The sequence below is a fragment of the Mycolicibacterium fallax genome, from assembly GCF_010726955.1.
Classification (GTDB): Bacteria; Actinomycetota; Actinomycetes; order Mycobacteriales; family Mycobacteriaceae; genus Mycobacterium; species Mycobacterium fallax.
Window position 1 is genome coordinate 798,281 of the sequence record NZ_AP022603.1, and the last position, 112,536, is coordinate 910,816.

Here is a 112,536-nt window from a genome sequence, read left to right on the forward strand (position 1 = left end):
CCAATCGGCCCCACACCGCCCACGGCGACCTCACCCCGGCCGAGTTTGCCCTACAGTGGGCCACGACCCATCAACCGAAAGTCGCATAACGACTGGACCACAAAACGGGTCCCCCTCAATGACGTCAGCGCACTCGCGATGTCGCGGAGTCGCTCTGGCAGTCCATCGTCAATGAGTTCGATGCCTGCGAATGAGGCGGCGAGATACAAGTAGCCACCGACGTCGGATGCGTCGAGAGTAGGAGGCAATTTGGCCCAGCGGATAAGGGTGTCGCTGAATCCACCCTCGACTTTCGGAGCATCCGCGACTGGCTCGGTCGCCGTCTTGTCCTTTGGGTTTGGTATGGGCGACTCCTCCTCAGTCGTCGCCTCTTCGGGCGCCGAGGTGGGTGCGTTGGCAGCCAGCTCAAGGGCCTCGAGCTGATCGCGGAGCTTGTTCTGCGCCAGCCATTGGAGCACGGTCTCGAAGTCGGGACGAAACAGCCGTTCGAGCACCATCAACTTGGCGACCGCGTCCGATGGCAGAGTGATACCGCGGCGATGAGACACGCTCTGGCGGACGTTCAGATCGTTCAGAAAGCGCTTGATTCGGCGAGGGTTACCCCGGAACTTCTCGTAGAGGATAGGAGTCAGACGCGCAGCAACTGCCAGCTCCTCGGCAAGATCGGCCCCCCGCGGGATGACAACGTCATCTAGCGAGCCGCTTGATCGGCGAAGCTTGGCACAGGAGGCTACGAGCGCGTCGTGGACCTCAGGTGTCGTTTTTCCCTCCGATAGCAACAAAAACAGGTACGCGTGAGTATCGAATCGACTAAGTCCAGGAAGCGGAATTGTCGTCTGGACGATTTTGTGCAGGTAGAGCTTGGCGGGACTCTCAGCCCCTGCCGCCGTTTCATCCGACGCCTTCAGCCGTTGCTGAATGGCATCGGCGACCCGGTCCTCGTCTGCCGCGATTACAAATGACATGCCTTTCGCGGAAAGGAAGAGGCGGATCGCCTCCAAGGTTTCAACCACCGTTTCAGGCAGGCATCTATCAAGGTCATCGACCAGGACGACGACACGGGAGATGTGCTGGAGTCCATCCGAGGCGAGCAGCTCCTCGAAGTCCTCGCGGAAGCCTGCAAGCCCACGGTCAGAGGACTCTTCTTTGTCCGGATCTTCCTTAATAAGTCCGAGGACATCGTCGACCGATGGAAGCTGCAGTGCGATACCAGCCTTCGCGGCCACCTTGAATGCCTTGGCCCAGTGAACCCGGCCGGTCAGGCGCTTGAGCAGACTCTTTGCTGTATCTCCGGCATCGGTCTTGATCTCCCCAGCGAGGCCATCAAGCACCTCTGCAATGAGACTCTCTTTAGGTCCAACTGCTGGGTCATAGCTCCAGGGCTGCGTTGGAATGACAAGAACTCGGTCGTGCTCGGAAGCATTGCGCACCTCGATTTCACGCTGCACAAGCTCCAAGACACTTGTCTTCCCGCTGCCCCATGACCCAGAGAGGCCGAGTGCAATTGGGTCGAGCGTGTCATCGAGTACCGCATCCACGACCGTCGCGGCGACAGCATCAAAGGAGAGGAGGTCTCGATCTGCGGGTTCGTCGGACCACAACGGGTATCTGGCGTCGGTCATTCTTCCCCCTTGCTGGAGTGCAGGGACTCCAAGTCCTTCAGAGCTCCGACAAGCACCTGTTGAGCGATCCGCGCCGTCTCAATTCGTGGCGCGAAGTTCTCCCGAAGTTGTTGTCGAGGATGGATGTAATTGCGGAAATTTTGCACCTGATCAGCATGCTCAGCGACATCGGTACTCAGCACGCCGATGTCCTTGGCCACGGCAATAAGTTCAGACAGCGTCCAGCTTTGTACCGGCTTGACCTTGTGGTCCTTGCCTTTGGGTGCCGCGCCGCTGGCGACGAAAGTCGCTGCCTGTGCTACCGCAAGCTCCGCCAGTAATCCTTCGAGCGTGCTCCCCACGAGGAAAATCACGGCGAGAGGTGCATCAACCTTCATCGCGCTCTCAATTTCGGCCAGGCGCGATTGGATAACGTCAGTCGCGGTGAGCTCGCTCGGGAGAGGAATTGTCAATACCTGTGGATCGGGGTGTTTCAGGCGACCTCCGTCCCGGCGTGCTGATCGTCGTCTGAGGGCGGTGTCTGCGGCGTGATGTCGGCGGGACGCTCAAGCAGCTTGCCTTTGTGGAAGGCCGCGCCAGCGCGCACCAGGGCAACCAGGTGCGGGGCGTTGACAGCCCGCCAACGGGCCGCGGCGGCATCGATCAGCTTGTAGGCCATGGCCAGACCGGCCACCCGCGATCCCGGCCCCTTGGTCACCTTGGTCCTCAAACGCACTGTGGCGAAGGTGCTTTCGATCGGATTGGTCGTACGCAGGTGGATCCAATGTTCGGCCGGGTACTTGAAGAACTCCAGCAGCACATCTCGTCGTGATCGAGGTTGGGCGTACGGCGCCGAAATCGACCTCGAACGCTTTCACCGCGAGCTGGGCCTTGTCGATATCCTCGGCGTTGTAGATCTCCTTGAGTGCCGCCAGGGCCGACGGGTGTGCTGATTTCGGCAGTGCGGCAAGAACATTAGCCTGCTTGTGGAACCAGCACCGCTCAACACCAGTCACGCAACCAGCTTCTCCAGCAACCCGAGCGCACCGTCACCGACGGCGAGCACGGGGGCGGTCATGCCGCGCCGTTTGCAGTCGCGCAGCAGATCGGCCCACGACTCGGCCGATTCACGGTAGCCGTCGCTGATCGCCACCAGTTCCTTGCGCCCGTCGGCGCGCACACCGAGCATCACCAGCAGGCACAGCTTCTCCTGGTCCAGACGGACCTTGAGATGGATGCCGTCAACCCACAGGTAGACGTAGTCGGTGCCCGACAGATCGCGGCGACCGAACGCGGCGGCCTCGTCTTGCCACTGCGACGTCAGCCGGGTGATCGTGGATGCCGACAGCCCGGCACCGGAGCCGAGGAACTGCTCCAGGGCCGGGGTGAAATCGCTGGTCGACAAGCCATGCAGGTACAGCAGCGGCAGGACCTCACTCATCTGCGGAGACTTGCGCGCCCAGGCCGGCAGGATCGCGGAGGAGAACCGCTTGCGTTCGCCCGTGTCCAGGTCGAGGCGGCGGTCGTTGACCCGCGGAGCTTTCACCTCGACTGCGCCGGCCGCGGTCAGCACCTCACGGGCTTGGTGGTAGCCGTTGCGCACCACCAGTCGGTGACCGTTGTCATCAAGCTGGTCGGCGTACTGAGCCACGTAGGCAGCGACCTCAGCCTGCAACGCCGTGGCCAGCATCTGCCGAGCGCCGTCGCGAACGATCTCATCGAGCAATGAGCGTCCGCCGGTTTCGTCGTTGGTCTCCTGGCCATCGTGAACTACGGTGAGCATGGGCGTACCTTCCCAACCAGCGCGCCAACGCCGGTCTTGATCGAATACCTGATTCCGTAATGATCATCCTCGGGAAGGTGCGCCCATTTTCACGCCCCCACGCCGAGGCTCATCCACAGGTATTGATCATTGCTCCGCTCGGGAGCGCGGAGAGGTCGAGTGTCCCGAAATCCTTGTTCAGGAATTCAGTGTCCACAGAGACGCTGGGTTCTATCGCTGCACCAAACGAAGAAAGGAGCTCGTCGTACATGCGCTGCTCGGCGTCGCCGATCGACTCGTCGGCAATGAGCTTGCCATCTTTCCAGTAGTCGAGCAGTTCGAGATTGAGCTTGGCTGCGGGCGCATCCGGGAGCTCCTGCCACATTCGGCGTAGCAGTTTCGCCTTGGACTCGTAGTCTCCGGCATAAGGGTCAACACCAACAGCCGTGACAATGAAGTCCTTGAACGTCGCGTTCGTGAAGTCCAGGACCCCGCCGCCGCTCATACCCAGCAAGACCTCAAGTTTTCGTTTGGTGGAGTTGTCGAGACTAGCCACGTCCAGGCCACTCCTCAGCACCAAGCGGTGCCGCGTTGAGCTGGTCTCGCCGAGCCCGCCAATCAGGCAGGTGCTGATCCATCAAGCCGTTGAATCGCTCGCCATGATTGCGTTCGAAGTAGTGCGTCATCTCGTGAACGACGATGTACTCCAAGCAGTCCGGGTGCTTCTTGGCGAGTTCGGCGTTGAACCAGATGTGCCGCGTTTCGCGGTTACAGGAACCCCACTTGGTCTTCATGCGGCGGATCGTCCACTTCGGCACCGTCACGCCGAGTGTCTGTTCCCACTTCGTGATGAGGTCGGGAATCGCTTGGCGCAGCTGGTCGCGGTACCACTGATCGAGGTAGTCGCGGCGCTTCTCGGCTGAGGTGTCGGCGGGTACGTAGAGCACCAGCCGCTCGCCGTCGATCTCGAAATGCGCCCGACCGGGTCGTTCGACGACCTTGAGCCGGCGACGAACACCCCAGACATAGTGCGACTCACCGGTCACCATCTCGCGCTCGGTCTGACGTTCGGCGGAGCGTAGCTTGTCGCGTTGCCGCTTGATCCATGGCAGACGCTGGATCACGGCGAGGCGCACAGCATCGTCGTCGAGTCGTGCTGGTGCAGCCACCCGCACGCGGCCCAGCGGTGGATAGACACCGATGTGCAGGTTCTTAATGTCCTTGTAGATGACGTCGATGTCGATGCCGCGGATAGTGAGGTAGGCGTTAGCGGTACTCATCGCGCGCCTTCACCAGGTCAAACAATTCGTCGAGTCGGTCAAATCCATCGGGTAGCGTGCGGCTGATCGCTCGCTTGACGACCTTTTCCTTCATCGTGTTGCCGACCCAGTCGTGCGGCTTGCTCGTCAGGATCGCGGTGTCCACCTGGATCGGTGTTGCCGGATCGGGCCAGCCGAAGTCGATCAGGGCGCGTCGTGCGCCGTTGTCAGCCCAGTCGGGATACTTGGTGTCTGACTCTTTGGTGCCGAGCTGCTTCGCCGCGTCGAGGAGCTTGGCCAGGTACTCCTGGTAGTCGATGGCCTGCTGTCGGCGCTGTTCGATGATGGCGTCGAGCAGTTCGCTCATCTTGTCGTAGTACTTCGGGTTCAGCGCGTGCTCGTCGATGATCACCTTGCGCATGTTGTTGGTGATCGTCTCGGCGACAGCCTCGGGGTCCTTCTTGATCCCAGCAGGCAGCTTGTTGATCGCACCAGCACCGAGCTTGACGATCAGGTCGATCAAGCCCGTGTCTTCGAAGTTAGAGACGACTTCGGAAGCGCCGGCCTGGATATAGGTGTCGAGCAGGAACCGCATGCCGGCCTCGTACTGCTTGAAGTCGACATCCTCACCTGCACCGAGTTTCACTTCGGCACGCACGTCGACGTAGTGCGCGATTTCCTTCTTGATCGCCTCGGCGTCAGCCTGGCTGTAACCGGCAGCGATCATGTCGTTGGCGAGGTTGCCGTATGCACGGGTGACGGCCGCAACTGCCTTGTACAGCTCGACGCGCTTCGGTTCGTTGACCTTGATTTGTTCGGCGTTGCCCTGTTCCACCGCGCAGAAGTACTGCTGGTACTGCAGCGTGTTCTTCGGTGGCGCGACCGGTTCGACGAGGGCGCGGATGCGCTCGAGGGCCTCGTCGAGGTTCTCGCGGGCCTTCTCGATGCGGTCGGAGAGCAGCCCTTCGATGTCTTTCTTCTCGTAGCCATCCAGGGCTCCGGAGGTGTAGTCGTCGACGGCATTCTCGATGGAGTTGAACAGGTCCTGATAGTCGACGATGTAGCCGTAGTCCTTGTCGTCGCCGTCGAGGCGATTGACGCGGCAGATCGCCTGGAACAGGCCGTGGTCGCGCATCTTCTTGTCGATATAGAGGTAGGTGGCGCTCGGCGCATCGAAGCCGGTCAGCAGCTTGTCGACCACGATCAGCAGCCGCATCCGGCCGGGGTTCTCGATGAACTGGCGCTTGACGGCTTCTTCGAACTCCTCGACCTTGTTCACTGCGGTGTCTTCGGGCTCGTCGAAATAGTCGGCCAGCATCTTGCGGTAGATGTCGTACTGGCGAATCTTCTCGGTCTTGCCTGCGCCGGAGTCTTCCTTGGCGATGTCGCTGGCGTTCGGGGTGTAGCTGGTGACGATGGCGCACTTGCCCTTGAAGCCGGCCGCGACGAACATCTCGTAGAACTTGCAGGCTTGGTAGATGCTGGAGCCGACGAGCATGGCGTTGCCGCGCCCGTCCATCAGGCGGGGCTTGGTCTCCATGTCGAGCAGGATGTCGTTGACGATCTGCTTGGCACGCGGCTCGGAGGAGACGACCTTCTGCATGGTGCCCCAGCGCTTCTTCAGTTCGGCCTTGCTGAGGTCGGTCATACCCATGGTTTTGACCTCGAACCACTTGTCGACCTGCGCGGGACTGGTGAGTTCCTGGTCTATGCTGCGGGCTTCATACTGCAGGTCCAGGACCACGCCGTCAGCCACGGCTTCATCGAACTTGTAGGTGTGGATGAACGAGCCGAAGGTCTCGATGCTGGTGGCCTTGTCGGCCTTGAGCAGCGGTGTGCCGGTGAAGCCGATGAACATCGCCTCGGGTAGCAGCGCCTTCATAGCGGTGTGCATCTTGCCGGACTGGGTGCGGTGGGCTTCGTCGACGAAGACGAAGATGTTGCCCTTGGCCTTGAAGTCCTTCGGGATGGTGGCGTGCAGTTCTTTGATGAAGTCGGCGGTCGCCTCGTCGTCTTCACCGTCGCTGTCGGCGGCGCGGAACTTGTGGACGAGGGAGCAGATCAGCCACTGCTCGCTGGCGTTGAGCGAGCTGATGAGATCTACGCCGCTTTTGGTGCGGTAGATCTGCTCGTTTACGCCCTTGAAGACCTTCTCGATCTGGTCGTCGAGTTCAGTTCGGTCGGTGATCAGGAGCACCCGGGCGTCGGGCTGGTTCTCTCGAATCCACTTGGCCAGCCACACCATCGTCAAGCTCTTGCCCGAGCCTTGGGTGTGCCAGATGATGCCGCCCTCGCGCTTGGCGATACGGTCTTGCGCGGCTTTGATACCGAAGTACTGGTTGTGACGTGGCCCCTTCTTGGTACCGGCATCGAAGACGATGAAGTTGTGGATCAGTTCAAGCAGGCGCGGCTTGCTGCACATCTGCAGCAGGGCTCGGTCGAGTGGGTCGGCGACGTCAGACGGTTCTTTCCACTCCAGCCAGTACTTCTCCGGGGTATCGATGACGCCGTAGCGCAGCCCTTCGACGTCATTGCCGGCGAAGACGAACTGCACGGTCGAGAAGAACGAACGAATGAACTCGGGCTTCTGGTTGCCGATGGTCTGCCGGATACCTTCGGAGACAGCGACTTTGGAGCGCTTCAGCTCTAGCGTGGCGAGGGCCAGGCCGTTGACGTAGAGCACCACGTCGGGGCGTTTGGTGTGCTGGCCGGCGACAGTGACTTCCTCGACGACGACGAAGTGGTTGGCCTCTGGGTTCTTCCAGTCGATCAGCCAGACGGTCTCGGTCTGCTCACCGACTCCAGGCTTGACCTTGACGCCGTAACGCAGCAGTCCGTAGACGTCCTTGTTCGCCTCGTAGAGGTCGTGGCCGGCGCCGACCGAGGCGGCTTTGCTGAGCTGGTCGAGGGCGCGGTTGATGAGATTGTCGTCGTAGCCGCGAGCGCGCAGGTTCTGCGTCAGCAGCTCGGTCTCGACGTTGGCGTTGCCCTCGCGGTACTCCCAGTTGCCGAGGTACTCGTAGCCAAGCTGGTCGCGAAACAGCGCCACCACGCGGTTCTGGGCTTTCCGTTCAATCTGTCCTACATCACTCATTGCTCACCTCCTCTTTCATCGCCTCCTCAACTCCTTCGGTTTCCCACTGTCCATATGTTCTTCGTGCACCTTGTACCAGCCATTCGGTGCGGCCGTTAGCACTGCGGCCGGCCACGATGGCGGCGGCTGCGCTCGGGCTGGCGAATACGTGGTTGCGGGTGAATCGCATCGCCGAGCCATCGGGTGTCGGCACGAGCGTGCCATCCTGTTCCAGCTTCGCCCGCAGACTGGTGTAACTGTGCCCCTCGCCGCCCGTCCACTTCAGCCGGGCGCTGGAGCCTTCGATCACGGTGAACTCGCCGTCGACTTCCTGCGCGGTCGCGGTGATGCCGGACTTCTTCAGCGTCATCTCGAATACCGGCGAATCGGTGCGCGTACCCGCTACCTCAGTGTGCGGCACTGTCGTGGTCGTCGTTGGCGACCGGAAGAGGTTCACCCCGAGCACTGGCAGCACGATCTTGGCCTGCTCGATGAAGTACTCCATGTCCGACACATCGGCCTCGGGCAGGACGATCGGTGGCGGCGTGGTGCCGTTGGTGAGCCGGGCGCGGCTGGCCTGCATAGCCAGCGTGATGAACCGGCTCTCCAGGTAGCGAGCGTGCGCCTTGGTCAGGTTGGTGTCTTTGCTGGTCAGCACGATGGCTCGATCCCAGAAGTCCTTGCCATTCTGGTCTTCCGAGCGAGCATGCTGATACAGCCGCTTGCTGACGTCGTCACCTTCACCGATGTAGGCCATCTGCCCGCCGAGACTGCTCGGATCATCGCCGAGCAGGATGTAGATGCCGGTGCGAGTCGCCTCAGGACGCTTCAAGAGTGCCGCAAGGTCTGAGCGCGGCGCAGCCACGACAAGGCCGGTCCAGTTCATGATCTCAGCGGTCAGCAAGCCACCCGGCGTGCCATCAGCCAGAAACAGGCGAACCGATTTGCCGGCGCTCACGAGGCAGCCTCCACGTCAGACTGATCGACCCAACGAGCCAGGACGCTAAGGGCAGCGAGGTACTCCAGCGCTTCCTGCTCCGCAAGTTCCTGGTCGACCTCATGACTCAGCGGGTTACGGATACCTGCGAACACGCCCTCAGCCAGGGCCATCGCGCCGCGTTGTACCGACTTGTAGGTGTCGCTGCCGTCGTCTTTCATACGCCTCAGCCGGGCCGCATCGGGCTTCGGCTGGTCCATCGAGAACGCCTGCTTAAACAGGTTCGTCTCGCTCACATCGCGACGACCCACCTTGTTCTGCGTCTCGGCATTGAGCTTTCGAATTGCGCCGCCGACCGCCTCGCGGTAGTGGCCGGACTGCCAGAGCGACTTGGCGCCCTCCCATATCCATGGGTGAAGTTCGGCCGCAGAGAGTTCGGGTGCGTTCTCGCCCAGGTTCTCCTCGACTTCTTGCTTGCGAATCAGCTCCTCGCGGGCACGGATTGCAGCCTCGCGGTGGCGGGTCCAGCGATTGGTCTTCGAAAGGTCGATGTCGGTTCTCCAGGTGGGGATCACCCGGTCGAGGATCTTCTCAACAACCTGCGCTTGCTTGGTCACATCCGCGTCCGAAGAAGCCGTGCTTGACGTGTGGGTGATCGAGACGTAGCCAGGTCCACTCCGGCTGTTGTTCGTCATCACCGTCATCGTGATGAACTTGTCCAGCTCCCCAATCGCCCACTCAACATTCATGACACAGCCTCCACTGGCAGGCGGGTGCGGCCGGTGAGGAGTTGCTGCATCATGCCCGTCCTCATGTCGCGAGCTTTGGAGAGCCGAACGCGGAGGGCGTCGATCTCTCGCTCGGAGTCATGCAGCATGTCGGCGATCGCTTTCTGCTCAGTAACGTCGGGGAGCGCCAAGATGACGCTCGAAATATACGATCGAGTAGTTGCGAGCACCTTCGTTCCGGCTGCTAGACGTAGCAACTGCTCACGAAATAATGGAATGAACTGCAAGTATGCCTTGAACCCGTCGGCGAGCACGGACTTATCGAAACGTGCGGCGATTGTGTGAAGACCCGGAACAACGCCACCACTCGGAACGTCCACGATCTCGACCGACTTGCCGACCCCGGCCGGATCTTCCGAAGCGTCCGCAAAAACGAGGTCACCGCATCGTAATTGACCTGCGCGCCCAGCAAGAAAGGCGCTTGCACGCGGCATCTCTTCCGCTACGGCGTCAAGTAGCACAGAAGAACGGGTGTGGATGTCGCCGTAGTGGAGGTACTTTAGTGTCGACTTCGTGTCAAGCTGAGCCCTTGAAAGAGCGATGGTCTTCACGTAGCTCACATGATCGCCGAGTCGAACGTCCGTCCACTCGCCTGTAAACCCTGGCAGGCGGGTGCGGCCAGTCAGGAGCTGCTGCATCATGCCCTGCTTGATCGCCCGCTTCTTGACGATGAGGCGTTCGAGGGCGGCGATCAGATCGTCGGCGCTGATAAGCGCGGCAACGATACGCGATTGCTCATCGCTAGGTGGTAGGGGGAGTTGGACATTGAGGAGATTCTCTTTTGTGAGATGCGCCAGGGTCGCCTTCCCGACGACAGCGGACAGTTCCCCCGTGATTGCCATCCGTTCGAAAATCGCAGCCAGCAAGTATGGGTCATACCTGCCCTTAGACCGAAGTCGGTGCAATGTGTTCAGAAAAAATGCTTCAGGTAGTTCATCGCCCCACACAGCCGCGCGACCAATTTCGCCGCCCTCGCACATGAGCACATCCCCAGCAATTAGCCGGAGGTCTCGAATGTCTTGCGCAGTAAGCGGCTCCCAGACCGACTCCTCAACCAGAATGTGCCCCCAACGCACACTTCGATTGTTGATACATGCTTTGACTTCACCCCGCTTCACAGCCGCATCGAGGCGCTTCCCAAGCTGAACGTGGAACTCGTCGGCAACTGAGGTTGAATTCCAAGGTGCGGCCGTTGCCATCACTTGGCCCCCATGGCAGCAAGGTGTCCGGCAACTTTGGCTTCGAGGCGCTCTAATTCAGCGTCGAGATCGTCGACAGTCTCGGCGTAGCGTCCGCCGAGCTGTTGGATGCGTGCGACCAGGTCGAGCGTGAGCGCTTCGACTTCACCGGCGACACGCCGCGCAACGGTCGCCTGCCATTTGTCATCGAGCACGAGTGTCTTGATCTCGTCCTCGGTGAGCTCGCCGTACTTCTTGAGCGTGGCGAGATCAAGTTCGGCTTGGGCGTCCTTGAGCGCCTTCTTCGCGTCGGCTTCCGTTTCATACAGCTTGGTGGCGTGTTGGAGCGCCTGAATCTCGTCTGGGTCGCCGCTCCTCTTGATCTCCTTAAGCCGTGCGGCGACGAGGGCTTTGGAGATTTTGTCGTCGTCCATGGAGTCGGCGAGTAGTCCGTCTTCGACGGCGTGTTCTTCGAGGTATTCCTCGATGGCGCGGGCGGCTTCGTCGGCTACGGAGGTGAGCTCATCGACCTTGACCTGCTCGTTAGCGAAGTAGCGTGCCACCATCAGTGCTGGCGGGATGAGGTCCATCTTGTATTTGGTGGCGCTGCGGCCGGAACCAATCACCAGGTCGGGTGTCTCGCTGAGTTTGCGTTCTTTGTCTTCGATGGTTTTGCGCGGTGTAGCCGCACCTTGCCAGCCGTCGGCCATGATCAGGTAGACGTCGTCGTGCATGGTGTCGTGCCAGTAGGTCATGAGCTCCTCGTAGACGTCGTACTCGTCGAGTAGCGGTATCGGCTTGAAACGTCCGAGCAGGTCGTCGCTGATGGTGGCGATTAGCTCGTTCGGTGTGGTGTTGGCGGTGATGCCGGCCAGGGTGTCACGGTGCGTGGTGAACCAATCCCCGACGATTCCGGTGGCTTCGCCACGGAGCTTGTGGAAGCCGGGTGCGTCGAAGATGGCCTGCTGCACGGCGCTGACGTCGATGGCGAGGTCGCTATAGCCGGGGCGGTTCGGGGTGAAGATCTGGCCGCGGAGCTGTGGGAAGGCGTCCCAGTAGCTTTGGAGTGCGTCGAGGTCGCGATCCGGAATGCCGCCGTGTAGGTGGGCGCTGAGGTCTTGCAGGTCCTCGGGTTCGGAGGAGTCGATGTAGCGCGGGATGTTGAGGTTGTAGTCGTTCTTGGCGTCGGCGATCTCGCTCATCGGCACCATGCGCGAGTAGCGGTCGATCTCGATCTGCTTGTTGAAGGTGTCAACGACCTTGTGGAGGTCCTGGCTGCGCAGGCGATTCTTGTTGCCGTCCTTCATGAAGCCCTTGGAGGCGTCGATCATGAAGACGCCAGTACGCGCCTGGGCGTTCTCCTTGTCGAGGATGACCACGCACGCCGGAATGCCGGTGCCGTAGAACAGGTTTGCCGGCAGGCCGATGATGCCCTTGATGAAGCCCTGCTTGAGCAGCCGCGTGCGGATGGTGGCCTCGGCGTTGCCGCGGAACAGCACGCCGTGCGGCAGGATGATCGCGGCCTTGCCGGTGCTCTTGAGCGAGGTGAGTGCGTGCAGCAGGAAGGCGTAGTCGCCGTTCTTCTCTGGTGGGTGGCCGTACTCGAAGCGGCCGTAGTCGTTCTCGAGGCCGTTGTTCCAGGACTTCACCGAGAACGGCGGGTTCATGACGATGTAGTCGAAGGTTCGCAGGTGGTCACCCTTGGTGAACTGCGGGCTGGTGATGGTGTCGCCCTTTTCGATCTCGGCGATCTCGTTGCCATGCAGGATCATGTTCATCTTGGACAGCGCCCAGGTGGCGTTGTCCTTCTCCTGGCCGTAGATCGTCATGCCGCGCGGCGCCTCGGCGGCAGCCTTGAGCAGCAGCGAGCCGGAACCACAGGCCGGGTCGTAGACGGTCTGGTCCTGACGGGTGTTCGGGCCGATGCCGACCACCTTGGCGAGGATGCGGGAGACCTCGGCCGGGGTGTAGAACTGCCCCTTGCTCTTGCCGGACTCGGTGGCGAAGTGGCGCATCAGGTACTCGTAGGCGTCGCCGAGCAGGTCGTCACCCTCGGCGCGCGAGCCTCGGAAGTCGAGGTCGTTGAAGATGGTGACCAGCTTGGAGAGGCGGTCCTGCATCTCCTTGCCCTTGCCGAGCTTCTCCTCGTCGTTGAAGTCGGCCTGGTCGATGACGTTGCGCAGGTCGTTGGCTTCGGCGAGCTTGGCGATGATCTTGTTGAAGCGGTCGCCGATCTCTTTGTCGCCCTTGGCGGCGAGCATGTCGTCAAACGAGCCACCTGCAGGCACTTCGATGAGGCTGTTGACGTCGGTCTTGGCCTTGTCGGACACGTACTTAACGAACAGCAGCGTCAGGATGTAGTCCTTGTACTGACTGGCGTCCATGCCGCCACGAAGCTGGTCGCAACTTGCCCACAGTGATGAGTAGAGATCCGACTTCTTAAGCGCCACAGCTGGTCTTCCTGTTGTGTCTGTAGGCATTGTGATGCCCATTGTACCATTATTCGAACGTTTGTACGAGGATCTTGCAGCTCGCCGTTTGGTCGGGATTCAGCATGCCAGAGGGGGCCGACAGAACCGCGTGATCCATACCGGCTGGCCGCTACTCAGCGCGCTTGCGGCGCTGAGTCACTCCATCGCTCCCGTCCCACCTAACAAGTCGCTCCAGCCCTTGGACGTCGAACTCAGCGGCACCCGAGGCGATCATCGATCCGTAGTCGTCAACGAATGCACGTACCGCGCCGTTGACCACACGCTGCGCGTCGGCTCGTGCATCGAGTGCCTCGTCGAGCTTCTCCTGGCTCAGTCGGGGCTCGGTGGGATCGTAGGGCCATGCCTTGAGCCGTTCGACGCGCAGAATCTCGGCCCGAAGCCGGTAGACGTGCGCCCATAGTCGCGACAGCGCTTCCTCGCGCTCGGCCTTGTCGTGAGCGGCTACATCGCCGGCCGAAATGTATGGCGTGTCACCAGAAATCTCGACCGGCCCCGGGGTCGGTGTGGTGCGTGGCGCGTAGTCCTGCGAGTCGGCGTGCAGCTGCCGGGCAAGCTCCTGCACGATCTTCGGCTCGATCCGCTTGCGAAAGTGGTCGACCTCGCGACTCATCTCCGAAGCGGCTCGTTCGCGTCGCGCTGTCAGGGTGAGTCCTCGAACGCCGGGCGTCAGTCCGAACAGGATCCGCGCTGGCTCACCCAAGGTGTCATCCGGAAAGTGGACGAGCAACCGCGCCAGTAGCTCGTTCAGTGCCTTGATCCGACTGAGTCGGTCATGAGGCATCACCGACCGGGCGACAACGCCCCGCAGCGCCAGCAGGTTCATGTCACTGAATGAGACGTCGACCGGGAGGCCGCCTCGCAAGATCCCCTTCAGTGGCGTGGTGATCGCATCGAGTGAGGGCGGCTGCTTCTGGATGGGAAGACGAGTCGGCGACACACAGTCTCCCATCGGCAGAGGTCACAATTGAGTGCCCAGTATATGCCCAGTCGTCGCCCTGGAGGATGTCCGTCGATCGGCTGAATCGTAGAGGTCATCAGGCATCCCGCCTGATTCGCCAGACCTCACGAAGGAGTCATCCGACATGTCGGCCATCGAGCGCTACACACAGCAGTCCATCGTTCCATCCCCATCCGCTTCTGGCGGTCGACTCTCGCGTCAGACGGCGCGGGAGTTGGCCGCGATCGACCATGTGACCGATCTCCGGTCGGCCGCGATCGCCGCCGCCGGCGAGGTTCAGCAGGCGAAGGTCGAAGCCATCGCCCGCACTGGCGCCTGCGCCATGCAGCAGGCAGCCCTGGTCGCGCAGGTGCAGCAGCAGCTCGCTCTGGCCGCGCCGGCCGCGTCCGGTGACCTGGACTTCATCAAGACGATGACGGTCATCGGCATGGGTCAGGCGGTCGCAGACACCGCCCGGGAGGTGAACCGTCGATGAGCGTCGTCGCGATCCTTGCGGTCCTCGCGCTGACTGTGTTCATCGTGCTGCTGATCGGGGCGCGTCATGCCTTCGTGCAGATCGAGGCCGATCGACGGGCTGAGATGGCGCGAATGCGTCGCGCGCAGCGCCAGGCCGAGGCGCGCATCAACCGGATGGCCACGTCGGCGATCCGCCAGATGATCGATACGGCGCGTCGTAACCGCATCGATCCGCCGCCGCAATAGATCGGAGGCCTGTCCGAGCGCGTGCCTGCGCTCGGACAGGCCGAACGGCCACAACACTTCTCAACCTCTTCACGCCAATGAACATGTCAAGGAGCCACGCCATGACCACCTCTCACCCTACGACGTCCGACCTGCAGGCCGGTCGCGCCGAGCTGACCCGCTTCGTCCGCGAACAGGCCGACCTCACGAGTCGAGAGCTCGGCTTCGGCTGGGCCGGCGTCGCGGCTGCGCCGAGCACCTATCAACAGCTGCGCGGCGCGTTCACCCACTCGCAGGAGACGGGTGATTCGCTGCCGGTGAGCAGTCTGTTCTGCGAGTCGACGATCTACGACTCGCCGGAGGACAACATCCGGTTCCGCTACTACCACGACGTGCATCACGTGCGCCTGGGGCTGAGTTTCAACCTCGACGATGAGCTGGAGCTCGCCCAGTGGCACCTCAACGAGTTGGCCCTGGCCGGATTCGGCAAGGGCAGTCTGCCGTACGAGCTGCTGACCGCGGATCTGGTGGGTCAGATCTTCCTCATGGGCGTCATCGGGCGGTTCCCGCTCGACCAGAGCCGCTTTGTCGCGACCTGTCACGAGGCCGGGCTGGTATCGGGTCTGCTCGCCGAGATTCGGCGGTTGCCATGAGTGGCGGCGACCCTGGCCGTATCGGCGGTCGCTTCCTTGAAGCGTGTGTCGGCCTACTCCTGGCGGCCATGGCCCTCTACGCCGCGATCAGCATCCTGCGGGCGATCTGGCTGTACCTGTGCATCGTCGTGCTGGTCGTCGGCGTCGGAGCACTCCTGTGGTGGCGGATCTCATCGAAGTACCGAGGCTGGTGATTCCCCGTGGCAACTATTCCGGTCGGCGTTGTGGAATGGTCAACAATGGCAATTTACCTATTGCAATTCGCGTCAGTTCGGTTCATAGTCTGCCGCACGACTCGCATTTCTATTTCGAAACGCAACACGAAAGTCGGTCCATCACGTAATTCGGGAAGGAGGTAGATCCATGTCAACAACACATCACGACGACGAGAGCGTGAGTAAGAATGCGCCCTATCGAGCGGATCGGAGGGCTGCGCAGCGGGCGGATATCAAACGCGCCCGGCACAGCCGACGGATCATCGTCCATTCCGAACAACGCGAGCAGCCCGACGTGCGCAAGATTGCGCGAGCGATCATCGCCATGGCAATGGCCGATGCCGAGCGTGAGGCTCAGGCCGAGCGGCAGGCTCGCGACGATGCGGAGGGCTCCGATGAGTAGCTGCGGATCGTTCGCCTGGACGAAGCTGGAGCTGCCTACTCCACTACCGACTGAAGCTGCACGTGCGGCCGTCGGTGCGCTTGCCGGCCTGGCCGGGCAACCTCGCCTGGTTCTGGAGGCTCGGGGCGAAGCCGGCACCGTCGCCTGGTTTCTCGGAGCCGAGCCTGCCGTCGCGGGACGGGCAGTGCGAGCGATGTCGCCGTACCTAGTTGGGCTGCGTGCGACTGCCGGGCGTCGCCCTGTTGATTCGACGGTTGCAGCGGCGGTGCGCCTGCCGGGGCATCGCCGGGTGCCGTTGGCGGTCGGGTCGACCGAACAGGTCGCTCGCGGTGTCCTTGCTGCCCTCTCCGGCGCTCATCGAGGTGAACTGGTGCGGTTGCAGGTGATCCTGGGACCACGTCATCGTCCACGCCTGATCTCCGATGTTCCGAGCCAACAGCGGACACGGATCGGTGTCAAGTTCGGTGAGCATCGGTTCTCGTGTGAGCTGCGGATCGGCGCACGATCTCGTGATCGTGCTCGGGCGCAGCGGCTGATCGGGAACGTGGCTGCACCGCTGCGTGGCCTGGAAGCCCCGGGTGTGGCGCTCCGCCTGAAGCGGTCGTCGTTGCGGGCGCTCGACGAGATGCGCGACCCGCTGCTGTGGCCGAGTGAACTGGGCATCACGGAGCTGACGGCGCTGCTCGGGTGGCCGATCGGTCCGAAGGACATGGACCTACCGGGCGTGCCCTCACCTCACCCGCGCCAGCTTCCAGTCGCCACGAATGTTCCGCGTACAGGTCGGATTCTGGGCGACTCGACTCTCGATGGCGACCGGCCAGTCGGCCAGGGTGTGGAGGAGGCCAAGCGGGTCATGCACGTGATCGGCCCCATGGGCACCGGCAAGTCGACGATGCTGGTGAACCTGGCGCTGGCGGACGCGACCGCCGGGCGGTCGGTGGTGCTCATCGACGGCAAGGGCGATGCCTGTACGGATTTCCTCGAGCGCGTCGACCCGAAGCGGCACGACGACATCGTGGTGTTCGACCCCACCGACAGCCGCCCTGTCGGGGTGGCGGTATTCGCCGATGATCAGCCGGAACGGTCGGCAGATGTGATCTTCGGTGTCTTCAAGAGCCTCTACGGCGACCAGCTCGGTCCGCGCAGTAGCGACCTGCTACATGCCGCCCTGTTGACGCTCGCCCGGGTAGGCGGCTGTTCGCTGTCGATGCTGCCGATGATCCTGTCGAATGCGGCGGTGCGGCGGCCTCTGGTGGCGAAGGTCGCCGGCTCCGATCCGCTGGGTCTCGGGGCGTTCTGGGCACATTTCGAGGCGCTGTCGGATGCCGAGCGCACGCACGTGATCGCGCCACTGCGCAACAAACTGGACCCGATCCTGACGTTGCGTCCGTCGCTGCGGGCCATGTTCGGGCAGGCGCGGCCTGCGTTCTCGCTGCGCGACCTGTTCCTGGAGCCCGATAAGCGTCCGATCGTGGTCATCTCACTGGGGAGCGCGGAGCTGGGTCCGGAGGGTGCCCGGCTGATGGGCTCGATTCTGTTGGCGCTGATCTGGCAGGCGGCGCAGGAACGTACCCGGTTGCCGCAATCGCAGCGCCACCCGGTGATGCTCTATCTCGACGAGTTTCAGGAGATCGTTCGGCTCGGTGATCTCGCCGATGCGCTCGGGCGAGCACGCGGTCTCGGGGTGGCGTTCGCGGCGCTGGCCCACCAGTCGCTGACACAGCTCAGCCCGTCGATGCGGCAGGCGGTCATGGCGCACGCCCGTAGTCGTGTCTGCTTCCAGCTCAGCCCGCAGGACGCGAAGGACATCGCCGCCACCACCAACGGTGTGCTCACGCCGCGCGACCTCCAGGAACTTCCCGCTTTCGTGGCACAGGCATCGCTGTTGGTCGGCGGGGACCGCATGCCGTGGTGCACGATCCGCACTCGCCGGTTGCCTCCAAAGATCCAGTCGGCCGCACAGGTCCAGGCGCTGTCACGAGCCCGCTATGGTCGTCCGCTCCGAGACGTCGAAGCCGAACTACTCGCCATCGGCGGCTGGAGCGCCGATGCCACGGCGGACGAGTCGTTTGGGCGTAGCCGCCGGAAGGGAGGTGGCAAATGAGCGCCGCACAGCCGACTACTCATGGCGGGTACACCCCGGGCGCAGGGCTACCGCTCGGCGTACCGGCCGCCTCCGGTGACGACATGGTGAGTGCGCAGGTCGGCGATGAGTTCCCCGGTTCTAGGGAGCCGAATACTTCGGTCCCTTCGGCGTCCGAAGTTGCTCCGCGCGGCGCGGGTCGCCGGGTCGGGGCTCGCCAACTGGCCCGGCTGACCGACCAACTCTCGGACCGCGATCGCGATGTCCTCCGGCTGGTGGCCGACCACCGGTACCTGACCACCCACCAGGTTCAGCACTTCTGCTTCGTCGACCACGAAACGGCAGCGACCGGAGCGCGGGTCACTCGGCGGGTCCTCGCCCGACTCCAGCGCGATGGACTGATCCGCCCACTCGATCGACGGGTCGGCGGCCTGGGATCAGGTAGCGGGGTAACCATCTGGCGACTGAGCGCGAGCGGGCTGCGCATCGTCTACGGCGACGACAAGCGGCGTCGCTCCGGTGAGCCCTCGGAGCGCTTCCTGCGCCACTGCCTGGCGGTCGCCGACGTCCATATCCTGCTACACCAGCACCGTCGTATCGAGACTATCGAGAACGTCGTCGTGGAGGTCGAACCAGCGTCCTGGCGCAAGTATCTCGGCCCGAGCGGTGAGCCGCGCTGGCTACAGCCCGACCTGTACGCCGAGCTCACGACAGCCGACTTCGTCGACCGGACATTCATCGAGGTCGACCTGGGCACGGAGTCGCTGCCGACGCTGATCCGCAAGTGCCAGCAGTACGAGGACTACCGCCGCAGCGGGATCGAACAAGACCGCCGTGGCAGCTTCCCGCTGGTGGTCTGGCTTCTGACCACCGCCGAGCGCGCCGCGAAGCTCGAAGCGGCCGTCCGTCGCAGCCACAGTCTGACGGCGGCGATGTTCCGCTACGCCACCCCGAACACACTGGCGCAGGTGCTGGCCGGAGGTACGGCATGAGCCTGCCTCGCAACCAGATCCTCGTCGGCGACGCGCTCGACCGCGTCCGGGAGCTGCCGGATGCGTCGGTCGACTGCGTAGTGACCAGCCCGCCCTACTTCCGACTACGCAACTACGACCACGACAACCAGCTCGGGCTCGAAGCGCACGTCGACGAATGGGTCGCGGGGCTGCGGGAGCTACTCACCGAGGTGCGGCGGGTGCTCGTGCCGACCGGGACGATCTGGCTGAACCTGGGGGACAGCTACAGCACCAAACCGGCCGAGGGAGCCGGCCGCAAGAGCCTGCTGCTCGGGCCAGAACGTCTGGCACTGCAGCTGGTTAAAGACGGCTGGCTGGTGCGCAACAAGGTCGTGTGGGCCAAGACGAACACCATCCCGACCAGCGTGGCGGACCGGCTCGCCACCAAGCACGAGTTCATCTACGTACTCGCCCGTTCGCCGACCTACTTCTTCGACCTGGACGCCATCCGCGAGCCGCACGTCAGCCGCCCACCAAAACGCAAGACTTCCACGAGGCTGGCATCGCGGAAGCCGGATCGACCGGCCTGGCTGGGGCCGAACAGCGACGGTGACCGGGGACTGGCCGCACTACACGCCGCTGGGCTGCTCGGCCATCCGCTCGGCAAGAACCCCGGCGATGTCTGGCGGCTGGCCGTCAGCGGCTACCGTGGCCCGCATTTCGCGACCTTCCCGGTCAGCCTGGCGCGGCGGATGATCGAGGCCGGCTGCCCCGAACGACGCTGCAGCCGGTGCCGGACGGCGTACAAGCGTCCAGTGCGGCGACTCGGCGCGGTCGCGACTCGCCTGGCCCTACGAGCGATGTGCGCCTGCGACGCGGCGAGCGAACCGGGCCTGGTGCTCGACCCGTTCATCGGCTCCGGCACGACCGCCATCGCCGCCGAAACACTCGACCGCGACTGGCTCGGAATCGAGCTCAACCCTGACTATGTCGCGCTGGCCACCGACCGCATCGACGGCGAGCGCACCACCCGTAAACGAAAGGAGGTGATCCATGAATGAGAAAGATCAAAAACCACAGCACCCCGAGCGTGAGCAGCAGCCCACCCTGCAGCCGCGCATCTGGGTCGGCAGCCTGGCCGACTACAACGCCGGGCGCCTGCACGGCGACTGGCTCGATGCCGCCGTCGCCAACGAGGAGCTGCACGACGCCGTTCAGCGCATCCTGGCCAGCAGCCACGAGCCGGACGCCGAGGAGTACGGCATCTTCGACTACGACGAGTTCGGCCCGTTCCAGGTCGGCGAGTACGAGCAGCTCGACGTGGTGGCCCGGGTGGCGCGCGGCATCGCCGAGCACGGCCTGGCGTTCGCGGCCTACGCACAGCTACACGATGCCGATCCCGACATGCTCGATTCGTTCACCGACTCCTATGGCGGCGAATACGACTCGCCGGAGGACTGGGCGCGCGACGTGCTGCACGACGGGCTCGAAACCGAGATCGACCGGGTGGTTCCCGAAGCACTGCGCGGATACGTGTCGATCAACTACGCCGGCTTCGCCCGCGACGCCGAGCTGTCCGGTGACGTGCACTTCGAACGCTCACCCGACGGTCATGTCTACGTCTTCACCATCCCGTAGATGGGAGGGCCCTTCGTCGGGGGCCTGCGGCCGAAATCATGAAGGCATCCCGCCTTCACCGGTCGCACCACCCCGAGGAAGTGGCCGAACGACTCCCGCGCGGAACCGTTCGGACAAACACCCTCAGGAAGGAGGAGACGGTCATGAAGACCATTGCCGTCCGACTGGACGACGAACTGCACGCTCGCATCGGCATGCTGTCGAAGCTCAGCGGTATGACGGTCACGGACACCATCCGCACCGCCATCGAGAAGCACCTCGACACCCTGGCCAACGATCCCGCGATCACCGCTAAGGCCGAGGAACTTCGCGCCGAGATCGAGAAGGATGCCGAACTGCAGCGACAGGCCCTCTCGGCCCTGTTCGGCTCGTCCACAACGCAAGCGCCGAAGACCACCCGTGGTCGCGGCACCAAGGGATAGCCCACCGGGCCGTCCGTCCTCGGCGGGAGCCAGCCCCGAGTTCCGCAAGGACTCGCTGGCTCCCGCCAATTCGACACCAACTAAACAAGAGAAGCCTCTCCTTTATTCGATGTGGAATGAACAATCATCATTCCCATTTCGAAACAATCTCTATAAAATAGGAAATAAATGGGAGGAATTAAACAATGACAAGCAACGCTATGCAGTCGGCTGCCGACAATTCTCTCGGCAGCCTCATTCACGATGCACGACTTAATGCGGGATTCACGTTCCGCGCACTATCGGAGGCTTCCGGCGTCGCACAGGGACAGATCTCCAAGCTGGAAAAGGGTCAGGTGATGAAGGTCAATCCGGCGCATATTGCGGCACTCGCTGAACCGCTCGGGCTGTCGCTGTACAGCATGTACGCCGCCGCCGGCTACAAAACGCCCGCATCGCTGTCACAGCTCGGCGACGACCTCGAAGAGAAGATCCGCCAACTACCACCGGATGCGGTCGCCCGCCTGGAGCACTACGTCGAACGCCTACTGGACACGACCACGACCGAACTTGCACCGGAACCCGTGTACGACATCGATCCGGCGGCCAGCAACTAGCCCAGCTCAGGCAGAAAGGAGGAACAGGGACATGACAAGCCACACCACGACCGGTCCGCAGATCGCCGTCTCGTACCTGCGGGTCTCGACCACGAGACAGATGGACACCGGTGCCGACGTCGACGCCGAGGGCAACTCGATCGCCACCCAGCGCGAGGCCAACAACGCCAAGGCTGCCAGGATGGGTGCCCTGATCGAGAAGGAATTCGTCGAACCGGGCGCATCGGCGCAGACCATCGACAAGCGGCCGATCTTCAAGCAGTTGCTCGCCTACCTCGGCGAGAATCCGGATGTCTCGCTGGTGATCATCTACATGCGCTCGCGCGCCTTCCGCAACCTCGGCGACGCGGTCATCACCAAGCGACGGCTCGAAACGATGGGCGTCAAGCTCGTCTCGGCCAAGGAAGACTTCGGCGAGGGCATCATGGCCGACGCCATGGAAGCAGTCACCGACATCATCAACGAAGTCCAGGTACGGATGTCCGGCGAGGACATCAAGGTCAAGATGCGCCACAAGGCACAGATGGGCGGCACCAACGGGCGCGCCCCGATCGGCTACCGCAACGTGCGAATCGAACACGACGGGCGACAGGTCAACGGCATCGCCGTCGACGAGGAACGTGCGCCGCTGATCAAGCAGGCTTTCGAAATGTATGCCACCGGCGACTACTCGATCGACCGTCTCCAGGAAACCATGGCCGACCTCGGACTCCGGGCTCGCCCGCAAGGACGGGGCGGCGCAAAGGAGCTGTCCCGGTCACACCTGCACCGGATGCTGAGCGACCCGTACTACATCGGCATCGTCCGCTACAAGGGCGAAACCTTCCCTGGTCGACACCAGCCGATCATCCCCGCCGACCTGTTCGAGCGCGTCCAGAAGGTCATCGAAGACCGCTCTGCCCGGGGACAACGCGACCGTGTCCTCTACCACTACCTCAAGGGCCTGCTGTACTGCGAGCGCTGCCGCGCCAACGGCCGCAGTTCCCGACTGGTCTACACCGAGGCGAAAGGCAACGGCGGCAATTACGCCTACTACCTGTGCTTGGCCCGCCAGCGGGGTGAATGCGATCTCCCGCACCTGCCGGTGCTCGACGTCGAGTGGTACGTCCTCGACCACTACGCCAAGCTCGGCCTACCCCCGAAGTTCCTGGACTACATCCGCGAGGCCATCGACGTCGCGATGGCCGATGCGCAGGCCCACGTCCGTGGCCTGCATGTCACATACCGCAAGAAGCTCGACAAACTCGCCCAGCAGGAGGAGCTGAGGGGGACCCGTTTTGTGGTCCAGTCGTTATGCGACTTTCGGTTGATGGGTCGTGGCCCACTGTAGGGCAAACTCGGCCGGGGTGAGGTCGCCGTGGGCGGTGTGGGGCCGATTGGCGTTGTAGTCACGACGCCAGTCCTCGATGAGCACCCTGGCTTCCAGCAGGGAGTCGAACCGCCACGAGTTGAGCAGTTCATCACGAAGCCGGCCGTTGAACGACTCGATGAAAGCGTTTTGCCACGGCGAGCCGGGATCGATGAAAAGTGAACCAGCACTGTTGAACCGGCACCAATCGGCGACGGCGTGCGCGACGAACTCCGGGCCGTTGTCGAAGCGCACGTAGTGCGGTGCACCGTGTACCAGGGCGAGGCGGTCCAGCACGGCGACCACGCCGTCGGCGTCGATGCTGCGGTCGACCTCGATCGCCAGGGCCTCGCGGGTGAACTCGTCGATGACGTTCAACAACTTCAGCGTGCGACCGTCGGCGGTGGTGTCGAACTGAAAGTCCATCGCCCAGATGACATTCGGACGGATAGGCGACATCGCGCCCACGGCCACGCCGATACCAGTCAGCCGCTTCTTGCGGCGCCGCTGCGGCACCCGAAGCCCCTCCTCGCGCCACAGCCGGCGGATCCGCTTGTTGTTGACCTGCCAACCGGCGCGGCGGGCCATCTTGGCAGCGCGACGCCACCCCCAACGCGGCCGGTCGGTGGAGAACCGGCGCAGCCACCCCCTCAGCTGGGCCTCCTCGGTGCTGATCGACGGCGGGGCCAGGCGCATCGTGGAGCGGTGCAGACCCACCACGGTGCACGCGCGGCGCTCAGAGACCCCGAACCGCTCACGCAGCATCGCTGCTGCGCGGCGCTTGCGGTTCGGGGTCAGAAGTTTCCCGCCGAAATCTCCTTGAGCATGTCGATGTCGAGGGCCTGGTTGGCGACCAGCTTCTTGAGCCGGGCGTTCTCGGCCTCGAGCTCCTTGAGCCGCTTGGCGTCGTTGGCCTTCATGCCGCCGTACTGGGCCACCCAGCGATGCCACGTCGATTCCGCGACCTCCACATGCCGACACACCTCGGCCAACTCCTGGCCGGTCGCCAGCAGCTTGTTGCCCTCAGCGAGCTTGCGGATAATCTGATCCGGCGTATGCCGCCGGCGCTTGTTCGATGCCATGTCGTCGTCGATTCTTCCTGCCCAAACACTCGGGCAACAGAGTCCCACAACGACTGGACCACTACAGCGGGCTCACCTCAGAGCGACTGATCGATCTCGCCTCGGACGGTGAGCTCGCACCCGACAAGATCCGCGCACGGCTGCGCAAGATCCAGGTCGAACGCACCCAAGCACAGCAGGGCCTCGACGACACCGGCGATCAACTCGAACTCGGTGCCCGCAAGCTCCAGCAATACCTCGACCTGCTCGACGATCCGCAGGCGCTCTACCTGCGTGCGCCCGAGGATGGACGACGCGACCTCAACTCCGCCAGCTTCAGCAAGCTCTGGCTCAACGACGGAGGTGTGGTCACCGACGAACTCACACCAGCCATCTACGAGCTGCGCGACGCGGCACGCGCGTTCACGCACTGGCAAGGCGTCGATGCAGAGGCGCGTGACGATGAGGCGCTGCGCGTCTCTGACGTGCTGAAAAACCAAAAACTCCCCGGAGGCTCCGGGGAGTTTGGGTTGAACCATCGGTTCCGGCTCGCCGACATGTTCCGTGTCGGTTCGAGTAAGAACGTTTTGGTGCCCTCGGTGAGACTCGAACTCACACTGTGCGGGTTTTGAATCCGCTTCCTCTGCCAATTGGGATACGAGGGCCGGGAGACTCCACCTTAATGGATCCGGGGGCGGCCTCGGTCCCGGCGGGGGGTACCGCGACAATGGAGCGATGACCGGGCCAAGCACCGAATCCGCCACCACCGCGCACCGTGTCCTGATCGCCGAGGATGAGGCGCTGATCCGGCTGGATCTGGCCGAGATGCTGCGCGAGGAGGGCTACGACGTCGTCGGGGAGGCCGGCGACGGGCAGGAGGCCGTCGAACTCGCCGAGGCGCTGCGCCCCGATCTGGTGATCATGGACGTCAAGATGCCGCGGCGCGACGGCCTGGACGCCGCCGCGGAGATCGCCGCCAAGCGGATCGCCCCGATCGTCATGCTGACCGCGTTCAGCCAGCGTGACCTGGTCGAACGGGCGCGCGACGCGGGCGCGATGGCGTATCTGGTCAAGCCGTTCTCGATCAACGACCTGGTCCCGGCCATCGAGGTCGCGGTCTCCCGGTTCGCCGAGATCGCCGCGCTGGAGCGCGAGGTGGACACCCTGACCGACCGGCTGGCCACCCGCAAGCTGGTGGAGCGGGCCAAGGGCCTGCTGCAGGCCCACCAGGGCATGACCGAGCCGGAGGCGTTCAACTGGATCCAGCGCGCGGCGATGGATCAGCGCACCACCATGAAACGGGTCGCCGAGGTCATCATGGAGACCCTCAACGACCCGGCCTGACGAACACCGCGCGGATCGGCCCGAGTGCCGCTATCTTTCTGAGGGCACGCGCTCATTCGATCCGGAGGTGGCCCAGCTTGCGTACAGACCTGACCTGGCGGGCGCTGGCCCTTGGCTCGGCCGCCCTGCTCGCCCTCGGGCTGACCGGATGCAGCCAGCCCGGCGCCGGGACCGAGGAGAACTCCGGGGCCCGCCAGATCGTCGCGCAGGTGCAGATCGACGTGGACGGCAACAAGGTGCCGTCGGCCACCGATGTCACCCCGGCCGACCCCGCCGGTGACGGCACCGCCCGCTGCGCGCCGGTGTCGCTGGCCGTGGTCGGCGCGCTGACCGGCCCCAACGCCGCGCTGGGCATCAACATCCGCAACGGTGCCCAGCTGGCCGCCAAGAAGCACAACGAGGCGAACCCGGACTGCCAGGTCACCCTGGAAATGTTCGACACCGAGGGCGATCCGCAGAAGGCCACCCAGGTCGCCCCGCGGATCATCGACGACGCCGCCATCGTCGGGATGATCGGGCCGGCGTTCTCCGGGGAGACCGAGGCCACCGCCGACCTGTTCGAGGGCGCCGGGCTGGTGTCGGCGACCGCGTCGGCCACCCGGGTGTCGCTCTCGGAGCAGGGCCGCAAGACCTTCTTCCGCGGCCTGGCCAACGACGGGGTGCAGGGCCCGGCGATCGCCAACTACCTCAAGGGTGAGATGGGCGCGGCCAAGGTCTGCGTCATCGACGACAGCACCGCCTACGGCACCGGCCTGGCCGACTCGGTGCGCGCCACGCTGGGACCGGTGGCCTCGGACTGCGTGATCACCGTCAAGGAGGCCGACAAGGAGTTCTCCGCGGTGGTCAACCAGGTCAAGGCGGCCGACCCCGACGCGGTGTTCTTCAGCGGCTACTACGCCCAGGCCGCGCCGCTGGTGCAGCAGCTCGCCGACGCCGGGGTGCGCGGCACCTTCGTCTCGGCCGACGGCAGCAAGGATCAGGAGTTCGTCAAGCAGGGCGGCGACGCCACCGAGGGCGCGGTGCTGTCCTGCCCGTGCGGCCCGGCCCCGGACTGGTTCCGCACCGAGTACCAGCAGGCCTCCGACGGCGCCGAACCCGGCACCTACAGCACCGAGGGCTACGACCTGGCCACCGTCCTGCTCAAGGGCATCGACGCGGGCAAGGTCACCCGGCCGGAGCTGCTGGAGTTCGTCCGCGGCTACGACGCGCCCGGAGTGGCACGCCGGTACCAGTGGACCCCGCAGGGGGAGCTGACCAGCACGCTGATCTGGGTCTACGAGGTCAAGTAGCGCTCCGGCGCTGCGCCGCACGGGAATTCACCGCCGATGCCACCGGAGCTCTCCGGACACCCCGCCCTGCTGGCCGCCGACATCAGCTTCAACCTCGACGCGCTGGCCGGCGGCTTTTGGCAGCTGACCGTCGACGGGCTGGCCTGGGGCGCGATCTACGCGCTGGTCGCCGTCGGCTACACCCTGGTGTTCGGCGTGCTGCGGCTGATCAACTTCGCGCACTCCGAGGTGTTCATGGTCGGCATGTTCGGGGCCTACTTCTGCCTCGACCTGATCCTGGGCTTTCACCCGCGGGGCAACACCTACAACGTCGGCGTCGGGCTGACCGTGCTCTACCTGCTGATCGCGCTGCTGTTCGCGATGGCGGTGTCCGGTGCCACCGCCATCGGGGTGGAGTTCCTGGCCTACCGGCCGCTGCGAAAGCGCAACGCGCGCGCCCTGACCTTCCTGATCACCGCCATCGGGATGTCCTTCGTGCTGCAGGAATTCGTGCACTTCATCCTGCCGCGGATCATCCCCGGCTACGGCGGCAACAACGCCCAGCAGCCGATCAAGCTGGTCGCACCGCAGACCGTGTTCACCGTCGGTGACGTCGCGGTCAGCAACCTCACCCTGGTCATCGTCGGGGCGGCGCTGGTGCTGGCGCTGCTCACCGACGTCGCGGTGAACCGCACCCGGTTCGGCCGCGGCATCCGCGCGGTCGCCCAGGACCCCACCACCGCCACCCTGATGGGGGTGTCCCGGGAACGCGTCATCGTGTCGACCTTCCTGATCGGCGGGCTGCTGGCCGGCGCGGCCGCGCTGCTCTACACGCTGAAGGTGCCCCAGGGCATCGTCTACTACGGCGGCTTCATCCTCGGCATCAAGGCGTTCACCGCGGCGGTGCTCGGCGGCATCGGCAACCTGCGCGGCGCGCTGCTGGGTGGGCTGCTGCTCGGGGTGATGGAGAACTACGGTCAAACGGTGTTCGGCACCCAGTGGCGCGACGTGGTGGCCTTCGTGCTGCTGGTGCTGGTGCTGCTGATCCGCCCGACCGGCATCCTCGGCGAGACCCTGGGCCGGGCGCGGGTATGAGGCCGTCGAGCGCGCTGGCCCCCGGCGACCGGATCCGGGGCTGGTGGGACGGTCGAACCCGGGCGCAGAAGTGGCTGGCCGGCGCGGTGCTGTTCGGGCTGCTGGCGCTGCTGCCGCTGTTCCCGCCGCCGCTGATCGACACCCCCGGGGTCAGCCTCGGCGGGGTGCTGGCCCAGTTCGCCATGTTCGCGCTGATCGCGATCGGGCTGAACGTGGTGGTCGGCCAGGCCGGGCTGCTGGACCTGGGCTACGTCGGCTTCTACGCCATCGGCGCCTACACCGTGGCACTGCTGACCTCGCCGTCGAGCCCGTGGAATCAGCTGGGCGCCAACGCGTTCTTCAGCTCGGACTGGGCCTGGCTGTCCTGCCTGCCGATCGCGATGGCCGTCACCGCGGCCTCCGGACTGCTGATCGGCAGCCCGACGCTGCGGCTGCGCGGGGACTACCTGGCCATCGTCACCCTGGGGTTCGGCGAGATCATCCGGCTGGTCGCCGACAACCTGGCCAGCATCACCAAGGGCCCGCGCGGCCTGAGCGGGCTGGCCACCCCGGTGTTCGGCGCGGACGCGGTGCCCGGCGGCTACTTCTCCACCGGCAACGCCACCGGTGCGGCCAACTACGGAACCTGGTGGTACTGGCTGGGTCTGGTGCTGGTGGTGATCGTGCTGCTGATCGTCGGGAACCTGGAACGCAGCCGGGTCGGCCGGGCCTGGGTGGCCATCCGGGAGGACGAGGACGCCGCCGAGGTGATGGGCGTCAACACCTTCAAGTTCAAGCTGTGGGCGTTCGTGATCGGCGCCGCGATCGGCGGGCTGTCCGGTGCGCTGTACGCCGGCCAGGTGCAGTTCGTCGACCCCAAGAGCTTCAACATCATCAACTCGATGCTGTTCCTGTGCGCGGTGGTGCTCGGCGGCCAGGGCAACAAGCTCGGGGTGATCTTCGGCGCCTTCGTGGTGGTGTACCTGCCCAACCGGCTGCTCGGCGTCGAGGTCGCCGGGGTCAACCTCGGCGAGCTGAAGTACCTGTTCTTCGGCCTGGCCCTGGTGGTGCTGATGATCTTCCGGCCCCAGGGCCTGTTCCCGGTCCGCCAGCAGCTGCTGACCTACCGGCGGCGGGCCCGCGAACTGCTGCGCCGCGCCGAGGATTCGACGGCGGCGACATGAGCGGCGAGATCCTGCTGCAGGCCAGCGATCTGACGGTCAAGTTCGGTGGACTGACCGCCCTGGACGGGGTCAGCTTCGACATTCGGCGCGGCGAGATCCTCGGCCTGATCGGCCCCAACGGGGCCGGCAAGACCACCTGCTTCAACGCGCTGACCGGGGTGTACCGGCCGTCGGCCGGCACGGTGAGCTTCGACGGCGCGCGGCTGGGCCGGATCAAGCGGCACACCATCACCGGCCGCGGGATCGCCCGGACCTTCCAGAACATCCGGCTCTGGGGCGAGATGACCGCGCTGGAGAACGTCGTGGTCGCCACCGACGCCCGGCACCGAACCTCGGTGCCCGGCGCCATCTTCCGCACCCCGCGGCACCGCCGCGAGGAGGCCGCCGCGATCGAGAAGGCCGCCGCGCTGCTGGGGTTCGTCGGCATCGCCGGCCGCGGCGAGGTCAAGGCCAAAAACCTGTCCTACGGGGACCAGCGCCGGCTGGAGATCGCCCGGGCGCTGGCCACCGAGCCGAAACTGCTGTGCCTGGACGAACCGGCCGCCGGGTTCAACCCGAGCGAGAAGGCCGCGCTGATCGACCTGATCCGGGCCATCCGCGACGCCGGCCACACCGTGCTGCTGATCGAACACGACATGCGGCTGGTGATGGGGGTGACCGACCGGATCGTGGTGCTGGAGTTCGGCCGCAAGATCGCCGAGGGCAGCCCCGAACAGATCCGCGCCGATCCGAAGGTGATCGCCGCCTACCTGGGGGTGCCCGATGACGAACTGCCCTGAGGCCCCGGTGCTGCTGGAGGTCCGCGACCTGGTCGTGCACTACGGCAAAATCGAGGCGCTGCACGGTGTTTCGCTGCAGGTGCGGGCCGGCGAACTGGTCACCCTGCTCGGCGCCAACGGCGCGGGCAAGACCACCATGATGCGGGCGATCTCCGGGCTGCGGCCGGCGACGTCGGGCTCGGTGTGGTTCGACGGCGTCGAGGTCACCCGGATCAAACCGCACAACCGGGTCATCGACGGGCTGATCCAGGCGCCCGAGGGCCGCGGCATCTTCCCCGGCATGACCATCGCGGAGAACCTCGAAATGGGTTGCTATGCCCGCAAATTCGACACCCGCGCCGAGCACGACGAGCGGCTGGACTGGGTGTACACCACCTTCCCGCGGCTGGCCGAGCGGCGCAGCCAGGTCGGCGGCACGCTGAGCGGGGGAGAGCAGCAGATGCTCGCCATCGGCCGCGCCCTGATGGCCCGGCCCCGGGTGCTGCTGCTCGATGAACCGTCGATGGGCCTGGCGCCGATGGTGATCGCGCAGATCTTCGCGATCATCTCCGAGATCAACGGCCAGGGCACCACGGTGCTGCTGGTGGAGCAGAACGCCCAGCAGGCGCTGAGCCGATCCGACCGGGCCTACATCCTGGAGACCGGGACGATCACCCGCACCGGCCCGGCGGCCGAACTGCTGCGCGACGACAGCGTTCGCGCGGCCTACCTCGGGGTGGCCTGAGCGGGTCCGTCGATCCGGAATCGCTTGAGCCGCGCGGTCGCCCCGCCGACCAGCTGCACCCGGCTCTTCGGCACCCCGAGATGCCCGGCGAGCAGCGCGATCACCGCCGCGTTGGCCTTGCCGTCGACGGCGCGTTCGGGCACGTACACGGTGAGCTCACCGTCCGGCCCGACCTCGACCAGCGGTCCCTTGCGGCTGCCCGGTTTGACCCGGACCGCCAGCGTCTCGGCCACCGCGGGGGCCGTCAGCGGGCGACGATGACCGACGAGCCGTGGCCGAACAGGCCCTGGTTGGCGGTGATCCCGACGGTCGCGCCCTCGACCTGGCGGCCGGTGGCCTGGCCGCGCAGCTGCCAGGTCAACTCGCAGACCTGGGCGATCGCCTGGGCCGGGATGGCCTCACCGAAGCAGGCCAGCCCGCCCGACGGGTTGACCGGAACCCGGCCGCCGAGCGTGGTCGCGCCGCTGCGCAGCAGCTGCTCGCCCTCGCCCTTGGCGCACAGGCCCAGGTGCTCGTACCAGTCGATCTCCAGCGCGGTGGACAGGTCGTAGACCTCGGCGCAGCTGACGTCCTCCGGGCCGATGCCGGCCTCGGCGTAGGCGGCGTCGAGGATCTGGTCCTTGAACACCCGGTCGCCGGCCGGCACCGCCGCGGTGGAATCGGTGGCGATGTCGGGCAGCTCGGGCAGGTGCTGCGGGTAGCGCGGGGTCACCGTCGACACCGCGCGCACCGACGGCACCCCGGCCAGGGAGCCCAGGTGCTTGGCCGCGAAGTCGGCGCTGGCCACGATCAGCGCGGCCGCGCCATCGGAGGTGGCGCAGATGTCCAGCTGGCGCAGCGGGTCGGAGACCACCGGGCTGGCCAGCACGTCGGCGACCGCGGATTCCCTGCGGTAGCGGGCATTTGGGTTGCTCAGCCCGTGCCGGGAGTTCTTCACCTTCACCTGGGCGAAGTCCTCGGAGGTGGCGCCGTACAGATCCATCCGGCGCCGGGCCAGCAGCGCGAAGTACACCGGGTTCATCGCCCCGATCAGGTGGAACCGCTGCCAGTCCGGGTCGTTCTTACGCTCACCGCCGACCGGGGCGAACGCGCCCTTGGGGGTGGTGTCGGCGCCGATCACCAGCGCCACGTCGCAGAACCCGGCCAGGATCTGGGCCCGGGCGCTCTGCAGCGCCTGCGAACCCGAGGCGCAGGCCGCGTACGAGGACGACACCGGAACCCCGTTCCAGCCCAGCTTCTGGGCGAACGTCGAACCGGCGATGAAGCCCGGGTAGCCGTTGCGGATGGTGTCCGCGCCGGCGATGAACTGGATCTGCTGTGCGTTCAGGCCGGCATCGGCCAGCGCGGCGCGGGCGGCGATCACCCCGTACTCGGTGAAGTCCCGGCCCCACTTGCCCCACGGGTGCATGCCCGCGCCGAGGATGTACAGCGGTTCGGTCATGCCGGGATCCTCCACACGTAGGTCAGCCGCTCGAACCCGGCCTCGTCGGTGTACAACCGCTCCAGCCCCAGCTCGAGCTCCATGCCGACCCGCAGGTCGGCGGCCAGGGTGCCCTCGGCGACCTTGGCCAGCACGATCAGGCCCTCGGCGGCCAGTTCGACCGCGGCGATGGCGAACGGCTGGAAGTCCTCGGGCGCCGGATACGGGGCCGGCGGCGGATAGCGGTTCTCGGTGTAGCTCCACACCGTGCCGCGCTGCGACAGCGCGACGAGCTCCAGCACGTCGGAGTCGCACGCCGGGTTGGGGCAGTTGTTGGCCCGCGGCGGGAAGACATAGGTCCCGCAGGCGGCGCATTTGCCGCCGGTCAGGTGGGGGTTTCCGGCGTCGTCGAACGCCCACCACCCCTCGATCGCCGGCAGGCTCTGCGGATCGGTTGCTCCTGGCACGTGGAACAGCCTAGCCCGACGCCGGGACGAAACTGAAACGTGTTCCAGTTCCGCGCTCGGGTGCCCTTCGCGCCGGGTGTCCGCGCCGATGCCTAAGGTTGATGGCTGTGAGCCCAGCACCCGACGCCGACCGGTCCACCCTGCTGCTGCTGGACGGCAACTCGCTGGCCTTCCGGGCCTTCTACGCGCTGCCCGCGGAGAACTTCCGGACCCGCGGCGGCCTGACCACCAACGCCGTCTACGGCTTCACCGCCATGCTGATCAACCTGCTGCGCGACGAGAAACCCGACCACGTCGCCGCCGCCTTCGACGTGTCCCGGCAGACCTTCCGCAAGGAGCGCTACCCGGAGTACAAGGAGGGCCGCTCGGCCACCCCCGACGAGTTCCGCGGCCAGATCGACATCACCAAGGAGGTGCTCGAGGCGCTGGGCATCACGGTGCTGGCCGAACCCGGCTACGAGGCCGACGACATCATCGCCACGCTGGCCACCCAGGCCCGCGCCGCCGGCCACCGGGTGCTGATCGTCACCGGCGACCGGGACGCGCTGCAGCTGGTCAGCGACGACGTGACCGTGCTGTACCCGATCAAGGGGGTCAGTGAGCTGACCCGGTTCACCCCCGAGGCGGTGGCGGCCAAGTACGGGCTGACCCCGGCGCAGTACCCGGACTTCGCCGCGCTGCGCGGCGACCCGAGTGACAACCTGCCCGGCATCCCGGGGGTCGGGGAGAAGACCGCCACCAAGTGGATCACCGAGTACGGCTCGCTGCAGCAGCTGATCGACCAGGCCGACACCGTGCGCGGCAAGGTCGGCGAGTCGCTGCGCGCCAACCTGCCCGCGGTGGTGCTCAACCGGGAACTGACCGAGCTGGTCAAGGATGTGCCGCTGGCCCAGACCCCGGACACCCTGGCGATCCGGCCGTGGGACCGCGACCAGATCCACCGGCTGTTCGACGACCTGGAGTTCCGGGTGCTGCGCGACCGGCTGTTCGACACCCTCTCGACCGCCCAGCCGGAGGCCGAGGAGGGCTTCGAGCTGCGCGGCGCGGCGCTGGAGCCCGGCGGCGTCGCCGACTGGCTGGCCGCCCAAGCCGCCGACGGCACCCGTACCGGGCTGGCGGTGACCGGCACGCACCGCACCTTCGACGCCGACGCCACCGCGCTGGCGATCGCCACCTCCGGCGGTGACGCGTGCTACCTGGACACCGCGCTGCTCACCCCCGACGACGACGCCGCGCTGGGCCGCTGGCTGGCGGCGGCCGACCAGCCCAAGGCGCTGCACGAGGCCAAGCTGGCCCGCCACGACCTGGCCGGCCGCGGCTGGCGGCTCGACGGCGTCACCTCCGACACCGCGCTGGCCGCCTACCTGGTGCGTCCCGGCCAGCGCAGCTTCGCCCTCGACGACCTGTCGGTGCGCTACCTGGGCCGCGAACTGCGCGCCGAGGATCCCGGGCAGCAGCAGCTCTCGCTGCTCGACGACACCGACGGCGCCGACGAGCAGGCCGCGGCGACCCTGATGCTGCGGGCCCGCGCCGTCGTCGACCTGGCCGACGCGCTGGACACCGAGCTGGCCAAGATCGACGAGTCCAACCTGCTCACCGAGATGGAACTGCCGGTGCAGACCGCGCTGGCCGAGATGGAGGCCGTCGGCATCGCGGTGGACCTGGACCGGCTGTCCGGGCTGCAGTCCCGGTTCGCCGACGAGATCCGCGACGCCGCCGAGGCCGCCTACGCGGTGATCGGCAAGCAGATCAACCTCGGATCGCCCAAGCAGCTGCAGGTGGTGCTGTTCGACGAGCTGGAGATGCCCAAGACCAAGAAGACCAAGACCGGCTACACCACCGACGCCGACGCGCTGGCCGCGCTGCTGGACAAGACCGGGCATCCCTTCCTGCAGCACCTGCTCACCCACCGCGACGTCACCCGGCTCAAGGTCACGGTGGACGGGCTGCTCAACGCGGTGGCCGCCGACGACCGCATCCACACCACCTTCAACCAGACCATCGCGGCCACCGGCCGGCTGTCCTCCACCGACCCGAACCTGCAGAACATCCCGGTCCGCACCGACGCGGGCCGCCAGATCCGCGACGCGTTCGTGGTCGGCGACGGCTACGCCGAGCTGATGACCGCGGACTACAGCCAGATCGAGATGCGGATCATGGCGCACCTGTCCGGTGACGCCGGCCTGATCGAGGCGTTCAACACCGGCGAGGACCTGCACTCCTTCGTCGGATCGCGGGCCTTCGGGGTGCCGATCGACGAGGTCACCCCCGAGCTGCGCCGCCGGGTCAAGGCGATGTCCTACGGGCTGGCCTACGGGCTGAGCGCCTACGGTCTGGCCGCCCAGCTGAAGATCTCCACCGAGGAGGCCAAGGAGCAGATGGAGGCGTACTTCGCCCGGTTCGGCGGCGTGCGCGACTACCTGCAGGCCGTCGTCGAGCAGGCCCGCAAGGACGGCTACACCTCGACCGTGCTGGGCCGGCGGCGCTACCTGCCGGAACTCAACAGCAGCAACCGGCAGGTCCGCGAGGCCGCCGAGCGAGCGGCGCTCAACGCCCCGATCCAGGGCAGCGCCGCCGACCTGATCAAGGTGGCGATGATCGAGGTGGACCGCGGGCTGCGGTCGGCCGGCCTGACCTCCCGGATGCTGCTGCAGGTGCACGACGAGCTGGTGCTGGAGATCGCCGACGGCGAGCGGGACACCGTGGCGGCACTGGTCCGGGACAAGATGGGCGGCGCCTATCCGCTCGACGTTCCGCTGGAGGTGTCGGTGGGCTACGGCCGGTCCTGGGACGCCGCCGCGCACTGAGCACCGAATGCCGAGCGGGTCAGGCCAGGTTGACCAGCGCCACGTAGGCCAGCGTGCCCAGCCCGACGCTGAGCAGGGTGCGCCGGCCCAGGCCCAGGTGCACGGCCACCGTGACGGCCACCGCCACCAGTGCCTTCCCCGGGTTCCCCGGGTCGCCGGAGGCGCTGCCGACGAACGTCGCGGCCGCCAGGATCGCCAGCAGGCCGGCCGGCATCCACGCCACCATGGCCGCGACAAACCGCGAGCCGCGCAGTGGTTTGAGGATCAGAAACGGCACGGCTCGCAGCGCGAAGGTGATGCCGAAGCCGATCGCCAGCACGGCGAGCAGATAGCCGGTGTCAGGCATCGGCGGGCTCCGCCGCGCCGCGGCCCCGGGTGAACAGGTACCGCAGCACCAGCGCGCCGACGAAGCCGAGCAGCCCGGCGAACAGCGCGGAGTCCGGCACCAGCAGCAGCGCGGTGCTGAACGACAACCCGGCCAGCAGCAGCGACGGCAGCTGCCGCCGGCCGCGGCAGGCGTCCAGGGTCAGGGTGACGAACAGCGCGCACAGCGCGAAGTCCAGACCCTCGATCCGGCCGGGCAGCAGCGCCCCGGCCAGCACGCCGGCCAGCCCGCCGCCGACCCAGTAGCACTGCAGCGCGGCCTGCATGGCCAGCAGCCGCGGCGCGGTCCAGCCGCGCGGATTTACCGCGGTGATCGCGTAGGCCTCGTCGATCAGCGCGTACACCGAGTACAGCCGGGCCGCCGGGTTGCGCACCACCGGCAGCGGGAAGGAGAACGCGTAGAAGACGTGCCGAAAGTTCACCAGGAAGGTGGCCAGCGCGATCGCCACCAGCGAGGTGCCCGCGCTGACCAGGCTGACCAGCAGCAGCTCCATCGACCCGGCGAACACCGCCACCGACAGCGCCGGGGCCAGCCACCACGGCAGCCCGGCCTGGGCGACCAGCAGGCCGAAGGCGACGCCGATCGGGAACAGTCCGAGACCGGCCGCCAGTGACACCCGCAGGCCGGCCAGTGCCTCGGCGCGTCGGGACGGGGGCTCGGCCACGGTGGCCATCATCGGGCACGCCGGGGGGCTCGGTCACACTGAGGGGTATGGCCGACACCGACGACGTCTTCACCGAGGCGCTGCAGCTGACCGGAACCGATTCCCCGCACCGGGTGACCGGGCACACCCACCCGGCCTGGGCGAACATGGTCGGGCCGTTCGGCGGGATCACCGCCGCCGTGCTGCTGCGGGCCATCGAGCAGCACCCGGACCGGCTCGGGGACCCGCTGGCACTGACCGTCAACTACCTGGCCCCGATCGCCGACGGCCCCTACCAGCTGAGCCTGAACCCGGTGCGGACCAACCGGACCAACCAGCACTGGATCGTCGAGCTGAGCCAAGACGGTGAGCCCAAGACCACCGCCACCGCCATCTTCGGCAGCCACCGCGACACCTGGGGTGACACCGAGGCCGGGCCGCCGCCGGCACCCGCGCCGGAGACCGTCCAGCCGCGCGGCACCGGCTTTCCGACCTGGCTGTCGCGCTATGACATGCGGATGGTGGCCGGCGAGCTGCCGGAGGTCGAAGGGCAGCAGGCGGCGTCCTCGACCAGCACGCTCTGGGTGCGCGACGCGGCCGGGCGCGCGCTGGACTACGCCGGACTGGCCGCCCTGTCGGACATCTTCTACCCGCGCATCTACCTGCGCACCGGGCGGCTGATCCCCGCCGGCACGATCACCCTGACCACCTACTTCCACGCCGGCGGCGCCGAGCTGGCCGCCGTCGGCGGGGACTTCCTGCTGGCCACGGCGGCGGCCCGGCGGTTCTCCCGCGGCTTCTTCGACCAGACCGCGACGCTGTGGAGCCGCGACGGCGTGCTGCTGGCGACCAGCGACCAGTTGGTGTACTTCAAGGGCTGAGCCGCGCCCTACCCTGGACCGGTGAGTGACACCGATCGGCCGGCCCGGGTGCCGCTGCTGCTGCGGAACATGGTGCTGCTGGTCTCGTCGCTGTACCAGCTGGTGCCGGCCCGGCTCACCGACCTGTTCGCGGTGCTGATGGCCCGGCTGGCCTACTGGAAGGGGCACCCGCTGCACGCCCGGGTGCTGCAGGACTTCCGCGACAACGTCGACCCGACCGCGCAGCACTCGTCGCGCAAATGGCGCCCGGTGCGGGCGATGTACCGGGCCCTGGTGCGCAACGCCAACGACGCGCTGTGGTTCCTGACCGCGTCGCGGGCCGCGGCGCTCCGCCGGTTCCGGATCGCCGACCCGTCGCCGCTGGTCAAGGCACTGGAGGCCGGCGCGGGCCGCGGCGCGGTGGTGGTCTTCCCGCACCTGGGCTCCTACGCGTCGCTGCCGGTGGTGCTGGCGCTCAACGGGTTCCCGACCACGATCGTGGCGAACCGGCAGCCCGGCCCGATGCAGTGGGTGATGGACCGCGGCGCCCGCAAGGCCGGCCTGGAGCTCGTCGTCGTCGACCGCACCCGGGGCGTCAGCGTCACCGCCGCGACCCGGTGCTCGGTGCGGTGATCCCGGTATCCCAGGACGCCGCGGTGCAGGTGCTGTCCCAGCAGATCGCCGACGCGATGGGGGAGTTCATCGAGCGCCGGCCCGAGCAGTGGGTGATGCCCGGCGGACTGGTCTCCGATTCGCTGGGCCGCCGGGGACCGGGTTTGTCCAGCGTGTGACACCTCGAGTACCCTCAGGAGGTACCTGCGCGTGCTCTGGCACGCGTGGGCGCCAATGAAACTCACCCGTCCCTTCGATTAGACCTGTCCGGAGCAACCCACCACATGCCAAGCCCCTCCGTCACCTCGCCGCAAGTAGCCGTCAACGACATCGGCTCGGCCGAGGACTTTCTCGCCGCCATCGACAAGACCATCAAGTACTTCAACGATGGCGACATCGTTGAGGGCACCATCGTCAAGGTTGACCGTGACGAGGTCCTGCTCGACATCGGTTACAAGACCGAAGGCGTCATTCCTTCCCGTGAGCTGTCCATCAAGCACGACGTCGACCCCCACGAGGTGGTGTCCGTCGGTGACGAGGTGGAAGCCCTGGTCCTCACCAAGGAGGACAAGGAAGGCCGCCTGATCCTGTCCAAGAAGCGCGCTCAGTACGAGCGGGCCTGGGGCACCATCGAAGAGCTCAAGGAAAAGGACGAGGCCGTCAAGGGCACCGTCATCGAGGTCGTCAAGGGCGGCCTGATCCTCGACATCGGCCTGCGCGGCTTCCTGCCCGCGTCCCTGGTCGAGATGCGTCGGGTCCGCGATCTGCAGCCGTACATCGGCAAGGAGATCGAGGCCAAGATCATCGAGCTCGACAAGAACCGCAACAACGTGGTGCTGTCCCGCCGCGCCTGGCTGGAGCAGACCCAGTCCGAGGTGCGCAGCGAGTTCCTCAACCAGCTCACCAAGGGCGCCATCCGCAAGGGTGTGGTCTCCTCGATCGTCAACTTCGGCGCGTTCGTCGATCTCGGCGGCGTCGACGGCCTGGTGCACGTCTCCGAGCTGTCCTGGAAGCACATCGACCACCCGTCCGAGGTCGTCGCCGTCGGCGACGAGGTCACCGTCGAGGTGCTCGACGTGGACATGGACCGCGAGCGGGTTTCGCTGTCGCTCAAGGCGACTCAGGAAGATCCGTGGCGGCACTTCGCCCGCACCCACGCGATCGGCCAGATCGTTCCGGGCAAGGTCACCAAGCTGGTGCCGTTCGGCGCGTTCGTCCGCGTCGAGGAGGGCATCGAGGGCCTGGTGCACATCTCCGAGCTGGCCGAGCGCCACGTGGAGGTCCCGGACCAGGTGGTTGCCGTCGGCGACGACGCGATGGTCAAGGTCATCGACATCGACCTGGATCGCCGCCGGATCTCGCTGAGCCTCAAGCAGGCCAACGAGGACTACACCGAGGAGTTCGACCCGTCGAAGTACGGCATGGCCGACAGCTACGACGACGCGGGCAACTACATCTTCCCGGAGGGCTTCGACGCCGAGACCAACGAATGGCTCGAGGGCTTCGACACCCAGCGCACCGAGTGGGAGGCCCGCTACGCCGAGGCCGAGCGTCGCCACAAGATGCACACCGCGCAGATGGAGAAGTTCGCCGCGGCCGAGGCCGAGGAGGCCGCCCGGCCGACCTCGAGCAGCTCCGGCGGCGGCGAGCCCGCGGGCGGATCGCTGGCCAGCGACGCGCAGCTGGCCGCGCTGCGGGAGAAGCTGGCGGGCAACGCCTAACCGGCTGTCCACCTGGTAAGCCACGAACTCCCCGGTCCGAAAGGGCCGGGGAGTTCTGGCTTTCCGGGGGCCGCCTGCAAGACTGTCCGGATGCTGCGAATCGGTTTAACCGGCGGAATAGGCGCCGGCAAGTCCACCGTGTCCTCGACCTTCGCCGAGTTCGGTGCCGTCGTCGTCGACGGTGACGTGATCGCCCGGGAGGTCGTCGAACCCGGAACCGAGGGACTGGCCGGCCTCGTCGAGGCGTTCGGCCGCGACATCCTGCAGCCCGACGGCGCACTGAACCGGCCGGCCCTGGCCGCCATCGCCTTCAGCGACGACGCCAAGCGGGCCACCCTCAACGGGATCGTGCACCCGCTGGTGGGGCGGCGCCGCGCCGAGCTGATCGAGGCCGCCGGCTCCGACGCGGTCATCGTCGAAGACATTCCGCTGCTGGTCGAATCCGGGATGGCACCGCTGTTTCCGTTGGTCATCGTCGTCAACGCCGACGTCGAGACCCGGGTCGGGCGGCTGATCGAGCACCGCGGCTTCACCGAGGACGACGCCCGCGCCCGGATCGCCGCGCAGGCCACCGAGCAGCAGCGCCGCGCCGTCGCCGACGTGTGGCTGGACAACTCCGGCAGCCCCGCGGCGCTCGTCGAGGCCGCCCGGGTGCTGTGGCATCAGCGGATCGCGGTGTTCGCCGACAACCTCGGGCGGCACCGGCCCACCCCGGATCCGACGGTCGTCGTCGACTACGACCCGGCCTGGCCGGCGGCCGCCGGCCGGATCATCGCGCGGCTGCAGACGGCGTGCGGGCATCGTGCGCGGCGCATTGCCCATGTCGGGCCGACCGCGGTCGCGGGCGCCGGCGCCCGCGACATCATCGACATTGAGATCACCGTCGATTCGGTGCAGACCGCCGACGAGCTGGCCGAGGCGCTGCTGGGCGCCGGCTACCCGCGGGTGCCGCAGACCGGCGCGGACGAGCGCCGGTATGCCTCCGCCGACCCGGGCCGGCCCACCCACCTGCGGCTGCGGACCGGCGGTTAGACCGGCGGTTAGACCGGCGGTGCCGGGGCGGGTTCGGGCTCCGGTGCGGGCACGGGACCGGTTGCCGGTACCGGCTCGGTGGGTGGTGCCGCCACGGGCTGCAGGGTGAGCGGGGCGCCGCACAGCAGCGCGCCGTAGTCCGGGTCGTCCTTGGGGCGGGTCAGCCGGGGCCCGACGAAGGTGTCGGCCTGGGCGACCAACTGCTCGTCGATCTCGATCTCGCAGTGCAGGTTGGCCGAATACGGCAGATCGATCTCGACCCGCATCCCGGCGGTGCTGCGATCGCTGAGCACCGTTTGGGCCTCGAAGGTGCGGCCCGGCAGCATGGTCGGGTCGGCGGTCTGGAATTCGGTGTCCGACGAGCGGAACTTGATCAGCGCGCGCCGGGACAGCCCGTCGATGCGGGCCCGGTAGGTGACATTGACCGGCATTCCGGCGTCGTCGGTGGCCTCGGGAGCCGCCTCGGGTCCGGCCTCGGGTCCGGCGGGGGTCGGGACGCCGGGCGCCGGGACAACCGGGTCCGGGTCGGCCGCGGCCAGCGCGGGCGAGCCGAGCAGCGTCAGGGCAGCGCAGAGCGCCGCCGTCGCGATACGCGCGCTGGGGTGGGACGTCACGTGCTCTTGCCTCTCGCCGGCCGAGGGTTCCGGTTGACTAGCTAGCTGGTCTCATTGTTGCCTATCGCCACCACAACCGCATCTCGTTACCGGCCAGCCACCGGCTCAGGTCGTGATCGTGGGCGGCCAGCCCGGCGACCGCCGCCAGCGCGCTGCCCAGCGCCCGCTCGGCGACCTCCGCCGACAGCAGGCCGTCGCGGTGCGCGGCCAGGAACTCGTCGACGTCGAGCACGTCGGTGCGCTGCCCGCGGTAGACCACCAGGTCCAGGTAGTGATCCTCGGTCCGCCAGAGCTGCCCATCGTCGTCCACCGCGATGTCCACCACGTCGAGGTAGAAGTCCTGGGCCCGCTGGTGCCCGGGATTCCAGTCGTACACCGTCGCGCGCAGGCCGAGGGTCGGCAGCAGCCAGGACTGCAGGTAATTGAACTGGGCGCGGCCCGGGGTGGGGCGGGCCAGATACAGGCCCCACGGGGTGCGCGCATAACGGTCCACCGCCCGGACGATGCCCTTGTTGTCGGTGTTGGTCCGGGCGGCGACGTCGAAGATCTCGCGCTTGGGTGGGTGGATCCCGCCAGCGTAGCGGCGGCGGCCCCGGCCGCGTCGAAATTTCTGTCGGCGACCCCGGCGGACCGGCGTTAGGGTCGTCACCATGACGATGACGAAGGTGGGCGCGGCGATGGCCGGTGCGCTGGTGGGCGGTTCGGTGCTGTTCGGCAGTGCGGCGCTGTTCGGCAGTGCGGCGCTGTTCGGCAACGCGGCGGTGGCCGGCGCCTGGCCGACCACGGTCACCCCGGAGATGCAGCGGTACATCGACAACGCCCGCGGCGCGGGTGCCGCCGGTGACGACGACGCCCTGCTGTCCCAGGGGTACCTGGCCTGCCGGCTGCTCTACACCGGCCAGGGCAGGCAGGGCGCCGTCGACGCGACCAGCGAAGCCGTCGTCAACGCGGCGCGCGGCACGCTGTGCACCCAGGCGCCGGGCTGACCGGCGCCTGGGTACCCATCGATCGGGGTGTGCCCCGTGCCCACCCTCGCCGCCACGGATCTGCACGCGGTGATGCACGATGCGCAATGCGTCGTCACCGGTGCGCTGTGCGGAGCTGCGTTGTGACCGAAGGAGTCGAACCTTCCGCGCTGCCCTCCGCGCGCCAGCGGTGACCGGGCTTGGCCCGCCGGTCTGGGCTTGTGCACGCCTCCGTGGCGACTACCTGCACCCCGATCAGTCGAGCAGATCCACCTCCCAGTTGGCTCGCTGGATCCGCACGTCGAGTTCCCGCAGGTCGCGGGACACCCGATCGGCGTCCGCCCGCAGCTGCGACACCGGCAGCGCGGCGAACATCTTGAGCTCCGAGCGCAGCTGCCGGGCGTAGTCGTTCTTGTCGGCCCCGGCCGCCGCGTCGGCGGCCGTCGTCAGCAGGTGCTGGCGCCAGCGCAGCGCGTCGCGGCGGGCCAGCGCATCGGTCAGGGTGCCGTCGGAACCGATCCGTGCGGCCGCGTTGGTCCGATTGATCCGCCGGATCAGCGCCCCCCACTCGTCGATCAGCCCCTGGGCCTCGGCCAGCAGCGCGGCGGCGTCCTCGGACGGCGCCTCACCCTCCTGGTAGCGCGCGTTGGCCTTCACCCGGGTACGCAGCGACTCGATCCGGCGCAGGGTGGTCGATCGCAGGGACAGCGCCTCGGCCAGCTTCATGGTGCTCATCTCCTCTGGGTGAGTTCTCATCCTCACCCAGGGTGTCCGGGCGCGGCAACGCATTTTTCGCAGCCGGCCGGGCTCACAGCTCCCAGCCGATGGTGAACCCGTGCCGCAGCACCAACCGGGCCAGCACGTCGGGGCGGTCGGCCAGCGGCCACGAGGCCGCCTCGAAGGCCTCGGAGCCGAAGACGGCGAGGTTCAGCGAGGACTCCGGGGTGGTGCGCGACCGGTAGACGATGGCGTCCAGGTCGGCCCACCAGCGCCGGACGGCGTCGGCCAGCAGGTGGCAGGTGTGCCAGACGTCGGGGTGCTGGCCGGTGCTGATCTGGTCGTCCACCTCGAGCGCATCGAGGTTGCGTTCGGTGCGCAGGTCCAGCACCCGCAGCGGCCGGGTCGTGGTGAGCCGGATCAGGTGATCGGCGCCGTGGTCGGCGGGGATCACCAGGCCGGTGCCCCGGTAGCGCTCCCGGAACGCCCCGGTCAGCAGGCGCCCGGCATAGCGGGTGCGAAAGGCCCCCGAATCGGGGTCGAAGCGATACCGCGGGGTGGCGAACCCGACCCAGGTCCAGTCGGGGAAGGCGGCGGCCTCCACCCGCCAGAACTGCGTCCCGGCGGGGATCGAACGGCGGCGCAGTCCCGGCGGGCGGTCGGTCGGCGGCGGGCGCCGGTATCCGGCCGGAAGCTCAGGCACCGAGCGCGGCCAACATGCCCCAGGCGGTGTCGGCGAGGTCCGGGCGGCGCAGCGCCGCGGCGATCGAAACCCCACCCAGCTCGTCGTGGGTGATCCGCATGATGCGGTCCGCGGCCATCGGATCGGCGGTGAACCCGGTCAGCAGATCCAGTATCCGCGGCAGCTCCGGGCGGACCCGGTCCTCGTCGAATTGCCAAGCCGGAAACCAGGTTTGGTTCCCGATCGGCGCTCCGATCAGCCTGCCGCGGGTGCGCATCCGGTGCACCGCCTGCGGGGTGCGCAGGCCCAGCAGGGCCTGCACCGCCGGGGTGGGCAGCGCGCCGTCGCGGAAATCCTCGGTCAGCGCGGCGCGACGGGTGCGGTTCAGGTTCGCCGCGGCGATGCGCTCCAGGGTGCCGGCGGGCCCGTCGGGGGCGTCGACGAGCAACTCGAGGACCTCGGCGAAGCCGGGATCGCGCTCGGCGCGCGCCTGGACCTCCCGAACCAGCGGGGCGACAGCGGACGTCATGGCTCCAGCCTACGCCGCACTGCGGGTAATTGAAACAATTGAATCAGCGATGCTGCGCGGGTGCGGCGCGCGGCGCGGGGTGCCTGTCGGGCCCGCCGCCTACCCTGGAGGCCATGGCCTTCGCAGCGGAACACCCCGTCGTCGCGCATTCGGAGTACCGTGCCGTCGACGATGTGGTCCGGTCCGGCGCCGCGTTCGAGGTGGTCAGCGAGTACGAACCCGCCGGTGATCAACCGACCGCCATCGCGGATCTGGAACGCCGGGTTCGGGCGGGGGAGCGCGACATCGTGCTGCTCGGTGCCACCGGCACCGGCAAGTCGGCGACGACGGCCTGGCTGATCGAACGGTTGCAGCGGCCCACCCTGGTGATGGCGCCCAACAAGACGCTGGCCGCCCAGCTGGCCAACGAGCTGCGGGAGATGCTGCCCAACAACGCCGTCGAGTACTTCGTCTCGTACTACGACTACTACCAACCCGAGGCCTACATCGCCCAGACCGACACCTACATCGAGAAGGACAGCTCGATCAACGACGACGTCGAGCGACTGCGGCACTCGGCGACCTCCAGCCTGCTGTCCCGCCGCGACGTCGTCGTGGTCGCCTCGGTGTCCTGCATCTACGGCCTGGGCACCCCGCAGTCCTACCTGGACCGCTCGGTGGAACTGAAGGTCGGCGACGAGGTGGTCCGGGATCAGTTGCTGCGGCTGCTCGTCGACGTGCAGTACACCCGCAACGACATGTCGTTCACCCGCGGCGCGTTCCGGGTGCGCGGCGACACCGTCGAGATCATCCCGTCGTACGAGGAACTCGCGGTGCGCATCGAGTTCTTCGGCGACGAGGTGGAGGCGCTGTACTACCTGCACCCGCTGACCGGCGATGTGGTCCGTCAGGTCGATTCACTGCGGATCTTCCCCGCCACCCACTACGTGGCCGGCCCGGAGCGGATGGCGGCGGCGCTGTCCGGCATCGAGGAGGAGCTGGCCGAGCGGCTGGCCGACCTGGAGAACCGGGGCAAGCTGCTGGAGGCCCAACGGCTGCGGATGCGCACCAACTACGACATCGAGATGATGCGCCAGGTCGGGTTCTGCTCCGGGATCGAGAACTACTCCCGGCACATCGACGGCCGGCCGGCCGGCTCGGCGCCGGCCACCCTGCTGGACTACTTCCCCGAGGACTTCCTGCTGGTCATCGACGAATCGCACGTCACCGTCCCGCAGATCGGCGCCATGTACGAGGGCGACATGTCCCGCAAGCGCAACCTCGTCGAGTTCGGTTTCCGGCTGCCGTCGGCGACCGACAACCGGCCGCTGACCTGGGAGGAGTTCTCCCAGCGGGTCGGCCAGACGGTGTACCTGTCGGCCACCCCCGGCCCGTACGAGCTGGCCCAGTCCGGCGGCGAGTTCGTCGAACAGGTGATCCGCCCGACCGGGCTGCTGGACCCGAAGGTGACGGTCAAACCCACCAAGGGCCAGATCGACGACCTGATCGGCGAGATCCGCGCCCGCACCGACCGCGACGAGCGGGTGCTGGTCACCACGCTGACCAAGAAGATGTCCGAGGACCTCACCGACTACCTGCTGGAGATGGGCATTCGGGTGCGCTACCTGCACTCCGAGGTGGACACCCTGCGCCGCGTCGAGTTGCTGCGGCAGCTGCGACTCGGGGAGTACGACGTGCTGGTGGGCATCAACCTGCTGCGCGAGGGCCTCGACCTGCCCGAGGTGTCGCTGGTGGCGATCCTGGACGCCGACAAGGAGGGCTTTCTGCGGTCGCCGCGCAGCCTGATCCAGACCATCGGCCGGGCGGCGCGCAACGTGTCCGGCGAGGTGCACATGTACGCCGACAGGATCACCGACTCGATGCGGGAAGCCATCGACGAGACCGAGCGCCGGCGGGCCAAGCAGATCGCCTACAACACCGAGCGCGGCATCGACCCGCAGCCGCTGCGCAAGAAGATCGCCGACATCCTCGACCAGGTCTACCGGGAGGCCGAGGACACCGAGTCCGTCGAGGTCGGGGGCTCCGGGCGGAACGCCTCGCGGGGTCGGCGCGCTCAGGGGGAGCCGGGCCGTGCGGTCAGCGCCGGCATCGTCGAGGGCCGCGACACCGCCAACATGCCGCGCGCCGAGCTGGCCGACCTGATCAAGGATCTGACCGAGCAGATGATGGCCGCCGCCCGCGACCTGCAGTTCGAGCTCGCCGGCCGGTTGCGCGACGAGATCGCCGACCTGAAGAAGGAACTGCGCGGGATGGACGCCGCCGGGCTGCAGTAGCCGGGTAGACCGATTCGTATACGTATCGGTAGCCTGAGCTGATGACGACGATCAAGGTCCCGGCCGAGCTGCGCGACCGGATCAACCGGGATGCCCGGGAGCGGGGGATCTCGGCCGCCCGGTTCATCGAGGGATTGCTCGACGGTTTCGAGCGTCGTCAGCGCATGGAGGCGTTCGGCCGGGCCTTCCGCGGTGCCGACTCCGATTACTGGGATGAGTTCCGCGCCTGGGACGTCGCCACCGATGATGTGCGCGATGGCCAGTGAGCTCCGACGCGGGAGCGTGCTGTGGGCCGAACTCGACCCGGTGCGCGGGCGTGAGCAGTCCGGTCGCCGGCCCGTTCTCGTCGTTGCCGGCGATCTGTACCTGGAGCAGGCAGATACCTTGGCGATCGTGGTGCCCGCGACGACGAACGACCGCGGCTGGCCCAATCATGTTCCGCTCAGCGGGCCCGGGCTGACCCTGCCGACGCGGACCCTGGCGATGACCGAGCAGCCTCGGACCATCACCAGGGAGCGGCTGTTCGACCACGCCGGCATGGTCGATGCGGCAACGATGCGGGAAGTGGATCGTTGGCTCCGCGATTTCCTGGGGCTGGCAGGCGCGTGATGAGCCCCGGCAGCTGGCGGGAGCTGCTGGCCCGGCCCTACCTGGGCGCCTGCGCGGTGCTGGCCGGCGGGGTCGCGCTGTACGCCACCAACGAGTTCCTCACCGTCAGCCTGCTGCCCTCGACCGTCGCGGACATCGGCGGGCAGCGGCTCTACGCCTGGGTCACCTCGGTGTACCTGGTCGCCTCGGTGGCCGCCGCGACCACCGTCGGTGGACTGCTGCGCCGGCTGGGCCCGCGGTGGGCGTACCTCGGCGGTCTGGCGGTGTTCGCGGCGGGCAGCCTGGTGTGCGCGCTGGCCCCGAACATGGAAATCCTGCTGGCCGGCCGGGCGGTGCAGGGCGCCGGCGGCGGGGTGCTGGCCGGGCTGGGCTACGCGGTGATCAACGCGGTGCTGCCGCCGTCGCTGTGGACCCGCGCCTCGGCGCTGGTGTCGGCGATGTGGGGCGTCGGCAGCCTGATCGGGCCGGCCTCCGGCGGGCTGTTCGCCCAGCTCGGGCTGTGGCGGTGGGCGTTCTGGATGCTGCTGATCCTGACCGCCGCGATGGCCCTGCTGGTGCCGCGGGCGCTGCCGGGTCGGGTCGGGGTCACCCGCGACGAGCCGTGGCGGATCCCGGTCTGGTCGCTGCTGCTGCTCGGCGCCGCGGCCCTGGCGGTGAGCGTGGCCGCGCTGCCCCGGCAGCTCTGGGCGACCGTCGCGCTGCTGGCCGTCGGGGTGGCGCTGGTGGCGATCTTCCTGGTGGTCGACCGGCGCGCCGCAGTCGCGGTGCTGCCGGCGACGGCGTTTCGGCCCGGTCCGCTGAAATGGATGTACGCCACCCTCGGCCTGCTGATGACCGTCACCATGGTCGACATGTACGTGCCGCTGTTCGGTCAGCGGCTGGCCGGGCTGCTGCCGCTGGCCGCCGGCTTCCTTGCGGTGGCGCTGTCCACCGGGTGGACGGCCGGTGAACTGGTCAGCGCCTCGATCGCCCGGCGCCGCACCACGGCCCGGATCGTGGCGTCGGCCCCGCTGGTGATGGCCGTCGGACTGATCGGCACCGCCGCCACCCAGCGGCCGGGCACCGGGTTGCTCGGCGTCGCGGTCTGGGTGGTGACCCTGACGGTCACCGGCGTCGGCATCGGGATGGCGTGGCCGCACCTGTCGGCGTGGGTGATGGGTGGGGTGCACGACCCGGCGGAGGGCACCACCGCCGCGGCCGCGATCAACACCGTCCAGCTGATCTGCGGGGCGTTCGGGGCGGGCCTGGCCGGGGTGATCGTCAACCTGACCGACGACGGCGGCGCGGCGCCGGCCCGCTGGCTGTTCGGGTCGTTCGCGGCGCTGGCGCTGCTCGGGCTGTTCGCCTCGGTGCGGGCGGCGCGCGCCGACCGATAGCGCGCCAGCCGGGGCGGACCCCGCCGGTCAGACTCAGCCGGGCGGATTCGGCGCCGGCGGAAACGCCGGCATGCCGCTGGGCGTGACCAGGTTGGTGCCCCAATCCGACAGCGGGTAGACGTTCACCGAATAGGTCAGCCGGCTGTTCCTGGGCGACTCGTGACTGCACAGCGCGACGATGTAGCCGCCGTCACCGGCCGACCGGTCCTTGCTGAACGCGGCCTGCTGGTCGCAACCGGCGGCCGGCCCGGCGGGCTTCTCGATCCGGAAACCGGCGGCGGTGAGCAGTTGCTGCGCCTTGTCGAAGGCGGGCCCGGCCAGATCGCCGACGGTCAGCGTCCACATCTGGCCGGTGGTGCCCGGAACGTCGAAGGATTTGCCGTTCACGGTGCCCGCGACGACGGGCACGTCGGTGGGAAAGCCCTCGGGCAGGTCGGTGGCGACGCCGGGGTCCGCGGCAACCGTGGTGGTGGTCGTTGTCGTGGTGGCGGCCGGTGTCGGCGCGCTGTCGGTGGCGTCGGCGGGCTGCCGGTCGGTGCAGCCGGACAGCGCGACGGCACCGGTCAGCAGCAGCAGCGCCAGCGTCGTTGCCGGCCGGGGCGGCGGGTTGGTCATGGCCAGCAGTTTAAGCACCCGGGCCGCGGCCACCGGCGACGGCCGAAAGGGTGTCCGGCGGGGTGACCGGGGGTGCCTATGCTGGCACCGTGTACCTCATCGGTGTGGCCCCCGGCCGCCGCGGCAGCCGGCCGGCGCGACCGTGCTGAACCCGGGCACCGACTTCGCCGGCTACCGGATCGAGCGGGTGCTCGGCTCCGGCGGCATGGGCATGGTCTATCTGGCCCGCGACCGGTATCTGCCGCGCTGGGACGCGGTGAAGGTGCTGTCCGCGCAGTTGTCCCGCGATCCCGACTTCCGGGCCCGGTTCACCCGGGAGGCCGACGTCGCGGCCGGGCTCAGCCACCCCAACATCGTGTCGATCTACGACCGCGGGGAGACCGACGGCCAGCTGTGGATCGCGATGCAGTTCGTCGACGGCACCGACGCGGAGAACGCGCTGCGGGCGGGCACCATGACCCCGAACCGGGCGCTGCACATTGTCGGGCAGGTCGCCAAGGCGCTGGACTACGCGCACCACCGGCACGTCGTGCACCGCGACATCAAACCGGCGAACTTTCTGCTGGAGGCCGGTGACGGCGGCGGCGAGCGGGTGCTGCTGGCCGACTTCGGGATCGCCAGGGCACTCGACGACGCCGGCTCGATCACCGCGACCGGTTCGGTGCTGGCGACGGTCAGCTACGCCGCGCCGGAGACGCTGTCGGGGGGCGTGGTCGACGGGCGCGCCGACATCTACGCGCTGGGCTGCAGCCTGTTCCGGCTGCTGACCGGCCGGGCGCCGTTCGAGTCCGCCGGCGGGATGGCCGCGGTGATGCTGGCGCACCTGCACCAGCCGCCGCCGCGGGTGTCGGAGGTCCGACCCGGGCTGCCGGTCGCCCTCGACGAGGTCATCGCCACCGCGCTGGCCAAGGATCCGGCGCGCCGTTACGGCAGCGCGCGGGAGCTGGCGGCCGCGGCGTCGGCCGCGCTGCACCACGGCCCGGCCTCGGGCTGGGTCCCGCCGGTTGCGCCGCCGGTTGCGCCGCCGCGGCGTGGGCGGCGCCGGATGGTGCTGGGTGCGCTGGCCGGGGTCGGGATCGTCGCCGCCGGTTCGGTGGCCGCGGTGACGGCGTTCGGCGGCGGCGACGCGGAATCGGATCCGGTCCCGCGGGCCGCGGTGACCTCGCCGGTTGCCGAGCCCGCGCCGATCGTGCCGGTCAGCGCGCTGCGCGGGCTGCTGCTGCCGCCCGATGAGCTGCAGGAACTGGCCGGGGGGCGGGCGATCTCCGAGATTGCCACCCAGCCGGCACTGACCAGAAACTCGGCGGCACTGACCGAGAAGGAGTGCATCGGCCCCTGGGCGCCCACCGACGAACTCACCTACACCGGCAGCGGTTACCTCGGCGCCCTGGTCCAGTACTTCCACCACACCGATGACGCGGCGCAGAGCCCGACCGTGGTGCAGGCCGTCGTCGGATTCCTGAACCCGGCGGCCGCCAAGGGCTATCTCGATCAGCAGATCGCCGGCTGGAAGGCGTGCGGCGGCCGCACGGTCACCATCAATGTCGCTGGAAAGGCCCCGATGATCCAACGGCTCGGGGTGCCGCAGGTCAGCTCGGACGGGATCCTGACGATGGTCACCGCGAACCAGGATGGTGGGCAAGCACTGTGCTCGCATTCGCTGGGCGCGCGCAACAACGTGGTGATCGAGGTGGACATCTGCAATCAGGACTCCGCGGGCGGGGCTCCGTCGCGGGCGGTGGTGGCGCGGATCGCCGACGGCATCCCCGCCTAGCTGCCCCGCCAGCCCCGGTCGGCCGGGCACGGTAGCGTGGCGGCGTGATGCGCAGGGGCGCCGGTGGCCGATAACACGCTGGCCCAGGGCGCCGTGTTCGCCGGGTATCGGATCGAGCGGGTCCTGGGCGCCGGCGGTATGGGCGTGGTGTATCTGGCCCGCAACCCGGTGCTGCCGCGATCCGACGCCCTGAAGATTCTGCCGGTCGAGATGTCCCGCGACGACAACTTCCGGGCCCGATTCGTCCGCGAGGCCGATGTTGCGGCCGGCCTGACCCACCCCAACATCGTGCAGATCTACCGGCGCGGGGAGGCCGACGGCCAGCTGTGGATCGCGATGCAGTTCGTCGACGGCACCGACGCGGAGAACGCCCTGCGGGCCGGGACGATGACCCCGCAGCGCGCCGTGCACATCGTCACCGAGGTGGCCAAGGCGCTGGACCACGCGCATTCCCGCAACGTGGTGCACCGGGACGTGAAACCGGCGAACTTCCTGCTGTCCGCCGAGGACGGCGACGCCGAGCGGGTGCTGCTGGCCGACTTCGGCATCGCCCGCGCCCTCGATGACGCCACCTCGTTGACCGCGGCCGGATCGGTGATGGCGACGGTCAGCTATGCCGCGCCGGAGGTGCTTTCCGGCGGTGTCGCCGACGGGCGCACCGACATCTACGCGCTGGGCTGCACGCTGTACCGGCTGCTCACCGGGCAGGCTCCCTACCAGGGTGACGACGTCGCCGCGGTGATGATGGCGCACCTGCAGCAGCCGCCGCCACTGGTCAGCGCGACCCGGCCCGGGCTGCCGGCGGCGCTCGACGGCGTCGTCGCGACCGCGATGGCCAAGGACCCGGCGCAGCGTTACCGCACCGCCCGGGAATTCGCCAAGGCCGCCACCGCGGCACTGACCGGGGGCTACGGCGCCGAGCGGTCCGCCGGGCCGCCCCCGCTCACCACGGGCACCACCACCGGCCGGTATCCGGCGGCGACCGGGCCGTACCCGGGGCCGGCAGCTCCCGCGCCGCGCCGCAGCCGGACTCGGCTGATCGTCACGGTGGCGGCGGTGCTGGCACTGGCCGCGGCGGCGGTCGTGGGCGTCGCCGCGACGCGGCGGGGCGGGGCCGAGCAGCCCCCGCCGGTGGCGTCCACCGCCGACCCGGCGCCCATGCCGGACGCCGAACTGCCCGGCCTGCTGAGCAGTGCGCAGGAGCTTTCCGAGCTCGCCGGGGTCAAACTGCGGACCGATCCAGCTGTGCCGGTGCTGGCCTCGGACTACCTGCAGTTGGCCGATCCCCGGTGCGCCGCCGCATTCGCGCCCGGCCAACTCAACGAGTACCGGGGCAGCGGCTGGATCGCGTCGCGCTACCAGGCGTTCACCGAGATCCCGCCGATCAAGAACGCCATCGGGCTGTCGGTCTTCGGGCAGCAGATCGTCGTCGGCTTCGACACCGCCGGGGCGGCAGCGACATTCGCCGAGCAGCAACGCGCACACTGGCAGGACTGCTCCAACGGCCTCATCCAGCTGCGCTCGAGCGATCCGGCCAAGCCTCCCATGACGATTCAGGTCGGTGGGCTGACGGTCACCGACGACGACATCCTGATGCTGCCGCAGAGCCTGGAGGGCGCCCAGGGCATGGTGTGCGGCCGGTCCCTGACCCACCGCAACAACGTCGTGGTGGACGTGACGCTGTGCGGGTTCGACGACGCGGCCGAGCAGACCGCGCAGCTGGCGCGCAGCATTCGTGACAGGATCCCCGGGGCATGAGGGTGCCCAGGAGGGTGTGCGCGATCGCGGCCCCGGTGCTGGCGGCCGGGCTGCTGGCCGGCTGCGCGAGCACCGTCGCCGGTACCGCGCGATTTGCCGGGCTTGGCTCCGACGGCGCGACCGTGTCGGCGGCGCAACTCGACGGACTGTTCCCGGACGCCGGCGCGGTGGCCGACCTGGCCCGCACCGGACCCCTCGGCGCTCCGCGGACGTACTCGTCGCCGCCGGCGGCGACGGCGGGGCCGGACAGCCCGTCCTGCACGGCCGCGGTGCTGCCCGGAGCGGGTTACCCCGGCAGCCAGACCGATGTGCGCGGTCAATCCCTCACCGAAACCTCGGGGAAGAACCCGGGAACCGTGGAGATGATGGTCGTCCGATTCGACACCGCCACGGACGCAACGAGTTTCGTTGACGGACTGTGGTCGTCCTGGGGGCAGTGCGGGGGAGAGCTGGTCCGATTCGCCGGCGACGACGGCAACTGGGTGCTCGGCGCGCCCCGCATCGCCTACGGGGCGCGGACCGTCGGCCGGGCCCGCGAGGGCGGGCAGGGTTTCGGCTGTGCGCGTGCGGTCGGCGTTCGCGGCAACCTCGTTGCCGATGTGACCGACTGCGGTGCGGACCGCTCCGTCGTCGCCGATCGGGCGGCCCGGCTGGTCGAGGCGATTCTGGACAGCGCGTAGCGCGACATTGTGCGCCGCCGGCGACGGTGTCGAGGTGGCGGCAATGTTCCTGCTGGGCGCGGTGGCGGTCGGGACGCTGTCGAGCCTGTACCTGGGCACGGTGATGCAGGCCGCGCAGTACCGCATCAAACGGCCCGGCTGGCAGCTCGTCGGGATCCTGGCATTCGTCGGCGGGCTGGTGGTCATCTGGGGTCTCGGTGAGGCCACCATGGCCATCGGATTGACCTGGGGCCGAAAGCTTTTCGGCCACCTCCTAGGCCGCCGCCTGCTGCCGGTGCCGGTCCGGTCAGAAGGGTGGTGGGTCGTGGTAGTCCGGTGGTGGGGTGCGGTTTTGGGCTTTGGCTTTGGCGATGATGGCGGCGCGTTCGGTGGCGGCTTGGGCGGCGTTGGCGGCGCGTTCGGTGGTGATGTGTTGGGCGCGGGTTTTGCTGCGGGGTTGTTTTCGGGTGGGCATCATCACGGTGGCGCCGGGGCTGCGGGTTTTGCGGGTGGGTGGTCGTGGTGGTGGGGCTGGTGCGGTGGTGGTGTTCCAGTCGGGGAACAGGAGGTGGCTCAGTGGTTTTTGGGTGTAGCTGTGGCCGGTGGGGGTGGTGATGGTGAGGGTGCCGTCGGGGGTCATGGTGTCGGTCCAGCCGGGCCAGAAGGTTCTGAGTAGGTGGTGCAGTCGGCAGCGGGGTCCGAGGTTGGCGGGGTGGGTGGGTCCGCCGTTGTTGCGGGCGATGATGTGGTCGAGGTCGCAGTCGGTGGCGGGGCGGTCGCAGCCGGGGTGGCGGCAGGTGATGTCGCGGGAGCGGATGAACTCGTCGAGTCGGGCGGAGGGCCGGTAGCGGGGTTCGGCGGGGCCGGTGGGGGTGGTGACGGTGCGGATGCGGGCGCCGTGGGCGATGAGGTCGGCCAGCAGTGGGGCGGGAATGGTGGCTCCGGAGCGGCCCGGGACGATGCCCGAGGGTGCGGGGGTGCCGGGCTCGGGGCGCAGTTCGGTGCTGTTGTTCCCGCGGGTGGTGCGGGGGTTTTTGCCGGTGCCGTGGATGGAGGTGCGGGCGGCTCGGGCCAGTGCGGTGGGGGTGGCGGTGGCGGTGTCTGTGATCGTCTATAGGTAGTCCGTTTCGGCGGGGTTTTCCTGCCAGCTGCGCGGCTGGTTTCCTGCCATTTCAGCGGTAAGAATCCGGCCAGTCGGTGCTGCGGTGGTGTGTCCCTTCGTAGGTTCTCTCGCGGTGCTGCTGCGGTTGTGCAGCGGCTCGTGGAAGGGGAGAACCGGAAAGCAGATGACGATAGCTATGACGATGCAAGAACAGATCCGGAAGCTCGACGCTGCCGGTGTTTCGGCCCGCCAGATCGCCAAGGATCTGGGGATCTCCCGCGACTCGGTCGCGAAATACATTGCCGTGCAGGATTTCTCACCGAAGCCGCCGGTGATTCATCGGCGTCCGGGTGCTTCGGTGCTGACCGGGTTCACGTCGGTGATCGATGAGTGGCTGGCCGAGGATGAGGGTCGGCCCCGCAAGCAGCGCCACACTGCCCAGCGGGTCTGTGACCGGCTGGTCGCCGAACACGGGTATGGGGGGTCGTATTCGGCGGTGCAGCGCTATGTGAAGGCCTACCGGGCCGCGCGCCGCAGCGCGCGGCAGGGTTCTCCGAGTTGGTGTGGCCGCCGGGGGTCGGGCAGGTCGACTTCGGGCAGGCCCAAGCGGTGATCGCCGGGGTGATGCAGGTGCTGCACGTGCTGGTGGTCACCTTCCCGCACTCCAACATGCGCTATGTCCAGGCCTATCCGGGGGAAACTGCTGAGAGCGTGTGCCATGGCCTGCGGGTGATCTTCGAGCACATCGGCGGCGCGGCGCGGGAGCTGATTTTCGACAACGCCGCCGGGGCGGGGCGCCGTCGCGGGGAGAAGGTCGTCGAATCGACGCTGTTTGGGGCGTTCCGCGCGCACTATCGGTGTGCGGCGCGGTACTGCAACCCGTATTCCGGGCATGAGAAGGGCAGTGTGGAGAACGCGGTGGGGTTCTTGCGCCGCAACCTGATGGTCCCCGAACCCCGGGCCGAGAGCTTGTCCGGGCTCAACGCGATGCTGCTGGCCCGCTGCGAGGAGCTCGCCGCCACGGGGCATTACCGCAAGCAGACCCCGATCAGTGAACTGTTTGACGCCGACCGGGCCGCGCTGCTGGCGCTGCCCGGTGTCGGGTTCGACCCGGTGCGCTATGTGGCGCGGCGCACCGACAAGACCGGCAGTCTGCTCGTCGAGGGCCGTTCCTACTGCGCCGGGCCGGCGATGGCCGCCCAGACGGTCACCGTCGGAGTGCGTTTGACCGCATCGAGTTCCTCGATGCCCACGGCCACCGGTGATCTCATTGCCGCGGGCCTACACCAACACCACCGAGACGGTGTTCGACCCGGTGGCACTGTTGCCGCTGCTGGCGGCCAAGCCCGGCACCTGGGGCAACTCCCCGGTCCGCGCCCTGGTCAGCGACCCGGTGCGGGACTGGCTCGACGCCGCCGCCGTCCGGGAGCGCCGTGACATGCTCGCCGCGATCCACGCGGCGGCCGGCCCAGCGGGCTTCGGCAACACCATCATCGCCGCGGAGACCGTCATCGCCACCGGCGCCGCGGAACCAGCCGCGGTCGGCATGCTGGCCCGGCGCATCGCCGCCGGCGCCGAACCCCTGGCCTCGGCCGTGGACCTGAGCGTCTACGACACCCTCGCCATCGCCGAGGCCACAGCACTGGACCAAACCGCGATGGCCGCCGCTGACGCCGGGCAGGTGTCGGCGTGAGCGCGGTCAGCGTCGCCGATGTCGTCGCCGCGGGCCGGCAGGCGTATCTGACCGTGGCGGTGCTGCAGGAATGGGCGACCAAGGCCACCCCGCGCCAGCGTGAGTATCTCCACGGGATGCTGACCGCGGAGAACGACTCCCGGGCCCGTTCCCGGCGGGCCCGGCTGCTGACCGCCGCCCGGCTGCCCGCAGCCAAATCCCTCGACGGCTACGACTGGACCGCCGTCGGGTTCCCCGACGGCTACGGACGCCAGCAGCTCGCCGACCTGGAATTCCTCGACCACGCCCAAGACCTGATCCTCTTCGGCGATGTCGGGACCGGCAAAACGCATCTGGCCACCGCCTTGGCCGCCGAAGCCTGCCAGCGCGGCATCCCGGCCCGCTACTTCACCACCTCCAGCCTGGTGATGACGCTGCGCCGCGCCAAAGACACCGGCCGCCTCGACCGGGAGCTGGCCACCCTCGCCAAAATCCCGCTGCTGGTCCTCGACGAACTCGGCTACCTACCGATCGACCCCGAAGGAGCGCGGCTGCTGTTCCAGGTCATCTCCGAGGCCTACGAAAAACGCAGCCTCATCATCACCACCAACCTTGAATTCTCGAAGTGGGGAACGGTGTTCGGAGACGACAACATGGCCGCGGCGATCATCGACCGCCTCGTGCACCACGGACGGCTCCTACGCTTCCGCGGCGACTCCTACCGCGTCAGCCACGCCCTCATGAAATGACCCCACCCACCGGACCAGGAAAACCAACAGCGATGACCGAACACCCCTACGCCCACCTCGGCGTCCCCGACGCCACCGAACGAGACCGCCTCAACACCGCGATGCTCACCGGCGACGGCGAATCCGACTTCTACGACGGCACCGGCCGCCCCGCGCCCTAGCCCGACAACTTCGACGATTGGAGCCCCGCCACCAGCCCCCACCGACACCGAACCCCCACCAGCCACCCTTCTGACCCACCCCCTCCGACCACAAATCCACAGTGCCGCAACACAATCCGACCATGACCCAGCCCATCGCCCGGGACTATCGCAGTAACGGTGTAAGTGGCCCAACGGCCCTCGGTGTGTCGGGGGCGGAAAGGGTCATGAAATGACCGAGACTGTCGTGGCTGTGGAGCCATCACAGAAATCTGAAGATGAGGCCGCTGCGGCGGCGATCGATGTCCCTGGCAGCCGTGGTGTTGATGAGTTGGAGGTCGCCCGCGAGCTGGTGCGCCAGGCGCGCGAGGCCGGTATGTCGCTGACGGGGCCGGGCGGGTTGCTCAAGGCGATGACCAAAACGGTCATCGAGACGGCCTTGGACGAGGAGCTCTCCGAGCACTTGGGCTATGACCGCCGTGATCCGGCTGGCAAGGGAAGTGGCAATTCGCGCAACGGGTTCCGTTCCAAGACGGTGCTCACTGATTCTTGTGGCAGCGTTGAGATCGACGTCCCCCGGGACCGGGCGGGCACGTTTGAGCCACACATCGTCAAGAAGCGCCAGCGCCGCCTGGCCGATGTCGACGAGGTGATCCTGTCCCTGTATGCCCGCGGGCTCACCACCGGGGAGATCAGCGCCCATTTCGCCGACATCTACGGGGCCGAGGTCTCCAAAGACACCGTCAGCAGGATCACCGACCGGGTCGTGGAGGAGATGACCGCCTGGCACACCCGCCCGCTGGAGCGGGTGTACGCCGCGGTGTTCATCGACGCCCTGCACGTCAAGATTCGTGACGGCCAGGTCGGGCCCCGGCCGGTCTACGCCGCGATCGGGGTCGACCTCAACGGTCGGCGTGACGTGCTGGGGATGTGGGCCGGTGAGGGCGACGGCGAGTCGGCCAAGTACTGGCTGTCGGTGCTCACCGAGCTCAAGAACCGCGGGGTGGCCGACATCTTCTTCCTGGTCTGCGACGGCCTCAAAGGACTACCGCAATCGGTCGGGGCGGCGTTCCCCGACACCGTGGTCCAGACGTGTGTCATCCACCTGATCCGGGGCACGTTCCGCTATGTGGGCCGTCAGCACCGTGATGCGGTCGCCAAGGCCATCAAACCGATCTACACCGCGGTCAACGCCGAGGCCGCCGCAGCGGCCTTGGATGCGTTCGAGGCCGAGTGGGGTAACCGGTATCCAGCCGCAATTCGGTTGTGGCGCAATGCCTGGAGTGAGTTCATCCCGTTCCTGGACTACGACACCGAGATCAGGAAGGTGATCTGCTCGACCAACGCCATCGAATCATTGAACGCCCGCTACCGCCGCGCGATCCGGGCTCGCGGGCACTTTCCCAATGAGCAGGCAGCCCTGAAATGCCTATACTTGGTCACCCGGTCACTGGACCCGACCGGGACCGGCCAGAAGCGATGGACCATGCGCTGGAAACCAGCGCTGAACGCCTTCGCGATCACCTTCGCCGACCGCATGCCGGCCAGCGAAACCACCTAACAAAAGACGCCGCTTACACCGTTAATCGGACAGTCCCCATCGCCCAACCGCAGCGCTCACATGGCCGGAAATCCCAACAACATGGCCGGAAAATTAGCGCTCAAACGGCCGGAAACCTATTGACAAAACACAGGCGGCGTTGGCCAGGATGTGGATGGTGATGTGGGTGGCGGGGTGGGGTCCGGTTTTGGCGGTGCAGTCGGGGTCCTCGCAGGCGCAGATGAGGTGGTCGGTGTGGGCGGCCAGGGCGCCGAGGGCGTCGGCGCGGCGTTGGGCCAGGGTGCGGGGGTCGTCGTCGCAGACGCTTTTGGCCATGGCGGTCAGGGTGGCGTCGAGCAGGGCGGCGTCGGGGGTGGCGAGTCGGCCGTAGAGGGCGGTCAGGCCGTCGCGGTCGGTGCGGGGGTCGCCGATGGTGATGTCGCGGCTGCGGATGGTGGTGCGGGCGCGGCGGACGGCGTCGGGGTCGTGGCGGTCGACGATGGTGTCGATGGCTTGGTCGAGTTTGTAGTTCGACAGTGGGCCCCAGCCGGTGGCGGCGTCGGCGAGGTCGGTGTCGACGTGGGTCAGGGCGGTGGGGTCGTTGATCAGGGCGGTGCGGTGGGCGATGGTGGTGGCGGTGGCTGCGGTGATGTGGCCGCCCAGTAGTAGGGCGCCGATGGCGGGGAGTCGGTCGCGTAGGGCCAGGCCGGTGTCCATCAGGTTCATTGCGCGGCCGTGGTGCGGGGTCAGGGCGGCGGCGATTTCGGCGGCGGCGTTGTCCCAGTCGTCGCAGCCCCAGGAGGGGTGTAGGGCTTGGTCGCAGCGGCGGTGGGCGAATTCGGCCAGGGCGGCCAGGCGCCGGGCTTCTATGGCGGCGGTGATGCGGGTGGCGTCGGTGATGGTGTCGATCAGGGCGGCGTCGTCCAGGGCGGCGAGTTCCCCGGGGTCGTGCACCGTTGATTCGAACATACTGTCTAATCTACGCCCGGTTTGCGACACCCGCCAGGGCAAATCCACCCGTATCGAATAATTGTTCGATAAGATTTTCGGCCGCCTTGGCGGGCCGCCGCTCGAGGCCGGTTAACTCAGCAGGCGGTCCAGCGCGGTGGCGAACTCGGGGGAGTCCGACGCCGGCACCGCCGTGAAGCTGCCTCCGCTGATCTGCGCGACCGACTCCCAGGTCGGGCGGTCCGGATCGTCGCCGACGTTGATGACGTTGATCTGAATCGGCTTGGCCGGGTCGACACTGCTGCGAACCAGCTCCTGCAGGCCCTCGGCGCCCAAGGACTGGTCGGTGTGCGGGCCGGAGGTGATCACCAGCACCGAGTTGACCTGACCGGGCTGGTAGGCGATCCGGGCCTCGTCGAGCACATTGCGCAGCGTGGTGAAGGACACCGCGCCACCGCCGGACGCCGACATCCCGTCCAGCGTGCCGATCAGGGTGTCACGCCGCGGTGCGCCGTCGACCTCGTCGGACAACGGCCCAACCGTCACCGCCGTCGTACTCGAGCCGCCGTCGAACGTCGTCAGACCCACCGACGACGCCGGGGACAACGCGCCCAACCGGGCATTCAACGCGCCCCTGACGGCGCCCAGATCCAGCGAACGGTCCAGCATGATCGAGGTGGTGGCACCGCCGGCCGGCGCGTCGAGGACATTGGCCAGCGTCGCGCGGGCGGCATCGTCGCCCACCGGCACCCGGTTGTCGATCGAGGCCCCGAAGTCCACCACGGTGCTGTCCGGGTTCGGCTGATCCTTGACCCGGAAACCGGCGTTGGCCAGTGCGGACTGACGGTCCGGGGCGGCCAGATAGCGCTCGAACTGGCTGGTGGCGCTCATCTGCTCGCCGGTCAGCCAATCACCCTTGAACTGCACGGCGGGGAAGTCGGCGACGGCGACCGGCCCGGGCGGCAGCCAGCCGGCCAGGCTCGCCCCCGGATCGGACAGGTCGGTCGCACGCTGGAACAGTCGCTGCTCGGTGGTGACGACGGCATGTACCGGCGCCGCCGCGGAATCCGTCGCGTCGAGCAGCGCGTCGAACGCGGTGTCCGCGGACTCGCCTGCCGCCTCCGGTTGCGCGGAGACCAGGGTGCGCACCCCGGCGGCCCCGCCGGCCGGGTCGGCGGCCGAGATCGCCTCGGCGGCCAGGAAGGCGGCATCGCTGTCGCCGATGACCGGCAGGGCCAGCCGCAGCGAACCCCAGCCGGGCAGGCCGAGCCCATCGAGCGAACCGGGGGCGGTCTGCAGGCCGGGCAGCGTCGACCAATTCTGGTCGCCGAGCTTTTCCTTCAGCTCGGGGCGCACCGCCAGCAGCACCGGCGAGCTGGCCAGCGACGTGCTGGAGGCGATCAGCTGCGGGCCGAGCGCGGCCTGCACCCGGGCCACCGACGCGGTACTGCCGGGGATCCACAGCGCGGGCTGGTCGCCCAGGTCGGCCGGCCACTCGCCGACCAAACCGGCGGTGACGGTGCGCGAGTCGGCGGGCAACACCGCGACGGCGGGGCAGTGGTCACCGACCGGGTCGGCCTCGGCGTTGAACTGTTCGGCGAATTCGGCGATCACCCCGGCGATGGCCGGGTCCGCGACGACGGCGACCTTGACGTCGCCCTCCAGGCAATTGCCGGCGGCCACGGTGTTGCGGTCGTCGAGCACCCCGGCGAAGAACCGCCACAGGATGAACACCCCAACCACCGCGACGACGGTGATCAGCGCGACCACCACGCCCCGGCTGACGCCGCGGCGGCCCTGGGTGACGATGCGGTGGCTGCCGGTCAGCTCGCCGTCGCTGCGGTGGCTGCGGGAGGCGACCGGCGCCGCGGCGGCCGCGCGGGTGTACTCGGGGGCCTCCGGGGTGCCGTCGGCGTAGTCGGAGTAGGTGTCGCCGGTGTCGGGGTAATCGGCGTAATCGTCATCGGAGTAGTCGCCGTCGGAGTAGTCATCGGCGTACTCGCCGGCAAAGTCGCCCTCGGCGTACTCCGCGGCGCCCCGGTCGCCGTAATCCCCGGCGTAGTCGACGTCGGCGGGATCGTCCTCGCTGTCGTCGTCCTCGGCGGTGTAGTCCATCGAGCCGTCGTCGACGGCCCCGGCGTCATCCCAGCTCAGGTCCTCGCCGGACCGGGCCCAGTGCACCGCCTCATCGGACTCAGCCCACTCGGCGTCGTCGGGGGCGGTGAACTCCTCGCCGGGGGCGGCGAACTCGTCGCCGGGGGCTGCGAACTCCTCGCCGGGGGCGGTGAACTCGTCGCCGGGGGCGGTGGAGTCGTCATCGTCGGGAACGCTGTGCCTACCCATAGAGATGCCTACCCATAGCCGTCCGTAACCTCTCCGTCGACCCCGTATTCAGAACATGCTGACCGCCCGGGCGGCGGACCCCCCACCGCCCGGCCAGCACCGAGTTTAGTTAGCGGCGTGCCGAGCCTTGAACTCGCGACGGCGTCGATGAAGGATCGGTTCGGTGTAGCCGTTGGGCTGCGCCGCGCCCTCCAGGATCAGCTCCTGGGCGGCCAGGAAGGCGATCGAGTCGTCGAAGTTCGGCGCCATCGGCAGGTAGGCCGGGTCGTCGGCGTTCTGCCGGTCGACGATCGGGGCCATCCGCTCCAGGCTGGCCCGGACGTCCTCGGCGGTGATGACGCCGTGGCGCAGCCAGTTGGCCAGCAGCTGGCTGGAGATCCGCAGCGTGGCACGGTCCTCCATCAGGGCGATGTCGTGGATGTCGGGCACCTTCGAGCAGCCGACACCCTGGTCGATCCAGCGCACCACGTAGCCCAGGATGGACTGGCAGTTGTTGTCGATCTCCTCGTGGATGTCCTCCGGGGACCACTGCAGCGCCGAGGTGTCGACGACGGGGATCGTCAGCAGCTCGTCGAGGGTGGTGCGGCTCTTGCCGGCCAGCTCCTGCTGCACGGCGGCCACGTCGACCTGGTGGTAGTGCATGGCGTGCAGGGTGGCCGCGGTCGGCGACGGCACCCAGGCGGTGGTGGCACCGGCGCGCGGCTGGGCGCCCTTCTGCGCGACCATGTCGGCCATCAGGTCCGGCATCGCCCACATGCCCTTGCCGATCTGCGCCTTGCCCGGCAGGCCGCAGGCCAGGCCGGTGTCGACGTTGCGGTCCTCGTAGGCCAGGATCCACGGCTGCGTCTTCATCGCACCCTTGCGGATCATCGGGCCGGCCTCCATCGAGGTGTGAATCTCGTCGCCGGTGCGGTCCAGGAAGCCGGTGTTGATGAACGCGACCCGGTCGGAGGCGGCCTTGATGCACGCCTTCAGGTTGGCGCTGGTGCGCCGCTCCTCGTCCATGATGCCGATCTTCAGGGTGGCCTGCGGCAGCCCCAGAACGTCCTCCACCTGGCTGAAGAGCTTGGCGGCGAACGCGACCTCGTCGGGGCCGTGCATCTTCGGCTTCACGATGTAGATCGATCCGGTCCGGCTGTTGGTCAGCGGGCCGTTCTCCTCGGAGGCGGTCAGGCCGTGCAGCGCGATCAGGCTGGTGAACAGCGCGTCCTGGATGCCCTCGGGCACCTCGCGGCCGTCGGCGAAGACGATCGCGTCGTTGGTCATCAGGTGCCCGACGTTGCGGACGAACAGCAGGCTGCGGCCGGGCAGGGTGAACTCCTCGCCGTCCGGGCCGGTGTAGCTGCGGTCTTCGTTGAGCACCCGGGTGAAGGTGCGGTCGCCCTTGCTGACCTCCTCGGACAGGTCGCCCTTGTTCAGGCCGAGCCAGTTGCGGTAGCCGAGCACCTTGTCGGCGGCGTCGACCGCGGTGATCGAGTCCTCGAAGTCCATGATCGTGGTGACCGCGGACTCCAGCACCAGATCGGCGATGCCGGCGGCGTCGGTCGATCCGACCGCGGACTCCGGGTCGATGACGATCTCGATGTGCAGGCCGTGGTTGACCAGCAGCACCGTCGACGGCGAATCGGCCGCACCGGTGTAGCCGGAGAACTGGGCGGCGTCGGCCAGCCCGGCGGCGCCGCCGTCGTCGAGGGTGATGCTCAGCGCGCCGTCGACGACCGCAAGGCCGGTGGCACTGGACCACGAGCCGGATTCCAGCGGGGTGGAGTCGTCGAGGAAGGCGCGGGCGTAGGCAATGACCTTGTCGCCGCGAACCTTGTTGTAGCCCTTGCCCTTTTCCGCGCCGTCGGTCTCCGGGATGACGTCGGTGCCGTACAGCGCGTCATACAGCGAGCCCCAGCGGGCGTTGGCGGCGTTCAGCGCGAAGCGGGCGTTGAGGATCGGCACCACCAGCTGCGGGCCGCAGGTGGAGGTGATCTCGGCGTCGACACCGGCGGTGGTGACCGCGAAGTCCTCCGGCTCCGGCTGCAGGTAACCGATCTCGGTGAGGAACTCCCGATAGGCCGCCGGATCGTGCTTGTCCAGCACGCGGTGCCGGTGCCACTTGTCGACCTGGGCCTGCAGCTCGTCCCGGCGGGCCAGCAGCGCCTCGTTCTCCGGGGTGAGGTCGACGACGACCTTGTCGACGCCGGCCCAGAAGCTGTCCGGATCCACGCCGGTCCCGGGCAGCGCCTCGTTGGTGATGAAATCGTGCAGTTCCTTGGCCACCTGCAGCGAGCCAACCTCGACGCGTTCAGTCATCAGTCCCTCAGTCCTCGGTCTCGGCGATATCGGCAACCAATCCATAATACCGGGCAGTAATACCGGGTATTGACAGCAGCGGGTCCAACCGCTAATCGGCGACCGGTTGGATGAAGTTGATCGCGCACCAGTCGGCCGGCCGATCGCCGGGGGAGTAAGACACCCGCAGCGTGCCGTCGGGGAACTCGGTGGCGATGTCGTCGAGGGCCCGGGTGGCGAACGCCCGGCCCTTGCCCTTGCCGTACCAGTTCGGGTCGTTGGGATCGATCGGCTCGCTGACCCGCGCCAGGGCCTGGTCCCAGCGGGTCACCGCCGCCGGGGCGTCGTCGCCGAAGCCGACCGATCGGTGGTAGGCGCGCAGGTCGCCGCGCAGCCGGATCGGGGTGTCGGTGCCGGCCGGGGTCCCGGTCAGGGTGCCGTCGGTGGCCTCGGCGCTCACCGAGGTCAGCCGCACCGTCGCCGGAGCGCAGTCCGGGTTGGCGACGGCGACCGGGATCGGGGTCAGGGCCGTCGCGGCGGCCAGCGTGGCCAGCATGGCTGCTGCTTTCATGGGCGGCGACCTCCGATCGGGTGCGGGCGGCTCCATGATGTTCATCGCCGCGCACCGGGGTCGGCGTTTCAGGCGGGCTGGTGGGCGTCGGCCAGGGCCTGGCACTGCGCGGCGAGCCGGGCCCGCAGCCCGGCGGCCCGCTCGGCGATCTCGCCCTGCCGTCGCACATACTCGACGCGGCCTGCGGCGTCCTCCACCCGGACCGGTTCGACGCCGAGTTCGGCAAGGTCATAGGGGCTGGCGGCCATGTCGAGCAGCCGAGCGTCGGCGGCCAGCAGCAGGCAGTCCAACAGCAGCTCGGAGTCCACCAGCGGGCTCAGCTTGCCGGCCCATTTGTACAGATCCATGTTCGCGTGCAGGCAGCCGGGCTGCTCGTGCTCGAGTTGGGCCGGGCGGGTCAGCGCGATCTCATTGCGGCCGGTGGCGGCCCCGGTGAAGAACCGGTAGGCGTCGTAGTGGGTGCAGCGCAGCGGCATCGACTCCAGCACCGCGTCGGTGCCCGCTGCGCCCAGCCGCAGCGGCAGCCGGGCGTGCCGGGGTCGGGGGCTGCGATAGACCATCGCCCACTCGTGCATCCCGAAGCAGCCGTACCGGGCCGGCCGGGCGGCCGTCGCGGTCAGCAGCTGCCGGACGAAGCCCACGGTGCCCGCCCGGGCGGCCAGGTGATCCTCGGACACCCGGACGCCGCCGGGCACCCGCCGGTAGCCGGTCAGCGCGGCGTACGCCAGGGCGGCCGGGCCGGTCAGGGTGACCCCGTAGCCGGGGTGCCAGCGCAGCAGCCGGCCGGGCCGCAGCGAGTAGTAGGTGAACAGGAAGTCCCACACCGGGTGGCGCTCACCGCGGCGCATCCGGGCCAGCTGGGGGCCCAGGAACTCCTCGGCGCGGGCCCGGTGCGCCTCGGCCCGGGCGGTCCAGATCGCCGGGGCGGGCTCAGACACGGTGGGTTCCGTCGCGCACCGTCCCGACCAGGTCCTCCACCAGGTCCTCCAGCGTGACCAGGCCGACGACCTGGCCGGCGTCGGTGTCGTCGGTCAACAACGCCAGGTGGCTGTTGCTGCGGCGCATCCGGGACAGCGCGTCGGGCAGCGGCAGGCCGGCAGGCACCCGGGGCAGCGGACGCACCACCGACAACGGCACGACGGCGTCGGGGTCGGTCAGCGTCAGCACGTCCTTGATGTGCAGGTAGCCGATCAGGGTGTCGGCCTCGGACACCGGGAACCGGGAATAACCGGTCTCGGCCAGCGCCTGCTGGACCGCGGCGAACGTCGGGCCCAGGCCGGGGCCGGCGGCCGGCACCGCCCGGACGTCGGGCAGCGCCACCGCGACGTCGGCGGCGGCCCGCAGCCGGGTCGCCAGCGCCCGGGTCAGCCGGGTGTGTTCCTCGGCGTCGAGCAGTCCCTCGGACACCGACTCGGCGATCATCTCGCCGAGTTCGACGGTCGACACCGTCACCTCCAGCTCGTCTTTGGGCTCGATCCGCAGCGCCCGCAGGATGACGTTGGCGCACCAGTTGTAGAGCGCGATCAGCGGCCGGGCGGCCCGGACGTAGACCAGGTACACCGGCACCAGCAGCATCGCGGTGCGCTCCGGGCCGGCGATCGCGACGTTCTTGGGCACCATCTCCCCGAGCAGCACGTGCAGCGTCACCACGATGGCCAGCGCGACGATCATCGACACCGTGTGCAGCACCGCCTCGGGGGCGCCGACCAGCGCCAGCGGCCCCTCCAGCAGGTGCGCGACGGCCGGTTCGCCGACCCGGCCCAAAAGGATCGAGCAGATCGTGATGCCCAGCTGCGCGCCGGCCAGCATCAGCGACAGCTGCTCGCCGGCCCGCAGCACCGTCACGGCCCGTTTCTTGCCCTGCTCGGCCAGTGCCTCCAGCCGGTCGCGGCGGGCCGAGATCAGCGCGAACTCGGCGCCGACGAAGAACGCGTTGGCGCCGAGCAGCGCCACCGCCAGGATCAGGCCGAGCAGGTCGGTGCCCATCAGTGCGCCTCCGGCTCGTCGGAGGCCCGCCGGGACCGCGGGCCCAGCTCGGAGAGCTCCAGCACGTCGATGCGCCTGCCGTCCATCGCGACGACGGTGGCCAGCCACATGATCGGGTCGTCGAAGTGCCCGTCCGGCTCGAACGCCGGCAGCTCGACCGACTCACCGGCCACCGGGAGGTGCCCGAGGGCGGTGATCACCAGCCCGCCGATGGTCTCGTAGTGCTCGCTCTCGGGGGCCCGGTAGCCGGTGGCTGCGGCCACCTCGTCGATCCGCAGCAGCCCGGACACCTGCCAGCTGCCGTCGGTCTCCAGCACGTCGGGGCGGCGGTCGTCGTGCTCGTCGCGGACGTCGCCGACGATCTCTTCGATCAGGTCCTCGACGGTGACCATGCCCGCGGTGCCGCCGTACTCGTCGACCACCATCGCGGTCTGCAGCCCGTTGGCCCGAACCTGGGTCATCACCGCGTCGCCGTCCAGGGTGGCCGGCACCACCGGGACCGGTTGGGCCAGCCGGGCCAGCGGGGTCTGCGCCCGGTCGGCCGGGGCGATCTCGAAGACCTGCTTGACGTGCACGATGCCCACCGTCGCGTCGAGGTCGCCGTCGACGATGGGGAAGCGGGAGAACCCGGTCTCGCAGGCGGCGGTGACCAGGTCGGCGACGCTCTGGTCGGCGTCGAGGGTGACGATCTTGGAGCGCGGGGTCATCAGCTCCTCGGCGTCGAGCTCACCGAAGCGCAGCGACCGGTTCATCAGCGCGGCGGTGGCGGCGTCGATCGACCCGGCGTCGGCGGAGGTGCGCACCAGCGACACCAGCTCCTGCGGGGACCGGGCCGAACGCAGCTCCTCGGCCGGCTCGATGCCCATCCGGCGCACCACCCAGTTGGCGGCGCCGTTGGTGGCCTTGATGGCGGGGGTGAACAGCGCGGCGAAGAACAGCTGCGGGGCGGCGACCGCGCGGGCGGTCGGCGCCGGCAGCGCCACCGCGATGTTCTTCGGCACCAGCTCGCCGAACACCATCGACAGCGAGGTGGCGATGATCAGCGCCAGCGCCAGCGACAGGCCGCCGGACAGCCCCGGCGGCAGGTTGAGCAGATCCAGGATCGGCGCGATCATCCGGCCGACGACCGGCTCGGCCAGGTAGCCGGTGGCCAGGGTGGTGATGGAGATGCCGATCTGGGCGCCGGACAGCTGGAAGGACAGCGTGCGGTGTGCGCGCTGCACGAACTTGTCGGCGCGCCCGCCGGTGCGGGCGTTGGCGTCGACGGTGCTGCGTTCCAGAGCCGTCAGCGAGAACTCGGCGGCGACGAACAGTGCGGTGCCCGCGGTCAGCACCAGGATCGCCAGTACGCTCGCGGCGGTCAGCCAGCCGCTCATCGCGCGACTCCGCGTCGTGCGCCGGGCCCGCAGCCCGGCCGACTAGAAGAGGGTTCCTCGGGTTCGGCGGCCTCACCGGGTGCCTGCGGCACGTTCTCCCTTTCGGCTGCGCGCACTTTTCCGGCGCGCGTGTGGTGTCAGCGAACTGCGGCGCCCGGACGGTGCCGCGAGGTTCCCATCGTAGCGGCGGGCCGGGCCGGTCACACGGTCACCAGCCGGTCGGCAGCGGATGGCCCTCGGCGAACCCGGCCGAGGACTGCACCCCGAGCACCACCCGGTCGTGCAGCTCGGCCAGGCTGGTCGCCCCCACGTAGGTGCAGGTGCTGCGCACCCCGGAGGTGATGTGATCGAGCAGGTCCTCGACACCGCCGCGTTCGGGATCCAGCGCCATCCGGGAGCTGGAGATGCCCTCCTCGAACAGCGCCTTGCGGGCCCGGTCGAAGCCGCTGTCGGCGGCCGTGCGGGCGGCCACCGCGCGCTTGGAGGCCATCCCGTAGCTCTCCTTGTACGGCCGGCCGTCCCGGTCCCGCAGCAGGTCGCCGGGGGATTCGTAGGTGCCGGCGAACCAGGAGCCGATCATCACGTTGGAGGCGCCGGCGGCCAGCGCCAGCGCCACATCGCGCGGGTGCCGGACCCCGCCGTCGGCCCAGACGTGGCCGCCGAGCTCGCGCGCGGCCGCCGCGCATTCCAGCACCGCGGAGAACTGCGGCCGGCCCACCCCGGTCATCATCCGGGTGGTGCACATCGCGCCGGGCCCGACGCCGACCTTCACGATCGAGGCGCCCGCGGCGAGCAGATCGCGGGTGCCCGCGGCGGAGACCACGTTGCCCGCGGCCAGCGGCAGGCCCAGGTCCAGCGCGGCGACGGTGGCGATGGCCTCCAGCATTTTGCGCTGGTGTCCGTGCGCGGTGTCGATGACCAGCAGGTCGGCGCCGGCCTCGGCGACCGCGCGGGCCTTGGCGGCGACGTCGCCGTTGATCCCGACGGCCGCCGCGATCCGCAGCCGGCCGCGGTCGTCGACGGCGGGGGAGTAGATGCCGGCCCGGATGGCGCCGGTGCGGGTGAGCACCCCGGCCAGCCGGCCGTCGGCCTCGGTCAGCACCGCGAGGTTGTGCGCGGTGTGCTCCAGCAGGCCGAACACCGCCCGCGGATCGGTGCCGACCGGCGCGCTGACGAAGTCGGTGCCGGCCACGTCGCCGACCCGGGCGAACCGGTCCACGCCCACGCAGGCCGCCTCGGTGACCAGCCCGACGGGCCGGCCGTCGGCGATGACCACCGCCGCGCCGTGCGCCCGCTTGGGGATCAGTGCGACGGCGTCGGACACCGAGGCCTGCGGGTCCAGGGTGACCGGGGTGTCGGCGATCAGGTCGCGGGACTTGACGAAGTCGACGGTCGCGGCGACCGCGTCGACCGGCAGGTCCTGCGGCAGCACCACCAGGCCGCCGCGGCGGGCGATGGTCTCGGCCATCCGCTTGCCGGCGACCGCGGTCATGTTGGCCACCACCACCGGGATGGTGGTCCCGGTGTCGTCGGTGGTGGACAGGTCAACGTCGAACCGGGAGGCCACCTCGGAGCGGTTCGGGACGACGAAGACGTCGTTGTAGGTCAGGTCGTGAGCGGGCCGGTGCCCCTCCAGAAACCGCACCTCTCAGGCCTGGACCTCGCTGCGGTCACCGCTCCACTGGGTGTGGAACCGGGCCGCCGGGTCGGCGTCGATCCGGCCGTAGGTGTGCGCGCCGAAGAAGTCCCGCTGCCCCTGGATCAGCGCCGCCGACAGCCGCGGGGTGCGCAGCCCGTCGTAGTAGGACAGCGCCGAGGCGAAGCCGGGCACCGGGATGCCCAGGGCGGTGGCGGTGATGACCACCCGCCGCCAGCTGTCGATGCCCTCCTCGATGGCGGCGGCGAAGTACGGCGCGGCGATCAGCGTCGGCAGCTCCGGGTCGTCGTCGAAGGCCTCCTTGATCCGGTTCAGGAACTTCGCCCGGATGATGCAGCCGCCGCGCCAGATGGTGGCCAGATCACCGGGTTTGACGTTCCAGCCGTACTCGTCGGAGCCGGCCTGGATCTGGTTGAAGCCCTGGGCGTAGGCGACGATCTTCGAGGCGTACAGCGCCCGCCGGACGTCCTCGACGAAGGCGGCCGGGTCGGCGGGCCGCTCGCCCAGGGTGCCGGCCGACAACGGCGCGGCGGCCCGGCGCTGCGGCAGCGAGCCGGACAGCGCGCGGGCGAACACCGCCTCGGCGATGCCGGTCACCGGGACCCCGAGGTCCAGCGCCGAGATCACCGTCCAGCGGCCGGTGCCCTTCTGCCCGGCCTCGTCGACGATCACGTCGACCAGCGGTTTGCCGGTCTTGGCGTCGACCTGGCGCAGCACCTCGGCGGTGATCTCGATCAGGTAGCTGTCCAGGTCGCCAGCGTTCCACTCGGTGAACACCTCGGCCAGCTGTGCGGCGGTCATCCCGAGCCCGTCGCGCAGCAGCTGGTAGGCCTCGCCGATCAGCTGCATGTCGGAGTACTCGATGCCGTTGTGCACCATCTTGACGAAGTGGCCTGCGCCGTCGGGGCCGATGTGGGTGCAGCACGGCACGCCGTCGACGTGCGCGGAGATCTCCTCCAGCAGCGGGCCGAGCGAGACATACGATTCGGCCGGCCCGCCGGGCATGATCGACGGGCCGTTGAGCGCGCCCTCCTCGCCGCCGGAGATGCCGGCACCGACGAAGTGCAGGCCGCGTTCCCGGATCGCCTTCTCCCGGCGGATGGTGTCGGTGAACAGCGAGTTGCCGCCGTCGATGATGATGTCGCCGGGCTCCATCGCGTCGGCGAGCTCATCGATGACCGCGTCGGTGGCCGCGCCGGCCTTGACCATGATCAGCACCCGGCGCGGGCGCTCCAGCGCGTCGAGGAACTCCGCGATGGTCTCGCTGCGCACGAAGGAGCCCTCGTCACCGTGCTCGGCCAGCAGCGCGTCGGTCTTGGCGATCGAGCGGTTGTGCAGCGCGACGGTGTAGCCGTGCCGGGCGAAGTTGCGGGCGATGTTGGAGCCCATCACCGCCAGGCCAGTGACGCCGATCTGGGCGGTTCCGGTGCGGCTGGTGCTCTCGGGTGCGGTCATCGGGCGCCTTTCGGGATTCGGTTGTGATTGGTGTTCGGTCAGTGGGACAGCAGGCGGTGCAGTTCGGTGAGCCAGGGGATGGCCACCGCCAGCGTCGGGACGACGAGGACCGCGACGGCGGCGGCGTAGGCGGCCGCGCACAGCAGCGGGCTGTTGGGGTCGCCGGCCAGCCGTTGCACGCGCAGCACGGTGTGCGGTCCGCCGGCGGCCAGCGCGCCCGACGGCCGCGGCCCGGCGGCGCAGGCGACCAGCGCGCGGGCCAGCGGGGTGGGGCCGGCGGCGCGCACCGCGGCGTCGTCGGCGAGCAGTTCGACAAGCAGCCGCACCGAGTCCAGCGCACTGGCGCTGCGGACGAATCGGGGGAACGCGGCGTGCACCGCGGTGAATGCCTCGAGCACCAGGTCGTGGCGGGCGCGCAGGTGGGCGCGTTCGTGGCTGAGGATCGCGGCCATCTCCGAGTCGTTGAGGGTGGCCAGGGTGCCCTCGGAGACCACCACCCGGCTGCGCACGCCGGGCAGGCAGTAGGCCAGCGGTTGGTGCACGTCCAGGATGCGCAGGCCGCCGCGGCTGACCCCGAGCAGATCGACCAGCATCCGGTGCCGGGCGCGGCGGCGCCGGGTGCCGATGGCGACCCGCACGACGGCGACGGCCAGCCGCGCGCCGACCAGCAGGGTCAGGCCAAGGGCGCCGACGTGCAGCAGCCAGGACGCCCAGCCGAGCCGGTTCAGCGCGTCGAGCAGGTCACGGCCCGGCAGCCCGTCCGGGCCGGGCAGGTACAGCGCGGAGGCGATGGCCAGGCCGGCGCTGAACGCCGACAGCACGGCGGCGATGGCGATCGACTGCCAGAGCACCACTGCGGCGCGCGGCGCCCGCAGCGGCCAACTGGCCCGGGCCAGCAGCGCAGGCACCGGCCCCGCCAGCAGCACGGCGAGGAGGGCGAAGGCCAGGGCGGACACGCCGCATAGTCTCCCTCAGCCGGTGGCGACTTCGCCAGCCGACCTCGTGGTGCCGTGTTTGGCCTCCAGTTCGGCCAGGGCGCGGCGCAGGGTGTCGGCCTCGTCGATACCGACGCGTTCGACGAAGTGCATCAGGGCGGCCTGCCTGCTGCCGGTGTCGGCGGCCTGATCCAGTGCGTCGACCATCAGACCGGCGACCAGCACGTCCCGGCCGTGCGAGGGGGCGTAGCGATGCGCGCGATCGTCCCGGTGCTGGACGACGAGGTTTTTCCGGGCCAGCCGCTGCAGCACGGTCATCACGGTGGTGTAGGCCAGCTCACGCTGTGCGGTCAGAGCCTCGTGCACCTGACGGACCGTCTGCGGTTCGGTCGCGGACCAGAGGTGGTCCATGACCGCCTGCTCGAGGTCCCCCAATCGGGCCATTCTGCTCATGATTCGTTCATCTCCCACGCGATCTTCACAGCGTACCCGTGATTACTACGGTCGGTCGTATCGAGTTTTCGCACCTGCTGCGCGGCCTCGCGGTCATCGGTAACAACGCAGCTCAACGCACTTTCGGCAGCGATCGGGGATGTGAAGGTAATCACAGCACCCGGTCGGTCGCACTCCGCCGATCCTATGGTTAGGTTTCCCTATCCTAATCAGGAGGTGTCATGACCGTCGTCATCGAGGACCCGCTGATCGCCGCGATGGCGATCCACCAGGAGCTGCCGCTGCACGATTCGGCGCGACGCCTGCGCGCGCTGTATCCCGAGTGTCCCCGGGTCTACGGCGTCGCGGTGATGGGAGACGTGTCGCGGCGACGCTGGTGGCCGCTGGAGGAGGCGCTGACCCGGGGCCGGCTGGCGGAGATGTTCGAGCTCACCGCCGCCGAGATCGGCAACCCGGCCGTCGCCGCGCAGCAGCTCGCGGCCAGCCTGGCGCACGCCGTCATCGGCCGGGTGGTCGCGCTGGTGGTGCTGGAGGGCCGGGCCTGGGACGCCGGACTGGAGAACCTGTGGGTGCACGTCGACTCCGAGGGGGCCATCGACTGGCTCGGCGTCGTCGACCCGACCGTGCGGACGCTGCCCGGCGATCCCGACGTCGGGGCCGCCGGGACGCTGGAGCTGCCGAGCGAGGCCGCGCTGGCGACCTGGATCGCGCATCGCTGCCACCGCTCGCTGGCGCCGCTGTTCGCCGAACTGCACCGGGTCAGTGCGGCGGCGGTCGACGTGGCGGCGATGTGGCACGCCGTCGGCACGGCCGTGGTGGTCGCCGCGACGCAGGCGCCGCTGCTGGCGGGGTTCAGCGAAACCGTCGGCATGCGGCGGGGCCAGGCGGTGCTCGATGCCCTGGCCGGATTCGGACTTCCGGTGCGGGGCCGGACGGTTTCCCGGGTACCCCTTGCAACGTTAGGGCAGGCTTGCCTACAATGAATGGGTGAGGCTAACGGACCGAGCCGGAGTCCTGAGGGCTGCAGGACCGCCGGTCCACTCCGAAGGTTGGGGCCCCGCGCCGAAAGGCGCGGGGCCCCAACTGTCTTCACCGGGCGCGCTGTCTTCGCCGGGCCGGTGCGCTCACGGCCGGGCAACGGTGTAGACACGACGGGGTGGAAACCAATTCGTCCCCGGTGCCGCCCGAGCTCTCGGCGCCCTTCGACAGCGAACTCGGCCTGGTCTACACCGAGGTGACCCCGGACGGCAGCAAGGCCGAACTGAGCGTCAAGCCGACGCTGCTGCAGCCGGCCGGCATCGTGCACGGCGGGGTGTACTGCGGGATCATCGAATCGCTGGCCAGTGTGTCGGCCTACTCCTGGCTGCTGGAGCACGGCGGCGGCACCGTCGTCGGGGTCAACAACAACACCGACTTCCTGCGGGCGATCACCGCCGGCACCGTGTACGCGGCCTCCGAGCCGATTCACCGCGGCCGTCGCCAACAACTGTGGCTGGTCACCATCCGCGACGCCGACGACCGCATCGTCGCCCGCGGGCAGGTCCGGCTGCAGAACCTGCCGGCCGAACCCGCCTAACCGGCTTTGTCGGCCTGTTCGGCCTTCTCAGCCTTTTCGGCTTCGACGGCGGCGATCTCTTCGAGCTGATCGATCAGGGTGCGGGCGTACGCCTGCTGCTCGGTGATGGTCAGCTGGCCGCGGCCCGGCGACAGGAACGACCGAGCCCAGGACAGCAGGGTGATCAGCTTGGTCTGGAAGCCGACCAGGTAGATCAGGTGCAGGAACAGCCAGGCCAGCCAGGCCAGGTAGCCGCCGAATTCCAGCTTGCCGACCTGGGCGACCGCCGAGTGCTTGGACACCGCGGCCATCGAGCCCTTGTTGAAGTACTTGAATGGGGTCCGGCTGGCCCGATCGGCGCCCTTGAGCTCGGCCTTGATCAGGTTCGCCGCGTACCGGCCGCCCTGGATCGCGCCCTGCGCCTGGCCCGGAACCCCCTCGACCGAGGCCATGTCGCCGACCACCCAGACGTTCGGGTGCCCGGGGATGGTCAGGTCGGGCAGCACCTTGACCCGGCCGGCCCGGTCGATCTCGGTGTCCGACTGGCGGGCCAGGTCGGCGCCCAGCGGACTGGCGGCCACACCGGCCGACCACACCTTCGTCGCGGCCTCGATCCGCTTGGTGGTCCCGTCCTGGTACTTGACCATCAGGCCGTTGCGGTCGACGTCGGTGACCATCGCGTTGAGCTGGATCTCCACGCCCATCTTCTCCAGCCGGCGCTGCGCCTTGCCGCCGAGCTTGGCGCCCATCGGGGGCAGCACCAGCCCGGCGCCTTCGATCAGGATGACCCGGGCCTGGGCGGGATCGATGTGGCGGAACGCGCCCTTGAGGGTGTGCTCGGCCAGCTCGGCGATCTGGCCGGCCATCTCCACCCCGGTGGGGCCGGCGCCGACCACGACGAAGGTCAGCAGCTTCTCCCGGCGCACCGGGTCCGACGACCGTTCGGCCTGCTCAAAGGCGCCCAGGATGCGTCCGCGCAACTCCAGCGCGTCGTCGATGGTCTTCATGCCCGGCGCCCACTCGGCGAACTGATCGTTGCCGAAATACGACTGGCCGGCGCCGGCGGCGATGATCAGGCTGTCGTACGGGGTGCGGTAGGTGTGGCCCAGCAGCACCGAGTCGACGGTCTGATTGGCCAGGTCGACGTGGGTGACCTCGCCGAGCACCACCTGCGCGTTGCGCTGCCTGCGCAGGATGATCCGGGTGGGCGGGGCGATCTCGCCCTCGGACAGGATGCCGGTGGCGACCTGATACAGCAGCGGCTGGAACAGGTGATGGGTGGTCTTGGCGACCAGCTTGATGTCGACATTGGCGCGTTTGAGCTTCTGCGCGGCGGTCAGGCCACCGAAGCCCGAGCCGATGATGACGACCTTGTGTTTGTCCGATGGTGTGGTGCCGGGATGGCTCACCTTTAGGCTCCTCGAAACCGCGTTGTGGATCGACCGTTTCACCCTAGCCGCCGCCGGTCACGGCGACCCGATGAAGGCCCGATCGCGCGGGTGCAGGGTCGGGCCGGCTCAACCGAAGTGCGCCGGCACCCCGTTGCTGACGTGCAGCGTCTGACCGGTGATGTGCCGGGCCGACGGGCTGCTCAGGAAGATCGCCAGCCGGGCGATCTCGGCGGCGACGGTCGGCTGCGGCGCCGACAGGCCGTCGTACCCGGGCTCCACGGTGCGCCCGGCGGCGACGACGTTGATGGTGATCCCGCGGGTGCCGAAGTGCTCGGCCTGCCCGGCGGTCCAATCCGAGAGCGCGGCCTTGACCGCCGCGGGGACACTGCCGTCCTGCACATGCGCGGGGACGACGGAGATGATCGCGCCGCCGGAGCGCAGGTGATCACCGATGGTCTGCAGGGTGAGCACCGGGGCAAGCACGGTGGCGTCGAGGGCCTCGTGCCAGGCGGCCGAGCGCTGCGCGAGGCTGTAGGTGCGCGGGTCGCCGGCGGGCTGCCGGGGCGCGGGCACGTTGACGATGGTGTCGAGGTGGTGCGGGAACCGCGTCCGCGCCTCGGCGAGGCTGGCCGGATCGGTGCTGTCACACACCACATAGGCCAGGTCGAGTTCCTTCGCGGCGATCTCCAACTCGTCGCGTCGGGCACCCGAAATCACCACGTTGTGGCCGGCGTCGCGGAAACCGGCCGCGACGGCGCGGCCCAGGTCGGTGTCGGCACCGGTGACGAGAACTTCTGTCGTCATGCGCGCTGGCCTCCTCGGCGGTTGAGACGCGGTCGGATACATGTTACTGGACGGTAGCTACAGAACGGAAACCGTTCGCGCGTGTTCGGCCGATCGGCGGCGCCGGACAACGACGCGGTGGGCCCCGCGACACCCCGGAGCCGCCGGTGCGCGACTTCACTTGCGTCACGCCCGCGACACGGTAGGTTCGACGGCATGTCTTTGCCAGACCCCATGAACGCCCGCCGGACCGGCCGGTTCAGGTCAGTCACGATGGCCGCGATCGCCGGCGCCGGGGCCGTTTGCCTCATGCTGCCCCCATCGGTGGCCTACGCCGACCCCGTGCCAGCCCCGCCCGCTCCGGCGCCCGCCGAACCGGCCCCGGCGCCTCCGCCGGCCGATCCGAATGCGCCGCCGGCCCCGCCGGCGGACCCGAACGCGCCGCCGGCCCCGCCGGCGGACCCGAACGCGCCGCCGGCACCGCCGGCGGACCCGAATGCGCCGCCGGCCCCGCCGGCCGATCCGAACGCGCCGCCGGCACCGCCTGCCGATCCGACGCTCGATGATCCGGCGCGGGTGAAGAATGCGGAGGGCTCGTTCAGCTTCCTGCCGCCGCCGGGATGGGTGGTCGGTGACGCCAGCCGGCTCAACTACGGCCAGGTGCTGCTGACCAAGGAAGTTCCGCCGCCGCTGCCGGGCCAGCCCGCGCCGCCCCCGGCCAACGACACCAGCATCCTGCTGGGCCGGCTGGACCTGAAGCTGTTCGCCGGCGCCGAGCCGGACAACGCCAAGGCCGCCGTGCGACTGGCCTCGGACATGGGCGAGTTCTTCATGCCCTTCCCGGGCACCCGGATCAACCAGTCCTCCAGCCCGCTGGATGCCGGCGGCATGAAGGGCAGTGCGTCGTACTACGAGGTGAAGTTCACCGACACCACCAAGCCCGACGGCCAGATCTGGGCCGGCGTGGTCGGCGACGCCGGCGCGAGCGCGCCGCGCGGGCAGCGCAACGAGCGGTGGTTCGTAGTGTGGCTGGGCACCGGCAAGGACCCGGTCGACAAGGTCGCCGCCGACGCACTGGCGAATTCGATCCGGCCCTGGGCGCCCCCGCCCCCGCCGCCGGCGGACCCGAACGCTCCGGTCGACCCGAACGCGCCCGCACCCGGCGCACCCGGCCACCCGGGCGTCGGCGTGCCGGTGCCGGTGGAGAACCCGGACCCGGCCATGCTGCCCCCGGCCTGATTCGACGAGCGGCGTTTTTCCGCGAGGAGAGATCAGGCCGAACGGCAGGGCCTGATTCGACGAGCGGCGTTTTTCCGCGAGGAGAGATCAGGCCGAACGGCAGGGCCTGATTCGACGAGCGGCGTTTTTCCGCGAGGAAGAGATCAGGCCGAACGGCAGGGCCTGATTCGACGAGCGGCACACCCCGGTCCCACTGCGGACCGGGGTGTTTTGCTGTCTGCGAACTGGGCACCGCACCGTGGCGCAATCGCAATCCGAGGTTTATCGGGCCGGGCTACGGTGGAATACCCGTAGGACAACGAAGGGTGATTGCGATGATCTGGGACATCGTCTTGTTGATTCTGCTCGGCCTGATCTGTGGCGGCATCGCCCGGTTGATCGTGCCCGGCAAGGAGAGCTTCGGCTGGATCGTGACGGCCCTGCTCGGCATCGCCGGGGGCTACGTCGGCGGCACGCTGGGCAGCCTGGTGTTCGCGCCGCACCAGTTCGACTTCCGGCCGCCGATCGAGCACTCCTTCATCGGCGGCGTGATCGGTGCGGTCATCCTGCTCTGGGTGTACAAGAAGGTTGCCACCCGGTAGCGGAGCCGTTCAGCAGATCGGGGCGCCGTCGAGCCGCTCGACCACCTCGGACAGCGGCCGGCGCGGCGACGCGGGCAGCGGATCGGCGTTGATCGGCGCCCAGCCGATCCGCAGCAGCATCTGCGGGTAGCTGTCGCCGCCGAGCACCGTCTGCCGGACCATCTCGCGGGTGTCCGGCAACTCCAGCGGATCGGTGAGCGGGCAGCTGGCCAGCCCGAGCGCCGTCGCGGTCAGCAGCACCACCCCGGTCGCCTCGCCGGCCCGCAGCACGGTCAACGGGTCATCGGCCACCGTGCCCAGCGCCACCGCCAGGCCGGCGTCCGCGCGGGTGTTGGCCCCGGCGGGCTGCGCCAGGCCGGGATTGGCGAAGATCCTGGCCGGGAACACGGCGGCGTCGTCCACCGGCGGGATGTTGCGCGACGGGACCCCGGATTCGAACCCGGCGCGGCCGCTCCACTGCGCCAGCTCCGCGAGATAGTCGGCGTCGTCGGTGCGCCGTCGCGCAGCGACCGTCAGCGCATGACTGACCTGCGCGGATTTCACCCGGCGCAGGCTCACACCGTGGCGCGCGGCACGCGAGGCCATCAGTGCGATGTCGCCGCCGGGCACCGGCCAGGAGCTGTAGATCCGGCGATCGGTGCGCCGCCGGGGGATGGCCGCGGCCAGCGCGATGTCCTGCTCGCTGCCGCCGCGCCCGCAGATCTCGACACTGGCCAGATGGTCGGGATCCGACGGGTTGGGCAGCCGATGAACGTGGGTCTGCCAGCCCAGTGCCGCCAGCCCCACGGTCAGGTGCTGCAGCGCGATGCCGCAACTCAGCAGCAGGTCGTGGCGCGTCGGGTCGGTGTGCGGCAGGTGTCGCTCGGAGTCCGCGTACAGCTGCACCGATTCGGCGCCGACCCGCCATCGCCAGGGTTGCGAATTGTGGATCGACGGCGCCCGAACCGCCAGCGACAGGGCGGCGTGAACGGTGTCCTCGTCGGGCAGCTCGAGGGTCATACTCGACACCCTCGCATCGAACGGGCCGCCGGTGGACGCGCAAAGGACCCTTTCGGCGGTGGCATTGGTCACTTCCGGTCGGCGACGCGGACCGGGCCGCGGGGTGACAATGACAGGGTGGCAGCCGCCGAGATGAACGCCTGGCAGGTGGTGCGGCCGGGACCGATGCGCACCCACCCGCTGGAACGACGGCGGGTACCCGTGCCGCGGCCGGGTCCCGGCGAACTGCTGGTCGCGGTGCGGGCCTGCGGGGTGTGCCGCACCGACCTGCACGTCGGCGAGGGGGACCTGCCGGTACACCGCCAAAACGTGATCCCCGGCCACGAGGTGGTCGGTGAGGTCCTCGACTGCGGGCCCGGCGCCGCGGGGGAGTTCGCGGTCGGGGACCGGGTCGGCATCGCCTGGTTGCGGCACACCTGCGGGACCTGCCGCTATTGCCGCCGCGGCGCGGAGAACCTGTGCCCGGACTCCCGCTACACGGGTTGGGACGCCGACGGCGGGTACGCCGACTACACCACGGTGCCCGCCGCGTTCGCCCATCCGCTGCCGGCCGGGTACACCGACGCCGAGCTGGCGCCGCTGTTGTGCGCGGGCATCATCGGCTACCGGGCGCTGGCCCGGGCCGAGCTGCCCGAGGGCGGCCGGCTGGGTCTCTACGGCTTCGGCGGCAGCGCGCACCTGACCGCGCAGGTCGCGCTGGCCCGCGGCGCCGAGGTGCACGTGATGACCCGCGGCGCGGCGGCCCGGGAACTCGCGCTGGGCCTGGGGGTGACCTCGGTGCAGGGATCGGCCGACCGGCCGCCGGTGCCGCTGGACGCCGCGATCCTGTTCGCCCCGGTCGGTGAGCTGGTGCTGCCGGCCGCCGAAGCGCTCGACCGGGGCGGCACACTGTCGATCGCGGGTATCCACCTCTCCGACATTCCGGCGCTGAACTATCAGCGGCACCTGTTTCAGGAGCGCCAGATCCGGTCGGTCACCTCGAACACCCGCGCCGACGCCCGGGCGTTCCTGCGGTTCGCCGGCGAGCACCGGATGCAGGTCAGCACGCCGGAGTATCCGATGTCGCGGGCCGACGAGGCGCTGACCGATCTGGCGGCGGGGCGGATCGCCGGGGCGGCGGTGCTGATCAACGCAGCGGCGTCGAGCGGGTTGGCGTCGAGCGGGTTGGCGTCGAGCGGCTAGCTGGAGGCGTGCCAGACCAGCGCGGCGGCCAGCGCACCGATGCCGTTGAGCGACCAGTGCAGCGCGATCGGCGCGAGCAGGCTGCCGCTGCGGCGGCGCAGCCAGGTGAAGACGAAACCGGCGGCGGCGGTCGCGATGACGGCCCCGACGATGCCGGCCAGCACACCGAACAACCCGCCGCCGAGGATTCGGCTGAACCCGATATTGCCGGCGGTCAGGCCCAGTGAGCTGGCGATGTGCCAGAAGCCGAACAGCAGCGATCCGACGGCCAGCACGCCGCGGAAGCCCCAGGCCCGGGCCAGCGCGCCGTGCAGCACGCCGCGAAAGGCCAGTTCCTCGGGGATGACGGTCTGCAGCGGGATGATCAGCATGGAGGCGATCAGCGCGCCCGAGAGCGTCGCGTAGTGGTCGTTCAGGAACATCGGCCGGGTCCAGGGCAGCAGCGCGCCGATCGCGACGACCGTTGCGACCAGGGCGAAGGCGCCGAGCCCGTAGAGAATCCCGGAGCGCCAGGAGTCGCGGCCGAGCCCGAGTTCGGACCAGCCCAGACCGCGCGAGCGCACCAGCATCAGCAGCCCCACGGCCGCGGCCGGGACGGTCACGATGTTCGCCCACGGAGTGGTGAAGTGCGCGATCAGATTGGTCAGCGCGAGCACCACCACCACGACGGCGATGTCGACGTAGATGTGCGCGTGCTGCAGGGCGGTCAGCGCCGAGGCCAGCGGATGGTGAAACGACGGATGCGGGGCCGGCGCGCCGTCAGACAGCGGCACGGCGGCGTTCGAATCGATCGTCGTCACCGGAAAATCATAGCGGATTTCACCGTCAGTGCAGGTCAAGAGATCTTTATCACGGACAAACCTGGTCAGAAGTGACACAAGTTGCAGTTTGGCTACTGTGTGCTGGTGACACTGGATCCCCGCACCCCGGTCCTGGTCGGCTACGGCCAGATCAATCAGCACGACGATCCGGCCACCGCGCCCGGCGAACCCGTCGAGTTGATGGCCCGGGCCGCCCGCCGGGCGGCCGACGACGCGGTGCTGGCCGCCGTCGACACCGTCGCGGTGGTGAACCTGCTGTCCTGGAAGTACCGCGACCCGGGGCTGCTGCTGGCCGAGAAGATCGGCGCGCGACCGGCCCGCACCGGCTACACCGGTGTCGGCGGCAACATGCCGCAGACCCTGGTCAACCGGGCTTGCCGGGACATCCTGGCCGGGCGAGCCGAGGTGGTGTTGCTGGCCGGCGGGGAGACCTGGCGCACCAACAAGCGGCTCAAGGCCACCGGCGCCGAGCCGCCGTGGACCGTGCAGGACGAGGCGGTGCCGCAGGCCGAGGTGGTCGCCGAGGGTGCCGAACTGGCCGGCCCGGCCCAGTTGCGGGTGCACCTGCTGCTGCCCTCGCATGTCTACCCGCTGTTCGAGCAGGCAATCCGGGTGACCGCGGGCACGGCTCCCGAGCAGCACCGGGCCCGGCTCGGCGGCCTGTGGCAGCGCTTCAACGCCGTCGCGCAGCACAACCCGCACGCCTGGAATCGCCGTGCGGTCGGCGCCGAGGAGATCTGGCGGGACGGCCCGGACAATCGGATGATCAGCTGGCCCTACACCAAGCTGATGAACTCCAACAACATGGTCGACCAGGGCGCGGCGCTGGTGCTGACCTCGGTGCGGCGCGCCGGTGAGCTGGGCATCCCGCGGGACACCTGGGTATTCCCCTGGTCGGGCACCGATGCCCACGACACCTACGACATCGCCGAGCGCGCCGCCTTTGACCGTTCCCCGGCAATCCGGATTGCCGGGGAACGGGCGCTGGCGCTGGCCGGACTGGGCGTCGACGACATCGATCTGGTCGACGTCTACTCCTGCTTCCCGTCGGCGGTCCAGATCGCCGCGGCCGAACTGGGCCTGGCCGTCGACGACGACGCCCGGCCGCTGACGGTGACCGGCGGGCTGACCTTCGCCGGCGGGCCGTGGAACAACTACGTGATGCACTCCATTGCGACGATGGCCGAGCGGCTGGCCGCCGGGGCCGGTGCCCGCGGGTTGATCACCGCCAATGGCGGTTACCTGACCAAGCACGCGTTCGGCGTCTACGGCACCGAACCGCCGCCGGACGGATTCCGCTGGGCCGACGTGCAGGACGAGGTCGACCGCGAGCCGACCCGGACCGCGGCCCCGGACTTCGCCGGCACCGGCCGGGTGGAGACCTGGACCACGCCGGTCGGGCGCGACGGCACCCCGGAGAAGGTGTTCGCCACGGTGGACACCGGTGACGGACGCCGGGCCATCGCGGTCGTCCACGACCCCGCCCAGGCCGCCGCCTCGACCACCGAGGACCTCGCCGGCGCCGCCATCGAGGTGCGTCCGGACGGGACCGCCGAGCTGGGCTAGCCGCCGGGTCGGCCGGACCGGCGAAATCGGTGCCGCAACCGCGGCGACGCTCCTATTCTCGAGTGCGGCACGGATCGGGGGTGTTATGCGGATATTGCTCACCGGCGCGGGCAGCGGGCTCGGCCGGGCCGCCGCGCGGCACCTGATCGCCGCCGGTCACGACGTCACCGGGATCTCCGAGGCCGGCCATCCGATGCTGGACGCGCGGGTCCGGCTGCACCGTGGTCCGCTGACCGGGCCGGTGCTGCAGGATCTCGCCGATGAGGCCGACGCCATCGTGCACCTGGCTCCGGTCGAGCCGGGGGAGCCCGACGCCGCGGGGCCCTCCGGCGTGCTGGCGGTCAGTGACGCCGCCGGGCGGTCCGGCTCCCGACTGCTGTTCGTGGTGCCTGCCGCCGGCGACCCGGACATCTACCGCTACCCGGAGCAGTTGGTGACCTCGAGCTGGGCCCCGAGCCTGGTCATCCGGGTCGCGCCGCTGCTGGGCCGGGAACCGATCCCGATGGTGGCCCGCACGGTGCACACGCTGCGCCGCCGCGGCGGGCCCGAGTCGATGCGGCTGCTGCACGTCGACGACCTGCTGCGATTCCTGTCCCGCGCGGTCGGCTCGCACCGCACCGGAACCGTCGACCTGGCCATCGCCGAACCGGTTTCGGTGGCCGCGGCCCGGCGCTGGTTGGCCGGCGCCAGCCTTCCGCTGCGTCGCCGAAGCCCCTGGACGGACCCCGATCCCGGCTACAAACTCCTTCCGCTGCAACGTGATTGGGAGTTCAGCTGCGGGTGGACCGGGCTGGCGGCGGTGATCGACACCGCCCGCGGCTGCGGGCGGCGGCTGCACCCGGGCGGCGCGGCACCGCCGCGGATCACCGTCGAGGTCCCCGGCACCGACCTGATCGACGCCGCGCCGATCGGCCAGGCCGGCGAACTCGACGACCGCATCGATGCGCGGTTCCCGGTCTTCGTCGCGCCCCCCGCGGCCGGCCCGGACGACCGACCCGCCGGGCCGCTGTCGCCGCTGTCGCTGGACCTGCACGCCGGCGGGCTGGGGTGCGCCCAGCGCGCGGTGGCCGCGGCACTGGGACTGCCCGCCGGGCTCGGTGAGGAATGGACCCACCGGGCCACCGCGGTGTTCGGGCACCGGTTCTACGCCGGCCAGTCGGTCGCGACCGCGGTCGGCGAACTGGGTGTGCACCGCGCCGCGACGCACCCCCGACTGCTGACGCTGGCCGGGCGCTACGGCGCCGAATGCGACGCGCTGACCCTGGACGTGGCCACCGACGCCGGAATCGACACCGCGGTCGGCGAGCTGTCCGACGCCGCGCTGAGCGTGCGGATCCGGTTGCTGGGCAACCGGATTCGGCAGGGCTGGACGACGACGACGCTCGGGCTGCTGATCGAGGACACCCTCGGCCCGGTCGCCGAGCGCCGGGCCCCGCTGGCCTGGAGCCTGCGGCTGGCCGGCGCGGCGATGCGACTGGACCTGGCCGGGCTGCCGGACGCGCCCGCGGGCACCCTGGAAACCCCGGGCGCCGGGCAGCCGCCGGCGCTGACCCGGCGACTGCTGGACACCGCGCGGGCCGGCCGGGAGAAATGCTGGCAGCTGACGCTGGCCGACCTGACCCGGCTGGCCGCGGCGGTGACCGAGGCCGGCCGGCGGATGGCGGCCGTGCGCGCGCTGGCCGCAGCCGCCGACGTGCACCTGCTGACCTGCGAGGAAATCGCCGTGGGCCCGCTGGACTCCCGGCTGCGGGTCAAACGCCGGCGCGCCGACGCCGACCGGCTGGCCGCGATCGCCATGCCGGCGCTGATCGACGGCCAGTGGGGTCCGGGGGCGCAGCGCGACGCCGGCTGAACCGCTCGGCTCACCGGGTCCTCAGGCCGGCTCCAGGATCAGCCAGCCGGGCGCGGGCACGGTGAACTCGGTGCCGACCTGCGGCGGCGGGGCGCCGCCACCGGCCAGGATCCGGGCCGGGCGGGGCAGCCCGAAGCCGACCGGCCCGTCGTCGATGTTCAGCGCGACGAACAGTTCGTCGTCCCCGCGGTGGACGCGGTACAGGTAGCGGCGGTTGTCCAGCCGCAGTGCCTCGGTGCGGGCGGTGTGCAGCCACGGATGCCTGCGCCGCAGCCCGATCAGGAACTGGTGCAGCGCAAACATCTGCCGGCCTGCCTCGTCCACCGGCAATGGCGGAGCGCCGAACTCGGGGCGCACGGCGTCGTCGCCGCCGAACCGGTCCTCCTTGATGCCGCGGAAGGCGAATTCGTCGCCGGCGTAGATGGTTGGCACCCCGCCGACGGTCAGCAGCAACACCAGCGCCAGCGCCACGTGCTCGGGTTCGGTCAGCCGGCTGGCGATGCGGGTGACGTCGTGATTGCCGATGAAGGTTTGCGGCACAAACGAATCCAGGAACTCGTCGTGGCGTCGCAGGGCCCAGTCGAGTTCGTGGAAGTTGCCGTCGTTCAGCGAGCTCCAGATCGCCTTCCACAGCTCGTACTGGGTGACCGCGTCGAAGCCGGCCGCGCTGACCAGGCCGGCGTAGTCACCGTGGATCACCTCGCCGACGATCCACGCCTCGGGGTGCGCGGCACGCACCCGGGGCAGCACCGCGGTCCAGAACCGCGGCGGTACCGCGTACGCCGCGTCCAGTCGCCAGCCGTGCACGCCGCGGTCGAGCCAGTGCGTCATCACCTCGGTGACGTAGTCGGCGACCGCCGGGTTGGCGTGGTTGAGGGTGATCAGGTCGCCGTGGCCCTCGAAGGTGCCGAACTCGTCGGGCCCGCCGAGGAACCAGTCGCGCGCCGCGGCGTCACCCTCGCGGGCCGCCCGGTACCGCGGGAACTCGGTGCCGACGTGGTTGAACACCCCGTCCAGCAGCACCCGCAGGCCGCGCTCCCGGGCGGCGGCGACCAGCGCGTCGAGGTCGTCGTCGGTGCCCAGGCGCGGATCGATGCGGAAATGGTCGGTGGTGTCGTAGCCGTGGCTGCGGGAGGCGAAGATCGGGCCGAGCGCGATGCCGGAGGCCCCCAGCGCCTGGGCGTGGTCGAGCCAGGCGGTCACCCGGGCCAGTTGGTGCGCGGCGGGCCCCGGCGGCTGCTCGGACGGGTAGGCCCCGACGAAGCCCAGCGGATACACCTGCCACCAGATCGCGTGTGCCACCCAATCCGGCTCGGTCATGGCGGGCAGTCTAGTCACCGGCCCCGAGATGGTTGCCGACGGCAAAACCCGGTAGGAAGTCGCCGCGCCGGATAGGTTCAGTCCCGTGGATCTTTGGTGTGCCGGGTTCCCCCGATGCTGATCGCCGCCCTGCGCGATCTGCAATGGCGCAAGCGCAGATTCATCATCGCGGTGATCGGAACGGCGTTCGTGTTCGCGATGACCCTGGTGCTGACCGGTCTGGCCAACGGATTTCGGGTCGAGGCCAGCAACACCGTCAACTCCTTCGGGGTCGACTACTTCGTGATCCAGGACGGCACCGTCGGCCCGTTCCTGGGCTCATCGCCGTTCGCCGAGGCCGAACTGATCCGGTTCCGGCACCTGCCGGGTGTGCACGCCTCGGCCCCGCTGGTGTACGCGGGCACCACCGCGATGGACAACGGCGTCGCCAAGACGATGAACATGTTCGGCGCGCCGACCCAGGGGCCCGGAATGCCGGAGATGACCGAAGGCCGACCGCCGGAGAACCAGAACGAGGTCTCGGTCTCCTCGACGCTGGGCCGCAAGATCGGTGACACCCTGCAGATCGGTTCGTACACCATCGAGGTGGTGGGCATCGTGGAGAACTCCACCGTGCTGGCCAAGCAGCCCAACCTGTTTCTGACCCCGGAGGGTGCGCAGCGGCTGGTGTACGGCGACAAGCCGGTGATCTCCTCGATCGGAATTCGCGGCGACCCGCAGGAGCTGCTGCCGGGCTTCCGCGCGGTGGACCGCCAGGGCGCCGTCGACGACATGATGCGCCCGCTGAAGGTCGCCGTCGATGCGATCTCGATCATGGCGCTGCTGCTGTGGGTGGTGGCCGCGCTGATCGTGGGCTCGGTGATCTACATGTCGGCGCTGGAGCGCAACCGGGACTTCGCGGTGTTCAAGGCGGTCGGGGTGCAGACCCGTTCGGTGCTGGCCGGCCTGGCGCTGCAGGCGATCATCATCGCGATCGTCTCGGCGGTGTTCGGGGTGCTGCTCTCGCTGGTACTGGGGCCGATGTTCCCGATGCGGGTCGATGTCCCGCTCGGCGCCTTGCTGTTGCTGCCGATCGTCGCGGTCAGCATCGGGCTGGTCGCGAGCATCGCCGGCCTGCGCCGCGCGGTCGCCGTCGACCCGGCCATTGCGTTCGGAGGGCCCTGAGGTGGGAGACCTGACAATCACCGATCTGGTGGTGGAGTACCCCAGCGCCGGGGAGAAGATCCGTCCGCTCGACGGGCTGAACCTCAAGGTGCCGGCCGGATCGCTGGCAATTCTGTTGGGGCCCAGTGGCTGCGGGAAGACCACGCTGCTGTCCTGCCTGGGCGGGATCCTGGAGCCGACCTCGGGCCACATCGAATTCGACGGCATCGACATCACCACGCTGGGCGCCAAGGACCTGACCCGGTACCGGCGCAACACGGTCGGGATCGTATTCCAGGCGTTCAACCTGGTACCGAGCCTGTCCGCGCTGGAGAACGTGATGGTGCCGCTGCGCGCATCCGGGCTGACCCGCCGTGCGGCCCGCAAGCGCGCCGCCGAACTGCTCGACCGGGTTGGGCTGGCCGAACGCGAGCACCACAAGCCCGGCGACCTCAGCGGCGGCCAGCAGCAGCGGGTGGCCGTCGCGCGCGCCATCGCGCTGGATCCGCCGTTGATCCTGGCCGACGAGCCGACCGCGCACCTGGACTTCATCCAGGTCGAGGAGGTGCTGCGGTTGATCCGCGAACTGGCCTCCGGAGAGCGGGTCGTGGTGGTGGCCACCCACGACAGCCGGATCCTGCCGCTGGCCGACCAGGTGATCGAGTTGGTCCCCGCGCTGGCGACGGTGGACCGCGACCCGGAGTTGCGCAAGGTCAGCGCCGGTGAGGTGGTGTTCGAGCAGGGCACCATGGGCGATTTGATCTACGTGGTCAGCGAGGGTGACTTCGAGATCATCCGGGAGCTGGGCGACGGTGATAGCGAACGGATTTCGACGGCCGGGCCGGGGGAGTACTTCGGCGAGATCGGTCCGCTGTTCGGCCTGCCGCGGTCGGCGTCGGTGCGGGCCCGCACCGACGGGGTGCTGGTCGGCTACACCGTGCAGGCATTCCGGGAACGGTTGGGCCCCACCGGGGTTCGCGATCTGATCGAACGCAAGCCGGTGCAGATCGAGGACAGCCCCACCGCGGACGAACCGGGGGCCGAGGAGGACGGGTCAGGAGCCGGTCTGGGCGACGGCGAGCAGGACCCGGGTGATGGCCTCGAGCTCGCCGAGTAGCACCCGCTGCGCGGATTCCTGCCGGTCCAGGTAGGTCGCGCACTCGCGCATCTGCGCGTCCGCCTCGGCCAGATGCCGGGCGTCGACCCGCCACGGCTGCCCGGCGGTCGGGGTCTCGCCGCGCAGCGCGTCGACGTAGTCGTCGACGGCGACCACGAAGCGCAGGTCCAGGTTCTCGGTCCGCACCGTCGGCAGCTGCGCCTCCAGCGTCGCACCGGTGCTGGTCAGGGTGTTCAGCGCGGCCCGGTAGGCGCTCAGCCAGTGCCGCATCTCCGGGGTGTCGGCGCGGATGCCGCCGCCGGCGGCCTCGAACGCCGACCGGGCCCGCACCGCCCGGGTCCACACCGCCGACAGCACCGTCTCGCGATCATCGAGGTGATGGGCGAACGCGCGGATCACCGTTGCCACATAGTCGATTTCGGCCTTGAGCAGCTCCGCCGAGCGCTGTTGCAGCCGGACCTGCGCCCGATCCGGCAGCAAGACGTGGCTGGCGATGGCCAGCACGCCGCCCACCAGCACCGCCACGATCCGGGTGCCGAGCGAGAGGGTGGGCGCCGCCCCGTCGATGTCGACCAGGAACACTATGGCGGTGGCCACCGCCGCCGTCAGCGGCACATAGCCGATCCCGGCCACCGCGTAGGCCACCGCGACGAAGGCCACCGCAAGGATCCCGGCGATGATGCCGGTCGGGTGGATCAGCAGCGTGATACCGGTGCCCAGGAGCATCCCGCCGAGCACCCCGGCCAGCCGGGTCGTGCAGCGGGTGTAGGTGTGCGCGGTCTCCGGGCGCAGCACCAGCAGCACCGTCACCGCGATCCAGTAGCCGTCGTGCACCCCGGTGATCCGGGCCGCCGCGGTGGCCGCGGTGACCGCGGCCACCAGTCGCAGTCCGTGCCGCAGGATGGGGGAGGCCAGGTTCAGCTGGGCGCGCACCACCTCCCGGATCTCCGGCCGCGGCCGGTGGCTGCCGGTGAAGTGCAGGGCAGCGGCCTCGATGACCTGCCGGCGCAGCCGGCGGCCGGTCGGCCCGGCCGGGCCGGGCAACTCGTCGATGGCGCTGTCCAGGCTGCCGAGGGCGGCCCGGGCCTCCTCCCGGGCGCCGGGCGGATCCTCGGCGATGGTCTCCAGGACGTTGGCGGCCGCCCGCAGCGTTGCGCCGCCGGCCGGGGTGTCGGCGACCGGCCGCAGCGCGTTGAGGGTCATACCGATCCGCTCGGGGATGGCGTACAGGCCACGGAATGCCAGCGGCCGGCGCCGGAGCTGATGTTCGGTGAGGGTGAACTTCTGCCGCAGCGCGATCAGCGGCCCGTGATCGAGTTCCGCGCCGGGGTCGGCGGCCAGCCGCCGGGCGTCGGCGACGACCAGTCGGTAGCCGTCGGCCAGCGCATCGCTGCGCTGCTGGCGCTGCGGGCGCGGGGTGATCACCACGATCACGGTCTGCAGCATGCCCGCGCAGAACGCCAGCGCGGCGGCGATCAGCGCATCCAGCGGGGAGCCCCAGGTCGGGCTCGCGACCAGCAGCGCGGTCGTCGCGGCCGACACCAGCCCGACGTTGCTGCCCAGCGCCCAGGCCATCCCGCTGCACAGCGACCACAGGCCGGCCACCAGCACGAAAACCACACTGTGGGGGGAGGCCAGCCAGCCCAGCAGCACCGCCCCGCCCATCGCGAGTGAGGCCGCCGCGGTCAGCCGCCACCGGCCCTGCGGCGAATCCTTGAGCGCGGTGGCGCCGACGATCGCGGCGCTGGCCCCGGCGGCCAGTGCCGAACCGGGGGGCCCGATCTGCAGCGCGACGGCGACCGCCGCCAGGGTCGCCAGCAGCACCGCACCAACCTCGCTGGCATACGGCCAGGACAGCCACCCCGCCCGGCCCTTGCTCATCTGGCCATTATGACCCGCCGGCCCGGCGCCGGGGCCGAAGTCCCGGCCGATACGGTGACCGGATGGAGAAGGTGGTGCTGCTGCTGCGGGGTTCGGGCGCCGTCGGCGACGATGCCTGGTGTGACCGGATCCGCGGCCCGGTGGCCGCGCAGCTGCTGGAGCTGGACCTGGCCGGGGTGAGCATCGGGGTCCGGGACGCGGCCGTGCGCGGGTCGCTGATGACCCTGACGACGCTGGATCCGCCGGTGCAGGCCGTGGTCAACCTGTGGACGCAGCAGCATTTCGGTCCCGCGGTCCAGGCGGCCATCGAGGTGCTGGCCGGCGAATCGGAGTCGGTGGCGGGGTACTTGGTGACCGAGTCGGCGCCGCTGCCGCCGCCGCAGCCGCTCGGCGAACGCACGCCCGGGCTGTGCAATGTGGCGCTGCTGCGCCGGCCCGCCGAGCTGCCGGTCGAGGAGTGGCGGCGGCGCTGGCAGCTGGGCCACACCCAGGTCGCGATCGACACCCAGGCCACCTTCGGCTACGTGCAGAACGCGGTGGTCCGCCCGCTGACCCCGCAGGCCCCGGAGCTGGCCGCCATTGTCGAGGAGCTGTTCCCGATCGAGGCGGTCGGTGATCTGATGGCGTTCTTCGGGGCGGCCGACGAGGCCGACCTGAACGACCGGCTGGGCAAGATGGTGGCCAGCACCTCGGCGTTCGGCGCCAATCAGAACATCGACACGGTGCCGACCAGTCGCTATGTGCTGCGGTCGCCGTTTCACCGGTAGCGTGCGGGCATGCTGGACATCACCGACGAGAACCGCGTTCGCACCATCACCCTGAACCGGCCCGAGGCACTCAACGCGTTCAACGAGGCGCTCTATGACGCGACGACGATCGCGCTGCGGGAGGCCGCGGCGGACCCGGAGGTCGCGGTGGTGCTGTTGACCGGCGCGGGCCGGGCGTTCTCCGCCGGTACCGACCTCGGTGATCTGCAGGCGATGGCGACCGACCCGGACTTCGTCGCGGGGGAGTTCGGCTTCAATGGCCTGGTCGATGCGCTGGCGGCCTTCCCGAAACCGTTGATCTGCGCGGTCAACGGGCTCGGTCTGGGCATCGGCACCACCGTGCTCGGCTTTGCCGATCTGGCGTTCATGTCCACCGATGCCCGGCTCAAGTGCCCGTTCACCAGCCTCGGGGTGGCCCCGGAGGCGGCCTCGTCGTTCCTGCTGCCGCAGTTGATCGGCCGGCAGAACGCGGCCTGGCTGCTGATGTCCTCGGAGTGGATCGGCGCGGAGGAGGCGCTGCGGATGGGCTTGGTGTGGAAGGTCTGTCCGCCGCAGGAGCTGTTAGCGCAGGCTCGCGCGCACGCCGAGGTACTGGCGTCGCGGTCGATCGCCAGCCTGATGGCGGTCAAGGCGACCATGACCGCACCGGCCGAGCAGGCCGTTGCCGAGGCCCGGGCCCGGGAGAACGGATTCTTCGCCACCCTGCTGGGCTCGGCGGACAATGCCGCCGCGCTGACGGCCTTCAACCAGAAGGACTGAGCGACGGGCTGTGTCAGACGGCGGCCGCGGTCGGCCGGGCGTGCGCCAGGTCGTGTTCGCGGTAGTAGGACTCGATGATGCCCCGCACGGTGTGCCGGCAGCGCCCGCAGTCGGTGCCCGCGCCGCAGGCCTCCGCGACCTGCTTGGAGGTGCATGCGCCGTTGGCCACCGCGTCGGTGATGACATGGCTGGTGGCACCGGTGCACAGGCAGACGAACACTGCGGGTCACCCCCTCTCGCCGATCGACTTAAGCTGAGTCTAACCTAACTGAGCCGATAGGTGTTAGGCCCGCCTAATTCCCGTGTCCGGGGTTTGCTGATGAAGCCCAGACCGCCCTAACTAAGGCGTACCTATGTTCGATGTCGTGGGCATTTCGGCAGGCCAACGGGCCAATTTACGGCTAGATTGGTGACCACGGCGACCGCGCCACAGCCCCGGTGGCGCTCGCTGCTGCGAACAGTCAAGACACCTGGAGGAAGCATGCAAGGCGATCCCGAGGTCCTCAAGCTGCTCAACGAGCAGCTGACCAGCGAACTCACCGCGATCAACCAGTACTTCCTGCACTCGAAGATGCAGGACAACTGGGGCTTCACCGAGCTGGCCGCGCACACCCGCGCCGAATCGTTCGACGAGATGCGGCACGCCGAGGCGGTGACCGATCGGATCCTGCTGCTCGACGGGCTGCCCAACTACCAGCGGATCGGCTCGCTGCGGATCGGGCAGACCCTGCGTGAGCAGTTCGAGGCCGACCTGGCCATCGAGTACGAGGTGGTGCAGCGGTTGCGGCCCGGCATCATCATGTGCCGGGAGAAGCAGGACAGCACCAGCGCGAAGCTGCTCGAAGAAATCGTCGCCGACGAGGAACAGCACATCGACTACCTGGAAACCCAGCTGGAACTGATGGACAAGCTGGGCGAGGAGCTCTACTCCGCCCAGTGCGTCTCGCGGCCGCCGCAGTAGCCGCCGGCCCCGGGGCGTGCGCTCAGCGCTACCGCACGCCCCGAATCAGCCGGCCCGGGCGGTCCCCGGTGTCGGCGCCGTGCCGGCGAGTCACCACACCGCTGACCACGGTGGCGTCGTAGCCCGAGGCGCCCTGGACCAGCCGCCGCCCGCCGGCGGGCAGGTCATGCACCATTCGCGGCACCCCAAGCGTCAGCGCCGTCATGTCGACGACGTTGAGGTCGGCCTTCTTGCCGAGCGCAATGACCCCGCGGTCACTGAGCCCGAACAGCGTTGCGGTGTCCATGGTCTGCTTGCGCACCACGTACTCCAGCGAGAACTTCGGGCCGCGGTGCCGGTCCCGGGCCCAGTGCGTCAGCAGGAAGGTCGGATAGGACGCGTCGCAGATCAGCCCGCAGTGCGCGCCGGCGTCGGAGAGCCCCGACACCGCGGCCGGGTGCGTCATCATCTCGTAGATCGAGCTGTGATCGCCGGCCGCGTAGTTGAAAAACGGCAGCATCAGCATCGCGCCGCCGTCGGACTCCAGCATCATGTCGTACATGGTGGCCAGCGGATCCTCGCCGCGCCGGGCGGCGATCGCCGCGATGGTGCGGTCCGGGGTCGGCTCGTAGTCCGGGGGATCGCCGATCGCGTAGATCCGGTCGACGCTGTGCTGGATCATTGCAAACAGGCTGTCGAACAACGGAACCGGCTGCGGCGGCAGGTCCTGGTCGGCCAGGATGGCGGCCTTGACCGCCGGATCGGCCAGCCGGGCCACCAGCTCGGCGCCCTGATGACGGGCGGCCAGCGCGCGATAGCTGGGCCGGTGGGTGAACGCGTGATAGCCGGGGAAGCCGAACAGCATGCCGAACGGGCGGGCGGCGAATTGGGCGTACAGCGCGATGCCGTCGTCGTGCGCCTTGCCGGCCCGGTCCAGCTGGCGGCGCCACAGGTCCGGCGCGTGCGCGGCCTCGATCAAGGTGAACGACACCGGCCGGTCGATTTCCGCGGAAAGCCTGGCCATCCAGTCCATTTCGTGCATGCAGGCCTGCTCCGGGCTTTCCCCGGCGGTGCCCTGCGGGGCGACCTCGAAGACCGCCTGGCCGCCGGCGGCCATCGCCGCGCCGAGGCCGAAGAGCTCCGCCTCGGCGGCGTAGGTGCCCGGCACCGCCTGGCCGTCCATCGCCCGGTGGGCCTCGGTGCGCGAGGTGGAAAAGCCCAGCGCGCCGGCCTCGATGGCCTCCTGCACGATGCGTGACATCACCGCGATGTCCTCGGCGGTGGCCTCCTCGTTGTTGGCCCCGCGCTCGCCCATGGCGTAGCCGCGCACCGCGCCGTGAGCGATCTGGGTGCCGTAATCGACGGCCAGGTGGCGTTTTTCGATGGCGTCCAGGTATTGCGGGAAGGATTCCCACTGCCAGTCGATGCCCTCGGCCAGCGCCGAGCCGGGAATGTCCTCGACCCCCTCCATCAGCTCGATCAGCCACTGCTCGCTGCCCGGGCGGACCGGGGCGAACCCGACACCGCAGTTGCCGCTGACCACCGTGGTCACCCCGTGCAGGCTGGACGGCTCCAGGGTGTCGTCCCAGCTGACCTGACCGTCGAAATGGGTGTGCACGTCGACGAATCCGGGCGTGACGAACCGGCCGGTGGCGTCGATCGTCTGCGCGGCGGGCACCTCGGTGAGCCCGGGGTCGTCACCGCCGCGGCGGCGGATCTCGGTGATCCGGCCGCCGGAGATGCCGATGTCGGCGCGGTACCGGTCGGCGCCGGTGCCGTCCACGACGGTGCCACCGGTGATGGTCAGGTCGAACATGGCGGCCTCCTCAGGCCAATCCGGTCGCGTCGAAGATCCAGGACATGTCGGCGGTCGCGAAGTCGGCCAGCCAGCTCGGCGGGGCGTGGTTGCTCAGTGCGCCCATGTCCCAGTAGTCCTTCCACAGGGTGACCTTGCCGTCCCGGACCTGGTGCACCGAGACGAACTTCAGCAGCGCGGATTCGCCGCTGGCCCACTGCCATTCCTCGTGATGCTCGTACATCACGTCGGCGCCGTCGTGCAGCATCAGGCCGGGGAAGTTGGCGTAGCCGGCCAGCGGTTCCAGGCCGATCTTGAGCCGTTTGATGATGTCCTCGGGTCCGCGCGCGGCGGCGGCCGGGCCGACCGGCACGTCCAGGTAGATGCAGTCGTCGGCCAGGAAGCCGGCCAGGGCCTGCCAGTCCCGGTCCGACAGCGCCTGCCACATGCCGGTGACGACGGCCTTGGGATCGTTGTGCTCAACCGACATCGGCCAGCCCGCCCTTCGTTTCGGTGGCCGGGGCGAGTCGGCCGTGGCGCAGGAAAGCCCCGGTGCGTTCGGTGCCGACCAGTTCGGTCGGCACGCCGTCGCGCACCACGGCGCGACCGGCGACGAAGACCGCGGCGACGGCGTCGTCGTTGCGGTTGACCATCCGGGACAGCCCGCCGTAGGCGTCCACGGTCTCCTCGGCGTAGGCGTCCAGCCGGTCGTCGAGGGCCTCCGGGTCGATGATCACCAGGTCGGCGCGGTCGCCGACCCGCAGGTGCCCGGCGTCCAGGCCGTACCAGTCGGCCAGCTCGCCGGTCATCCGGTGCACGGCGTGCTCGATCGTCATGAAGCCCTTGCCGGCCCGCTCGGCGTCGCGGACGTGGCGCAGCAGGCGCAGCCCGCTGTTGTAGAAGGCCATGTTGCGCAGGTGCGCCCCGGCGTCGGAGAAGCCCATCTGAATGCCGGGTTCGACGGCCATCTTCTTGAGGATCTCGGGCCGGTGGTTGGAGATGGTGGTGCGCCAGCGCAGCTCGCGGCCGTGCTCGAGCACCAGGTCCAGGAACGCGTCGACCGGGTGCAGGCCGCCGCGATCGAGGCCGACCTGACCGAACGACTTGCCGATCACCGCGGGGTCGGGGCAGTCCACGATCTCGGCGTCGAAGAAGTCGCGGTGCCACACCCGCACGCCGAACTTGTTCTCGTAGTCCTTGCGGAACCGGCGCCGGTAGTCCACGTCGCGGATCATCTCGTCGCGCTCCAGCTCGTCGGACAGGTGCAGCGCGGCCGCACCGGACCCGAACTCCTCGAAGATGACCAGGTCGATGCCGTCGGCGTACACCTCGAACGGGACCGGCAGATGCTGCCAGCGGAAGTCGCCGCCGAGCCGCGAGACCGCCCGGGCCGACGGGCCCATCAGCGACACCGCGTACGGATTGGCCTTGACGTCGGCGGCCGAGAGCAGGCTGGTCTTGAGCTTGGGGCGCAGCAGCCCGATCGACTGGGCCAGCTGCGATACCAGGTTCAGCGGGTTGTTGATGTCGGGGCCGGACTGCAGGATCCGCCCGCGGGCGCGCAGCAGCGACTTGAGCCGGCGCAGCTCGCGCGCCTTGGCGTAGGTCGACGGCAGCGTCCGGGACCGGCACACCTCGCCGTCGAGCTTGTCGAACAGCAGTTGCTGGGAGGACATCCCGACGAACCCGGCGTCCAGCGCGTCGGTCAGCCAGGACTCCATCCGGGCCTGCTCGGCGCGGGTGGGCCGGACGTCCTTGCGGGTGGCGCGGTCCAGGCCCATCGCGGCGGCCCGCATGTCCGAATGCCCGATGAACGCGGCCACGTTCGGCCCCAGCGGCAGGGCCTGCAGCGCGTCGGCGTAACCCGCGGCGCTCGACCAGTTCTTGTTGCGGTCGACGGCGGCGATGACGTGCTCGCGGGGGATGGCCTCCACCCGGCCGAACAGGTCCCCGGCGTCGGTGCCGTCGACGTGGATCGTCGACAGCGAGCAGGAGCCCAGCATGACGGTGGTGACACCGTGACGCAGCGACTCGGGCAGCCCGGGGCCCTCCAGCACCTCGACGTCGTAGTGGGTATGGATGTCGATCATGCCGGGCAGCACCCAGCGGCCGGACGCGTCGATCACCTCCGGGCAGCCGGTGGCGTCGAGGTCCTCGGTGTCGACCGCGACGACGTGTCCGGCGCGAATGCCGATGTTGCGGACCGCCGAGGGGGCACCGGTCCCGTCGAACCAGCGGCCGTTCTTGATGATCGTGTCGTAGCTCACCACCCCATAGAACCCGGTGCGCCGGGCAGAGTCAACGATTTTGTGAACACTTTTCACAATTTGTTCACTCTGCGGGGTGACCAGCCGTTTCGGTGGGGCCGCCGGCGGTGCGGCATGATGCCAGGCACCATGACCGATACTTCGCCGCCATCGCCCTCGAGCCCGTCGGCCTCGACGCTGCCGCGGGTGCTCGACGCCCTGGACCTGACCGCGGTGCCGGCCCCGGCCGGGGTGACCGCGGCATTCGTCGGCGAGCAGTTCCCGGCGCCGTTTCACCACATCCTCGGTGGCCACATCGCCGCCCAGGGCCTGATCGCGGCCGGCCGCACGGTGTCCGGGCGGACCCCGCACAGCCTGCACGGCTATTTCCTGCGGGCCGGCGACGCGCGTCACCCGGTGGACTTCGAGGTCCTCGACCTGCAGGAGGGCCGGAACTTCTCCGCCCGGCGGATCACCGCGTCACAGTCCGGCCAGGTGCTGATGTCGGGCGTCGCCTCGTTCTGCACCGAGGCCGTCGCCGAGCGGGGCGCCGACGGCGGGCTCGGGTACCAGCCGTCGATGCCCGCCGCGCCGGACCCCGACGGGCTGCCCGCGCAGCCGCACCCGGTCGAGTTGGCCGACGCCGGCCCGGGCCGCTGGACCAGCCTGCGCTGGTTCCGGCGCTGCGAGGTCGACACCGGGCGACCCGAGGACTCCGATGGGCCGGGGCGGCTGCGCATCTGGTGGCGGCCCGACGGCGCGGTTCCCCACGATCCGCTGCTGGGAGCGGCGCTGGTGAGCTATCTGTGTGCCGCCAGCCTGGTCGAACCGGCGGTCGCGGCCCGGGTGGCGCGCGGCAGCCGCCAGCTCAACACCGCCCAGCGGGACTTCGCGATCTGGTTCCAGGACGCCCCGCGGCTTGACGACTGGCTGCTGCTGGACCAGTGCAGCGACAGCGCGATCGGTGCCCGCGCGCTGTCCCGGGGCCGGATGTACAACCGGACCGGCGACCTGGTCTGCACCGCAAACCAGGAGCTGTACTTCCCGCCGCGGCTGCCGCAGGGGCACTGATTTTCCCGGGGCGCCGGGTCAGCGCAGGCCGGGGATCAGCCCGATGATCTCCCGAACGGTGTTCTTCACGTACTGACCGGCCGTCACGCCCTGCCGCGAGACCGGGGCCGGCGCGGAGAACAGGTCGCCGCCGCGGCTGCCGCAGGTGGGCCAGGCCTTCATGCCCTGGGTGGCGCGGACGTTCTCGGCGACCCGGATCTGCTCCTCGCGGGAGGCCAGCGCCGGGTTGCCCCGACCGCCGTTGGCGTCCCAGGTGGCCTGCTTGAACTGCAGTCCGCCGTAGTGACCGTTGCCGGTGTTGATCGCCCAGTTGCCGCCGGATTCGCACTGCGCGACGGCGTCCCAGTTCACCGGGGCGGCGGCGGCGGTGCCGGAGCCCAGCGTCAGCAGCCCGAGCAGGGCGGCGCCGGTCATCAGGGCCATCACCAGGTACTTGCGGAAGCCGGTCATGCACGTTTGTTCGGCTCACCCGACCCAAGCGTTACACAAATCACACAAATCATTTCTGCAACATTGCGGCGTGTCGTTTGCGTCCCGGCTGCCGTGACGATTCTGAGACCATTTCTCGGCTCGGCCGCCCGAGGATCCGGTACCGAGGTCCCGCAGGTTGGTGACCTTCGGCGCGGGGTCGGACCCCCGGGCACCGAATACCGTGATGACCATGACTTACGTAATCGCCTCACCGTGTGTCGACGTGGTCGATAAGTCCTGCCAGCAGGAATGCCCGGCCGACTGCATCTACGAGGGTGTCCGCGCGCTGTACATCAACGCCGAGGAGTGCGTCGACTGCGGCGCCTGCAAGCTCGCCTGCAAGATGGAGGCGATCTTCTACGAGGACGACCTGCCGGAGTCCGAGCGGGTGCACCTGGCCGACAACGCGGCGTTCTTCGCCGAGATCCTGCCGGGCCGCTCCGCGCCGCTGGGCGCCCCGGGCGGCGCGATGGACCTCGGGCCGGTCGGGGTGGACACCCCCTACGTCGCCGGCCTGCCGCCGATGGCCACCGCCGGGGTCTGACCGCGACCCGATCGCGGCGGTGCGTCGGTCGCAGCGCGAGTAGCCTGGCTGCGTGACGGGCCGGTCCTGGCCCGCGCCGCCGACCTCCGGAGATTTCGTGTTGGACACCGCGCCGGTCGACCCGCCGTCGGCCGCCGAGCCGGTGCGGCCGTCGACCGTGGCCCACGAGTTCTGGGCCGAGTATCTGCCGCCGTCGGCGCCGCCGTCGGCCCGGTGGCCAGTGGCGATGTTGGTGACCGGTGTCCTCGGGTTGGTTGTCGCGCTCACCCTGGCGCTGAGCCTGCCGATGCTGGACCAGGCCCCGGCCCCGCAGCCCGCCCCGGCCAGTGATACCCCGGCCAGCGATGCCCCGGCCGTTGACAAACCCAAGACCCCGGAGCCCCCGCGGCCCGCGCCGCCGGTCACCCCGGCGCCCGAGGCCGTCGAGCCGCCACCGCCGCCCGAACCCGAGGCCGTCGAGCCGCCGCCGGCGCCTGCGCCGCCGGTGCAGCAGGCCCAGACGGCCGCACCGCCGCCACCGCCGCCGGTGCAGCAGGCGCCGGTGGATCAGGCGCCGCCGCGGCTACGCGACCGGATCCTGGGCCGTATCCCCGGCGCCCACCGGCTGCCCGGCATGGGCCGCTGAGGCCGACGCCGCGACGCGTTCAGGCCGGTAGTCGACCTGCCAGTGCTTGATCCCGTTGAGCCAGCCCGAGCGCAGCCGCTCCGGCTCGCCCAGGGGCCGCAGATCGGGCATCTCGTCGGCGATCGCGTTGAAGATCAGGTCAATCGTCATCCGGGCCAGATTGGCGCCGATGCAGAAGTGTGCGCCGGTGCCGCCGAATCCGACGTGCGGGTTGGGGTCGCGCAGGATGTTGAAGGTGTGCGGGTCCTCGAAGACCGTCTCGTCGAAGTTGGCCGAGCGATACGACATCACCACCCGGTCACCGGCGCGGATCCGCACGCCGGACAGCTCCACGTCGCGCACCGCGGTCCGCTGGAAGGAGCTGACCGGGGTGCCCCACCGGACGATCTCGTCGGCCGCGGTGGCCGGGCGCTCACGCTTGTAGAGCTCCCACTGGTCAGGGTGCTCGGTGAAGGCGATCATGCCGTGGGTGATCGAGTTGCGGGTGGTCTCGTTGCCGGCGACGGCCAGCAGCACCATGAAGAAGCCGAACTCGTCGTTGGTGAGCCCGTGGCCGTCGACGTCGGCCTGGATCAGCTTGGTGATGATGTCGGGGCCCGGATCGCGGGCCCGGTCCGCCGCCAGCCCCATCGCGTAGATGATCAGCTCGGTGGCCGCGGTCAGGCCGTCGTGGTGGGCGTACTCCGGATCGTCGTCGGCGACCATCTGGTTGGACCAGTCAAAGAGCCTCTTGCGGTCGGCCAGCGGCACCCCGAGCAGTCCCGCGATGGCCTGCAGCGGGAGTTCACAGGCGACCTGCTCGACGAAGTCGCCCTGGCCGGTGGCCGCGGCCTCGGCGACGATCCGGCGGGCCCGCGCGCCCAGATCCGCGCGCAGCGCCTCGACCGCGCGCGGGGTGAAGCCGCGGGAGATGATCTTGCGCAGCTCGGTGTGGTGCGGGGCGTCCATGTTGAGCATCACGTTCCCGCTGGCCTGCAACTGGGCGCGTGGGGTGCCCGCCGGGTAGCGCGGCAGCACGGTGTGCGTGGCGCTGGAGTAGAGCTCGGAGTGCCGGGACACCTCCCTGACGTCGCAGTGCCGGGTGACGACCCAGTGCCCACCGTCGCCGAACGGTCCGGAGTCCTGCTGCGCGTTCCACCAGACCGGGGCGGTGTGCCGCAACTCGGCCAGCTCGGCGATGGGCAGGGCACGACGGTTCATGTCGGGGTCGGTGAGATCGAAGTCGGCTCGCAGATGCGGGGTCGTCATGATCCGATTGCACACTGTCGCCGGCGTCTGCGGGCCGGATCCTGTAACGAAACGCGTATTCCGGCGGAATTGTCCAGCATGCGGACAAAAACTCGGGCCGGCGCGACGGCCACGCTGGCTGCTCTGGTCCTGTTCAGCGCGGTGCCGGCAGCCGCTGATCCGGCCGCGCCGGTGCCCGCCGACCCGGTGCCCGCCGACCCGGGAACCGCTGACCCGGGAACCATCAAGGCCGAGGCGGCGGCCGGAGTGCCGCACCTGAGCAGCCCGGACAACCTGCCGCCGGGGACCGGCGCGGTTCCCGCCCAGCCCAGCGGCAGTGGGCTGGGTTACCTTCGCGACCTCTGGCACGCCTACCAGACCCAGGAGGTCAACGGCGCCGGCGTGCTGTTGCTGCTGTCCCAGCGGCCGATGAGCAACGGCGCCCGGGCACCGATTCCGATCGGGGCGCCGCCGGAGGCCCCGGCACCGCCCGAGGGCGCAGCACCGGAGGCCCCGGCACCGCCCGAGGCAGCACCGCAGGCCCCGCCGGCTGAGTGAGCGGCGGTCAGCCGGCCGATCGGGTGGTGGTCGGCGCGGCGGTGGTGGTCGGTGCGCCGCCCTGCTCCGCGGCGTAGCGCGGTGCGTTGAACTCGATCCAGGTGTCCCGGTAGATCACCGAGTCGCCGGAGGTGACCCGCAGCTCCTTCGGCGTGACCGTGTAGTCGACCTCGTCGTTGGTGGCCCGATAGCTGCCGTCGCCGAGATCGGTGGCGGCGACCTTCAGCAGCGCGCCGTCGCTGATCCGCACGCCGCGGTACTCCACCGGGCCGTCGCCGTTGACGCAGAGCGCCACCAGCGAGCGCGCGGTGCGCCCGTAGGCGACCGCGGTGCTGTCCGCGCCGCAATGCGCATCGGTGCCGACGTAACCGCCGTCGTCGGTGCGGTGCCCGCCGGCGCTCGTGGTGGTCTTCGCGGTGCCGCTGGGGGTTGCGGTCACGGTGACGGTGGACGGCGCGGCCGCCGCCACCGGCAGCGCGGGCTCCCCGCCGGGGGCCGTCGCGCCGACCACGGCGATGGTGGCCAGCACCGCACCGGCACCGGTCAGCGCCAACAGCTTTCGGCTGGACAGTCCGCGCGGTTCGGTGCGCGTGACAATGGACGGCATGACCGCCCCCTCCCTTGACACGATGGTGTGCCGCCAAGCAAACCACCCCGGGGAGGCAATTCGGTGGTGCCGCGCCGCCGGCCGGCGGATTCGCCGCTACCCGTTGTAGCTGTCCAGCGCGCCGGTGGCCGCCAGGTACTCGTCGACCCAGCGCGCGATCACCGTCGCGGTCTTCTCCACCTTGGTGAACTGGCCGACCACCTGGCCGACCGGATTGAACGCGACGTCCACGCTCTGGTCGGGGTACTTGTGGGTGGCCGCAACCGCCATCCCGGACACCATGTACTGCAGCGGCATGCCGAGCGGCTTGGGGTTCTCCGGCGCTTCCCAGGCCTCGGTCCACTCGTTGCGCAGCATCCGGGCGGGCTTGCCGGTGAAGGACCGGCTGCGCACGGTGTCGCGGCTGGAGGCCTTCGCATAGGCGGCCTGCTGCACCGGGGTGTTTTCGGCCTCCTCGACCATCAGCCACTGCGATCCGGTCCAGGCGCCCTGGCAGCCCAGCGCCAGCCCGGCGGCGATCTGCTGGCCGCTGCCGATCCCGCCGGCGGCCAGCACCGGCACCGGCGCGACCTCGGCGACCACCTGCGGCCACAGCACGATCGAGCCGACCTCGCCGCAGTGACCGCCGGCCTCACCGCCCTGGGCGATGACGATGTCGACCCCGGCGTCGGCGTGCTTGCGGGCCTGCGACGGGGAGCCGCACAGCGCCGCGACCACCCGGCCCTCGTCGTGAATGCGGGCGATCATGTCGACCGGCGGGGTGCCCAGCGCGTTGGCGATCATGGTGACCTTGGGGTGCCGCAGCGCCACCTCGACCTGCGGGGTGGCGGTCGCCTCGGTCCAGCCCAGCAGCTGCAGCGCGTCCTCGTCGCTGTGCTCGACGGGCACCCCGTGATCGGCCAGGATCTTCTTGGCGAACTCCAGATGTTCCTCGGGGACCAGCGCATTGAGCTGCTTCTTGAGCACCTCGGGATCCAGGTCGACGTCGTCCATGCCCTCGTACTTGTTCGGGATGACGATGTCGACGCCGTACGGGTGATCGCCGATGTGCTCGTCGATCCAGTTCAGCTCGATCTCCAGCTGTTCGGGGGTGAATCCCACCGCGCCGAGCACGCCGAACCCGCCGGCTTTGCTCACCGCGACCACCACGTCGCGGCAGTGGGTGAACGCGAAGATCGGGAACTCGATTCCGAGCTGATCGCACAGGGGAGTGCGCATAGTGGGGCTCCTGGTGGGCAGACGACGGTCAGCGACATAAAACTAGAACGTGTTCTAGCTTAGCGCTCGGCGCGGCGCGCCCGCGGCCGAACCCGACGGTAAACTCTGCTGGCCCACCGTCGGGGTGCGGCCGCAGCAGAGCAGGAGCCCTTCATCGCCAGCCACACGCCGCGCAGCCCCGGGCCCCGGCTGCTGGCCGCGCTGCTGGTGGTGCTGATGGTCGGCGTGGGCCTGGTGGCCGACGACTCCGCGCTGCGCGACGGCGTGCCGCCGAGCACCGTCGAGCTGACCGCGGGCTGGCGGCTGGCCTCGGCGCGCGACGTCGGCGACGACGGCGCGGCCATCTCCCGGCTCGGCTATCCCACCGAATCGTGGCATCCGATCCGGGCGCTGCCCGCCACCGTGCTCGCCGCCCTGGTCGACGACGGCACCTACCCGGATCCCTACTACGGCAGCAACATTCGCGACCTGATCCCGCAGGATCTGTACCGGCAGGACTGGTGGTACCGCAGCACCTTCACCCCACCGCTGGGACACCAGCGCTACCGGCTGGAGCTGCCCGGCATCAACTACCGGGCCCAGGTCTGGATCAACGGCCAACTGGTCGCCGGCAGCGACGAGATCGTCGGCATGTACGTCAGCCACGAGCTCGACATCACCGACGCGATCACCCCCGGCGCCGCCAATGTGCTGGCCATCCGGATCACCCCGGAACAGGCCGTCCAGGACATCGACGGCGTGGAGTTGGCCGACAGCTGGTGGGACTGGATCAACTGGCGCGAGATCGGCTACCGCAGTCCCGTCGAGGACGAGCCCGGCGGGCAGTCCTTCGTCCCGGACCGCAATGCCGGGATCTGGAAACCGGTGCTGCTGCACGGCTCCGGCCCGGCGGTCCTGGGCCCGGCCACCGTGACCACCGAGCTGCCGCTGCCCGCCACCGACTCGGCGCGGCTGACCGTGCACACCACCGTCGCCAACGACACCGACGCCCCGGTGCGCGGGACGCTGCGCGCGGTGATCAGCCGGCCCGGCACGCCCACGCTGACCCTGGAACAACCCGTGGAACTGCGGCCCCGGGAGCGCCGCGCGCTCGCCTTCGGCCCGGACCGGTTCGGCGAGCTGAACATCGCCGACCCCGACCTGTGGTGGCCGTACACCATGGGCGAGCCCGCGCTGTATGACCTGCGGCTGGAGCTGCGCGGCCCCGGCGGGACGATCGACGCCGCCGACCAGCGCTTCGGCATCCGCACGGTGACCGGACAGCGCGACGAGGACGCCAGCTTCCGCAGGCCCGACGCCGGCGGCAACTTCTACCTGCAGGTCAACGGCCGCGACTTCCTGGTCCGCGGGGCCACCTACTCCCCGGACCTGCTCTACCGCGCCGACCCGGCCCGCGAGGACGCCATCCTGGGCTACGTCCGCGATCTCGGGCTCAACCTGCTCCGGCTGGAGGGCAAGTTCCCCGGCGAGCGGCTGCTGCGCCGGGCCGACGAGCTCGGCATCCCGCTGATGTACGGCTGGATGTGCTGTAACCAGTGGGAAAAATGGGACCAGTGGGATGAGGAGGACCGCCGGGTCGCCCAGGCCAGCATGCGCTCGCAGATCGCCTCGTTCGGCCCGCACGCCGCGGCGTTCCTGTGGGCCAACGCCAGCGACGGCCGCCCGCCGCCGGAGGTGCGCGACTGGTACCACCGGATCCTGGCCGACGCGCACTGGTCCAACGCCACCGTCGACACGGTCTCGGCGATGAACACCGACGAGGACGGCAACCAGGCCTGGGACGGCATCCAGATGTTCGGCCCCTACACCTGGCGCCCGCCGAGCTACTGGTTCGCCGGTCGCTACGGCGCCGCCCAGGGGTCCAGCGCCGAGCAGGGCGACAACGAACACATTCCGCCGTACTCGAGCCTGACCAAGTTCCTGCCCGCCGACAAGCTGTGGCCGATCAACCCGACCTGGTACCTGCACGCCGGCTCCGACGAGAACAACGTCGTGCTGGACACCATCCGCACCGCGGTGATGCGCCGCTACGGATCCTCCCGCGACGCCAGGGAATTCGCGGCAAAGGCACAGCTGGCCCACTACGAATCCACCCGCGCGCAATTCGAGGCGTTCGCCGCCGGCGGCTGGGACACCCACAAGATGACCATCTACTGGATGCTCAACACCCCGTGGCCGTCGTTCTTCGGCCAGCTCTTCGACTACTACCTGCGCCAGGGCGGCGGCTACTTCGGCGCGAAGAAGGGGCTGCGGCCGCTGTCGGTGGTCTTCGACTCCTTCGCCACCGGCAACCACTCCACCGGCACCGTCACCGTGGTCAACCAGCGCCCGACGGACGCCGCGGACCTGGCGGTCCGGGTCCGCAGCTACGGGCTGGACGGCGAGCTGCTCGATGACCAGCGGGTCGAGGACCTCGCCGTCGCGGCCAACCGGAGCGTCGACGCGCTGCGGGTGACCCGGCCTGCCGACGCCACCCGGGTGTTCTTCGTGCGGGCCGAATTGCTCGACGGCGCAGGCAATGTCGTCGTCGACAACACCTACTGGCAGTCCCGGCAACCCGACGACGTCGGCGATCCGCGCAACGACGACGCGTTCGTGCTCAAGCAGGCCAACTGGGCGGACATGACCGCGCTGAACACCATGGCCCGCACCCCGCTGGAGGTCTCCGCGCATCGACGCCCCGGCGCCGACGGCCGCACCGAGGTCACCGTCACGCTGGCCAACCCGACCGAGCAGATCGCCTTCTTCGAGCGCGCCGAGCTGCTGGCGGACCCCGACGGCGACGAGATCCTGCCGGTCGAATACAGCGACAACTACGTCACCGTGTACCCCGGGGAGAGCGTGCAGCTGACCGCCGACGCCGCCGCCGGAGCCCAGCCCCGCTGGGTGCGGGTCGGCGGTTACAACACCGACACCGAAGTCGTCGCCATTGCCGACGCCAATCGCTGAAAACTGCACTATCGTCGAAGCCATGCCCGATCACGACATCGCCGCGGCCCGCCGCGAAATCTCCGACGCCATGCTCAAGGCCCTGGACCGCCGACACGAGGTGCTCGACGCCATCGTCGAGGCCGACGATCACGCCGCCGCGGTCGACGCGCTGATCGCGCTGCTGGGCATTTCCCGCGCCGGCGCCGAGTCCGTGATGGCGCTGTCGTTCGACCACGGCACCATCGACAACCGCCGCCGGATCGCCGCCGAACTGGAGGACCTGAACACCCAGCTGTCCTTCACCGTCGAACAGCGCCCGGCCAGCAGCGGCGACGACCTGACGCTGCGGCCGTTCGCCGCCGACCGCGACCGCGACATCTTCACCGCCCGCACCGACGACATGCACACCGCCGGAGACGGCTCCGGCGCCCCGGCCGGCGGCATCGACGACGAGATCCGCACCGCGGTCAGCCGCGTCGACAACGAGGACGCGGTGGTCTTCATCGCCATCGAGGGCGAGGACAAGGTCGGCCTGGTGTTCGGCGACCTGGACGGCGGCGAGGTCAACGTGCGGATCTGGATCCGGCCCGAGTACCGCAAGAAGGGCTACGGCACCGCCGCGCTGCGCAAGTCGCGCAGCGAGATGGCGGCGTTCTTCCCGGCCGTGCCGATGGTCGTCCGGGCGCCGGGAGCAACCCCCGCGTAGGTGGGGCCGTCTTCCCGGCCGTTGCCGATGGTCGTCCGGGCGCCGGGAGCAACCCCCGCGTAGGTGGGGCCGTCTTCCCGGCCGTTGCCGATGGTCGTCCGGGCGCCGGGAGCAACCCCCGCGTAGGTGGGCATCCCGCGTAAGCTCCGCGGAGTGGGCATACGCGCGGGCATCGTCGTCACCGGAACCGAGGTTCTGACCGGGCGGGTCGCCGACCGCAACGGCCCCTGGCTGGCCGACCGGCTGCTCGAGCTGGGCATCGAGCTGGCCCACATCACCATCTGCGGCGACCGCCCCGCCGACATCGCCGCGCAGCTGGCGTTCCTGGCCGCCCAGGACGTCGAGCTGATCGTCACCAGCGGCGGGCTGGGACCGACGGCCGACGACCTCACCGTGGACACCGTCGCCGGGTTCTGCGGCCGAAAGATGGTGCTGGACACCGCGCTGGAGGAGCGCATCACGGCGATCCTGCGCAAGCTGGTGACCCGGATGCCGGACCTGGACTTCGACGCGGTGCGGGCAGCCAACCGCAAGCAGGCCGTGGTGCCCGAGGGCGCGACGGTGCTCGAGCCGGTCGGCACCGCGCCCGGGGTCGTCGTCACGCCGCTGGCCGCACCCACCCCGACGATCGTGGTGCTGCCCGGCCCGCCGCGCGAACTGCAGGCCATGTGGCCGGCCGCGCTGGCCACCGACGCGGTGCAGGCCGCCATCGCCGGCCGGGTGCACTACCGGCAGGACACCATCCGGATGTTCGGCCCGGCCGAGTCGGCGCTGGCCGAGGCGCTGCGGCTGGCCGAGGCCGAGATTCCCGGCTTCGCCGAGCTGGAGATCACCACCTGCCTGCGGCGCGCCGAGCTGGAGATCGTCACCCGCTACGAGCCGGCCGCCGCCGACAGCTACGACCGGCTGCGCGCCGCGCTGTGCGACCGGTTCGGCGACGCCGTCTACTCCACCGACGGCGCCACCGTCGACGATCAGGTCGCCGCGCTGCTGGCCGGCCGCTGGGCGGCCACCGCCGAATCCTGCACCGGCGGGCTGGTCGCCGGCCGGCTCACCGACCGGCCCGGCTCCTCGGCGTACCTGGCCGGGGGAGTGGTGTCCTATTCCAACGCCGCCAAGAGCGAGCTGCTCGGCGTCGACCCCGAGCTGATCGAGACCCACGGCGCGGTGTCCGAGCAGGTCGCCGAGGCGATGGCCGTCGGCGCGCTGCGGCGCTTCGGCGCCGACATCGCGGTCTCCACCACCGGGATCGCCGGCCCGGGCGGGGGATCGGCGGAAAAACCGGTGGGCACCGTGTGTTTCTGCGTCGCCGCCCCCGACCAGCCGCCGGTGCTGCGCACCGTGCGGCTGCCCGGCAACCGGTCCGACGTGCGGGAACGCTCGACCACCATCGCCATGCACCTGCTGCGCCGGGCGCTGGCCGACTAACGCCCGGCGCCGGGTGCTACCGGCTCAAGATGGTGGCCGAGGCGGTGCCCGGCGCGCCGTACACCTGGGCCAGCCCGACCCGCGGGTTGCCCGGAATCTGCCGCTCGCCGGCCTCGCCGCGCAGCTGCCGGACCAGCTCGTGCATCTGACGCAGGCCCGAGGCCCCGATCGGCTCGCCGTTGGCGATCAGGCCGCCGTCGGTGTTGACCGGGATCGAGCCGCCGATCTCGGTGGTACCCTCGGCGATCAACTTCTCCTGGTCCCCGTCGGCGCACAGCCCGGTCTCGGCCATGTGGATGACCTCGGCGCCGGCGTCGGTGTCCTGCAGCTGCGCGACGTCGACGTCCTCCGGGCCGATCCCGGCGATCTCGTAGGCGGCCCGCGCGGCGTACACCGTCGGGGCGACGTCGGCCTGCGGCGGCGCGGAGGTGGCGTGCACCTCGTAGGCGCCGAAGGTGCGGGTGCGGATCTCGCTGGCCCGGACGAACACCGGCTTGTCGGTGAACTTGTGCGCAATGTCGCCGCGGCACATGATCACCGCGGCGGCACCCTCATCGGGTGCGCAGAACATGTACTGGCGCAGCGGGTAGTTCAGCGCCGGCGAGGCCATGATCTCCTCGACGGAGATCTCCTTGCGGCGGAACGCATTCGGGTTCTTCTCGCCGTTGCGGAAGTTCTTGTTGGCGACCCGGGCCAGGGTTTCCTCGCTGATGTTGTGGTCGTGCAGGTACTTGTTGGCCTTCATGCCGAAGAACTTGGTGGTGACGAACTGCCCGTTTTCGGCGTACCACTGCGGCAGCGCCAGCTTGGCCGGGTCATCGGTGAACGCGCCGCGCGGATGCTTGTCCAGGCCGACGGCCACCCCGATGTCGTACTTGCCCAGCCGGATGGTGTCGGCGGTCTGCTGGATGGCGCTGGCCGAGGTGGCGCACGCGTTGAACACGTTGGTGAAGGTGATGCCGGTCAGGCCGACCAGCCGGGTGACCGAGTCGGGGTTGGAGACCTCGTAGCTGCCGCCGAACCCGAACTGGATGTCCTTCCACTGCACGCCCGCATCGGCCAGCGCCAGCCGGATGGCCTCGGCGCCCATCTGCACGGCGGGCTTGTCGAACCGGCCGAACGGGTGCAGGCCGACGCCGATGATCGCAACATCGTTGGTCATGTCTCTCCTAGACGGGCTGGAACGCGAAGGTGACGATCTCGTTGCCGTCGGCGTCGGTGGTGAACGGGATCATGGTCAGCTCGACCTGCTGGCCGAACTTCAGCTTGGCCGGGTCGTTCTCGGTCAGCCGGCCCTCGACCCGGATGACGGCGTCCTCGCCGAACCCGAGTTCCACCAGCCCGACGCCGAACGGCACGAAGTCCTTGCCGGTGGGGCCGGCGTACGGGGCCCCCGGCGGGAAGCCCTGGGTGGTCCAGGCGATCACGGTGCCGCGCCGGGGCAGCAGCAGCTCGCTCATCTGTGCGCTCGAGCAGCGCGGGCAGTGGTCCTGCACCGGGAATGCGGTCGCGCCGCAACTGCCGCACCGGCAGCCGATCAGCTGCGGGTTCTCATCGGGCCAGGTCGAGATTTCGGGCGCCAGCGCCTTGGTTGCCATCAGCCATCCTCATCGAGTGGAAATCACGTTCTCTTATTTGAGCATACGTGTATCACTGAGCGGAAGTGACGTGCAGGCACGGATGTCGAAGCGGCCCCGGTTCGGCGCGAAGGCAAAGCTCCGCGCCGGACCGGGGCCGGCGTCGTGGTCGGTGGCTGGCGCCGCCAGTGGTTACTGCGCGTCGAGCATCTGCTTCATCGACCGCAGGATGTCCTCGGCCTTGGCCAGCCCGGCCAGGTGGCTCTCCCCGGGCAGCGGGATGAGCTCGGCGTCGGGCAGGATCGCCACCGCGTGCTCACCGTGGCTGAACGGGATGATGTGGTCGCGGTCGCCGTGCCACCAGCGCACCGGCACGGCGATGTCGGACATCCGGAAGCCCCAGTCCCGGGCGAACACGATGACGTCGTTGAACGGCGCCCCGAGCTGCTTGCGGCTGCCGTTGAGCAGGTCGTCGAGGAACATCGCCTTGAACTCCGGGCGCAGCAGCAGCCGGCGATCGCCCTCGGGGGAGACCCGGGCGTAGGCCAGCAGGGCCGGCTCGGCGAACGGCTTGATCACCTTGATGGCCTGGGTGGCGACGAACCCGATCGGGGTGGCGGCCACCTCCAGCATCGGAGCGACCAGCGAGCCCAGCGACATCAGGCCGCCGCCGATCGCCTCCGGCCCGATGGTGGGGGCGACCCCGCCCAGCACGCCGGTGGCCAGCACCCGGTCGGGCATGGCGGCCGCGGCCGACAGCGCGTAGGGACCACCGCCGGACAGCCCGATCACCGCCATCTTGTCGATGCCCAGGGTGTCGGCGATGACCTGCAGGTCATCGGCGAAGTCCAGCACCTGCCCGTACCGGTGCGGGGTGGACGACCCGATGCCGGGCCGGTCGACCCCGATCAGCCGGATGTCGTTGAGCGCGGCGAACGCGCGCGCCTCCGGCGGGATCTGCCGGCGGGCGCCGGGGGTGCCGTGCAACCAGAACACCGGTCGCCCCTGCGGAGAACCGAACTCCGCAAAACTGATCTTGCGTCCGCCGCCGACGGTGATCCGCCCCTCCAGCTTGGGGCGCTCAATTGGTGGAATCATTTGCCGAGTGTCCCACGGCGGGGATCGGACGCGGTCGGAACACTGCCGTTTTTGCGGTCCCGCCAATCCCGGCCGGGGCCGTCGGCGCCGCCGACCCGGCGCCGGTACGACGACGGGGTCTCCCCGCCGAAGGCGGTGAACGAGCGGGTGAAGGCACTGATGCTGTCGAAGCCGACGGCCACCGCGGTGTCGGCGACCGACTGTCCCGGCGCGGCCAGCAACGCCATCGCCCGCAGCATCCGGGCGTGCAGCAGGTAGGTTCGCCAGCTCAGCCCGATGCTGGCGTCGAACTGCCGCCGCAGGGTCCGCTCGGACACGGCAACCGCGCGGGCCACCTCGCCGATGCTGACCTCGGCGAGGTGCTCCTTGGTGTAGGCCATCGCCGCCGCGACGACCGGGTCCGCCGAGGTGGGCAGGCTCAGCGGGGCCTCGTGGTCGATCGCGTCGGCGACCAGATCGCCCAGGGTCGCGAAGAACCGGTCGGACACCTCGTCGCCGGCGGGCCGGTCGATCGGCCAGCGCAGCGCGTGGATCACCATCTCCCGCAGCAGCGGTGAGACCGCCAGGATCCGGGCCCGGTCACCGCCGTTGGGAATCAGCTCCGGGTCGAACATCACCGCGACGGTGCGCACCCCGGGATTCATGGTGGCCTGATGCTGCAGCCCGACCGGAATCCAGGCGGCCTGCTGCGGGGGCAGCAGATAGTGCCCGGCGGCGGTCTCCACCTCCACGACGCCGCCGATCGCGTACTCGATCTGATGCACGTCGTGGGAGTGCCAACCGGTGATCAGCGCGTCACCCTCGTAGAGGTAGCTGCCCGCCGCCGCCCGCCCGCCGCGACGCAACTCGACGTGATTGGCCGATTCGGTCAAATATCTGTCCGACAGCGCAGAGACGGTCATGGTGATCCAGGGTACAAGTGAAGGTAAGCCCCCAGCATCCTGCCCGAGGAGACCCCTTGAACGTCGACGACCTGATCCTGGTGAGCATTGACGACCACGTCGTCGAGCCGCCGGACATGTTCCTCAACCATGTGCCGGCCAAGTACAAGCCGGAGGCCCCGATCGTCGTCACCGACGACAAGGGCGTGGACCAGTGGATGTATCAGGGCCGCCCGCAGGGCGTGTCCGGACTCAACGCCGTGGTCAGCTGGCCGGCCGAGGAATGGGGCCGCGACCCGGCCGGGTTCGCCGAGATGCGCCCCGGGGTCTACGACGTGCACGAACGCGTCCGCGACATGAATCGCAACGGCATCCTGGCCTCGATGTGCTTCCCCACCTTCACCGGGTTCTCCGCCCGGCACCTGAACATGCACCGCGAGGAGGCCACCCTGGTGATGGTGTCGGCCTACAACGACTGGCACATCGATGAGTGGGCCGGCTCCTACCCGGACCGCTTCATCCCGATCGCGATCCTGCCGACCTGGAACCCCGAGGCGATGTGCGCCGAGATCCGCCGGGTCGCCGCCAAGGGCTGCCGCGCGGTCACCATGCCGGAGCTGCCGCACCTGGAGGGCCTGCCCAGCTACCACGACGAGGACTACTGGGGCCCGGTGTTCCGCACCCTCAGCGAGCTGAACGTGGTGATGTGCCTGCACATCGGCACCGGATTCGGCGCGATCAGCATGGCGCCCAACGCGCCGATCGACAACCTGATCATCCTGGCCACCCAGGTGTCGGCGATGTGCGCCCAGGACCTGCTGTGGGGCCCGGCGATGCGCAACTACCCGGACCTGAAGTTCGCCTTCTCCGAGGGCGGCATCGGCTGGATCCCGTTCTACCTGGACCGCTCCGACCGGCATTACACCAACCAGAAGTGGCTGCGCCGCGACTTCGGCGACAAGCTGCCCTCGGACGTGTTCCGCGAGCATTCGCTGGCCTGCTACGTCACCGACAAGACCTCGCTGAAGCTGCGCAACGAGATCGGCATCGACATCATCGCCTGGGAGTGCGACTACCCGCACTCGGACTGCTTCTGGCCCGATGCCCCCGAGCAGGTGCTCGCCGAGCTCAACGCCGCCGGGGCAACCGACCCGGAGATCGACAAGATCACCTGGGAGAACGCCTGCCGGTTCTTCGGCTGGGATCCGTTCGCCCGGACCGCGCGGGAGAACGCCGACGTCAAGGCGCTGCGCGCCAAGGCCACCGACGTCGACGTGTCGATCCGGCCGCGCGCCGAGTGGGCCCGGCTCTACCAGGCCAAACAGCTCAGCGACGCCTGAGGCCCGGCTAGGATTCGGGGACGACGACGGTCAGGTGCGCGCCGTCGCGCTCGACGTGCAGGCCGGCGCGCCGGGCCACCCCGGCGACCTTCGCGGCGTCGTCCGGTTCGGCCCGGCT

General features: G+C 69.4%; 109 protein-coding genes, 1 tRNA gene and 4 pseudogenes (2 of these 114 only partly in view). 59 read left to right on the forward strand and 55 right to left on the reverse strand.

From position 1 onward, the window contains the following. A pseudogene (locus tag G6N10_RS03750) lies at positions 1-89 on the forward strand (IS3 family transposase) (it extends 1,049 nt beyond the left edge of the window). Here G6N10_RS03750 and G6N10_RS03755 read toward each other — a convergent pair. The 11 genes and pseudogenes from G6N10_RS03755 to G6N10_RS03805 form a co-directional block, all read right to left on the reverse strand. Then, the gene (locus G6N10_RS03755) at positions 51-1,622 is read right to left on the reverse strand and encodes a KAP family P-loop NTPase fold protein (protein ID WP_165757667.1); all 1,572 of its coding nucleotides are present in this window, start codon (positions 1,620-1,622) and stop codon (positions 51-53) included. The pseudogene G6N10_RS03750 and the gene G6N10_RS03755 overlap by 39 nt on opposite strands. Next, on the reverse strand, positions 1,619-1,999 hold the full coding sequence (locus G6N10_RS03760; RefSeq protein ID WP_133055129.1) for a hypothetical protein: 381 nt from the start codon (positions 1,997-1,999) through the stop codon (positions 1,619-1,621). The genes G6N10_RS03755 and G6N10_RS03760 overlap by 4 nt, the downstream gene beginning before the upstream one ends. 95 nt (positions 2,000-2,094) lie before the next feature. Next, positions 2,095-3,384: pseudogene (locus G6N10_RS03765) on the reverse strand (IS256 family transposase). A gap of 109 nt (positions 3,385-3,493) precedes the next feature. Then, a complete protein-coding gene (locus tag G6N10_RS03770) occupies positions 3,494-3,919 on the reverse strand; it encodes a hypothetical protein (RefSeq protein WP_163742192.1) in 426 nt (141 codons plus the stop codon). Further along, the gene (locus G6N10_RS03775; RefSeq protein WP_085092616.1) at positions 3,912-4,643 is read right to left on the reverse strand and encodes a M48 family metallopeptidase; all 732 of its coding nucleotides are present in this window, start codon (positions 4,641-4,643) and stop codon (positions 3,912-3,914) included. Before G6N10_RS03775 ends, G6N10_RS03770 begins: the two co-directional genes overlap by 8 nt. Further along, positions 4,630-7,716, reverse strand: coding sequence for a type I restriction endonuclease subunit R (locus G6N10_RS03780; protein ID WP_085092615.1), 3,087 nt, complete (start codon positions 7,714-7,716; stop codon positions 4,630-4,632). The genes G6N10_RS03775 and G6N10_RS03780 overlap by 14 nt, the downstream gene beginning before the upstream one ends. Then, positions 7,709-8,653: a GIY-YIG nuclease family protein gene (locus G6N10_RS03785; RefSeq protein WP_085092614.1), complete on the reverse strand. Its 945-nt coding sequence runs from the start codon at positions 8,651-8,653 to the stop codon at positions 7,709-7,711. The genes G6N10_RS03780 and G6N10_RS03785 overlap by 8 nt, the downstream gene beginning before the upstream one ends. Next, positions 8,650-9,381, reverse strand: a complete 732-nt coding sequence (locus G6N10_RS03790) for a TIGR02391 family protein (protein WP_085092613.1) — start codon at positions 9,379-9,381, stop codon at positions 8,650-8,652. The genes G6N10_RS03785 and G6N10_RS03790 overlap by 4 nt, the downstream gene beginning before the upstream one ends. Next, the gene (locus tag G6N10_RS03795) at positions 9,378-10,619 is read right to left on the reverse strand and encodes a restriction endonuclease subunit S (RefSeq protein ID WP_085092619.1); all 1,242 of its coding nucleotides are present in this window, start codon (positions 10,617-10,619) and stop codon (positions 9,378-9,380) included. The genes G6N10_RS03790 and G6N10_RS03795 overlap by 4 nt, the downstream gene beginning before the upstream one ends. After that, entirely contained in the window at positions 10,619-13,048 is a 2,430-nt protein-coding gene (locus tag G6N10_RS03800) for a type I restriction-modification system subunit M (RefSeq protein WP_197745631.1), read from the reverse strand. The genes G6N10_RS03795 and G6N10_RS03800 overlap by 1 nt, the downstream gene beginning before the upstream one ends. A gap of 151 nt (positions 13,049-13,199) precedes the next feature. Beyond that, positions 13,200-13,913: a hypothetical protein gene (locus G6N10_RS03805; protein ID WP_133055070.1), complete on the reverse strand. Its 714-nt coding sequence runs from the start codon at positions 13,911-13,913 to the stop codon at positions 13,200-13,202. A gap of 259 nt (positions 13,914-14,172) precedes the next feature. Between G6N10_RS03805 and G6N10_RS03810 the strand changes: the two genes are divergently transcribed. From G6N10_RS03810 to G6N10_RS03865, 12 genes are all read left to right on the forward strand, one after another. Beyond that, positions 14,173-14,523, forward strand: coding sequence for a hypothetical protein (locus tag G6N10_RS03810; protein WP_085092611.1), 351 nt, complete (start codon positions 14,173-14,175; stop codon positions 14,521-14,523). Beyond that, positions 14,520-14,750 (forward strand): hypothetical protein, encoded by a 231-nt coding sequence (locus G6N10_RS03815; protein WP_085092610.1) that lies wholly within the window; start codon positions 14,520-14,522, stop codon positions 14,748-14,750. The genes G6N10_RS03810 and G6N10_RS03815 overlap by 4 nt, the downstream gene beginning before the upstream one ends. Positions 14,751-14,851: 101 nt before the next feature. Further along, complete coding sequence (locus G6N10_RS03820; protein ID WP_085092609.1) at positions 14,852-15,382, forward strand: hypothetical protein; 531 nt, start codon at positions 14,852-14,854, stop codon at positions 15,380-15,382. Between the two features lie 68 nt (positions 15,383-15,450). Continuing rightward, positions 15,451-15,576: a hypothetical protein gene (locus G6N10_RS20555; RefSeq protein WP_263993636.1), complete on the forward strand. Its 126-nt coding sequence runs from the start codon at positions 15,451-15,453 to the stop codon at positions 15,574-15,576. Between the two features lie 169 nt (positions 15,577-15,745). Then, positions 15,746-16,000: a hypothetical protein gene (locus tag G6N10_RS03830; protein ID WP_133055069.1), complete on the forward strand. Its 255-nt coding sequence runs from the start codon at positions 15,746-15,748 to the stop codon at positions 15,998-16,000. A gap of 370 nt (positions 16,001-16,370) precedes the next feature. Continuing rightward, on the forward strand, positions 16,371-18,104 hold the full coding sequence (locus G6N10_RS03835) for a type IV secretion system DNA-binding domain-containing protein (RefSeq protein ID WP_133055068.1): 1,734 nt from the start codon (positions 16,371-16,373) through the stop codon (positions 18,102-18,104). Then, positions 18,101-19,075 (forward strand): replication-relaxation family protein, encoded by a 975-nt coding sequence (locus G6N10_RS03840; RefSeq protein WP_085092607.1) that lies wholly within the window; start codon positions 18,101-18,103, stop codon positions 19,073-19,075. The genes G6N10_RS03835 and G6N10_RS03840 overlap by 4 nt, the downstream gene beginning before the upstream one ends. Further along, the gene (locus G6N10_RS03845) at positions 19,072-20,097 is read left to right on the forward strand and encodes a DNA-methyltransferase (protein ID WP_085092606.1); all 1,026 of its coding nucleotides are present in this window, start codon (positions 19,072-19,074) and stop codon (positions 20,095-20,097) included. Before G6N10_RS03840 ends, G6N10_RS03845 begins: the two co-directional genes overlap by 4 nt. Then, positions 20,090-20,674 (forward strand): antirestriction protein ArdA, encoded by a 585-nt coding sequence (locus G6N10_RS03850; protein WP_085092605.1) that lies wholly within the window; start codon positions 20,090-20,092, stop codon positions 20,672-20,674. The genes G6N10_RS03845 and G6N10_RS03850 overlap by 8 nt, the downstream gene beginning before the upstream one ends. Before the next feature lie 143 nt (positions 20,675-20,817). Then, positions 20,818-21,096, forward strand: a complete 279-nt coding sequence (locus tag G6N10_RS03855) for a YlcI/YnfO family protein (protein ID WP_085092604.1) — start codon at positions 20,818-20,820, stop codon at positions 21,094-21,096. Between the two features lie 185 nt (positions 21,097-21,281). After that, positions 21,282-21,692, forward strand: a complete 411-nt coding sequence (locus G6N10_RS03860; protein WP_085092603.1) for a helix-turn-helix domain-containing protein — start codon at positions 21,282-21,284, stop codon at positions 21,690-21,692. Between the two features lie 31 nt (positions 21,693-21,723). Next, entirely contained in the window at positions 21,724-23,022 is a 1,299-nt protein-coding gene (locus G6N10_RS03865; protein ID WP_163742196.1) for a recombinase family protein, read from the forward strand. Here G6N10_RS03865 and G6N10_RS03870 read toward each other — a convergent pair. From G6N10_RS03870 to G6N10_RS03880, 3 genes are all read right to left on the reverse strand, one after another. Continuing rightward, positions 22,984-24,122, reverse strand: a protein-coding gene (locus G6N10_RS03870) for an IS3 family transposase (RefSeq protein WP_163742199.1) whose coding sequence is annotated in 2 segments (ribosomal slippage) — positions 22,984-23,852 and positions 23,852-24,122 — 1,140 coding nt in all. Because the reading frame shifts where the segments join, the coding sequence is not laid out codon by codon here. The genes G6N10_RS03865 and G6N10_RS03870 overlap by 39 nt on opposite strands. A gap of 77 nt (positions 24,123-24,199) precedes the next feature. Further along, positions 24,200-24,640 carry a hypothetical protein gene (locus G6N10_RS03875; protein WP_085096588.1) on the reverse strand — a complete coding sequence of 147 codons (441 nt, stop codon included), beginning with the start codon at positions 24,638-24,640 and terminating at the stop codon, positions 24,200-24,202. A 49-nt stretch (positions 24,641-24,689) separates the two neighbouring features. Next, a tRNA-Leu gene (locus tag G6N10_RS03880) sits at positions 24,690-24,766 on the reverse strand. Between the two features lie 70 nt (positions 24,767-24,836). On the opposite strand from G6N10_RS03880, the gene G6N10_RS03885 reads away from it, so the two are divergent. The 6 genes from G6N10_RS03885 (at position 24,837) to G6N10_RS03910 (ending at position 30,474) form a co-directional block, all read left to right on the forward strand. Further along, a complete protein-coding gene (locus G6N10_RS03885) occupies positions 24,837-25,445 on the forward strand; it encodes a two-component system response regulator PdtaR (RefSeq protein ID WP_085096585.1) in 609 nt (202 codons plus the stop codon). A 77-nt stretch (positions 25,446-25,522) separates the two neighbouring features. Continuing rightward, a complete protein-coding gene (locus G6N10_RS03890) occupies positions 25,523-26,734 on the forward strand; it encodes a branched-chain amino acid ABC transporter substrate-binding protein (RefSeq protein ID WP_085096582.1) in 1,212 nt (403 codons plus the stop codon). Between the two features lie 36 nt (positions 26,735-26,770). Further along, the gene (locus G6N10_RS03895; RefSeq protein ID WP_085096578.1) at positions 26,771-27,808 is read left to right on the forward strand and encodes a branched-chain amino acid ABC transporter permease; all 1,038 of its coding nucleotides are present in this window, start codon (positions 26,771-26,773) and stop codon (positions 27,806-27,808) included. Beyond that, complete coding sequence (locus tag G6N10_RS03900; protein ID WP_085096575.1) at positions 27,805-28,971, forward strand: branched-chain amino acid ABC transporter permease; 1,167 nt, start codon at positions 27,805-27,807, stop codon at positions 28,969-28,971. The genes G6N10_RS03895 and G6N10_RS03900 overlap by 4 nt, the downstream gene beginning before the upstream one ends. Then, on the forward strand, positions 28,968-29,750 hold the full coding sequence (locus G6N10_RS03905; protein WP_085096571.1) for an ABC transporter ATP-binding protein: 783 nt from the start codon (positions 28,968-28,970) through the stop codon (positions 29,748-29,750). Before G6N10_RS03900 ends, G6N10_RS03905 begins: the two co-directional genes overlap by 4 nt. Then, positions 29,734-30,474, forward strand: a complete 741-nt coding sequence (locus G6N10_RS03910; protein ID WP_085096568.1) for an ABC transporter ATP-binding protein — start codon at positions 29,734-29,736, stop codon at positions 30,472-30,474. Before G6N10_RS03905 ends, G6N10_RS03910 begins: the two co-directional genes overlap by 17 nt. Here the strand turns inward: G6N10_RS03910 and G6N10_RS03915 are convergent. From G6N10_RS03915 to G6N10_RS03925, 3 genes are read right to left on the reverse strand one after another with little or no spacing between them, the layout of a single operon-like run. Next, a complete protein-coding gene (locus tag G6N10_RS03915) occupies positions 30,456-30,707 on the reverse strand; it encodes a DUF167 domain-containing protein (RefSeq protein ID WP_085096565.1) in 252 nt (83 codons plus the stop codon). The two genes, G6N10_RS03910 and G6N10_RS03915, sit on opposite strands and share 19 nt — an antisense overlap. Positions 30,708-30,718: 11 nt before the next feature. Next, positions 30,719-31,915 carry a lipid-transfer protein gene (locus G6N10_RS03920; RefSeq protein WP_085096604.1) on the reverse strand — a complete coding sequence of 399 codons (1,197 nt, stop codon included), beginning with the start codon at positions 31,913-31,915 and terminating at the stop codon, positions 30,719-30,721. Further along, positions 31,912-32,361, reverse strand: coding sequence for a Zn-ribbon domain-containing OB-fold protein (locus G6N10_RS03925; RefSeq protein ID WP_085096562.1), 450 nt, complete (start codon positions 32,359-32,361; stop codon positions 31,912-31,914). Before G6N10_RS03925 ends, G6N10_RS03920 begins: the two co-directional genes overlap by 4 nt. A 101-nt stretch (positions 32,362-32,462) precedes the next feature. Here G6N10_RS03925 and polA point away from each other — a divergent pair, with 101 nt between their 5' ends. Continuing rightward, positions 32,463-35,168 (forward strand): DNA polymerase I, encoded by a 2,706-nt coding sequence (gene polA, locus G6N10_RS03930; protein WP_085096559.1) that lies wholly within the window; start codon positions 32,463-32,465, stop codon positions 35,166-35,168. Between the two features lie 19 nt (positions 35,169-35,187). Here polA and G6N10_RS03935 read toward each other — a convergent pair whose 3' ends face one another. Then, entirely contained in the window at positions 35,188-35,514 is a 327-nt protein-coding gene (locus G6N10_RS03935) for an AzlD domain-containing protein (RefSeq protein WP_085096556.1), read from the reverse strand. Further along, positions 35,507-36,226, reverse strand: coding sequence for an AzlC family ABC transporter permease (locus G6N10_RS03940; protein WP_263993567.1), 720 nt, complete (start codon positions 36,224-36,226; stop codon positions 35,507-35,509). The genes G6N10_RS03935 and G6N10_RS03940 overlap by 8 nt, the downstream gene beginning before the upstream one ends. Before the next feature lie 38 nt (positions 36,227-36,264). Between G6N10_RS03940 and G6N10_RS03945 the strand changes: the two genes are divergently transcribed. The 5 genes and pseudogenes from G6N10_RS03945 to coaE form a co-directional block, all read left to right on the forward strand. After that, a complete protein-coding gene (locus G6N10_RS03945) occupies positions 36,265-37,077 on the forward strand; it encodes a thioesterase family protein (protein WP_085096550.1) in 813 nt (270 codons plus the stop codon). Between the two features lie 21 nt (positions 37,078-37,098). Further along, positions 37,099-37,689 carry a hypothetical protein gene (locus G6N10_RS03950; protein ID WP_133055144.1) on the forward strand — a complete coding sequence of 197 codons (591 nt, stop codon included), beginning with the start codon at positions 37,099-37,101 and terminating at the stop codon, positions 37,687-37,689. Next, on the forward strand, positions 37,686-37,847 hold the full coding sequence (locus G6N10_RS03955; RefSeq protein WP_163742202.1) for a hypothetical protein: 162 nt from the start codon (positions 37,686-37,688) through the stop codon (positions 37,845-37,847). The genes G6N10_RS03950 and G6N10_RS03955 overlap by 4 nt, the downstream gene beginning before the upstream one ends. 105 nt (positions 37,848-37,952) lie before the next feature. Further along, entirely contained in the window at positions 37,953-39,389 is a 1,437-nt protein-coding gene (rpsA, locus tag G6N10_RS03960; RefSeq protein ID WP_085096544.1) for a 30S ribosomal protein S1, read from the forward strand. A gap of 90 nt (positions 39,390-39,479) precedes the next feature. Beyond that, a pseudogene (gene coaE / locus G6N10_RS03965) lies at positions 39,480-40,418 on the forward strand (dephospho-CoA kinase); the annotation flags it as partial. A gap of 11 nt (positions 40,419-40,429) precedes the next feature. On the opposite strand, the gene G6N10_RS03970 reads toward coaE, so the two are convergent. Beyond that, on the reverse strand, positions 40,430-41,035 hold the full coding sequence (locus tag G6N10_RS03970; RefSeq protein ID WP_179962812.1) for a hypothetical protein: 606 nt from the start codon (positions 41,033-41,035) through the stop codon (positions 40,430-40,432). A gap of 61 nt (positions 41,036-41,096) precedes the next feature. Then, positions 41,097-41,603: a ribonuclease FAU-1 family protein gene (locus tag G6N10_RS03975; RefSeq protein WP_179962871.1), complete on the reverse strand. Its 507-nt coding sequence runs from the start codon at positions 41,601-41,603 to the stop codon at positions 41,097-41,099. Between the two features lie 82 nt (positions 41,604-41,685). Here G6N10_RS03975 and G6N10_RS03980 point away from each other — a divergent pair, with 82 nt between their 5' ends. Further along, positions 41,686-42,021: a DUF732 domain-containing protein gene (locus G6N10_RS03980; RefSeq protein ID WP_234810569.1), complete on the forward strand. Its 336-nt coding sequence runs from the start codon at positions 41,686-41,688 to the stop codon at positions 42,019-42,021. A gap of 234 nt (positions 42,022-42,255) precedes the next feature. Here the strand turns inward: G6N10_RS03980 and G6N10_RS03985 are convergent, their stop codons facing one another. The 3 genes from G6N10_RS03985 to G6N10_RS03995 form a co-directional block, all read right to left on the reverse strand. Then, complete coding sequence (locus G6N10_RS03985) at positions 42,256-42,726, reverse strand: DIP1984 family protein (RefSeq protein WP_085096594.1); 471 nt, start codon at positions 42,724-42,726, stop codon at positions 42,256-42,258. 82 nt (positions 42,727-42,808) lie between these two features. Beyond that, positions 42,809-43,420 (reverse strand): RES domain-containing protein, encoded by a 612-nt coding sequence (locus tag G6N10_RS03990; RefSeq protein WP_085096535.1) that lies wholly within the window; start codon positions 43,418-43,420, stop codon positions 42,809-42,811. Continuing rightward, positions 43,413-43,928 (reverse strand): hypothetical protein, encoded by a 516-nt coding sequence (locus tag G6N10_RS03995; RefSeq protein ID WP_085096532.1) that lies wholly within the window; start codon positions 43,926-43,928, stop codon positions 43,413-43,415. The genes G6N10_RS03990 and G6N10_RS03995 overlap by 8 nt, the downstream gene beginning before the upstream one ends. A 113-nt stretch (positions 43,929-44,041) precedes the next feature. Here G6N10_RS03995 and uvrB point away from each other — a divergent pair, with 113 nt between their 5' ends. Genes uvrB through G6N10_RS04015 form a run of 4 tightly spaced genes read left to right on the forward strand, consistent with a single transcriptional unit; the run spans position 44,042 to position 48,186 of the window. Then, positions 44,042-46,201 (forward strand): excinuclease ABC subunit UvrB, encoded by a 2,160-nt coding sequence (gene uvrB / locus G6N10_RS04000; protein WP_085096529.1) that lies wholly within the window; start codon positions 44,042-44,044, stop codon positions 46,199-46,201. Between the two features lie 41 nt (positions 46,202-46,242). Next, a complete protein-coding gene (locus tag G6N10_RS04005; RefSeq protein WP_165757671.1) occupies positions 46,243-46,467 on the forward strand; it encodes a toxin-antitoxin system protein in 225 nt (74 codons plus the stop codon). Beyond that, positions 46,457-46,810 (forward strand): type II toxin-antitoxin system PemK/MazF family toxin, encoded by a 354-nt coding sequence (locus tag G6N10_RS04010; protein WP_085096591.1) that lies wholly within the window; start codon positions 46,457-46,459, stop codon positions 46,808-46,810. The genes G6N10_RS04005 and G6N10_RS04010 overlap by 11 nt, the downstream gene beginning before the upstream one ends. Continuing rightward, a complete protein-coding gene (locus G6N10_RS04015; RefSeq protein ID WP_085096523.1) occupies positions 46,810-48,186 on the forward strand; it encodes an MFS transporter in 1,377 nt (458 codons plus the stop codon). The genes G6N10_RS04010 and G6N10_RS04015 overlap by 1 nt, the downstream gene beginning before the upstream one ends. A gap of 33 nt (positions 48,187-48,219) precedes the next feature. Here G6N10_RS04015 and G6N10_RS04020 read toward each other — a convergent pair whose 3' ends face one another. Next, positions 48,220-48,801 (reverse strand): hypothetical protein, encoded by a 582-nt coding sequence (locus G6N10_RS04020; RefSeq protein ID WP_133055143.1) that lies wholly within the window; start codon positions 48,799-48,801, stop codon positions 48,220-48,222. A 142-nt stretch (positions 48,802-48,943) separates the two neighbouring features. On the opposite strand from G6N10_RS04020, the gene G6N10_RS04025 reads away from it, so the two are divergent. From G6N10_RS04025 to G6N10_RS04060, 9 genes and pseudogenes are all read left to right on the forward strand, one after another. After that, positions 48,944-50,575, forward strand: coding sequence for a protein kinase domain-containing protein (locus G6N10_RS04025; RefSeq protein WP_234810568.1), 1,632 nt, complete (start codon positions 48,944-48,946; stop codon positions 50,573-50,575). 63 nt (positions 50,576-50,638) lie between these two features. Further along, positions 50,639-52,333: a serine/threonine-protein kinase PknH/PknJ gene (locus G6N10_RS20660; protein WP_085096514.1), complete on the forward strand. Its 1,695-nt coding sequence runs from the start codon at positions 50,639-50,641 to the stop codon at positions 52,331-52,333. Further along, entirely contained in the window at positions 52,330-53,013 is a 684-nt protein-coding gene (locus tag G6N10_RS04035; RefSeq protein WP_085096511.1) for a sensor domain-containing protein, read from the forward strand. The genes G6N10_RS20660 and G6N10_RS04035 overlap by 4 nt, the downstream gene beginning before the upstream one ends. A gap of 43 nt (positions 53,014-53,056) precedes the next feature. Next, the gene (locus G6N10_RS04040) at positions 53,057-53,668 is read left to right on the forward strand and encodes a hypothetical protein (protein ID WP_163742205.1); all 612 of its coding nucleotides are present in this window, start codon (positions 53,057-53,059) and stop codon (positions 53,666-53,668) included. A gap of 256 nt (positions 53,669-53,924) precedes the next feature. Continuing rightward, positions 53,925-54,113: a hypothetical protein gene (locus tag G6N10_RS04045; RefSeq protein WP_133055067.1), complete on the forward strand. Its 189-nt coding sequence runs from the start codon at positions 53,925-53,927 to the stop codon at positions 54,111-54,113. Between the two features lie 177 nt (positions 54,114-54,290). Further along, positions 54,291-55,787, forward strand: a pseudogene (gene istA / locus G6N10_RS04050) (IS21 family transposase). Next, positions 55,784-56,515, forward strand: a complete 732-nt coding sequence (gene istB, locus G6N10_RS04055) for an IS21-like element helper ATPase IstB (protein WP_197745632.1) — start codon at positions 55,784-55,786, stop codon at positions 56,513-56,515. The pseudogene istA and the gene istB overlap by 4 nt, the downstream one beginning before the upstream one ends. Positions 56,516-56,547: 32 nt before the next feature. Continuing rightward, positions 56,548-56,676, forward strand: a complete 129-nt coding sequence (locus G6N10_RS20560; protein WP_263993231.1) for a hypothetical protein — start codon at positions 56,548-56,550, stop codon at positions 56,674-56,676. Between the two features lie 211 nt (positions 56,677-56,887). After that, the gene (locus G6N10_RS04060; RefSeq protein ID WP_085095400.1) at positions 56,888-58,216 is read left to right on the forward strand and encodes an IS256 family transposase; all 1,329 of its coding nucleotides are present in this window, start codon (positions 56,888-56,890) and stop codon (positions 58,214-58,216) included. A gap of 93 nt (positions 58,217-58,309) precedes the next feature. On the opposite strand, the gene G6N10_RS04065 is transcribed toward G6N10_RS04060, so the two are convergent. From G6N10_RS04065 to G6N10_RS04115, 11 genes are all read right to left on the reverse strand, one after another. Further along, entirely contained in the window at positions 58,310-59,164 is an 855-nt protein-coding gene (locus G6N10_RS04065; protein ID WP_163742208.1) for a DUF222 domain-containing protein, read from the reverse strand. Between the two features lie 111 nt (positions 59,165-59,275). Beyond that, the gene (locus G6N10_RS04070; RefSeq protein ID WP_109750489.1) at positions 59,276-61,486 is read right to left on the reverse strand and encodes a substrate-binding domain-containing protein; all 2,211 of its coding nucleotides are present in this window, start codon (positions 61,484-61,486) and stop codon (positions 59,276-59,278) included. A 105-nt stretch (positions 61,487-61,591) separates the two neighbouring features. Next, on the reverse strand, positions 61,592-63,787 hold the full coding sequence (locus G6N10_RS04075; RefSeq protein WP_085095674.1) for a malate synthase G: 2,196 nt from the start codon (positions 63,785-63,787) through the stop codon (positions 61,592-61,594). A 91-nt stretch (positions 63,788-63,878) separates the two neighbouring features. Then, complete coding sequence (locus G6N10_RS04080; RefSeq protein ID WP_234810542.1) at positions 63,879-64,337, reverse strand: hypothetical protein; 459 nt, start codon at positions 64,335-64,337, stop codon at positions 63,879-63,881. A gap of 68 nt (positions 64,338-64,405) precedes the next feature. Further along, positions 64,406-65,275 carry a 3-methyladenine DNA glycosylase gene (locus G6N10_RS04085; RefSeq protein ID WP_085095678.1) on the reverse strand — a complete coding sequence of 290 codons (870 nt, stop codon included), beginning with the start codon at positions 65,273-65,275 and terminating at the stop codon, positions 64,406-64,408. Continuing rightward, positions 65,268-66,323, reverse strand: a complete 1,056-nt coding sequence (locus G6N10_RS04090; RefSeq protein ID WP_085095680.1) for a hemolysin family protein — start codon at positions 66,321-66,323, stop codon at positions 65,268-65,270. The genes G6N10_RS04085 and G6N10_RS04090 overlap by 8 nt, the downstream gene beginning before the upstream one ends. Next, the gene (locus G6N10_RS04095) at positions 66,323-67,699 is read right to left on the reverse strand and encodes a hemolysin family protein (RefSeq protein ID WP_085095682.1); all 1,377 of its coding nucleotides are present in this window, start codon (positions 67,697-67,699) and stop codon (positions 66,323-66,325) included. Before G6N10_RS04095 ends, G6N10_RS04090 begins: the two co-directional genes overlap by 1 nt. Positions 67,700-67,907: 208 nt before the next feature. Next, complete coding sequence (locus tag G6N10_RS04100) at positions 67,908-69,344, reverse strand: GuaB1 family IMP dehydrogenase-related protein (protein WP_085095684.1); 1,437 nt, start codon at positions 69,342-69,344, stop codon at positions 67,908-67,910. A 3-nt stretch (positions 69,345-69,347) separates the two neighbouring features. Further along, a complete protein-coding gene (gene gndA, locus G6N10_RS04105; RefSeq protein WP_085095686.1) occupies positions 69,348-70,811 on the reverse strand; it encodes an NADP-dependent phosphogluconate dehydrogenase in 1,464 nt (487 codons plus the stop codon). Between the two features lie 38 nt (positions 70,812-70,849). Then, on the reverse strand, positions 70,850-71,767 hold the full coding sequence (locus G6N10_RS04110) for a M56 family metallopeptidase (RefSeq protein WP_085095688.1): 918 nt from the start codon (positions 71,765-71,767) through the stop codon (positions 70,850-70,852). Between the two features lie 15 nt (positions 71,768-71,782). Next, positions 71,783-72,199 (reverse strand): BlaI/MecI/CopY family transcriptional regulator, encoded by a 417-nt coding sequence (locus tag G6N10_RS04115; protein ID WP_085095690.1) that lies wholly within the window; start codon positions 72,197-72,199, stop codon positions 71,783-71,785. Positions 72,200-72,420: 221 nt separating this feature from the next. Here G6N10_RS04115 and G6N10_RS04120 point away from each other — a divergent pair, with 221 nt between their 5' ends. Both G6N10_RS04120 and G6N10_RS04125 read left to right on the forward strand, forming a co-directional pair. Beyond that, entirely contained in the window at positions 72,421-73,182 is a 762-nt protein-coding gene (locus G6N10_RS04120) for an iron reductase (RefSeq protein ID WP_085095692.1), read from the forward strand. 173 nt (positions 73,183-73,355) lie between these two features. Next, on the forward strand, positions 73,356-73,775 hold the full coding sequence (locus tag G6N10_RS04125; protein ID WP_234810543.1) for a PaaI family thioesterase: 420 nt from the start codon (positions 73,356-73,358) through the stop codon (positions 73,773-73,775). On the opposite strand, the gene G6N10_RS04130 is transcribed toward G6N10_RS04125, so the two are convergent. Continuing rightward, a complete protein-coding gene (locus tag G6N10_RS04130) occupies positions 73,772-75,163 on the reverse strand; it encodes an NAD(P)/FAD-dependent oxidoreductase (RefSeq protein ID WP_085095694.1) in 1,392 nt (463 codons plus the stop codon). The two genes, G6N10_RS04125 and G6N10_RS04130, sit on opposite strands and share 4 nt — an antisense overlap. A 108-nt stretch (positions 75,164-75,271) precedes the next feature. Next, positions 75,272-75,949, reverse strand: coding sequence for an SDR family oxidoreductase (locus G6N10_RS04135; protein ID WP_085095696.1), 678 nt, complete (start codon positions 75,947-75,949; stop codon positions 75,272-75,274). A 195-nt stretch (positions 75,950-76,144) separates the two neighbouring features. Here G6N10_RS04135 and G6N10_RS04140 point away from each other — a divergent pair, with 195 nt between their 5' ends. Then, positions 76,145-77,167 carry an APA family fibronectin-binding glycoprotein gene (locus G6N10_RS04140; RefSeq protein WP_085095698.1) on the forward strand — a complete coding sequence of 341 codons (1,023 nt, stop codon included), beginning with the start codon at positions 76,145-76,147 and terminating at the stop codon, positions 77,165-77,167. Positions 77,168-77,481: 314 nt separating this feature from the next. Then, entirely contained in the window at positions 77,482-77,748 is a 267-nt protein-coding gene (locus tag G6N10_RS04145; protein ID WP_085095700.1) for a GlsB/YeaQ/YmgE family stress response membrane protein, read from the forward strand. Positions 77,749-77,757: 9 nt separating this feature from the next. Here G6N10_RS04145 and G6N10_RS04150 read toward each other — a convergent pair whose 3' ends face one another. Next, positions 77,758-78,747, reverse strand: coding sequence for an Acg family FMN-binding oxidoreductase (locus G6N10_RS04150; protein ID WP_085095702.1), 990 nt, complete (start codon positions 78,745-78,747; stop codon positions 77,758-77,760). 132 nt (positions 78,748-78,879) lie between these two features. On the opposite strand from G6N10_RS04150, the gene G6N10_RS04155 reads away from it, so the two are divergent. Beyond that, positions 78,880-79,929 carry a zinc-binding alcohol dehydrogenase family protein gene (locus G6N10_RS04155; protein WP_085095704.1) on the forward strand — a complete coding sequence of 350 codons (1,050 nt, stop codon included), beginning with the start codon at positions 78,880-78,882 and terminating at the stop codon, positions 79,927-79,929. Here the strand turns inward: G6N10_RS04155 and G6N10_RS04160 are convergent. Continuing rightward, complete coding sequence (locus tag G6N10_RS04160; RefSeq protein WP_085095829.1) at positions 79,926-80,696, reverse strand: CPBP family intramembrane glutamic endopeptidase; 771 nt, start codon at positions 80,694-80,696, stop codon at positions 79,926-79,928. The two genes, G6N10_RS04155 and G6N10_RS04160, sit on opposite strands and share 4 nt — an antisense overlap. Positions 80,697-80,834: 138 nt before the next feature. Here G6N10_RS04160 and G6N10_RS04165 point away from each other — a divergent pair, with 138 nt between their 5' ends. Beyond that, the gene (locus tag G6N10_RS04165) at positions 80,835-82,316 is read left to right on the forward strand and encodes an acetyl-CoA acetyltransferase (RefSeq protein ID WP_085095831.1); all 1,482 of its coding nucleotides are present in this window, start codon (positions 80,835-80,837) and stop codon (positions 82,314-82,316) included. A gap of 85 nt (positions 82,317-82,401) precedes the next feature. Beyond that, complete coding sequence (locus tag G6N10_RS04170; RefSeq protein WP_085095706.1) at positions 82,402-84,168, forward strand: NAD-dependent epimerase/dehydratase family protein; 1,767 nt, start codon at positions 82,402-82,404, stop codon at positions 84,166-84,168. Positions 84,169-84,189: 21 nt separating this feature from the next. Here G6N10_RS04170 and G6N10_RS04175 read toward each other — a convergent pair whose 3' ends face one another. Further along, positions 84,190-85,488, reverse strand: coding sequence for an alpha-amylase family protein (locus tag G6N10_RS04175; RefSeq protein ID WP_085095708.1), 1,299 nt, complete (start codon positions 85,486-85,488; stop codon positions 84,190-84,192). A 114-nt stretch (positions 85,489-85,602) separates the two neighbouring features. On the opposite strand from G6N10_RS04175, the gene G6N10_RS04180 reads away from it, so the two are divergent. Both G6N10_RS04180 and G6N10_RS04185 read left to right on the forward strand, forming a co-directional pair. Beyond that, positions 85,603-86,652: an ABC transporter permease gene (locus G6N10_RS04180; protein ID WP_085095710.1), complete on the forward strand. Its 1,050-nt coding sequence runs from the start codon at positions 85,603-85,605 to the stop codon at positions 86,650-86,652. Between the two features lies 1 nt (position 86,653). Further along, positions 86,654-87,748: an ABC transporter ATP-binding protein gene (locus tag G6N10_RS04185; RefSeq protein ID WP_085095712.1), complete on the forward strand. Its 1,095-nt coding sequence runs from the start codon at positions 86,654-86,656 to the stop codon at positions 87,746-87,748. Here the strand turns inward: G6N10_RS04185 and G6N10_RS04190 are convergent. Continuing rightward, positions 87,686-89,629, reverse strand: coding sequence for an FUSC family protein (locus G6N10_RS04190; RefSeq protein ID WP_085095714.1), 1,944 nt, complete (start codon positions 89,627-89,629; stop codon positions 87,686-87,688). The two genes, G6N10_RS04185 and G6N10_RS04190, sit on opposite strands and share 63 nt — an antisense overlap. Positions 89,630-89,691: 62 nt before the next feature. Here G6N10_RS04190 and G6N10_RS04195 point away from each other — a divergent pair, with 62 nt between their 5' ends. Then, positions 89,692-90,396, forward strand: coding sequence for an EthD domain-containing protein (locus G6N10_RS04195; protein WP_085095716.1), 705 nt, complete (start codon positions 89,692-89,694; stop codon positions 90,394-90,396). A 9-nt stretch (positions 90,397-90,405) separates the two neighbouring features. Further along, positions 90,406-91,155, forward strand: a complete 750-nt coding sequence (locus G6N10_RS04200; protein ID WP_085095718.1) for an enoyl-CoA hydratase/isomerase family protein — start codon at positions 90,406-90,408, stop codon at positions 91,153-91,155. Positions 91,156-91,168: 13 nt separating this feature from the next. Here G6N10_RS04200 and G6N10_RS04205 read toward each other — a convergent pair whose 3' ends face one another. After that, on the reverse strand, positions 91,169-91,375 hold the full coding sequence (locus tag G6N10_RS04205; protein WP_085095720.1) for a (2Fe-2S)-binding protein: 207 nt from the start codon (positions 91,373-91,375) through the stop codon (positions 91,169-91,171). Between the two features lie 261 nt (positions 91,376-91,636). Here G6N10_RS04205 and bfr point away from each other — a divergent pair, with 261 nt between their 5' ends. Then, a complete protein-coding gene (bfr, locus tag G6N10_RS04210) occupies positions 91,637-92,116 on the forward strand; it encodes a bacterioferritin (RefSeq protein ID WP_085095722.1) in 480 nt (159 codons plus the stop codon). Positions 92,117-92,144: 28 nt separating this feature from the next. On the opposite strand, the gene G6N10_RS04215 is transcribed toward bfr, so the two are convergent. The 3 genes from G6N10_RS04215 to G6N10_RS04225 are packed head-to-tail and all read right to left on the reverse strand — an operon-like array spanning position 92,145 to position 96,157. Next, positions 92,145-93,911, reverse strand: coding sequence for an N-acyl-D-amino-acid deacylase family protein (locus G6N10_RS04215; RefSeq protein ID WP_085095724.1), 1,767 nt, complete (start codon positions 93,909-93,911; stop codon positions 92,145-92,147). A gap of 10 nt (positions 93,912-93,921) precedes the next feature. Beyond that, positions 93,922-94,380 (reverse strand): nuclear transport factor 2 family protein, encoded by a 459-nt coding sequence (locus G6N10_RS04220; protein ID WP_085095726.1) that lies wholly within the window; start codon positions 94,378-94,380, stop codon positions 93,922-93,924. After that, positions 94,370-96,157: an N-acyl-D-amino-acid deacylase family protein gene (locus tag G6N10_RS04225; protein WP_085095833.1), complete on the reverse strand. Its 1,788-nt coding sequence runs from the start codon at positions 96,155-96,157 to the stop codon at positions 94,370-94,372. Before G6N10_RS04225 ends, G6N10_RS04220 begins: the two co-directional genes overlap by 11 nt. A 129-nt stretch (positions 96,158-96,286) precedes the next feature. Here G6N10_RS04225 and G6N10_RS04230 point away from each other — a divergent pair, with 129 nt between their 5' ends. Further along, positions 96,287-97,207 carry an acyl-CoA thioesterase gene (locus G6N10_RS04230; protein WP_085095835.1) on the forward strand — a complete coding sequence of 307 codons (921 nt, stop codon included), beginning with the start codon at positions 96,287-96,289 and terminating at the stop codon, positions 97,205-97,207. Positions 97,208-97,225: 18 nt separating this feature from the next. Here G6N10_RS04230 and G6N10_RS04235 read toward each other — a convergent pair whose 3' ends face one another. After that, positions 97,226-97,657, reverse strand: a complete 432-nt coding sequence (locus G6N10_RS04235; RefSeq protein ID WP_085095728.1) for a transglycosylase family protein — start codon at positions 97,655-97,657, stop codon at positions 97,226-97,228. A gap of 211 nt (positions 97,658-97,868) precedes the next feature. Here G6N10_RS04235 and fdxA point away from each other — a divergent pair, with 211 nt between their 5' ends. Both fdxA and G6N10_RS04245 read left to right on the forward strand, forming a co-directional pair. Continuing rightward, positions 97,869-98,222 carry a ferredoxin gene (fdxA, locus tag G6N10_RS04240; RefSeq protein WP_085095837.1) on the forward strand — a complete coding sequence of 118 codons (354 nt, stop codon included), beginning with the start codon at positions 97,869-97,871 and terminating at the stop codon, positions 98,220-98,222. 52 nt (positions 98,223-98,274) lie between these two features. Then, on the forward strand, positions 98,275-98,847 hold the full coding sequence (locus tag G6N10_RS04245; RefSeq protein WP_133055134.1) for a DUF7157 domain-containing protein: 573 nt from the start codon (positions 98,275-98,277) through the stop codon (positions 98,845-98,847). Here G6N10_RS04245 and G6N10_RS04250 read toward each other — a convergent pair. Then, complete coding sequence (locus tag G6N10_RS04250; RefSeq protein ID WP_085095732.1) at positions 98,785-100,095, reverse strand: cytochrome P450; 1,311 nt, start codon at positions 100,093-100,095, stop codon at positions 98,785-98,787. The two genes, G6N10_RS04245 and G6N10_RS04250, sit on opposite strands and share 63 nt — an antisense overlap. 78 nt (positions 100,096-100,173) lie before the next feature. Here G6N10_RS04250 and G6N10_RS04255 point away from each other — a divergent pair, with 78 nt between their 5' ends. After that, positions 100,174-100,632: a hypothetical protein gene (locus tag G6N10_RS04255; protein WP_085095734.1), complete on the forward strand. Its 459-nt coding sequence runs from the start codon at positions 100,174-100,176 to the stop codon at positions 100,630-100,632. Between the two features lie 7 nt (positions 100,633-100,639). On the opposite strand, the gene G6N10_RS04260 is transcribed toward G6N10_RS04255, so the two are convergent. Together G6N10_RS04260 and G6N10_RS04265 are read right to left on the reverse strand one after the other, a co-directional pair. Beyond that, entirely contained in the window at positions 100,640-101,239 is a 600-nt protein-coding gene (locus tag G6N10_RS04260) for a hypothetical protein (RefSeq protein ID WP_085095736.1), read from the reverse strand. A gap of 96 nt (positions 101,240-101,335) precedes the next feature. Continuing rightward, entirely contained in the window at positions 101,336-102,457 is a 1,122-nt protein-coding gene (locus G6N10_RS04265) for a nitronate monooxygenase (RefSeq protein WP_085095738.1), read from the reverse strand. A gap of 216 nt (positions 102,458-102,673) precedes the next feature. On the opposite strand from G6N10_RS04265, the gene G6N10_RS04270 reads away from it, so the two are divergent. From G6N10_RS04270 to G6N10_RS04280, 3 genes are all read left to right on the forward strand, one after another. Continuing rightward, on the forward strand, positions 102,674-105,406 hold the full coding sequence (locus G6N10_RS04270; protein ID WP_085095839.1) for a glycoside hydrolase family 2 protein: 2,733 nt from the start codon (positions 102,674-102,676) through the stop codon (positions 105,404-105,406). A 22-nt stretch (positions 105,407-105,428) separates the two neighbouring features. Continuing rightward, a complete protein-coding gene (locus G6N10_RS04275; protein ID WP_085095740.1) occupies positions 105,429-106,094 on the forward strand; it encodes a GNAT family N-acetyltransferase in 666 nt (221 codons plus the stop codon). Between the two features lie 153 nt (positions 106,095-106,247). Next, on the forward strand, positions 106,248-107,522 hold the full coding sequence (locus tag G6N10_RS04280; protein WP_085095840.1) for a competence/damage-inducible protein A: 1,275 nt from the start codon (positions 106,248-106,250) through the stop codon (positions 107,520-107,522). A gap of 16 nt (positions 107,523-107,538) precedes the next feature. Here G6N10_RS04280 and G6N10_RS04285 read toward each other — a convergent pair whose 3' ends face one another. The 4 genes from G6N10_RS04285 to G6N10_RS04300 form a co-directional block, all read right to left on the reverse strand. Beyond that, positions 107,539-108,684, reverse strand: coding sequence for a thiolase family protein (locus G6N10_RS04285; protein ID WP_085095742.1), 1,146 nt, complete (start codon positions 108,682-108,684; stop codon positions 107,539-107,541). A 7-nt stretch (positions 108,685-108,691) separates the two neighbouring features. Then, the gene (locus G6N10_RS04290; RefSeq protein ID WP_085095744.1) at positions 108,692-109,120 is read right to left on the reverse strand and encodes a Zn-ribbon domain-containing OB-fold protein; all 429 of its coding nucleotides are present in this window, start codon (positions 109,118-109,120) and stop codon (positions 108,692-108,694) included. A 171-nt stretch (positions 109,121-109,291) separates the two neighbouring features. After that, positions 109,292-110,197, reverse strand: a complete 906-nt coding sequence (locus G6N10_RS04295) for an alpha/beta fold hydrolase (RefSeq protein ID WP_085095747.1) — start codon at positions 110,195-110,197, stop codon at positions 109,292-109,294. Then, positions 110,194-111,099, reverse strand: a complete 906-nt coding sequence (locus tag G6N10_RS04300) for an AraC family transcriptional regulator (RefSeq protein ID WP_085095749.1) — start codon at positions 111,097-111,099, stop codon at positions 110,194-110,196. The genes G6N10_RS04295 and G6N10_RS04300 overlap by 4 nt, the downstream gene beginning before the upstream one ends. A gap of 56 nt (positions 111,100-111,155) precedes the next feature. Here G6N10_RS04300 and G6N10_RS04305 point away from each other — a divergent pair, with 56 nt between their 5' ends. Then, a complete protein-coding gene (locus G6N10_RS04305; RefSeq protein WP_085095751.1) occupies positions 111,156-112,418 on the forward strand; it encodes an amidohydrolase family protein in 1,263 nt (420 codons plus the stop codon). A gap of 7 nt (positions 112,419-112,425) precedes the next feature. On the opposite strand, the gene yaaA is transcribed toward G6N10_RS04305, so the two are convergent. Beyond that, positions 112,426-112,536: the 3' portion of a peroxide stress protein YaaA gene (gene yaaA / locus G6N10_RS04310; RefSeq protein WP_085095753.1), read on the reverse strand. The gene runs 639 nt beyond the window's last position; only the last 111 of its 750 coding nucleotides appear in the window; its start codon lies off the right edge, out of view; its stop codon occupies positions 112,426-112,428.

Excerpts from the sequence above, each read along its gene's own strand:
- G6N10_RS03755 (WP_165757667.1), bottom strand. The coding sequence starts at position 1,622 with ATGACCGACGCCAGATACCCGTTGTGGTCCGACGAACCCGCAGATCGA.
- G6N10_RS03760 (WP_133055129.1), bottom strand. The coding sequence starts at position 1,999 with ATGAAGGTTGATGCACCTCTCGCCGTGATTTTCCTCGTGGGGAGCACG.
- G6N10_RS03775 (WP_085092616.1), bottom strand. The coding sequence starts at position 4,643 with ATGAGTACCGCTAACGCCTACCTCACTATCCGCGGCATCGACATCGAC.
- G6N10_RS03780 (WP_085092615.1), bottom strand. The coding sequence starts at position 7,716 with ATGAGTGATGTAGGACAGATTGAACGGAAAGCCCAGAACCGCGTGGTG.
- G6N10_RS03790 (WP_085092613.1), bottom strand. The coding sequence starts at position 9,381 with ATGAATGTTGAGTGGGCGATTGGGGAGCTGGACAAGTTCATCACGATG.
- G6N10_RS03795 (WP_085092619.1), bottom strand. The coding sequence starts at position 10,619 with ATGGCAACGGCCGCACCTTGGAATTCAACCTCAGTTGCCGACGAGTTC.
- G6N10_RS03805 (WP_133055070.1), bottom strand. The coding sequence starts at position 13,913 with ATGAACCTGCTGGCGCTGCGGGGCGTTGTCGCCCGGTCGGTGATGCCT.
- G6N10_RS03810 (WP_085092611.1), top strand. The coding sequence starts at position 14,173 with ATGTCGGCCATCGAGCGCTACACACAGCAGTCCATCGTTCCATCCCCA.
- G6N10_RS03815 (WP_085092610.1), top strand. The coding sequence starts at position 14,520 with ATGAGCGTCGTCGCGATCCTTGCGGTCCTCGCGCTGACTGTGTTCATC.
- G6N10_RS03820 (WP_085092609.1), top strand. The coding sequence starts at position 14,852 with ATGACCACCTCTCACCCTACGACGTCCGACCTGCAGGCCGGTCGCGCC.
- G6N10_RS20555 (WP_263993636.1), top strand. The coding sequence starts at position 15,451 with ATGGCCCTCTACGCCGCGATCAGCATCCTGCGGGCGATCTGGCTGTAC.
- G6N10_RS03830 (WP_133055069.1), top strand. The coding sequence starts at position 15,746 with ATGTCAACAACACATCACGACGACGAGAGCGTGAGTAAGAATGCGCCC.
- G6N10_RS03840 (WP_085092607.1), top strand. The coding sequence starts at position 18,101 with ATGAGCGCCGCACAGCCGACTACTCATGGCGGGTACACCCCGGGCGCA.
- G6N10_RS03845 (WP_085092606.1), top strand. The coding sequence starts at position 19,072 with ATGAGCCTGCCTCGCAACCAGATCCTCGTCGGCGACGCGCTCGACCGC.
- G6N10_RS03850 (WP_085092605.1), top strand. The coding sequence starts at position 20,090 with ATGAATGAGAAAGATCAAAAACCACAGCACCCCGAGCGTGAGCAGCAG.
- G6N10_RS03855 (WP_085092604.1), top strand. The coding sequence starts at position 20,818 with ATGAAGACCATTGCCGTCCGACTGGACGACGAACTGCACGCTCGCATC.
- G6N10_RS03860 (WP_085092603.1), top strand. The coding sequence starts at position 21,282 with ATGACAAGCAACGCTATGCAGTCGGCTGCCGACAATTCTCTCGGCAGC.
- G6N10_RS03865 (WP_163742196.1), top strand. The coding sequence starts at position 21,724 with ATGACAAGCCACACCACGACCGGTCCGCAGATCGCCGTCTCGTACCTG.
- G6N10_RS03875 (WP_085096588.1), bottom strand. The coding sequence starts at position 24,640 with ATGGTTCAACCCAAACTCCCCGGAGCCTCCGGGGAGTTTTTGGTTTTT.
- G6N10_RS03885 (WP_085096585.1), top strand. The coding sequence starts at position 24,837 with ATGACCGGGCCAAGCACCGAATCCGCCACCACCGCGCACCGTGTCCTG.
- G6N10_RS03895 (WP_085096578.1), top strand. The coding sequence starts at position 26,771 with ATGCCACCGGAGCTCTCCGGACACCCCGCCCTGCTGGCCGCCGACATC.
- G6N10_RS03900 (WP_085096575.1), top strand. The coding sequence starts at position 27,805 with ATGAGGCCGTCGAGCGCGCTGGCCCCCGGCGACCGGATCCGGGGCTGG.
- G6N10_RS03905 (WP_085096571.1), top strand. The coding sequence starts at position 28,968 with ATGAGCGGCGAGATCCTGCTGCAGGCCAGCGATCTGACGGTCAAGTTC.
- G6N10_RS03910 (WP_085096568.1), top strand. The coding sequence starts at position 29,734 with ATGACGAACTGCCCTGAGGCCCCGGTGCTGCTGGAGGTCCGCGACCTG.
- G6N10_RS03920 (WP_085096604.1), bottom strand. The coding sequence starts at position 31,915 with ATGACCGAACCGCTGTACATCCTCGGCGCGGGCATGCACCCGTGGGGC.
- polA (WP_085096559.1), top strand. The coding sequence starts at position 32,463 with ATGGCTGTGAGCCCAGCACCCGACGCCGACCGGTCCACCCTGCTGCTG.
- G6N10_RS03935 (WP_085096556.1), bottom strand. The coding sequence starts at position 35,514 with ATGCCTGACACCGGCTATCTGCTCGCCGTGCTGGCGATCGGCTTCGGC.
- G6N10_RS03940 (WP_263993567.1), bottom strand. The coding sequence starts at position 36,226 with ATGGCCACCGTGGCCGAGCCCCCGTCCCGACGCGCCGAGGCACTGGCC.
- G6N10_RS03945 (WP_085096550.1), top strand. The coding sequence starts at position 36,265 with ATGGCCGACACCGACGACGTCTTCACCGAGGCGCTGCAGCTGACCGGA.
- rpsA (WP_085096544.1), top strand. The coding sequence starts at position 37,953 with ATGCCAAGCCCCTCCGTCACCTCGCCGCAAGTAGCCGTCAACGACATC.
- G6N10_RS03980 (WP_234810569.1), top strand. The coding sequence starts at position 41,686 with ATGACGATGACGAAGGTGGGCGCGGCGATGGCCGGTGCGCTGGTGGGC.
- G6N10_RS03985 (WP_085096594.1), bottom strand. The coding sequence starts at position 42,726 with ATGAAGCTGGCCGAGGCGCTGTCCCTGCGATCGACCACCCTGCGCCGG.
- G6N10_RS03995 (WP_085096532.1), bottom strand. The coding sequence starts at position 43,928 with ATGACGTCCGCTGTCGCCCCGCTGGTTCGGGAGGTCCAGGCGCGCGCC.
- uvrB (WP_085096529.1), top strand. The coding sequence starts at position 44,042 with ATGGCCTTCGCAGCGGAACACCCCGTCGTCGCGCATTCGGAGTACCGT.
- G6N10_RS04005 (WP_165757671.1), top strand. The coding sequence starts at position 46,243 with ATGACGACGATCAAGGTCCCGGCCGAGCTGCGCGACCGGATCAACCGG.
- G6N10_RS04010 (WP_085096591.1), top strand. The coding sequence starts at position 46,457 with ATGGCCAGTGAGCTCCGACGCGGGAGCGTGCTGTGGGCCGAACTCGAC.
- G6N10_RS04015 (WP_085096523.1), top strand. The coding sequence starts at position 46,810 with ATGAGCCCCGGCAGCTGGCGGGAGCTGCTGGCCCGGCCCTACCTGGGC.
- G6N10_RS04020 (WP_133055143.1), bottom strand. The coding sequence starts at position 48,801 with ATGACCAACCCGCCGCCCCGGCCGGCAACGACGCTGGCGCTGCTGCTG.
- G6N10_RS04035 (WP_085096511.1), top strand. The coding sequence starts at position 52,330 with ATGAGGGTGCCCAGGAGGGTGTGCGCGATCGCGGCCCCGGTGCTGGCG.
- G6N10_RS04040 (WP_163742205.1), top strand. The coding sequence starts at position 53,057 with ATGTTCCTGCTGGGCGCGGTGGCGGTCGGGACGCTGTCGAGCCTGTAC.
- G6N10_RS04045 (WP_133055067.1), top strand. The coding sequence starts at position 53,925 with ATGGTGGCTCCGGAGCGGCCCGGGACGATGCCCGAGGGTGCGGGGGTG.
- G6N10_RS20560 (WP_263993231.1), top strand. The coding sequence starts at position 56,548 with ATGACCGAACACCCCTACGCCCACCTCGGCGTCCCCGACGCCACCGAA.
- G6N10_RS04060 (WP_085095400.1), top strand. The coding sequence starts at position 56,888 with ATGACCGAGACTGTCGTGGCTGTGGAGCCATCACAGAAATCTGAAGAT.
- G6N10_RS04065 (WP_163742208.1), bottom strand. The coding sequence starts at position 59,164 with ATGTTCGAATCAACGGTGCACGACCCCGGGGAACTCGCCGCCCTGGAC.
- G6N10_RS04070 (WP_109750489.1), bottom strand. The coding sequence starts at position 61,486 with ATGGGTAGGCACAGCGTTCCCGACGATGACGACTCCACCGCCCCCGGC.
- G6N10_RS04075 (WP_085095674.1), bottom strand. The coding sequence starts at position 63,787 with ATGACTGAACGCGTCGAGGTTGGCTCGCTGCAGGTGGCCAAGGAACTG.
- G6N10_RS04080 (WP_234810542.1), bottom strand. The coding sequence starts at position 64,337 with ATGAAAGCAGCAGCCATGCTGGCCACGCTGGCCGCCGCGACGGCCCTG.
- G6N10_RS04090 (WP_085095680.1), bottom strand. The coding sequence starts at position 66,323 with ATGGGCACCGACCTGCTCGGCCTGATCCTGGCGGTGGCGCTGCTCGGC.
- G6N10_RS04095 (WP_085095682.1), bottom strand. The coding sequence starts at position 67,699 with ATGAGCGGCTGGCTGACCGCCGCGAGCGTACTGGCGATCCTGGTGCTG.
- gndA (WP_085095686.1), bottom strand. The coding sequence starts at position 70,811 with ATGACCGCACCCGAGAGCACCAGCCGCACCGGAACCGCCCAGATCGGC.
- G6N10_RS04115 (WP_085095690.1), bottom strand. The coding sequence starts at position 72,199 with ATGAGCAGAATGGCCCGATTGGGGGACCTCGAGCAGGCGGTCATGGAC.
- G6N10_RS04120 (WP_085095692.1), top strand. The coding sequence starts at position 72,421 with ATGACCGTCGTCATCGAGGACCCGCTGATCGCCGCGATGGCGATCCAC.
- G6N10_RS04135 (WP_085095696.1), bottom strand. The coding sequence starts at position 75,949 with ATGACGACAGAAGTTCTCGTCACCGGTGCCGACACCGACCTGGGCCGC.
- G6N10_RS04140 (WP_085095698.1), top strand. The coding sequence starts at position 76,145 with ATGTCTTTGCCAGACCCCATGAACGCCCGCCGGACCGGCCGGTTCAGG.
- G6N10_RS04145 (WP_085095700.1), top strand. The coding sequence starts at position 77,482 with ATGATCTGGGACATCGTCTTGTTGATTCTGCTCGGCCTGATCTGTGGC.
- G6N10_RS04150 (WP_085095702.1), bottom strand. The coding sequence starts at position 78,747 with ATGACCCTCGAGCTGCCCGACGAGGACACCGTTCACGCCGCCCTGTCG.
- G6N10_RS04155 (WP_085095704.1), top strand. The coding sequence starts at position 78,880 with ATGAACGCCTGGCAGGTGGTGCGGCCGGGACCGATGCGCACCCACCCG.
- G6N10_RS04170 (WP_085095706.1), top strand. The coding sequence starts at position 82,402 with ATGCGGATATTGCTCACCGGCGCGGGCAGCGGGCTCGGCCGGGCCGCC.
- G6N10_RS04175 (WP_085095708.1), bottom strand. The coding sequence starts at position 85,488 with ATGACCGAGCCGGATTGGGTGGCACACGCGATCTGGTGGCAGGTGTAT.
- G6N10_RS04180 (WP_085095710.1), top strand. The coding sequence starts at position 85,603 with ATGCTGATCGCCGCCCTGCGCGATCTGCAATGGCGCAAGCGCAGATTC.
- G6N10_RS04190 (WP_085095714.1), bottom strand. The coding sequence starts at position 89,629 with ATGAGCAAGGGCCGGGCGGGGTGGCTGTCCTGGCCGTATGCCAGCGAG.
- G6N10_RS04195 (WP_085095716.1), top strand. The coding sequence starts at position 89,692 with ATGGAGAAGGTGGTGCTGCTGCTGCGGGGTTCGGGCGCCGTCGGCGAC.
- G6N10_RS04200 (WP_085095718.1), top strand. The coding sequence starts at position 90,406 with ATGCTGGACATCACCGACGAGAACCGCGTTCGCACCATCACCCTGAAC.
- bfr (WP_085095722.1), top strand. The coding sequence starts at position 91,637 with ATGCAAGGCGATCCCGAGGTCCTCAAGCTGCTCAACGAGCAGCTGACC.
- G6N10_RS04215 (WP_085095724.1), bottom strand. The coding sequence starts at position 93,911 with ATGTTCGACCTGACCATCACCGGTGGCACCGTCGTGGACGGCACCGGC.
- G6N10_RS04220 (WP_085095726.1), bottom strand. The coding sequence starts at position 94,380 with ATGTCGGTTGAGCACAACGATCCCAAGGCCGTCGTCACCGGCATGTGG.
- G6N10_RS04230 (WP_085095835.1), top strand. The coding sequence starts at position 96,287 with ATGACCGATACTTCGCCGCCATCGCCCTCGAGCCCGTCGGCCTCGACG.
- G6N10_RS04235 (WP_085095728.1), bottom strand. The coding sequence starts at position 97,657 with ATGACCGGCTTCCGCAAGTACCTGGTGATGGCCCTGATGACCGGCGCC.
- fdxA (WP_085095837.1), top strand. The coding sequence starts at position 97,869 with ATGACTTACGTAATCGCCTCACCGTGTGTCGACGTGGTCGATAAGTCC.
- G6N10_RS04250 (WP_085095732.1), bottom strand. The coding sequence starts at position 100,095 with ATGACGACCCCGCATCTGCGAGCCGACTTCGATCTCACCGACCCCGAC.
- G6N10_RS04255 (WP_085095734.1), top strand. The coding sequence starts at position 100,174 with ATGCGGACAAAAACTCGGGCCGGCGCGACGGCCACGCTGGCTGCTCTG.
- G6N10_RS04260 (WP_085095736.1), bottom strand. The coding sequence starts at position 101,239 with ATGCCGTCCATTGTCACGCGCACCGAACCGCGCGGACTGTCCAGCCGA.
- G6N10_RS04265 (WP_085095738.1), bottom strand. The coding sequence starts at position 102,457 with ATGCGCACTCCCCTGTGCGATCAGCTCGGAATCGAGTTCCCGATCTTC.
- G6N10_RS04270 (WP_085095839.1), top strand. The coding sequence starts at position 102,674 with ATGGTCGGCGTGGGCCTGGTGGCCGACGACTCCGCGCTGCGCGACGGC.
- G6N10_RS04275 (WP_085095740.1), top strand. The coding sequence starts at position 105,429 with ATGCCCGATCACGACATCGCCGCGGCCCGCCGCGAAATCTCCGACGCC.
- G6N10_RS04285 (WP_085095742.1), bottom strand. The coding sequence starts at position 108,684 with ATGACCAACGATGTTGCGATCATCGGCGTCGGCCTGCACCCGTTCGGC.
- G6N10_RS04290 (WP_085095744.1), bottom strand. The coding sequence starts at position 109,120 with ATGGCAACCAAGGCGCTGGCGCCCGAAATCTCGACCTGGCCCGATGAG.
- G6N10_RS04295 (WP_085095747.1), bottom strand. The coding sequence starts at position 110,197 with ATGATTCCACCAATTGAGCGCCCCAAGCTGGAGGGGCGGATCACCGTC.
- G6N10_RS04300 (WP_085095749.1), bottom strand. The coding sequence starts at position 111,099 with ATGACCGTCTCTGCGCTGTCGGACAGATATTTGACCGAATCGGCCAAT.